Origin of the sequence: Companilactobacillus musae (genome assembly GCF_003967595.1) — a bacterium.
In the GTDB taxonomy this organism is placed as follows: Bacteria; Bacillota; Bacilli; order Lactobacillales; family Lactobacillaceae; genus Companilactobacillus; species Companilactobacillus musae.
Map to the genome: position 1 here is coordinate 57672 of NZ_BIFW01000005.1, position 115343 is coordinate 173014.

General features: G+C 34.2%; 124 protein-coding genes and 2 pseudogenes (1 of these 126 only partly in view). 90 read left to right on the plus strand and 36 right to left on the minus strand.

The genetic code is table 11. The features are described from left to right. Positions 1-80: 80 nt before the first annotated feature. The 12 genes from LAB100_RS07975 to LAB100_RS08030 all read left to right on the plus strand — a co-directional run bounded on the left by LAB100_RS07975 (position 81) and on the right by LAB100_RS08030 (position 11454). Positions 81-818, plus strand: coding sequence for an amino acid ABC transporter ATP-binding protein (locus tag LAB100_RS07975; RefSeq protein WP_119326651.1), 738 nt, complete (start codon positions 81-83; stop codon positions 816-818). Between the two features lie 12 nt (positions 819-830). Further along, complete coding sequence (locus tag LAB100_RS07980; RefSeq protein ID WP_119326652.1) at positions 831-1658, plus strand: glutamate ABC transporter substrate-binding protein; 828 nt, start codon at positions 831-833, stop codon at positions 1656-1658. Then, positions 1655-2293 (plus strand): amino acid ABC transporter permease, encoded by a 639-nt coding sequence (locus tag LAB100_RS07985; protein ID WP_119326653.1) that lies wholly within the window; start codon positions 1655-1657, stop codon positions 2291-2293. Before LAB100_RS07980 ends, LAB100_RS07985 begins: the two co-directional genes overlap by 4 nt. Before the next feature lie 12 nt (positions 2294-2305). Continuing rightward, the gene (locus tag LAB100_RS07990) at positions 2306-2959 is read left to right on the plus strand and encodes an amino acid ABC transporter permease (RefSeq protein WP_119326654.1); all 654 of its coding nucleotides are present in this window, start codon (positions 2306-2308) and stop codon (positions 2957-2959) included. Between the two features lie 393 nt (positions 2960-3352). Beyond that, positions 3353-4777, plus strand: a complete 1425-nt coding sequence (gene nhaC, locus LAB100_RS07995) for a Na+/H+ antiporter NhaC (RefSeq protein WP_119326655.1) — start codon at positions 3353-3355, stop codon at positions 4775-4777. Positions 4778-4985: 208 nt separating this feature from the next. Continuing rightward, the gene (locus tag LAB100_RS08000; protein ID WP_119326656.1) at positions 4986-5897 is read left to right on the plus strand and encodes an efflux RND transporter periplasmic adaptor subunit; all 912 of its coding nucleotides are present in this window, start codon (positions 4986-4988) and stop codon (positions 5895-5897) included. A 12-nt stretch (positions 5898-5909) separates the two neighbouring features. Beyond that, positions 5910-6587, plus strand: a complete 678-nt coding sequence (locus LAB100_RS08005) for an ABC transporter ATP-binding protein (RefSeq protein WP_119326657.1) — start codon at positions 5910-5912, stop codon at positions 6585-6587. Then, positions 6580-7734 (plus strand): ABC transporter permease, encoded by a 1155-nt coding sequence (locus LAB100_RS08010; RefSeq protein WP_119326658.1) that lies wholly within the window; start codon positions 6580-6582, stop codon positions 7732-7734. The genes LAB100_RS08005 and LAB100_RS08010 overlap by 8 nt, the downstream gene beginning before the upstream one ends. Before the next feature lie 8 nt (positions 7735-7742). Further along, positions 7743-8195 carry a hypothetical protein gene (locus tag LAB100_RS08015; protein ID WP_119326659.1) on the plus strand — a complete coding sequence of 151 codons (453 nt, stop codon included), beginning with the start codon at positions 7743-7745 and terminating at the stop codon, positions 8193-8195. Positions 8196-8336: 141 nt separating this feature from the next. Continuing rightward, positions 8337-8825 carry a prolyl-tRNA synthetase associated domain-containing protein gene (locus LAB100_RS08020; protein WP_119326660.1) on the plus strand — a complete coding sequence of 163 codons (489 nt, stop codon included), beginning with the start codon at positions 8337-8339 and terminating at the stop codon, positions 8823-8825. Between the two features lie 22 nt (positions 8826-8847). Continuing rightward, positions 8848-10542, plus strand: coding sequence for an FAD-dependent oxidoreductase (locus LAB100_RS08025; protein ID WP_119326661.1), 1695 nt, complete (start codon positions 8848-8850; stop codon positions 10540-10542). A 141-nt stretch (positions 10543-10683) separates the two neighbouring features. Beyond that, positions 10684-11454 carry a hypothetical protein gene (locus LAB100_RS08030; protein ID WP_119326662.1) on the plus strand — a complete coding sequence of 257 codons (771 nt, stop codon included), beginning with the start codon at positions 10684-10686 and terminating at the stop codon, positions 11452-11454. Positions 11455-11523: 69 nt separating this feature from the next. Here LAB100_RS08030 and LAB100_RS08035 read toward each other — a convergent pair whose 3' ends face one another. The 4 genes from LAB100_RS08035 to LAB100_RS08050 form a co-directional block, all read right to left on the minus strand. Further along, a complete protein-coding gene (locus tag LAB100_RS08035; protein WP_119326663.1) occupies positions 11524-13218 on the minus strand; it encodes a phosphoenolpyruvate carboxykinase (ATP) in 1695 nt (564 codons plus the stop codon). A 287-nt stretch (positions 13219-13505) separates the two neighbouring features. Continuing rightward, positions 13506-14645, minus strand: coding sequence for a trans-sulfuration enzyme family protein (locus LAB100_RS08040; RefSeq protein WP_119326664.1), 1140 nt, complete (start codon positions 14643-14645; stop codon positions 13506-13508). A 242-nt stretch (positions 14646-14887) separates the two neighbouring features. Next, positions 14888-15547 carry a histidine phosphatase family protein gene (locus LAB100_RS08045; RefSeq protein WP_119326665.1) on the minus strand — a complete coding sequence of 220 codons (660 nt, stop codon included), beginning with the start codon at positions 15545-15547 and terminating at the stop codon, positions 14888-14890. Between the two features lie 42 nt (positions 15548-15589). After that, positions 15590-16249, minus strand: coding sequence for a histidine phosphatase family protein (locus LAB100_RS08050; RefSeq protein WP_119326666.1), 660 nt, complete (start codon positions 16247-16249; stop codon positions 15590-15592). A 111-nt stretch (positions 16250-16360) separates the two neighbouring features. On the opposite strand from LAB100_RS08050, the gene LAB100_RS08055 reads away from it, so the two are divergent. The 4 genes from LAB100_RS08055 (at position 16361) to LAB100_RS08070 (ending at position 19295) form a co-directional block, all read left to right on the plus strand. Then, complete coding sequence (locus LAB100_RS08055) at positions 16361-16981, plus strand: NAD(P)-dependent oxidoreductase (RefSeq protein ID WP_119326667.1); 621 nt, start codon at positions 16361-16363, stop codon at positions 16979-16981. Positions 16982-16990: 9 nt separating this feature from the next. After that, positions 16991-17431: a flavodoxin domain-containing protein gene (locus LAB100_RS08060; RefSeq protein ID WP_119326668.1), complete on the plus strand. Its 441-nt coding sequence runs from the start codon at positions 16991-16993 to the stop codon at positions 17429-17431. A 359-nt stretch (positions 17432-17790) separates the two neighbouring features. Beyond that, complete coding sequence (locus LAB100_RS08065) at positions 17791-18456, plus strand: sunset domain-containing protein (RefSeq protein WP_119326669.1); 666 nt, start codon at positions 17791-17793, stop codon at positions 18454-18456. Beyond that, positions 18456-19295, plus strand: a complete 840-nt coding sequence (locus tag LAB100_RS08070; RefSeq protein ID WP_119326670.1) for a DNA/RNA non-specific endonuclease — start codon at positions 18456-18458, stop codon at positions 19293-19295. Before LAB100_RS08065 ends, LAB100_RS08070 begins: the two co-directional genes overlap by 1 nt. Before the next feature lie 50 nt (positions 19296-19345). Here the strand turns inward: LAB100_RS08070 and LAB100_RS08075 are convergent, their stop codons facing one another. The 7 genes from LAB100_RS08075 to LAB100_RS08105 all read right to left on the minus strand — a co-directional run bounded on the left by LAB100_RS08075 (position 19346) and on the right by LAB100_RS08105 (position 24390). Further along, on the minus strand, positions 19346-19747 hold the full coding sequence (locus LAB100_RS08075; protein WP_119326671.1) for a MerR family transcriptional regulator: 402 nt from the start codon (positions 19745-19747) through the stop codon (positions 19346-19348). A gap of 162 nt (positions 19748-19909) precedes the next feature. Next, entirely contained in the window at positions 19910-20224 is a 315-nt protein-coding gene (locus LAB100_RS08080) for a hypothetical protein (RefSeq protein WP_119326672.1), read from the minus strand. 116 nt (positions 20225-20340) lie between these two features. Beyond that, complete coding sequence (gene lacD, locus LAB100_RS08085) at positions 20341-21336, minus strand: tagatose-bisphosphate aldolase (RefSeq protein WP_119326673.1); 996 nt, start codon at positions 21334-21336, stop codon at positions 20341-20343. A 27-nt stretch (positions 21337-21363) separates the two neighbouring features. Continuing rightward, on the minus strand, positions 21364-22308 hold the full coding sequence (locus LAB100_RS08090) for a hexose kinase (protein ID WP_119326674.1): 945 nt from the start codon (positions 22306-22308) through the stop codon (positions 21364-21366). 335 nt (positions 22309-22643) lie between these two features. After that, a complete protein-coding gene (gene lacB, locus LAB100_RS08095; RefSeq protein ID WP_119326675.1) occupies positions 22644-23159 on the minus strand; it encodes a galactose-6-phosphate isomerase subunit LacB in 516 nt (171 codons plus the stop codon). 17 nt (positions 23160-23176) lie between these two features. Further along, on the minus strand, positions 23177-23611 hold the full coding sequence (lacA, locus tag LAB100_RS08100; protein WP_119326676.1) for a galactose-6-phosphate isomerase subunit LacA: 435 nt from the start codon (positions 23609-23611) through the stop codon (positions 23177-23179). A 17-nt stretch (positions 23612-23628) separates the two neighbouring features. Then, positions 23629-24390, minus strand: coding sequence for a DeoR/GlpR family DNA-binding transcription regulator (locus tag LAB100_RS08105; protein WP_119326677.1), 762 nt, complete (start codon positions 24388-24390; stop codon positions 23629-23631). A 270-nt stretch (positions 24391-24660) separates the two neighbouring features. Between LAB100_RS08105 and LAB100_RS08110 the strand changes: the two genes are divergently transcribed. The 10 genes from LAB100_RS08110 (at position 24661) to ppk1 (ending at position 34074) form a co-directional block, all read left to right on the plus strand. Next, positions 24661-25173, plus strand: coding sequence for a PTS sugar transporter subunit IIA (locus LAB100_RS08110; protein ID WP_119326678.1), 513 nt, complete (start codon positions 24661-24663; stop codon positions 25171-25173). 17 nt (positions 25174-25190) lie between these two features. Continuing rightward, entirely contained in the window at positions 25191-25496 is a 306-nt protein-coding gene (locus LAB100_RS08115; protein ID WP_162894223.1) for a PTS sugar transporter subunit IIB, read from the plus strand. Between the two features lie 29 nt (positions 25497-25525). Continuing rightward, positions 25526-26944, plus strand: coding sequence for a PTS galactitol transporter subunit IIC (locus LAB100_RS08120; RefSeq protein ID WP_119326680.1), 1419 nt, complete (start codon positions 25526-25528; stop codon positions 26942-26944). A 264-nt stretch (positions 26945-27208) separates the two neighbouring features. Further along, positions 27209-27919 carry a GntR family transcriptional regulator gene (locus tag LAB100_RS08125; RefSeq protein WP_246001311.1) on the plus strand — a complete coding sequence of 237 codons (711 nt, stop codon included), beginning with the start codon at positions 27209-27211 and terminating at the stop codon, positions 27917-27919. Positions 27920-27935: 16 nt separating this feature from the next. After that, positions 27936-28418, plus strand: coding sequence for a PTS galactosamine transporter subunit IIB (gene agaB, locus LAB100_RS08130; protein ID WP_119326682.1), 483 nt, complete (start codon positions 27936-27938; stop codon positions 28416-28418). 1 nt (position 28419) lies between these two features. Continuing rightward, positions 28420-29229, plus strand: a complete 810-nt coding sequence (agaC, locus tag LAB100_RS08135; protein WP_119326683.1) for a PTS galactosamine transporter subunit IIC — start codon at positions 28420-28422, stop codon at positions 29227-29229. Then, positions 29219-30037: a PTS galactosamine transporter subunit IID gene (agaD, locus tag LAB100_RS08140; RefSeq protein ID WP_119326684.1), complete on the plus strand. Its 819-nt coding sequence runs from the start codon at positions 29219-29221 to the stop codon at positions 30035-30037. The genes agaC and agaD overlap by 11 nt, the downstream gene beginning before the upstream one ends. After that, positions 30037-30459, plus strand: a complete 423-nt coding sequence (locus LAB100_RS08145; RefSeq protein WP_119326685.1) for a PTS sugar transporter subunit IIA domain-containing protein — start codon at positions 30037-30039, stop codon at positions 30457-30459. Before agaD ends, LAB100_RS08145 begins: the two co-directional genes overlap by 1 nt. A 209-nt stretch (positions 30460-30668) precedes the next feature. After that, positions 30669-32042, plus strand: a complete 1374-nt coding sequence (locus LAB100_RS08150; RefSeq protein WP_119326686.1) for a DUF2252 domain-containing protein — start codon at positions 30669-30671, stop codon at positions 32040-32042. 19 nt (positions 32043-32061) lie between these two features. Beyond that, positions 32062-34074 carry a polyphosphate kinase 1 gene (gene ppk1 / locus LAB100_RS08155; RefSeq protein ID WP_246001312.1) on the plus strand — a complete coding sequence of 671 codons (2013 nt, stop codon included), beginning with the start codon at positions 32062-32064 and terminating at the stop codon, positions 34072-34074. Positions 34075-34199: 125 nt separating this feature from the next. Here the strand turns inward: ppk1 and LAB100_RS08160 are convergent, their stop codons facing one another. After that, on the minus strand, positions 34200-35105 hold the full coding sequence (locus tag LAB100_RS08160) for a proline-specific peptidase family protein (protein WP_119326687.1): 906 nt from the start codon (positions 35103-35105) through the stop codon (positions 34200-34202). Positions 35106-35293: 188 nt separating this feature from the next. Between LAB100_RS08160 and LAB100_RS08165 the strand changes: the two genes are divergently transcribed. The 3 genes from LAB100_RS08165 (at position 35294) to LAB100_RS08175 (ending at position 38276) form a co-directional block, all read left to right on the plus strand. Beyond that, positions 35294-36598: an LPXTG cell wall anchor domain-containing protein gene (locus LAB100_RS08165; protein ID WP_162894224.1), complete on the plus strand. Its 1305-nt coding sequence runs from the start codon at positions 35294-35296 to the stop codon at positions 36596-36598. A 449-nt stretch (positions 36599-37047) separates the two neighbouring features. Then, complete coding sequence (locus tag LAB100_RS08170) at positions 37048-37812, plus strand: threonine/serine exporter family protein (protein ID WP_174233497.1); 765 nt, start codon at positions 37048-37050, stop codon at positions 37810-37812. A gap of 2 nt (positions 37813-37814) precedes the next feature. Next, on the plus strand, positions 37815-38276 hold the full coding sequence (locus LAB100_RS08175) for a threonine/serine exporter family protein (RefSeq protein WP_246001314.1): 462 nt from the start codon (positions 37815-37817) through the stop codon (positions 38274-38276). 143 nt (positions 38277-38419) lie between these two features. Here the strand turns inward: LAB100_RS08175 and LAB100_RS08180 are convergent, their stop codons facing one another. Genes LAB100_RS08180 through LAB100_RS08200 form a run of 5 tightly spaced genes read right to left on the minus strand, consistent with a single transcriptional unit; the run spans position 38420 to position 40230 of the window. Then, positions 38420-38812 carry an Asp23/Gls24 family envelope stress response protein gene (locus tag LAB100_RS08180; protein WP_119326690.1) on the minus strand — a complete coding sequence of 131 codons (393 nt, stop codon included), beginning with the start codon at positions 38810-38812 and terminating at the stop codon, positions 38420-38422. A gap of 20 nt (positions 38813-38832) precedes the next feature. Then, positions 38833-39219, minus strand: a complete 387-nt coding sequence (locus tag LAB100_RS08185; RefSeq protein WP_119326691.1) for an Asp23/Gls24 family envelope stress response protein — start codon at positions 39217-39219, stop codon at positions 38833-38835. 4 nt (positions 39220-39223) lie between these two features. Beyond that, complete coding sequence (locus LAB100_RS08190) at positions 39224-39418, minus strand: hypothetical protein (protein ID WP_119326692.1); 195 nt, start codon at positions 39416-39418, stop codon at positions 39224-39226. Positions 39419-39428: 10 nt separating this feature from the next. After that, a complete protein-coding gene (gene amaP, locus LAB100_RS08195) occupies positions 39429-39974 on the minus strand; it encodes an alkaline shock response membrane anchor protein AmaP (protein WP_119326693.1) in 546 nt (181 codons plus the stop codon). A gap of 1 nt (position 39975) precedes the next feature. After that, the gene (locus tag LAB100_RS08200; RefSeq protein WP_119326694.1) at positions 39976-40230 is read right to left on the minus strand and encodes a GlsB/YeaQ/YmgE family stress response membrane protein; all 255 of its coding nucleotides are present in this window, start codon (positions 40228-40230) and stop codon (positions 39976-39978) included. Between the two features lie 213 nt (positions 40231-40443). On the opposite strand from LAB100_RS08200, the gene LAB100_RS08205 reads away from it, so the two are divergent. The 7 genes from LAB100_RS08205 (at position 40444) to LAB100_RS08235 (ending at position 48884) form a co-directional block, all read left to right on the plus strand. Continuing rightward, on the plus strand, positions 40444-42345 hold the full coding sequence (locus LAB100_RS08205; RefSeq protein ID WP_119326695.1) for a heavy metal translocating P-type ATPase: 1902 nt from the start codon (positions 40444-40446) through the stop codon (positions 42343-42345). Between the two features lie 146 nt (positions 42346-42491). Further along, positions 42492-42722, plus strand: coding sequence for a heavy-metal-associated domain-containing protein (locus tag LAB100_RS08210; RefSeq protein WP_119326696.1), 231 nt, complete (start codon positions 42492-42494; stop codon positions 42720-42722). After that, complete coding sequence (locus LAB100_RS08215) at positions 42722-43276, plus strand: ferritin-like domain-containing protein (RefSeq protein WP_119326697.1); 555 nt, start codon at positions 42722-42724, stop codon at positions 43274-43276. The genes LAB100_RS08210 and LAB100_RS08215 overlap by 1 nt, the downstream gene beginning before the upstream one ends. Positions 43277-43289: 13 nt before the next feature. Continuing rightward, positions 43290-43976 carry a Crp/Fnr family transcriptional regulator gene (locus LAB100_RS08220; RefSeq protein WP_119326698.1) on the plus strand — a complete coding sequence of 229 codons (687 nt, stop codon included), beginning with the start codon at positions 43290-43292 and terminating at the stop codon, positions 43974-43976. Positions 43977-44730: 754 nt separating this feature from the next. Next, complete coding sequence (locus LAB100_RS08225; RefSeq protein ID WP_119326699.1) at positions 44731-45492, plus strand: formate/nitrite transporter family protein; 762 nt, start codon at positions 44731-44733, stop codon at positions 45490-45492. A gap of 225 nt (positions 45493-45717) precedes the next feature. Next, positions 45718-48039, plus strand: coding sequence for an RNA polymerase recycling motor HelD (gene helD / locus LAB100_RS08230; RefSeq protein WP_162894225.1), 2322 nt, complete (start codon positions 45718-45720; stop codon positions 48037-48039). A gap of 185 nt (positions 48040-48224) precedes the next feature. Then, positions 48225-48884: a L,D-transpeptidase gene (locus tag LAB100_RS08235; protein WP_119326701.1), complete on the plus strand. Its 660-nt coding sequence runs from the start codon at positions 48225-48227 to the stop codon at positions 48882-48884. A 40-nt stretch (positions 48885-48924) separates the two neighbouring features. Here LAB100_RS08235 and LAB100_RS08240 read toward each other — a convergent pair whose 3' ends face one another. Continuing rightward, complete coding sequence (locus tag LAB100_RS08240) at positions 48925-50283, minus strand: FAD-dependent oxidoreductase (RefSeq protein ID WP_119326702.1); 1359 nt, start codon at positions 50281-50283, stop codon at positions 48925-48927. A gap of 144 nt (positions 50284-50427) precedes the next feature. Here LAB100_RS08240 and LAB100_RS08245 point away from each other — a divergent pair, with 144 nt between their 5' ends. Then, a complete protein-coding gene (locus LAB100_RS08245; RefSeq protein ID WP_119326703.1) occupies positions 50428-51126 on the plus strand; it encodes an EAL domain-containing protein in 699 nt (232 codons plus the stop codon). A 56-nt stretch (positions 51127-51182) separates the two neighbouring features. Here the strand turns inward: LAB100_RS08245 and LAB100_RS08250 are convergent, their stop codons facing one another. Then, positions 51183-51818, minus strand: coding sequence for a GPP34 family phosphoprotein (locus tag LAB100_RS08250; RefSeq protein WP_119326704.1), 636 nt, complete (start codon positions 51816-51818; stop codon positions 51183-51185). Positions 51819-51829: 11 nt separating this feature from the next. Next, positions 51830-52411, minus strand: a complete 582-nt coding sequence (locus LAB100_RS08255; protein ID WP_119326705.1) for an SGNH/GDSL hydrolase family protein — start codon at positions 52409-52411, stop codon at positions 51830-51832. Between the two features lie 92 nt (positions 52412-52503). Here LAB100_RS08255 and coaA point away from each other — a divergent pair, with 92 nt between their 5' ends. The 4 genes from coaA (at position 52504) to LAB100_RS08275 (ending at position 57932) form a co-directional block, all read left to right on the plus strand. After that, the gene (gene coaA / locus LAB100_RS08260) at positions 52504-53430 is read left to right on the plus strand and encodes a type I pantothenate kinase (RefSeq protein ID WP_119326706.1); all 927 of its coding nucleotides are present in this window, start codon (positions 52504-52506) and stop codon (positions 53428-53430) included. 57 nt (positions 53431-53487) lie between these two features. Further along, positions 53488-55053, plus strand: coding sequence for a glutamine-hydrolyzing GMP synthase (guaA, locus tag LAB100_RS08265; RefSeq protein ID WP_119326707.1), 1566 nt, complete (start codon positions 53488-53490; stop codon positions 55051-55053). Positions 55054-55284: 231 nt separating this feature from the next. Further along, the gene (locus LAB100_RS08270; protein ID WP_119326708.1) at positions 55285-56262 is read left to right on the plus strand and encodes a hypothetical protein; all 978 of its coding nucleotides are present in this window, start codon (positions 55285-55287) and stop codon (positions 56260-56262) included. Then, positions 56259-57932 (plus strand): coiled-coil domain-containing protein, encoded by a 1674-nt coding sequence (locus LAB100_RS08275; RefSeq protein ID WP_119326709.1) that lies wholly within the window; start codon positions 56259-56261, stop codon positions 57930-57932. The genes LAB100_RS08270 and LAB100_RS08275 overlap by 4 nt, the downstream gene beginning before the upstream one ends. A gap of 158 nt (positions 57933-58090) precedes the next feature. Here LAB100_RS08275 and LAB100_RS08280 read toward each other — a convergent pair whose 3' ends face one another. Continuing rightward, positions 58091-59215 (minus strand): CAP domain-containing protein, encoded by a 1125-nt coding sequence (locus LAB100_RS08280; protein WP_162894226.1) that lies wholly within the window; start codon positions 59213-59215, stop codon positions 58091-58093. A gap of 269 nt (positions 59216-59484) precedes the next feature. Between LAB100_RS08280 and LAB100_RS08285 the strand changes: the two genes are divergently transcribed. The 6 genes from LAB100_RS08285 to LAB100_RS08310 all read left to right on the plus strand — a co-directional run bounded on the left by LAB100_RS08285 (position 59485) and on the right by LAB100_RS08310 (position 64617). Continuing rightward, the gene (locus LAB100_RS08285; protein WP_162894227.1) at positions 59485-59835 is read left to right on the plus strand and encodes a helix-turn-helix domain-containing protein; all 351 of its coding nucleotides are present in this window, start codon (positions 59485-59487) and stop codon (positions 59833-59835) included. A 252-nt stretch (positions 59836-60087) separates the two neighbouring features. Continuing rightward, positions 60088-61125: a hypothetical protein gene (locus LAB100_RS08290; protein WP_119326712.1), complete on the plus strand. Its 1038-nt coding sequence runs from the start codon at positions 60088-60090 to the stop codon at positions 61123-61125. Positions 61126-61137: 12 nt separating this feature from the next. Then, on the plus strand, positions 61138-61857 hold the full coding sequence (locus tag LAB100_RS08295; RefSeq protein WP_119326713.1) for a zinc-ribbon domain-containing protein: 720 nt from the start codon (positions 61138-61140) through the stop codon (positions 61855-61857). Next, the gene (locus LAB100_RS08300) at positions 61815-62492 is read left to right on the plus strand and encodes a zinc ribbon domain-containing protein (RefSeq protein ID WP_119326714.1); all 678 of its coding nucleotides are present in this window, start codon (positions 61815-61817) and stop codon (positions 62490-62492) included. Before LAB100_RS08295 ends, LAB100_RS08300 begins: the two co-directional genes overlap by 43 nt. A gap of 15 nt (positions 62493-62507) precedes the next feature. Beyond that, on the plus strand, positions 62508-63650 hold the full coding sequence (locus LAB100_RS08305) for a PrsW family glutamic-type intramembrane protease (protein ID WP_119326715.1): 1143 nt from the start codon (positions 62508-62510) through the stop codon (positions 63648-63650). Then, the gene (locus tag LAB100_RS08310) at positions 63640-64617 is read left to right on the plus strand and encodes an Lreu_0056 family protein (RefSeq protein ID WP_119326716.1); all 978 of its coding nucleotides are present in this window, start codon (positions 63640-63642) and stop codon (positions 64615-64617) included. Before LAB100_RS08305 ends, LAB100_RS08310 begins: the two co-directional genes overlap by 11 nt. Positions 64618-64661: 44 nt before the next feature. Here the strand turns inward: LAB100_RS08310 and LAB100_RS08315 are convergent, their stop codons facing one another. Continuing rightward, positions 64662-64961, minus strand: coding sequence for a hypothetical protein (locus LAB100_RS08315; protein WP_119326717.1), 300 nt, complete (start codon positions 64959-64961; stop codon positions 64662-64664). A gap of 256 nt (positions 64962-65217) precedes the next feature. Here LAB100_RS08315 and LAB100_RS08320 point away from each other — a divergent pair, with 256 nt between their 5' ends. The 7 genes from LAB100_RS08320 to LAB100_RS08350 all read left to right on the plus strand — a co-directional run bounded on the left by LAB100_RS08320 (position 65218) and on the right by LAB100_RS08350 (position 74670). Next, on the plus strand, positions 65218-66102 hold the full coding sequence (locus tag LAB100_RS08320) for a restriction endonuclease (RefSeq protein WP_119326718.1): 885 nt from the start codon (positions 65218-65220) through the stop codon (positions 66100-66102). A gap of 155 nt (positions 66103-66257) precedes the next feature. Then, the gene (locus tag LAB100_RS08325; RefSeq protein WP_246001316.1) at positions 66258-67154 is read left to right on the plus strand and encodes a serine hydrolase; all 897 of its coding nucleotides are present in this window, start codon (positions 66258-66260) and stop codon (positions 67152-67154) included. Positions 67155-67682: 528 nt separating this feature from the next. Continuing rightward, positions 67683-68705, plus strand: a complete 1023-nt coding sequence (locus tag LAB100_RS08330) for a CAP domain-containing protein (RefSeq protein ID WP_119326719.1) — start codon at positions 67683-67685, stop codon at positions 68703-68705. Between the two features lie 185 nt (positions 68706-68890). Further along, positions 68891-69547 carry a zinc ribbon domain-containing protein gene (locus LAB100_RS08335; protein WP_119326720.1) on the plus strand — a complete coding sequence of 219 codons (657 nt, stop codon included), beginning with the start codon at positions 68891-68893 and terminating at the stop codon, positions 69545-69547. 445 nt (positions 69548-69992) lie between these two features. Continuing rightward, positions 69993-71843, plus strand: coding sequence for a BglG family transcription antiterminator (locus LAB100_RS08340; protein WP_119326721.1), 1851 nt, complete (start codon positions 69993-69995; stop codon positions 71841-71843). A 2-nt stretch (positions 71844-71845) separates the two neighbouring features. After that, positions 71846-72718 (plus strand): ketose-bisphosphate aldolase, encoded by an 873-nt coding sequence (locus LAB100_RS08345; protein WP_119326722.1) that lies wholly within the window; start codon positions 71846-71848, stop codon positions 72716-72718. Positions 72719-72747: 29 nt separating this feature from the next. Next, positions 72748-74670 (plus strand): PTS fructose transporter subunit IIABC, encoded by a 1923-nt coding sequence (locus LAB100_RS08350; RefSeq protein ID WP_119326723.1) that lies wholly within the window; start codon positions 72748-72750, stop codon positions 74668-74670. 77 nt (positions 74671-74747) lie between these two features. On the opposite strand, the gene LAB100_RS08355 is transcribed toward LAB100_RS08350, so the two are convergent. Both LAB100_RS08355 and LAB100_RS08360 read right to left on the minus strand, forming a co-directional pair. Next, positions 74748-75581 carry a hypothetical protein gene (locus LAB100_RS08355; protein WP_119326724.1) on the minus strand — a complete coding sequence of 278 codons (834 nt, stop codon included), beginning with the start codon at positions 75579-75581 and terminating at the stop codon, positions 74748-74750. After that, entirely contained in the window at positions 75574-75909 is a 336-nt protein-coding gene (locus LAB100_RS08360) for a PadR family transcriptional regulator (RefSeq protein WP_119326725.1), read from the minus strand. Before LAB100_RS08360 ends, LAB100_RS08355 begins: the two co-directional genes overlap by 8 nt. Before the next feature lie 114 nt (positions 75910-76023). Between LAB100_RS08360 and LAB100_RS08365 the strand changes: the two genes are divergently transcribed. From LAB100_RS08365 to LAB100_RS08390, 6 genes are all read left to right on the plus strand, one after another. Continuing rightward, the gene (locus tag LAB100_RS08365) at positions 76024-77256 is read left to right on the plus strand and encodes a DUF389 domain-containing protein (protein WP_119326726.1); all 1233 of its coding nucleotides are present in this window, start codon (positions 76024-76026) and stop codon (positions 77254-77256) included. Between the two features lie 77 nt (positions 77257-77333). Further along, the gene (locus LAB100_RS08370) at positions 77334-77873 is read left to right on the plus strand and encodes a dihydrofolate reductase family protein (RefSeq protein WP_119326727.1); all 540 of its coding nucleotides are present in this window, start codon (positions 77334-77336) and stop codon (positions 77871-77873) included. A gap of 157 nt (positions 77874-78030) precedes the next feature. After that, positions 78031-80040: a hypothetical protein gene (locus LAB100_RS08375; protein ID WP_119326728.1), complete on the plus strand. Its 2010-nt coding sequence runs from the start codon at positions 78031-78033 to the stop codon at positions 80038-80040. A gap of 196 nt (positions 80041-80236) precedes the next feature. Then, entirely contained in the window at positions 80237-82660 is a 2424-nt protein-coding gene (locus LAB100_RS08380; protein ID WP_119326729.1) for a hypothetical protein, read from the plus strand. 191 nt (positions 82661-82851) lie between these two features. Further along, a complete protein-coding gene (locus LAB100_RS08385) occupies positions 82852-83241 on the plus strand; it encodes a transporter (RefSeq protein ID WP_119326730.1) in 390 nt (129 codons plus the stop codon). Positions 83242-83430: 189 nt separating this feature from the next. Next, positions 83431-84180 (plus strand): alpha/beta hydrolase, encoded by a 750-nt coding sequence (locus tag LAB100_RS08390; RefSeq protein WP_119326731.1) that lies wholly within the window; start codon positions 83431-83433, stop codon positions 84178-84180. A gap of 43 nt (positions 84181-84223) precedes the next feature. Here LAB100_RS08390 and LAB100_RS08395 read toward each other — a convergent pair whose 3' ends face one another. Continuing rightward, on the minus strand, positions 84224-85099 hold the full coding sequence (locus LAB100_RS08395) for a LysR family transcriptional regulator (RefSeq protein WP_119326732.1): 876 nt from the start codon (positions 85097-85099) through the stop codon (positions 84224-84226). A 106-nt stretch (positions 85100-85205) separates the two neighbouring features. Here LAB100_RS08395 and LAB100_RS08400 point away from each other — a divergent pair, with 106 nt between their 5' ends. The 5 genes from LAB100_RS08400 to LAB100_RS08420 all read left to right on the plus strand — a co-directional run bounded on the left by LAB100_RS08400 (position 85206) and on the right by LAB100_RS08420 (position 89267). Continuing rightward, entirely contained in the window at positions 85206-85742 is a 537-nt protein-coding gene (locus LAB100_RS08400) for a DapH/DapD/GlmU-related protein (protein WP_119326733.1), read from the plus strand. Positions 85743-85748: 6 nt separating this feature from the next. Beyond that, a complete protein-coding gene (locus LAB100_RS08405; protein WP_211321947.1) occupies positions 85749-86501 on the plus strand; it encodes an SDR family oxidoreductase in 753 nt (250 codons plus the stop codon). Between the two features lie 44 nt (positions 86502-86545). Next, positions 86546-87412, plus strand: coding sequence for an aldo/keto reductase (locus tag LAB100_RS08410; protein ID WP_119326735.1), 867 nt, complete (start codon positions 86546-86548; stop codon positions 87410-87412). Positions 87413-87612: 200 nt separating this feature from the next. Further along, positions 87613-88464: a GRP family sugar transporter gene (locus LAB100_RS08415; RefSeq protein ID WP_119326736.1), complete on the plus strand. Its 852-nt coding sequence runs from the start codon at positions 87613-87615 to the stop codon at positions 88462-88464. A 17-nt stretch (positions 88465-88481) separates the two neighbouring features. Then, entirely contained in the window at positions 88482-89267 is a 786-nt protein-coding gene (locus LAB100_RS08420) for a glucose-1-dehydrogenase (RefSeq protein ID WP_119326737.1), read from the plus strand. 85 nt (positions 89268-89352) lie between these two features. Here LAB100_RS08420 and LAB100_RS08425 read toward each other — a convergent pair whose 3' ends face one another. Then, the gene (locus tag LAB100_RS08425; RefSeq protein ID WP_119326738.1) at positions 89353-89952 is read right to left on the minus strand and encodes a TetR/AcrR family transcriptional regulator; all 600 of its coding nucleotides are present in this window, start codon (positions 89950-89952) and stop codon (positions 89353-89355) included. 147 nt (positions 89953-90099) lie between these two features. Here LAB100_RS08425 and LAB100_RS08430 point away from each other — a divergent pair, with 147 nt between their 5' ends. The 8 genes from LAB100_RS08430 to LAB100_RS08460 all read left to right on the plus strand — a co-directional run bounded on the left by LAB100_RS08430 (position 90100) and on the right by LAB100_RS08460 (position 96735). Then, complete coding sequence (locus LAB100_RS08430; RefSeq protein ID WP_246001318.1) at positions 90100-90795, plus strand: hypothetical protein; 696 nt, start codon at positions 90100-90102, stop codon at positions 90793-90795. 5 nt (positions 90796-90800) lie between these two features. Next, entirely contained in the window at positions 90801-91775 is a 975-nt protein-coding gene (locus LAB100_RS08435) for an SIR2 family NAD-dependent protein deacylase (protein WP_119326739.1), read from the plus strand. A gap of 102 nt (positions 91776-91877) precedes the next feature. Next, on the plus strand, positions 91878-92753 hold the full coding sequence (locus LAB100_RS08440) for an aldo/keto reductase (RefSeq protein WP_119326740.1): 876 nt from the start codon (positions 91878-91880) through the stop codon (positions 92751-92753). A 162-nt stretch (positions 92754-92915) separates the two neighbouring features. After that, complete coding sequence (locus tag LAB100_RS08445; protein WP_119326741.1) at positions 92916-93248, plus strand: winged helix-turn-helix transcriptional regulator; 333 nt, start codon at positions 92916-92918, stop codon at positions 93246-93248. Positions 93249-93410: 162 nt separating this feature from the next. Continuing rightward, on the plus strand, positions 93411-94355 hold the full coding sequence (locus LAB100_RS08450; protein ID WP_119326742.1) for an NADP-dependent oxidoreductase: 945 nt from the start codon (positions 93411-93413) through the stop codon (positions 94353-94355). Positions 94356-94541: 186 nt separating this feature from the next. Further along, on the plus strand, positions 94542-94700 hold the full coding sequence (locus LAB100_RS11575; protein ID WP_162894228.1) for a nuclear transport factor 2 family protein: 159 nt from the start codon (positions 94542-94544) through the stop codon (positions 94698-94700). A 643-nt stretch (positions 94701-95343) separates the two neighbouring features. Beyond that, complete coding sequence (locus tag LAB100_RS08455; RefSeq protein ID WP_162894229.1) at positions 95344-95847, plus strand: cyclophilin-like fold protein; 504 nt, start codon at positions 95344-95346, stop codon at positions 95845-95847. Between the two features lie 3 nt (positions 95848-95850). Continuing rightward, positions 95851-96735 carry an alpha/beta hydrolase family protein gene (locus LAB100_RS08460; protein WP_119326744.1) on the plus strand — a complete coding sequence of 295 codons (885 nt, stop codon included), beginning with the start codon at positions 95851-95853 and terminating at the stop codon, positions 96733-96735. A 64-nt stretch (positions 96736-96799) separates the two neighbouring features. On the opposite strand, the gene LAB100_RS08465 is transcribed toward LAB100_RS08460, so the two are convergent. After that, positions 96800-97681, minus strand: a complete 882-nt coding sequence (locus LAB100_RS08465) for a LysR family transcriptional regulator (RefSeq protein ID WP_119326745.1) — start codon at positions 97679-97681, stop codon at positions 96800-96802. Positions 97682-97799: 118 nt separating this feature from the next. On the opposite strand from LAB100_RS08465, the gene LAB100_RS08470 reads away from it, so the two are divergent. Both LAB100_RS08470 and LAB100_RS08475 read left to right on the plus strand, forming a co-directional pair. Then, on the plus strand, positions 97800-98657 hold the full coding sequence (locus tag LAB100_RS08470; protein ID WP_119326746.1) for an aldo/keto reductase: 858 nt from the start codon (positions 97800-97802) through the stop codon (positions 98655-98657). Positions 98658-98672: 15 nt separating this feature from the next. Next, on the plus strand, positions 98673-99320 hold the full coding sequence (locus LAB100_RS08475) for an NAD(P)H-binding protein (RefSeq protein ID WP_119326747.1): 648 nt from the start codon (positions 98673-98675) through the stop codon (positions 99318-99320). Positions 99321-99836: 516 nt separating this feature from the next. Here the strand turns inward: LAB100_RS08475 and LAB100_RS11705 are convergent. Next, positions 99837-99995: pseudogene (locus LAB100_RS11705) on the minus strand (type I glyceraldehyde-3-phosphate dehydrogenase); the annotation flags it as partial. Positions 99996-100155: 160 nt separating this feature from the next. Between LAB100_RS11705 and LAB100_RS08485 the strand changes: the two are divergent. Beyond that, positions 100156-100902, plus strand: a complete 747-nt coding sequence (locus LAB100_RS08485) for a sulfite exporter TauE/SafE family protein (protein ID WP_119326748.1) — start codon at positions 100156-100158, stop codon at positions 100900-100902. 262 nt (positions 100903-101164) lie between these two features. On the opposite strand, the gene LAB100_RS08490 is transcribed toward LAB100_RS08485, so the two are convergent. Further along, complete coding sequence (locus LAB100_RS08490) at positions 101165-101509, minus strand: hypothetical protein (RefSeq protein WP_119326749.1); 345 nt, start codon at positions 101507-101509, stop codon at positions 101165-101167. A gap of 221 nt (positions 101510-101730) precedes the next feature. On the opposite strand from LAB100_RS08490, the gene LAB100_RS08495 reads away from it, so the two are divergent. From LAB100_RS08495 to LAB100_RS08505, 3 genes are all read left to right on the plus strand, one after another. Continuing rightward, entirely contained in the window at positions 101731-102243 is a 513-nt protein-coding gene (locus LAB100_RS08495; protein WP_119326750.1) for a DUF2798 domain-containing protein, read from the plus strand. Positions 102244-102384: 141 nt separating this feature from the next. Continuing rightward, complete coding sequence (locus LAB100_RS08500; RefSeq protein WP_119326751.1) at positions 102385-102612, plus strand: antitoxin of toxin-antitoxin stability system; 228 nt, start codon at positions 102385-102387, stop codon at positions 102610-102612. Continuing rightward, positions 102605-102952 (plus strand): type II toxin-antitoxin system PemK/MazF family toxin, encoded by a 348-nt coding sequence (locus LAB100_RS08505; RefSeq protein WP_119326752.1) that lies wholly within the window; start codon positions 102605-102607, stop codon positions 102950-102952. The genes LAB100_RS08500 and LAB100_RS08505 overlap by 8 nt, the downstream gene beginning before the upstream one ends. Here the strand turns inward: LAB100_RS08505 and LAB100_RS08510 are convergent. Next, positions 102949-103362 carry an Lrp/AsnC family transcriptional regulator gene (locus LAB100_RS08510; protein ID WP_119326753.1) on the minus strand — a complete coding sequence of 138 codons (414 nt, stop codon included), beginning with the start codon at positions 103360-103362 and terminating at the stop codon, positions 102949-102951. The two genes, LAB100_RS08505 and LAB100_RS08510, sit on opposite strands and share 4 nt — an antisense overlap. 182 nt (positions 103363-103544) lie before the next feature. Between LAB100_RS08510 and LAB100_RS08515 the strand changes: the two genes are divergently transcribed. After that, positions 103545-103862, plus strand: coding sequence for a DMT family transporter (locus tag LAB100_RS08515; protein ID WP_119326754.1), 318 nt, complete (start codon positions 103545-103547; stop codon positions 103860-103862). Between the two features lie 67 nt (positions 103863-103929). Here LAB100_RS08515 and LAB100_RS08520 read toward each other — a convergent pair whose 3' ends face one another. Then, entirely contained in the window at positions 103930-105336 is a 1407-nt protein-coding gene (locus LAB100_RS08520; RefSeq protein WP_119326755.1) for an APC family permease, read from the minus strand. A gap of 295 nt (positions 105337-105631) precedes the next feature. Further along, positions 105632-106474 carry a LysR family transcriptional regulator gene (locus LAB100_RS08525; protein WP_119326756.1) on the minus strand — a complete coding sequence of 281 codons (843 nt, stop codon included), beginning with the start codon at positions 106472-106474 and terminating at the stop codon, positions 105632-105634. Positions 106475-106599: 125 nt separating this feature from the next. On the opposite strand from LAB100_RS08525, the gene LAB100_RS08530 reads away from it, so the two are divergent. Next, positions 106600-107439: an alpha/beta fold hydrolase gene (locus LAB100_RS08530; protein ID WP_119326757.1), complete on the plus strand. Its 840-nt coding sequence runs from the start codon at positions 106600-106602 to the stop codon at positions 107437-107439. A 125-nt stretch (positions 107440-107564) separates the two neighbouring features. On the opposite strand, the gene LAB100_RS08535 is transcribed toward LAB100_RS08530, so the two are convergent. Both LAB100_RS08535 and LAB100_RS08540 read right to left on the minus strand, forming a co-directional pair. Continuing rightward, entirely contained in the window at positions 107565-108023 is a 459-nt protein-coding gene (locus LAB100_RS08535) for a nitroreductase family protein (protein ID WP_119326758.1), read from the minus strand. Positions 108024-108061: 38 nt separating this feature from the next. Next, on the minus strand, positions 108062-108994 hold the full coding sequence (locus tag LAB100_RS08540) for a helix-turn-helix transcriptional regulator (protein ID WP_119326759.1): 933 nt from the start codon (positions 108992-108994) through the stop codon (positions 108062-108064). Between the two features lie 95 nt (positions 108995-109089). Here LAB100_RS08540 and LAB100_RS08545 point away from each other — a divergent pair, with 95 nt between their 5' ends. From LAB100_RS08545 to LAB100_RS08570, 6 genes are all read left to right on the plus strand, one after another. After that, the gene (locus LAB100_RS08545) at positions 109090-109734 is read left to right on the plus strand and encodes an FMN-dependent NADH-azoreductase (protein WP_119326760.1); all 645 of its coding nucleotides are present in this window, start codon (positions 109090-109092) and stop codon (positions 109732-109734) included. A gap of 74 nt (positions 109735-109808) precedes the next feature. Next, positions 109809-110039 carry a cytochrome b5 domain-containing protein gene (locus tag LAB100_RS08550; RefSeq protein ID WP_119326761.1) on the plus strand — a complete coding sequence of 77 codons (231 nt, stop codon included), beginning with the start codon at positions 109809-109811 and terminating at the stop codon, positions 110037-110039. Positions 110040-110117: 78 nt separating this feature from the next. After that, on the plus strand, positions 110118-110612 hold the full coding sequence (locus tag LAB100_RS08555) for a VanZ family protein (RefSeq protein ID WP_119326762.1): 495 nt from the start codon (positions 110118-110120) through the stop codon (positions 110610-110612). Between the two features lie 159 nt (positions 110613-110771). After that, a complete protein-coding gene (locus tag LAB100_RS08560) occupies positions 110772-111620 on the plus strand; it encodes an SDR family oxidoreductase (protein ID WP_119326763.1) in 849 nt (282 codons plus the stop codon). Positions 111621-111640: 20 nt separating this feature from the next. Continuing rightward, positions 111641-112681 (plus strand): zinc-dependent alcohol dehydrogenase family protein, encoded by a 1041-nt coding sequence (locus LAB100_RS08565; protein WP_119326764.1) that lies wholly within the window; start codon positions 111641-111643, stop codon positions 112679-112681. Positions 112682-112690: 9 nt separating this feature from the next. Beyond that, positions 112691-113287: an NAD(P)H-binding protein gene (locus tag LAB100_RS08570; protein WP_119326765.1), complete on the plus strand. Its 597-nt coding sequence runs from the start codon at positions 112691-112693 to the stop codon at positions 113285-113287. A gap of 24 nt (positions 113288-113311) precedes the next feature. On the opposite strand, the gene LAB100_RS08575 is transcribed toward LAB100_RS08570, so the two are convergent. Both LAB100_RS08575 and LAB100_RS08580 read right to left on the minus strand, forming a co-directional pair. After that, complete coding sequence (locus tag LAB100_RS08575; protein ID WP_119326766.1) at positions 113312-113545, minus strand: hypothetical protein; 234 nt, start codon at positions 113543-113545, stop codon at positions 113312-113314. Positions 113546-113572: 27 nt separating this feature from the next. Beyond that, positions 113573-113788 (minus strand): hypothetical protein, encoded by a 216-nt coding sequence (locus tag LAB100_RS08580; RefSeq protein WP_119326767.1) that lies wholly within the window; start codon positions 113786-113788, stop codon positions 113573-113575. A 61-nt stretch (positions 113789-113849) separates the two neighbouring features. Between LAB100_RS08580 and LAB100_RS08585 the strand changes: the two genes are divergently transcribed. The 3 genes and pseudogenes from LAB100_RS08585 to LAB100_RS08595 form a co-directional block, all read left to right on the plus strand. After that, a complete protein-coding gene (locus LAB100_RS08585; RefSeq protein ID WP_119326768.1) occupies positions 113850-114728 on the plus strand; it encodes a LysR family transcriptional regulator in 879 nt (292 codons plus the stop codon). A gap of 92 nt (positions 114729-114820) precedes the next feature. Next, positions 114821-115191: pseudogene (locus tag LAB100_RS08590) on the plus strand (nuclear transport factor 2 family protein). Between the two features lie 54 nt (positions 115192-115245). Next, positions 115246-115343: the 5' portion of a GNAT family N-acetyltransferase gene (locus LAB100_RS08595; protein WP_119326769.1), read on the plus strand. It continues 388 nt past the right edge of the window; 98 of the gene's 486 nt are visible here — the first part of the coding sequence; its start codon is at positions 115246-115248; the stop codon falls past the right edge of the window.

Here is a 115343-nt window from a genome sequence, read left to right on the forward strand (position 1 = left end):
AAATTCCAAAAAAACAATTAAAATTTTCTTAATATAAAAAAGCATATTAGATAATTCTTAATAAAGAAAGGGGAATTAATATGTCAATGATTGAATTCCGTGACGTACAAAAATATTATGGCAATTTCCATGCACTAAAGGATATTAATTTGAAAATTGATAAAGGGGAAACAGTCGTTTTAATTGGTCCTTCAGGATCAGGTAAGAGTACTTTGGCTAGAACTGTTAATGGATTGGAAACAATTCAAGAAGGTCAGCTGATCGTAAATGGTCATGACATAGCTGACAAAGCGACTGATATCAACTTGATTAGAAAAGATGTCGGGATGGTTTTCCAACACTTTAACTTATATGCGAATAAAGATGTTCTTGAAAATGTTATGTTAGCACCAAGAATTGTTTTAAAGCTTAGCGAAGAAGAAAACAAAAAACGAGCTATGGCTTTATTAGATCAAGTTGGTTTGGCTGACAAGGCTCATAACATGCCTTCACAGATCTCTGGTGGACAAGCTCAACGTGTAGCTATTGCTAGATCATTAGCGATGAAACCTCGTTGCATGCTCTTTGATGAACCAACTAGTGCTTTGGATCCAGAAATGATTGATGATGTATTGAACGTTATCAAATATGTTACTAGCCAAGGCGATATGACTTCTTTGATTGTTACTCATGAAATGGGATTTGCGCAAGAAGTTGCTAATAGAGTAATCTTCATGGCTGACGGTCAAATTTTGGAGGACGATGCAACAGATAAGTTCTACAGTCATCCAACTAACGAACGTGCTAGACAGTTCCTAAGCAAGATTATTAAACACTAGGGGGATAAGAATATGAAAAGATTTAAATATCTAGCAACGATCATCACTTCTTTACTCTTAGTTCTGACTTTGACTGCTTGTGGTTCAAAACCTTTGTCATCACAAAATGTTTTGGAAAATGATAAAAAATCCAAAACAATAACTTGGGGTGTTAAAGCCGATACTAAATTGTTGGGTTTAATTGATGTAAAGGATGGACAAGCTAAAGGGTTTGAAATTGATCTTGCAAAAGCTATTACTAAAAAAATGCTCGGTAAAGACGCCAAAGCTAAGTTTGTTACCGTTACATCACAGTCACGTATACCTTTGTTAAAGAACGGTAATATCGATGCTATCATCGCTACAATGACTATAACGCCTGAACGAGAGAAGACAATTGATTTTTCAAATTCATATTTTGATGCTGGACAATCAATTTTGGTCAAAGATAACTCTTCAATCAAGAAGGTTGAGGATTTAAACAATAAAACAATTATCGGTGTTGTTGGATCTAACTCGGTTCAAAACGTTAAAAAGTTTGCTCCAAAGGCACAAGTTCTACAATTGCCAGATTATGCTCAAGCTTTGACTGCTTTAAAGTCAGGGCAAGGGGATGCTTTAACTACTGATAATGTTATCCTTGCGGGGATGGCGGTTAATAATCCTGGTTATAAATTACAGGGTAAGGCCTTTACGACTGAACCTTATGGTATAGGTATTAATAAGGGACAAGATGATTTTAAGAATGCTGTTAATAAGGCATTGAAGGAAGTACAACAAGACGGTACTTACAATAAATTAATTATTAAGTGGTTTGGTAATGTACCTGGATTCAACTATAAGGAGGTGCTACGCAAATGATAAATCTACTAACAAATAACTGGAGTGAATTCATCAGTGGTTTTGGTTGGACGCTTTTGTCTAGTGTTTTAGCACTGTTCTTTAGTTTAATTATCGGTTCATTGTTCGCCATTTTCGAGGTTGTCCCTAATAAGGCGGTCAGAATCATTGGAAACATTTATGTAGAAGTATTTCGTAACATTCCTTTATTGGTTATTACAATGTTCTTCTATCTAGTAATTCCTTTATATATCACTAAAATCAATGGTTTTACTGCGGGAACTATTGGTTTGACAATCTATACATCGGCTTTTATTGCTGAAACTGTTCGTGCAGGTATTAATTCTGTTGATGTTGGTCAAATGGAAGCAGCTCGTTCTCAAGGAATGACATTCTGGCAAGCAATGCGTTATATCGTTTTGCCTCAGGCATTTAAGTATGTTATTCCACCATTGGGTAACCAATTCGTTAATTTGGTCAAGAACTCATCTGTGCTAGCTTTCGTAGCTGGGTTTGATCTGATGTATCAAGGGAATGCTATTGCTTCACAAACATTTGAAACTGTTAATACATATATAATTGTTGGTTTGTTCTACCTAGTTATTACATTGCCAATCAGTTACTATATGCAACATCTAGAAAGAAAGTTAGCTTAGGAGGGGTAAATTATGCAAAATTGGATAAATGCTTATTCATGGATAAATATCAGATTTCTTCTCCAAGGCTTATGGATCACAATTTTGATCTCCGTTATATCGGTGATTTTAAGTTTTATTATTGGATCAGTCTTAGGGATTATCCGTTATTCTAAGATTCCATATTTTTCAAAAATAATTGGTTTTATAATCGATGTTATTCGTAACTTACCATTACTTTTGATCATTTTCTTCGTTTACTTTGGTCTACCAGCGTTTGGATTTAAACCTGATACGATTCCGGCAGCTATTTTAGCAATGACGGTCTTTGAGTCAATGATGATTGCTGAAATCATTCGTTCTGGAATCATGGCAGTTGATATAGGTCAGATGGAAGCGGCTCGAGCTATGGGTATGAAAATGCCTCAAGCAATGTGGCATGTTGTTTTACCTCAAGCTTACAAAAAGATGATTCCTGCTATGGTTAGTCAATTTATTTCGTTGATCAAGGATACATCTTTAGCAACAATTATCGTTGTGCCAGAATTGATGCAACACGGTCAAGTTGTTTATGGACAAGACCCTAATTACATCATTCCTGTCTTCGTAGCAATGGCTATTATGTACTTTATCGTTTGCTACGCATTGTCATTATTGTCAAAATTCATTGATCGTCGAATGGCATAAAAATAATTTTATTAGTTGACATAATAAATTAAGCCTGTTATTGTTTATGTCAATCAAATAAACACATATAAGTGTCTGAATCAATTAGTAATGTATCTGGGCGTAAGAAAGCCGGTGGTTGATGCGAACCGGTCAGGGTGCAATTATGAAATACCAGACATGACTTGGTTTTCCAAGCGGAATGAGAGGGCCGTTATCCTCGAGAGTGGAGAAGTAGTTTTTTAACTATTCTCAAGCTGGGTGGTACCACGGTAAATTAATCGTCCCTGTTGCAATTATTGCAGCAGGGACTTTTTTTATACCAAGGGGTAAGAGATATGATGAATACATGTGGTGGGAATCCTCGATATTAGTTTTTCTGGATTTAAATGAAAACAATTTGGAGGAATTAGGATGAATACTAGTAAAAAGAATGTCAGTTTTAGAGAAGCAATTACAATTTTAATTGTAATGCTAATTGTTTTAGGCTTTGGGGTTATTAAATTTGGATTGTCACCTCAAACACCCGTTTTAGTAGTGATAGGTCTATTGATTTTATGGGCCAAAGTAAGAAAGAACAGTTGGGATGAAATATTTGGCGGCATTGAAGAAGGTGTCAAAAATGGAATTGTTCCCATTTTCATCTTTATTTTAATTGGAGCCTTGATTGGAACTTGGATTGCTGCCGGTATTATTCCATCAATGATGGTTGCCGGATTCCACTTGATTTCGGCACAATGGTTCGTACCGTCAGTTTTCTTAGTTTGCGCCTTGATTGGAACGTCTATCGGTAGTGCTTTCACAATCGTATCTACTATTGGAATTGCACTCTTCGGTATGGGTCAAACCTTAGGAATGAATCCTGCTTTAGTAGCCGGAGCTATCATTTCGGGAGCTATCTTTGGTGATAAGACTTCACCACTTTCCGATTCAACCAATTTAGCAGCAGCGATTGCTGAAGATGATTTATTTGCTCATATTAAAAATTTGATGTGGACTACGATTCCAGCTTTTATAATTTCATTAATTCTTTACGCAATTTTAGGCAACTCAGGTTCTGCTAATGGTCTTAACAAGATTGATACAACTTTAAATGTTTTAAATACACATTTCTTTATTTCATGGTGGGCTATTTTACCAATTGTTTTGCTTTTCATTTGTTCAATTATGAAGATACCAGCAGTCGCAACGTTGATCTTGAATATTACGGTAACTGTTGGAATGATTTTTGTTGAAAATCCGCATACATCAGTTAAAAGTATTGCTGGATTCATTGAAAATGGTTTCGTTTCTAAAACAGGGAATGCTAATGTTGATGCTTTATTAACTCGTGGAGGCATTAGTTCGATGATGGGCACTGTGTCATTGATTTTCTTAACTCTTTCATTAGGTGGCTTGTTAATGAAGTTTGACGTAATTCAAACAGCCATGCAGCCACTTGCTGAAAAGTTAAAGACACCAGGTTCAGTTGTAACCGCAACAATCCTTTCCGGTATTGGAGTTAATATCTTTGTCGGTGAACAATACCTTTCAGTTATCCTTCCCGGTAAAGCCTTTAAGGAAACTTTTAATAAACGTGGTTTAGATAACTTGGCACTAAGCCGTGTTCTTGAAGATGGTGGAACAGTAATTAATTACTTGATTCCATGGGGTGTTGCTGGAGCATTTGTGGCTAATACCTTGAATGTACCAACCTTGTCATTCTTACCATTCTGTTTCTTCAGTTTGCTTTCACCAGTTCTTTCTATTATTAGTGGATTCACTGGTATTGGTTTGAAACGATTATCAAAGAATGATAAATCTGATAATAATAAGGATGAAAAGTTAGCTACTGAATAAAAATATAATAGGTAGAAAATATATTAAGAAATCATCGATGCTGTAAACGCTAACGATGTTGGTATCATTTAATTCGATACCTGTAACGGTTAATTTATAGAGCAGAAATGCTCTATTTTTTTTGTTTTCATCATTGACAGAGGACCATTTTTTGTCTAATTTTAAACTGTTATGCTATTTATGATAAGCAAATTTAGGGAGATTATTTATGAAAAAAATTAAAATTGCTGTTTGGAGTATTAATGTTATTTTAATTGCCATTATTCTTTTTCTGGTCTTAGGAAACGGCTTTAAAAATAATAATAGTAAAGTTGACTATAAAACTTATACAGTTCAACGTGACAACACTAATTATTTTAATGGTATCGTGCAAGAAAAAGATAAGCAGGCTGTGAGTGATCAACCAAAAAGTGAAGATGAAACTTTGGCTTCAACTCATGTTATCAGCGGTCAAAAGGTTACTAAAGGACAAGTCCTATTCACTTTCTATCGTGATATGAGCAGTGATATTACTAGTGCTAATGCTGAAATTCAACAAGCACAATTAGCTATTCAAGCTTACAATTCATCTGAAAAATCAACAACGGATCAAATTGAATTGAGTAAGAATCAAGAACTACTAGCTCAAGCCCAAGCTAAATTGGCTAAGCTAAATAAGGCTCAAAGTAGAACAGTTGTTGCACCTATCAGTGGAACTTATTTCAAGGATGACGCTGGTAGAAGTTACATTTATGGCGCTCCAGTTATTGAAGGTAATGTTAATGAATATAGCTTAGATAAGATCAAACTTGGTGCAAATGTAACAATTATTAAGAACGATGGTACTAAGATTTCCGGTAATTATGAACAAAAGGATGCTATTCCATATAGCACTAGAAATGTTTCATACTATCATTTCCGTGTAGCTACCGAAGATAAATTACCATATGGTATGCACGTTCAAATTAAGACTGAATCAGATGGTTACAAGATTCCTGCCAAAGCAGTTTGGAAGAAAGATACAGTTTATGTTTTGAAGAATGATAAGAAGCATAAGAAACATGTAACCATGACTAAAAAAGATCAAGATTACTATGTAATTGATGGACTTAAAGCTGGCGACAAGCTGGTCTTAAAATAAGGCGGTGAAATAATGCTTAAAGTTACTAATGTAGGAAAAACTTACGGCAAATTCACTGCTTTGGAGAATATCAACCTAGAAGTTGCTGACGGCGAATTTTTGGCTATCATGGGACCTTCTGGTTCAGGTAAATCTACGTTGATCAATATCTTAGGATTATTAGATCAAAGCTATACAGGTGAATATTTGCTGGAAGGCAAGTCTTATAAAGACGTTAATGATAATGAATTATCACAAATTCGTGGCGACCAATTGGGATTTGTTTTTCAGAATTTCAAATTATTAACAACTTACAGTGTTTACGAAAACATTGAAATTCCACTTATCTATAGTAAAAAGGAACAAAATAAAAAACATGAGTTAGTGGCTGATGTTATTCAAAAAGTTGGTTTAGATGGAAAAGAAAAGAATTTACCTTCTGAATTATCTGGGGGACAACAGCAGCGTGTCGCAATTGCTCGGGCAATTGTTAATCGTCCAAAATTAATTATTGCGGATGAACCAACAGGTGCTTTGGATTCTAAAACAAGTAAAGAAATCATGGAGATTTTTACGAAACTAAATAAAGCTGGGACTACAATTATTATGGTTACACATGATAGTGAAGTAGCCGATTATGCTATGAGAACAGTTTATATCCGTGATGGACGTTTATATAACGATGAAAAGAGTGTGAAGAATCATGACTGATAAAATTTTGATCGCTCTAAAATCAATTGCTAAGAATAAAAACCGAAACTTTTTAACAATGTTAGGAATTATCATTGGAATCGCTAGTGTTATTTGTATTTTGGCAATAGGTGATGGTTTCACACATACGGTAACTAAAGGGATGGGTAGTCACAATGTTAAAAACAAAGTGATCCTCCAATGGGAACCGACTTCTGATTACAATACTGATGGTGGTTTTACTCAAAATGATGCTTCGGCTTTGAGTAAAGTTCCAGGTGTGGATCATGTCAAGTTAACTAGTAGTGTAGTTGAAGCTGGTGCTAAGGCTCAATATAAGACTAAGAATGTTTCGATGAGTTTGAATAAACAACCTAAGCATTTGAAACTTATCAAAGGAACTTATTTCACGATGACTGGTGCCTCAAATGGAGTTTATATCTCTGAAGATTTAGCACATAAGTTGTTTAAAGAGAATGCGATTAATCGTTTAATTTCAATTGATGGAACAGTTTTTGTCGTCCAAGGAATTTATCGAGTAAATGATATGACGGAATATCGTCCTGATGCTTATGTATCTAAGACTATTTTTAAAGAACTGTTTGCTAACCAAATTTCTAAAGATCGAGCTAAGTTGTACATTAGTTCAGATGCTAATAAAAAACAGGTTGGCAAGACTGCAGTTAAAAGAATGAAAAAAATGGGCGAACAAAAGAATACTGGTCGATATGTAGTATCTAATCCCGATCAGATCAGTAAGCAATTCACTAAAATTATGAATGATATTACTTACTTCATTGCCTTTATTGCGGGTATTTCACTATTGATTGCCGGTATTGGTGTTATGAATGTTATGTACATTACTGTTTCAGAGCGTCGTAAAGAAATTGGAATTCGTCGAGCTTTTGGAGCAACGTCGAGTGATATTCGGAATCAGTTCTTAATTGAGAGTGTTGTATTGTGTGTTATCGGTGGAATTATAGGAATTATCTTCGGATACCTCTTTGTTTCTATCATCAATGCCTTCTTACCATTTAAGGCCGTCATAACGCCGTATGCAATTATCTTGTCATTGTCAGTTTCAACTGCAGTTGGATTGATTTTTGGATTTATTCCGTCCAATAAAGCTGCCAAATCTGAATTAGTTGGATTGTTGAAGGAAGAATAGGGGAAAATATGAAAAATTTATATAAAATAGATAAACTTTCTGTCTTTGGAGTGTTTTTGATTAGCATTTTCATGACAGTTATTGAAATGATCGTATCTGATCCCAATGTTGCTAGCATGCCACAAATGGGTAAATGGTTGAAATTATTGATTTATGTAGTCGGAGCCTTGATTTCTTTTGGAATAGGTTATTGGCTTTATACATTGTTGTTGAGAAACAATGATAACTATAAGAACAAATTAATCATTAATATGGCCATCGGTTTAACAATCGTAGCTTTGTTGATTACAGTTATTTATTTGATTGCCGGTAAAACAGATATTTGGGTAAACGGAATCGCTGGCTTTATTGGTTTTGGTACTCTAGCAGGACTTAATTGGAAATTCTTAGATGTACCACAATCTGATAAGATTAAAATTAGTGTTTTAACAGGTATTTGGTTCGTACTATCATTATTTTAATTTTTAGATCTTAGATATAAAAAGGGACAGTATCCTTTAAGAAATTCAGATGTATATTTTTATACTTAGAATTTTTCTTAATAGATACTGTCTTTTATTTTGGAGTAAAATTAATGTAAATTGCTGATCGGAGATAAGACTATGAGTCCTTATGAACAAGTAAAAGCAGAGTTAGACAAATTGAATATTTCTTTTGATATAGTAGAGCATCCAGCGGTTTATACTACTGAAAAGGCTGATGAATATATCAAGGGAAAAGTTGGTATTAGGACCAAATCACTTTTTTTGACTGATAGGAAAAAACATAATTTTTATTTGGTTTTCATGGATGATGATAAGCGTTTGGACATGAAACATTTTGCAGAAATAGTAGGACAGAAACATGTCAAATTCGCTTCTGAGGCTAGTCTGATGGAAAAATTGGGCTTGAAACCGGGTTTTGTTTCTATTTTTGGTTTACTCAATAATAAGGATCATGATGTACAAGTTTATTTTGAAAAGGATATTGTGGGAGATATTCCACTTACTTTTCATCCAAACGATAATACTAAGACACTTTTTGTAGGGATGAATGATTTGATCAAATTTTTGTATGATTTAGGATATGAGTATCAAATTATAGAAATGTAATTACTAAACAGGAGGGTTAATGATGAATAATAAGAAGATCGTTGTTGTAGGTGGTGTTGGCGGTGGAGCTTCTGCTGCAGCTAGAGCACGTAGATTGGATGAGTCGGCTAAAATTAAGATGTTTGAAAAAGGACCTGATGTTTCATTTTCAAATTGTTCTTTGCCATATCATTTAAGTGGTCTGATTCCAGATGCGGACAGTATTATTTTAAAAACTCCTAAGCAGTTTAAGGACCAATATAGAATTGATGCTGAAGTTAATTCTGAGGTTATTGATGTTGATTCTGAACAAAAATTGGTAACAGTTCAAGATACTCAAACTGGTGAAAAAAGACAAGTTCCCTATGATCAATTGATTTTATCACCTGGAGCCAAACCAATTCTGCCTAAATCAATTCAAGGTATAAGTAATACCAATGTATTTTCAGTTAGAAATGTAGTTGATATTAAAAAAATTCAAAAATATTTGGAAGAGAATCACGTTAAAGACGTAGCTGTTATTGGCGGTGGTTTTATTGGCCTAGAAGTTTGTGAGAATCTAGTTCAATCAGGAAGAAATGTAGCTGTCGTTGAGGCTGCAAGCCATGTTTTGAGTACGATCGACGATGACTTCGCACAGTTAGTTCATAAGAATTTATATGATCATGGAGTTCAAGTCGTTTTGAATGATCCATTAGTAAAAATTTCAGATGATCAGATTCAGTTAGCTTCAGGGAAAAAGATTCCTTCGCAAGCGGTTATCATGGCTATAGGTGTAAGTCCAGATACCAAATTGGCACAAAAAATTGGTTGTAAATTGGGAATAACTGGCAGTATAGCGGTTGATCAGCATTATGAAACTTCGATTCCCGATATTTATGCAGTTGGTGATGCAATAGAGGTAACCAATAAGTTAACCCGTAAAAAAACACGTTTAGCCTTGGCTTTTCCTGCACAAATGGAAGCTCGAGATGCAGTCGATCATATTTATGGAAGGTCAGTCAGAAATAGGGGCGTAATTGGATCACAAGTGATACATTTATTCGATTTGAATGTTGCTTCAACTGGTTTAACAGAAGATGCTTGTGATAAAAATGAAATTGAACACCGTTCTGTCACCGTTATACCTCAGAACCGCGTTAGTGTAATGCCAGAAACGTCGCCAATCTTTTTGAAGTTAATTTTTGGTTATCCTAGTGGTGAAATACTTGGCGCACAAGCAATTGGAAAGTCAGATGTGGATAAGCAAATTGATATTATTGCTACTTTAATTTCTATGCATGGTCACGTTGAAGATTTGACCCATTTGGAATTATGTTATTCTCCATGGTTTAGTACGGCCAAGAATGCAGTTAATATTGTTGGTTTAGTGGCTGATAATATTTTGAATGATGAGTATCGCCAAATCTCTATAACTAAAGTAAGAGATTTGGTTGAAAATGGAGCTTTTATTATTGATGCTAGAGAACCTTCTGAATATGCTGCAGGTCATATTACAACTTCAACCAATATACCATTAAGCCAGTTTCGTGATAGATTGGATGAAATTCCTACCGATCGACCTGTTTATGTCCATTGTCAATCAAGTCAACGCAGTTACAACATGGTGCGAGCATTGGGTAATTTGGGATATAAAAATATTACTAATATTTCTGGATCTTATGCTGAATTGCGTGAATATGAATATTTCAAAGATAAGACTACTGATCGACAACCTATTATTACTGATGATTTATAATTAATTATTTAATCTAATTTAAATTCTAAGTGAATTTCTTTTCTCATATATCCTTGATAAATAAAATCGTTAATCATATAAAATAATCGCGGTACAACAACGATTCAACACGTGCGATAATGTCAATCGAGGAGAATTGCGATGAGAAAAACACTAATGATTTTTTTAGGTTTATTAGTATTTATATTGCCGCTATCTGCGTACAGCGTTAGTGTGCTAAAAAGCTCAACAATTCATCAAGAACAGACTAATAGTGATCATAGTTCTAATAAAATAATTAGAAAAAACCAGCTTAATTGGCAAAAACAAACTGCTAAAGTTGATGTAATTGAAAGTGATGAATTGACTAAGAATGAGTTTGTAGCAACCTCAATGGATCAATTAAAGAATCATAGTAAGTCAGTTATTAAGGGTCAAGTTTATAATCTTCAAAAGATGGTAAGTCCTAAAAATATGGTTTATACCAAAGCAACTATTCATATTGATAAAGTACTTAGTGGCGATCATTCATTACAAGGACAAAGTGTCTACATAGCCTTGGCTGGTGGTCTGGTTTCATTTAACCATTGGTATGCAAATATGAATCACCAAAAAGATGATGATCGTGAAATATTAGTAAATAATGAAGAAGCTCCATTACCCAAAATTGGTTCACAAATAATAACTGGATTGGTTCCCAATCCAATTGATGAATCATCAGATTATAACGCCTCTTTGAAGCAGAGTGGCTTTACGATTAATAATTCCTATGCGGTTGATAATTTACAGTATAATTTTTGGATAAAAAATAAAAATCAAAAGAAATTCGTTTTGAATAATCCACAAATAAAGAAAAAATCAGCTAAGAATAGTGATTTGACCAGGGAATTAGATAAGTTAACAACCGAGATTAATAAAAAATACAACAAATAACACCTATAAAAGCTTTTGATATACGTATATATATCAAATCCCTTATAGGTGTTATTTATTTTGTATGATTTAATTATTCATTAATTCGTTTAATAGTTCCTTGGCAGATTCATGTAGGCTGTCTTTTGACTTATCATAACCCAAGTGAGTATAGATTTCACCGACGTAAACCTTATCTTGATAGAGTTTGTTAAAGACTTTATCAATGATGGGACGAGTTTTTTCTTCTTCTTGTACGGGTCCAAATGGATTAGCAAAGAAGGTTGTACTCATACCAACTTCATCAGTTGTACCGAGGGCTTTACGCTTACCAGCGATGAAAGTAGCTTTAGCATGATCTTCATCAGGGAATTGATGTAAACCGATTTCGGCATCATAGTTGTTTGCATAAACCCACATGTCGATTGAATGATGTTCTACCACGTGTTTGTAGGTATTAGCAGGCAAAATTACACGAGCATTCTTCAATTCAGGATTCAAGTAGATACCACGATCCATATTGTTGAAAGCAACTGAACTGCTCAAATCATCCAAACGAACGAAGGCACCAGTTTCAGTACCTTGAGCATAGACATTGCCTTCTTCATCAAAGGCAAAGCTACCCATATCATCAAAAATGGTTTCGATATTGATAATTTTATCATCGGCAATTTCTTGTAATGCTTCAATTGATTCAGATTTTCCGGCACCGGAATCACCAAAGAAAACAACTGACTTAGTTTTTCCGTTAGAGAAGCTGATCTTAACCATAGAACCATGAATTGGTAGACGATTTTCGTAAATCATATGTAAGTTGTGAACTGTTAGGCACATTTTCTTCATATAACCGAAGTAAGTAGTCTTGTCGTTGTAAGGAACCTCGCCGACCCAGATATCGTTTTCTTCGTCATGATAATAGTGACTAACATCACCTTCAGTTTCTTTTAAACCAAAGAGAATAATCTCATCTGGCTTCTTACCGGCAACGTCCTTTTCAGTAGCAACTTCAAATAAGTTAGCTAGAGCGATTCCACTGACAAAGTAGTCACGATGGAAATAGATAAAGGCTAAACTTTCACCAATTTTAGCAGGGAAACAGTACCAATCATTTTGATCGCCATCGAATTTGTCGATAGGATTATCAGGAACAGCACTGAAGACACCTTCACGTTTATTACTCTTAGTGTGCATCATCATTGGTGGGCGCAACATGATTGTGTCCAAGAAACGGATGCTTTCAAGAGCTTGATATTTTTTAGGAGCGTTCCAATTAATAGATTGTGTTAGGACGCAGGCATTAGTACCAGCATTGATTTGACGATAAGTTTTGTTAGTGAAACCTTGGAGTTTTTCTTCAATAGCACGATAAAGATGAATAACGACTTCATTGAAACGGTTGTCGATATTCATAAAGTTACCTTTGACAATGGCACTGCTATGTTTATTGATTAGAGAAACTCTAAAATATGAGCGGTAGTATGAGTAGAAGTCTTCAATACTTTTGAGGATCTGTTCATTACCGTATTTTTCATATGTAGGTTTGTCATCAATTAAAATTGCCTTCAAAATATTGATGTAGGTATCGACGTCCAAACCTTCAACTTTGTTGGTTACAGCGAGTTGGCTTTCCTTTAAATAAAGGTCGACTAAGTTGTGGAAACCTTTACTGTTGGTTAACTGGAAGATATCTTGGATATATTCCTCATTGTAGTTAATGACAGCAACTGATCGATTGGGATTGATATAAAATGCTTTTGATTCGATAGCTTGTATTGATTTCGACATACGTTAAAGTTCTCCTTTCAAATGTGAGCTTATTAAACAGTTTATAGCATTTTTCAGTAAACTGGTAGACTAAATTAAAAATAATTTAATGCTAGCAAAATTAAAAATGCCTACAAAGCTTAGATATCAGCTTTCAAGAACAATAATTTTAAATATTTTAAGTTAAAAAATTATTTTATTAAATTGTTTATAATTTTATTGAAAGGACTCTTTTTTACAGAAAAACACGAACTATTTATATGAAAAGAGAAATTTTAAAACATGTTTGTGGATTCTCCTATGACTAATTAAATTTGATCAAATGCTTGTTTCAAATCAGATAATAGGTCCTCTTCATCTTCAAGACCCACGGATAAGCGAATTAATTCATCGGTAATACCATTTTTTAAACGTATTTCTCGAGGGATGGCGGCATGAGTCATAACGGCGGGAACTTCAATAAGGCTTTCAATTCCACCAAGACTTTCAGCTAGATCAATTAATTTAAGACTTTCAACGAACTTTTTGGCATCAAGACCGGGTTGAAGTTCAAATGAGATCATAGCTCCAAAACCCTTCATTTGCTTCTTAGCAATACTATAACCAATTGAATTGGGGTTGCCCGGGTAGTAAACTTTAGCAACTTTATTGTTATTAGTTAGATGGTCATAAACGGCCTTAGCATTTTCATGATGAACTCTCATTCTGACACCGAGAGTTTTGATACCTCGCATCAAAAGCCAACTATCATCGGGTCCAAGGACACTGCCGATAGAATTTTGGAGAAAGGCTAATTCTTCAGCAATTTTTTCATCATTGGTTACGGCAAGACCAGCAACAACGTCACTGTGTCCTCCAAGATATTTGGTGGCACTGTGAACAACAATATCAACACCAAGAGTAAGGGGATTTTGATTATAAGGGGTAGCAAAAGTATTATCTACAATAGTTTTTAAATTGTGGTTTTTAGCAATGTCAGCGACTGCTTTGATATCAGTGATTTTTAACAATGGATTGGTAGGGGTTTCGAAGTAAATGGCTCTAGTATTATCTTGAATGGCATTCTCAACAGCTTTTAAGTCACGAGTATCAATGACCGTAAATTCTAATCCAAAGCGTTTGAGGACCTTATTGACCAATCTAAAGGTACCCCCGTAAACATCGTTTCCAATAATAATATGATCACCTGATGAAAAGAGCGAGAAGACGGCATGAATAGCTGCTGATCCTGAAGCAAAGGCAAAGCCACTCTTTCCGTTTTCAATATCAGCGATTAATGATTCCAATGCTTGACGAGTAGGATTGCCTGTTCGAGCATATTCCCATTTAGGTTCAGCACCTAATTTATGTTGATGAAATGTAGATGAACGGTAAATTGGGATTGAAACGGCGCCAGTGTCTTTATCTTCACTGATACCACCGTGGATTAGTTTTGTATTGAATTTCATAATGATTTCTCCTTTAATTTTAGGCGTAAAAAAAGGGTGCAAATCAAGTTTGATTTGCACCCTACGCGTGATATACCAGTAGTCTAGTTTGATTTTAAGCACTCAAACTGACGGTACGCATAGAATGCGAACCGCAACAACATGATGATGTTTGAGTATTAAATAAAATCATTGTCCAGACCTCCTAGTAATTGATGAGTTGAGAATATATTAATTATTATATTTTGTCAAATATTTATTGATTACTTTAGTAATTGATTGTAGCTAGTTACTTTATTAACTCCGTTATCTCTTTCTAGCATTGTTAAACTAGAATTTCTAGGACTAACCGTTACATCAAAATCTCCGTCGTTATAACGGTCAGTGATAGAACGAATAGTTGTTCCATGAGAAACTAAGAGAATTTTGTCGCCATCTTTAGCTACTTGATCTAATTTTTCAAAGCCCTTATTAACACGATTCCAATATTCTTCAGCGTTTTCGGCATCATGGAATGGGTCGGCTTCTTTCATAAAGTCCTTAGTAGCATCCATGCCATATTTGTCGATGATTTCGGCAAAGCTACTGGCACCATGAGGTTGTCCAACCATAAACCAAGCTTCGGGTGAGTTCATACCTTCGTAATAACCATAAAATTCTTCTCTGAATTCCATCATTTTTTGAGGTGTGATCTTGTTATGATTCATGTTGGCATCGACAATTAATTTACAGGTATCAATAGCACGTCTAGCATCAGATGAGAAAGCTGCTGTAAAATCGACGTCCTTTAAAGCGTTGGCAGCTTGCTTGGCGACTTCAACTCCTTCTGGTGCAAGGGGAGTATCAGACCAGCCTTGCATTTTATTGTAACGATTAAACCAAGTACGTCCGTGACGAACTAAGTAGATTTGGTATTTTGCCATTAAAAATTACCCTCCCAATAGATGTAATTTAATTCTACTACATTATTTGATCAACGATTGGTTGTACCTGGTGATTTTATTAGTATCAGTTTGTGGTTCACGTTCTAGTAAAGTCAAACTGGCATTAGCGGGGATATCATTCAATTCGATATCATCGGTTTTATACCTAACTGCTAGTCCTAAAATAGTAATACTGTGAGTGACTAGCAGGATCTTGTCACCATCTTTGGCAATTTGATCGATTTTTTTGAAACCACGTTCGATTCGACCCCAATATTCTTGGGCATTTTCTGCATCATGCAAAGGATCGGCTTCTTTAACAAAATCCATTGTGGCATCAAAACCATATTTTTGAACGATTTCAGCAAAGTTACGGGCATGATGAGGTTTACCAATGGCGAACCAAGATTCATCGATACTACGTCCTTCATAAAACCCGTAAAATTGTTCTCTAAATTCGGCTAGTTCTTGTGGAATTAAGTGATTTTTATTTCTTCTGGTAATGATTCTGGAAGTATCAACTGCTCGTTTCATGTCTGAAGTCACAGCCGCTGCAAAATCGACATTTTTTAGAGCTTCAGCAGCCTTTTGTGCCACAGCAACCCCATCAGTAGTTAGTGGAGTGTCAGACCAACCTTGCATTTTTTCATACTCGTTGTACCAAGTTTTACCATGTCTCACTAAATAAATTTGATATGCCATTAATTACGCCTCCTAGCACAACAAGTTTACTATAATCCGAGCTTATCTTTAGTCATTTTGCTTACGATTGTGTAAAGTGAATTTGTTAATAGAATTTGGAGGTAGTTAATTATGAAAGTGGCAGTTATCGGTGCTAATGGCAAAGAGGGTTCTTTAATTGTAAAAGAGGCTTTGGATAGAGGATTAGATGTGACTTCAATCGTTCGTGATGAAAAAAAGTCGCCTACTGACAAATACCTAGTTCGTGATGTATACAGTCTTACAGCTGAAGATGTTAATGATTTTGATGTTTTAGTTGATGCTTTAGGGTTCTTTGGTCCGATGGTCAAAGAGTACGTACCAGCAACTAAGCATTTGATTGAAATTTTAAAAGATACAAAAACAAGATTATTGGTAGTTGGTGGTGCTGGTTCATTGTATGTTAATCCAGCTCATGATAAACAACTTTATGAACAAGAAGATTTTCCTGAGGCAGTTAAGCCTTTGAGTGAAGAAATGGGCAAGTCACTTGATGTTTTAAGAGATAGCTCAATCAATTGGACTTTTATTAGTCCAGCAGCCAAGTTCGATGCTCAAGGTAAGAGAACTGGTAAATATGTTTTAGCTGGTGAAGAATTAACTTTTGATAGTGAGGGCAATTGTGAGATTAGTTATGCTGATTTTGCCATTGCCATGGTTGATGAAATTATTTCAGCTAAACACCAAAAACAACGCATTAGCGTTAGATGGTAGGGTGAATTAATGAAAATTCTTTTAGCGTATACTAGTATGACTGGGCGAAATGAAAAGATTGCTAAGTATCTAGCAGATTATTTGGAAAGTAAGGGTTCTAAAGTTACTTTGCAAGAGATGGTTGATGCAGATGTTTTTGAGATTGTAGATTATGATGCTTTGATTGTCGATACGTACACTTATAATGACGGTGAAGTACCTGAAGAAGCTCAGGATTTTTATGATGATCTTAAAGATATTGATTTAGAAAGAACTAAGTTTGCTGTTTTGGGATCGAGTTCAAAGGAACATTTACATTTTGGTAGAGCAGTGGATTACTTCACGATGATGTTAAATTCGAGTAATGGTGAACAAGTTGCTGATTCAGTCAAAATTAATCAAGATCCTGATGAGGGCGATTTTAAACGGGTCAGAATACTTGGAGATTATGTTTTAGCAAGTTTGAAATAAAAAGGCTTTTAAATGGATTTTTTAGAGTTTAGGTATAAAAAGAGCATCTTATTAAGAATTCAGGGTATTGATGACTACCTTCAATATGTCCTTAATAGGATGCTATTTTTTTGCATAAAAAAAACGCTAGGTGACCACACCTAACGCTTTCTTTGATACAAGATAACTGAGAATAGTTACCTATAAATGCTGTATCAACATACAGTATAACAGTAATTGATCTTATATCATATAAGTTTTTGAAATAATTATTAATTTAAACTGTTCCTTATGAAAGGCCCCCAGTTTTTCCGCTTGTTTGCGTATGAAATCTTAGATAGTATTAAATCAAGAACATATGGTTAAGGGGGATCTAAGATATGGGGAGCTTTATCGTTTTTGTGGCTTTTATAGCCACGATTTATTTTGCTATCAAGTTTTTTAAGTTTCGTAAAATAAAAAGCAATGATCTAGCGATTACAACGAAAAAAAGAAATTATCGTAATGGATTAATAATTAGTATTGTCATAATGTTCGTTGCCAGTATTATGACAAATCCTAGTGAAGCACCACAGAAAAAGTCAGCCGATTCTGAATCTGTTAAGGTGGTTAAGAAAACTAAATACGTTGATAAAGACAAATATAATATCGCCAAAAAAGAAAACGTTGCTTTGGTTGCTAAGAAATCTAAATTAAGCAAGCAGGAGAAAAAGCTTCAAGAGCAAAGGGATAAAATTGAAGCTGACGAAGCTAAGGCTAAGCAACAAGAACAAGAGGAAGCACAAAAACAGCAAGAACAACAGGCTAAGGCAGAAAAAGAACAGCAAGAGAAACAAGCGCAATCTCAGGATCAAGGTCAATCAAGTTCAACACAATCACAGGGGGACATGAATACTAGTAATACAGGGGAAATTGTTGGTAATTCAAAATCTCATATTTATCATGTTCCTGGGCAACGAGGATATAATATGAACTCTTCAAACGCGGTTTATTTCAACAATGAACAAGATGCTATTAATGCTGGATATAGGAGGTCAAAAGTATAATGAAAAAAATGGTTAAACTTTTAGTGTTTTTATCGTTTTTTCCAATGATGACCACTTTGTCTACTCAAAGTCAGGCGGCTACTAATAAGGGAACCAAAACTGAGTATGTTAAAGACTATTCATATCAGAAAAAAACCAAAAAATTAGCCTCAAAAAATAAGAAATTAAAGAAATCAATTACTAAGTTGCAACAAGAAATTGCTGACGATCAAAAATTTGTTGATGAACATAATAATAAAACCGATCAAAATTCCAGCAATACTAATAATTTAGCTGATTTGGATTATAATGGTACTCAAGAAATTATTGTTAACAACAATAATCCTAATTTTTCTCAAGCCGATTTGAGTACAACTGACGGAGCATGGCAGAAATATGGTGATTTAGATAATCTTAACCGTGTAACTGCCGCAAATGCTATGTTAAACGCTTCTTTAATGACAACAGCCAAACGCCAGCCTTTACATTGGAATCCTACAGGGTGGCATAATAAGCGAATCAGTAGTGGTTGGTTATATAATCGTAGTCATTTAATTGGTTATCAGTTAACAGGTCAAAATGATAATCCTAAAAATTTAATGACAGGAACTCGTTCATTGAATAGTCCAGAAATGTTGGCTCATGAAATGGACGTTGCTTATTATTTGAAACAAAGTGGATTACATTATATTCGTTATCGAGTTACACCAATCTTCCGTGGAGATGAGTTACTGCCACGCGGCGTTCAAATGGAGGCACAGTCAATCGGAGATGATTCAGTTCATTTTAATGTCTATATCTTTAATGTTCAATCTGGAGTTACTCTTAATTATGCAGATGGTACTAGTCAAGTAGGTTAAAGAACAGCAAAAGAATCTTAGTATGACATATGTCACGCTGAGATTTTTTTTTACGTAATAAACCTTCGGGCAGGATTGAGACTGTCATGTTTTCGACCATTCATGATTTCTTCTTCGTGTTTTATCTTTTTATCAATTTTATCAAGGCGCTCAGTTGAATGAGCTAGGCTATGTTGAGCAATAGCACGTTGTTTTAAGAGCATCTGATGGCGCTTTTTGAGTGCAGCAGGACCAGTTTTCTGACTTAATTCAATGTATTCTTTAATATCTGCGATAGGGATGTTTAATTCTCTTAAGAATTTGATCCCTTGCAGCCAAACGACAGCCTCATCGTCGAAAATTCGTTGTCCCTCAGAATCTCTTTGTAGAGAAGGAATCATATTCAAATCTGAATAATAGCGAATGGTTGCGACGGGTAGATCAATTTTTTTACTTACTTCAGAAATTTTCAATGTAGGTCATCTCTTAAATCTTAATTTCGAATATAGAATAGCATTTTTGATATCAACGATTAATTTAATCAGCCTTAAGTGACGTAATGTATAAAAGAAGGCATTAAAAAAGCTAGTGAAATTAATACCTCACTAGCTTTTTTGATACAGAAATATACTTTTTTAATTAGATGATTTTTTAGAAAAACGTTTGATGATGGAACTGATAATGAAGATGATTACAACCACCATAAAAACAGAGGTTACGATCGTATTTATATAATTTAGATTAGCAGGTAATTTGACAAAATTCATTAGAGTTATATAAACGCAGTAGAGAGCGATAAATGTTAAAAGAATTGTGTCCGCAGTCCAAACTTTTTCTTTATCACGATGTGAATATTTTGAAATCATATAAATTATATAAATAACGATTAATAGAACTGCAACCATTGATGTAACAGCGTTTCTGGCTAGTTCAAAATTAGCAGGTACCATTTATTTTCCCCCAAATGAATAATCTCTTAATAAATGAAAAACTGGATTATCCTGAACTAATAACTTTGTCCAAGAAAACCCAGTTTATTCAAAATGCATAAATTTAATAAATTAAATTAGTCTTTTGAAACTTTTTCTTTCCATGAAGTTGCAGTTTCAGCAAGAACTTCGTTCAATTCTTCGATGTTCTTCTTACCTTGATCGTTCATCCACTTCTTACCAGCTTCTTCACCGTCTTTAGCGAATGGTTCGATAGCGCCTCTCCATGTAGCACGTCCACATAGAACACCATTGAACTTAGCATCTGCATCTTTAGCAAGGTGTAGTTCATCTCTGAAGGCTTGTGCAGTAACACCAGCACTCAAGAAGATGTAAGGTAGGTTAGTTGCGTCTGATTGTTCCTTGAAGTACTTGATAGCTTCATCCTTTGTGTAAACAACAGGGTTGTCGCCGTTAAATCCTTCAACGTAGTCAAGGTTAATAGGAACTTCAACCTTCAAAACATCAATGTTGTATTGTGGCTTTGAGAATTCTTTCATAGCTTCGATAACCTTGTGAGGCTTTACCTTAGCATATTCGGCACTCTTAACGTCACCAATTGAATCGTCATATGTAACTAATTCAACGAAGAAAGGAATATCTTCAGCAACACATTCGTCACCGATTCTTTCTACAAAGGCTTCCTTTTGGTCGATGATTGATTTATCTTCGTCTGGGTCGATGTATAGCAAGAACTTGATTGAGTCAGCTCCGGCTTCCTTCAAACGACGTACTGACCAGATTGGGATCAAATCAGGAATTCTACCTGGTTCAGTAGCATCATAACCAGTCTTTTCGTATGAAACCAAAAGACCTGAGCCATCAGCTCTTAATTTTGATGCTGGAAGACCATATTCTGGGTCCAAAAGAATAGCTGAAGCATAAGGTGTTAATTCTTGAGAAATAGCTTTCTTGAATTCAACGATATCTTCTTCGTTAGCTGGCTTGTTTGCGGCTGCGGCTAACATTTTCTTTAATGATCCACGTTGGTCAATAGCAAGAGCTGCAATAACTCCGTTCTTGTCAGACATTTTTTCTAGTGCTGCGTACTTTTTTGGTGTTGTCATATACATTCATTCCTCCGAATAATAAATTAAACATTAGTACTTAACTATGTCTACCTTTTCAAAATAATCTTTATATTGACTAATGTCAATATGTCCAGTCTTTTCCTGTAAAGTATTTAGGATACCGACTGTCATAGCTCGTTTCATAACATCTTCTGGACTTTCTTTGTTGATCAAACCTGCGGCTAAACCAGCTACGGTAGAATCTCCTGATCCAACAGGGTTAACGGCGTGTATTTTTGGAATATTTACTTTGAAGAAGTTTTTTTGGTATTTAACAAATGCACCCTGTGAACCTAGTGAAACTACAACCCAAGGAATATCTTTGAAAATATCCTCAGTTGACAATTTGTCTTTCAAGTCGTTCAAATCGGTGATTTCCTTGCCGATAAGTTGAGCAATTTCATCTTGATTAGGTTTGATCATAAATGGTTTAACGTCGTTTTCTAGAGCTAAACGTAGTGCATCATTAGAACTATCTAAGATAACAGGTACGTTATGTTTAGCAGCGACTTGAACCATTTTAGAATAAAGTCCCTTAGAAAGACCTTGTGGCAAACTTCCAGAGATTGTTACAAGACCAAAGCTACTTACTTGATCGTTGAAGTGGTCTAGAAAACTAACTTCATCGTCTTTTGAAAGGACAGGACCTGCTTCAAGAATCTCTGTTTGATCGCCATTGTCGTGTAAGATAGCAATACAATTACGAGATTCTTGACTAATTTTCATAAATGCGTGATCAATGTCATTTTCATCAAGTTGATTAGTAATATATTGACCGATTGTTCCGCCAATAATACCTGATGCTGTGACTGATACACCCAATTGTTTAAGAACCCTTGTAACGTTTAATCCCTTACCACCAGCTGTCTTGGAAACATCCTTTACACGATTGACGGTGTCAATATTTAGATGTTCTAGTGGATAGGAGATATCAACTGAAGGATTCATGGTGATTGTTAGAACTGAATTACTCATTGTGCGGACCCCTTTATTAAATTTAAATAACCTAATTCAGGCCATTAAAAATGGGTTCTATGAAACAAACCCTCTCAGAGTTAGTCCAGCTTCAAGCACTGTACTTAATTGTTCAGTACTTGAAGCCGGGCTAACTTTTTTTCATTTCATATAGCCCTTGATGAGTTACACAATGGTAGCTCACAGATATTTTTAATTATTAAGGTGAGAGCGCTTAACTAACACTACTATATTACATTAAAGCGCATACATTTTGTTGAAAAAAATATATTTTTTTGGATTTTTGGCATAAAAACCTTTTTCCACTCACCAAAACGAGAAATTACCCGTTTATTTTAGTCGTGATAGAAACCTTCGTCCCATAGTTTCATTTCATGATCGTAGAAGTGAGGATTGTCATGTTGTTCAGGATTGTCTTTAGATTCAACAGCATCAATCTTCTTAACTAGGTCGTCATCTTCGCCTAAATAGTCAGCAGCAAGGAATGTCTTAACGATTTCTTCAGCCAAGTGTTCACCAACAACGGCACCACCGAAACTGATAACATTAGCATTCAAGTGTTCCTTAGCATACTTAGCAGCTGTTGTATCAGCGACTAGAGCTGCGCGAACTCCTTGGTTCTTGTCGGCAGCTGTAGAAATACCAACACCTGTACCACAAAGTACAACACCATAGTCGGCTTTGCCATCACGTACAAGGTTAGCTACACGTAATCCATAAATAGGGTAGTGAGTTCTAGTATGGTCGTATGTACCAACATCAATAACCTTGTGGCCCATAGCCTTTAACATTTCTGAAATTTTGATTTTAGTATCTGTAACAATATGGTCGTTTCCTAATGCAATAATCATAAATTAATTCCCTCCTATTAATATAGTTTTTCAAGCATATCCAAACGGATTTGGTGACGTCCACCAGCGTAGTTAACACCTAAGTATTCATCAACGATTGATTCGGCACGTTTCTTACCAACAATTCCTGCACCAATAGCGATAGCTTTAGCACCATTGTGTTGTGTTGTCATATGAGCTGTGTTTTCTTCAGTAACGTTAGCTGTTACCATTCCATGAATCTTGTTACTTGCCATAGCTGAACCTGTACCATATTCATCGAACATGATTCCACGGTCTGTCTTGCCATCAAGAACTGCATGTGTAACAAGAAGTGATGAATCAACAAAATCAGCAGCTGGTTCTTCTGATAGGTCAACAACTTCGTAACCTTTACCTTCATTTTCAAGGTAATCCTTGATATAGTTCTTTAATTCCAATCCTGCTTTATCTGAAGCTAATGCGATCTTCATAAAATAATCCCTCCATTTTAGTTGGTTATAAGTCTTACATATTGTTGATAGTAATCTTTAGTTTCCTTAGAAGCACTCTTGTTAGTAACCAGATAGTCTACATCGTCCAAACTATAGAAAGTATAAAAATCATTTCTATTTAATTTGTATTTATCAGCGACAATGTATTTTGTCTGGGAATTATTTAAAGCAACGCTTTGAATTCTACCTTCTTCGGTATTAGCAGTCATAATTTGTGAATTTTGAATACCATTAACACCTACGAATGCTTTATCGAATTTCAGTCCACTCACAGCATTGCTTGCCAAAGCACCAATCAGTGTTCCTGAGCGACTACGATAAATACCGCCAGCTAAAATTAATTCACAGTTAAGATCTGAATTTTTAAAGCTTTCAAAGACAGGAATACTAATTGTCACGACCCTCAAAGAATTCACATTTTTAATGTTTTGAGCAATCAATTCAAGCGTTGTTCCTGGACCGATAAAGATAGTATCGAAATTATCAATTTCACCTGCTGCTAATTTAGCTAGTTCTTGTTTTTCTTTGATATGAACCTCACGTTTTTCAACATGAGAAGCTTCCTCCAATGGAGAAACGCTAATTTTTTGAGCGCCACCGTGAATTCGAATCAACTTGCCAGATTCTGACAATTCTTCAAGATCACGACGGATAGTCATATCAGAACAATCCAATAATGTAGTTAAGTCGTTAACAGTAACAATGTCATTCTTATCTAATTCGGATAGAATCTTTAGAAAGCGTTCTTTCTTTAACAAAAGATCACCTCTTTTTGTTTACTATTGTTCGTTACAAACATAATTTAGCATCTGATTGTGCGTTTGTCAATTGTTTTTGACAGCTAAATGTTTATTTCTTTGTAAGTGTTTACTTAATTGATTAAACAAATTAAACACTGGTTTATCACGTTATATAGGAAGAGTTATTTATGGTCTTATATTTCGTTATTAGGTATTGACATATTTTATGATAGCGTTTACTATTGTTCTTGTAAACAAAAACAAACAAACGGGTAGGTGATGGTGTTAATGAGTGATTTAGCTACTGATCAACTATTTAGCGAAAACGAAGTTTATATTTCAAAAGCTTCAACACAAGAGGAAGTGTTTCGCGAAGTAGCTGATTCTTTATTAAAGAAGAACCTTGTAACTAAGGACTTCATTAATAACTTATTGGAACGTGAACAGAACTATCCTACTGGAATTGATATGTCAGTTGTATCACCAAAGATACCAAATATAGCAATCCCACATACGGAGAGCGAATTCGTAAAGGCAAGGATGATTGTTCCCATTAAGTTAGATAAAGAAATTTCTTTCCATAATATGATTGATCCTAAGAAAGAATTTCCAGTGAAGTTTTTATTCATGATTTTAAACAATGATCCTGAAGGTCAATCAAACATTTTGGCACAGATCATGGACTTCATGGCTCGTACATCTGAAAACGAGCTTGTACCATTCTTTAAGAGTGACGATCCAAAAGAGATCTATGCTTTCTTGAATCGTAAATTTATTAAATATGCAAAGAGTAATGAATAAAAAGGAGAGTATGTATTATGTTCAAAATTTTAGCTGCTTGTGGTGCCGGAGTTAACTCAAGTCACCAAATCAAAGATGCTTTGGAAACAGAAATGAGCAATCGTGGATATGATGTTCAAGCCGATGCCGTTATGGTTAAGGATATTACTGAAGATATGTTGAAGGATTACGATTTGTTTACACCAATCGCCGCAACAGATTTAGGATTCACACCAAGTTGCCCAGTTGTTGATGCTGGTCCTATCCTATATAGAATGCCTGCTATGGCAAAGCCTGTTTATGACCAAGTAGAACAAGCTATTAAGGATAGTGGCAAAGCTTAGTTTTAATAATCGTCTAGGGGGAAACGGATATGTCAGGAATTATTGATTTTGCCAACGCGATATTCAAACCGTTAATTGACCTTGGTGCCGCACCAATGATGTTAATCGTTTTGACAATTATCGCTTTGATCTTTAGAGTTAAATTCTCTAAGGCTTTGGAGGGTGGTATTAAATTAGCCATTGCTCTTACAGCTATCAGTGCCGTTATTGGATTGTTAACAACAGCATTCCAAGACGCATTGAATGCCTTCGTTAAGTCAACTGGTATTCAACTATCAGTTACTGACTTAGGTTGGGCTCCATTAGCTACTATTACTTGGGGTTCACCATATACATTGTTCTTCTTGTTAGTTATGGTTATCGTTAATATCGTTATGATCGTGCTAAACAAGACAAATACACTTGATGTTGATATTTTTGATATTTGGCATCTAGCTTTCGTTGGTTTGTTGGCTATGTTCTTCGGAGCAAATCTACTAATTACAACAATCCTAGTTATTTTCATTGGTGTTTTGAAGATTATCAACTCTGATTTGATGAAACCTACTTTTAATGATCTACTTCATGCACCAGCTTCAAACCCAATGACAACAACACATATGAACTACATGATGAACCCAATCATCATGGTCTTTGATAAGTTGTTTGATGTTATCTTCCCATGGTTAGATAAATTTGATTTCGATGCCGCTGCATTGAACAAGAAGATCGGTTTCTGGGGAAGCAAGTTTGCTATTGGTATTTATTTAGGTATCTTTATTGGTTTACTTTCACACCAAGGTGTTAAGGAAATCTTTACACTATCATTTACAGCTGCTTTCTGTTTGGAACTATTCTCACTTATCGGTTCATGGTTTATCGCTGCCGTTGAACCATTATCACAAGGTATTACAGACTTCGCTAACAAGAAGTTAAAGGGTCGTACAATGAACGTTGGACTTGACTGGCCATTCATCGCTGGACGTGCTGAAATCTGGGCTGCTGCTAATGTTCTAGCACCTATCATGCTTCTTGAAGCTTTAGTATTACCTGGCAACAAGATCTTACCTTTAGGTGGTATTATCGCCATGGGTGTTACACCAGCATTGTTAGTTGTTACACGTGGTAAGATTATCCGTATGATCGTTATCGGTGCTATCGAACTTCCATTGTTCCTATGGGCCGGTACATTATCAGCTCCTATGGTTACTGAAACTGCTAAGAAACTTGGCGCATTCCCTAAGGGTCTTGCATCAGGTACAATGATTTCTCACTCAACTATGGAAGGTCCTGTTGAGAAATTCCTTGCTTACTTAGTAGGTAACGCTTCAACTGGCCAAATTAAATTTGTTCTTTACGCTGCATTAGCTCTAATTGCATACCTATTGATCTTTATCTGGTACGCAAAGCAAATGAAGAAGAGAAACAAAGTTTATGCTGACGAAGCTGCTGCTAAAGCTGCTAAATAGTTAGATAATTAAAAAACTCTCGGAAGATGATTTCGAGAGTTTTTTTGTATATATTTTTTTAAGTGGTACTTTAATTGAAAACCACTTAAAAAAATACCACCTTTGATAATATGGATCTTATCCCTTGATATGAAGTGTTTTATGAGAAGAACCATTCAAAATAAAAATAATAATTTATGCTTTGAAAGCGTTGACATAATACTAAGATGATGCTTTACTATGGGTGTGGTTGTTATAACAATATAACAAGTTGAGGAAATCCGGATGAACAATATAATGCCACTGTATCAAAGTATGCTAAACAATCTAATTCAGAAGATTGAATCAGGACAGCTACCTGAGAATAGTAAATTGCCTTCTGAACAAAAATTGGGTGAAATTTATAAAGTTTCACGAATTACGGTTAGAAGGGCACTGGCTGAATTAGAAAATAGAAATTACATATATAAAAAACAAGGACAAGGGTCATTTGTTGCGGCAAATGATGAGTCGAATAATAAAATTTCTTTTTTAGATGTAGAAAAGTTAATAACAGATATGGGAGCAATTCCCAAAGTAGAATTGCAAAAGTTTGAATTGAATATTGATGGTTCAGAGAAACGAGTTCGAAAAGAATTAGGTTTAGAAGCTGATGATTATTTGTACATAATTCAATTTATGTACTACGCAGATGGAGAACCAACCTTTCTGGAAAAAATCTACCTACCATTTAAAGAGTTTCCAATGATTCACAAAAGTGAAGTTGAAAATAACGATAAGTTTATTCCGTTTATTGCTAAAAAATATCAACAATATCCTGAATTTATTTCTCAAACTGAACCAAGTTTGATTACGAAACAAAATCGGAAAGTTTTTAATTTAAATGTCGGAGATCCGTTAGTTAACATTCAAAAAAAGGGAATTTTTAACGGTAAGTTTGTTTATTATAGTCAATCTACCGTTGTCGGCGATTTAATAATGTTCATAGTTAAGTAGGAAGAGGTAATTGATAATGGGTGAACCAAATATCGTTTTAACAAGAATTGACAACAGACTTGTGCATGGACAGGTCGGAGTTGTCTGGACATCATCGACAGGAGCTAATTTGTTGTTAGTAGCTAATGACGATACTGCTAATGATCCACTTCAACAAGAATTAATGTCAGCTACCGCTGAAAGTTCAGGCGTAGGAATTCGTTTTTGGACAATTGAAAAAACTATTAACAATATTCATCGTGCTAGTGCTCGTCAAAAGATCTTTGTTGTTGTTCGTACACCGGAGGATGCCCGTAGATTAGTTGAGGGCGGTGTTCCATTGAAAGATATTGATATTGGTAACATGCATTTTTCCGATGGTAAAAAACAAGTTACAAAATACACATACATGGACGATAAAGACATTGCTGATTTGAAAGCATGTGCCGATAAGGGTGCCAATGTTTATGTACAAGAAGTTCCAGAAGATAAAAAACAACCTTTGGAAGAAGTGATCTAGGATGCAAGTTACTTTAATGCAAGGAATTTTAATTGGAATCTTTGCCATTATTTCAGGTATTGATTTCTGGTGGGAAGGCTTTTACATCTTTAGACCAATGATTGTTTGTACAATCACAGGTATGATACTTGGCAATATTACTTTAGGTATTGTTGCTGCTGGTCTAACAGAATTAGCTTTTGCCGGTCTAACCCCAGTTGGTGGAACACAGCCGCCTAACCCTATTATGGCTGGTATTATGACAGTTGTACTTGCTTATACAACAGGTAAGTCACCAGCCACTGCTATTGGTTTAGCATTACCATTTAGTATTTTGATGCAATACATTATCTTGTTCTACTATTCAGCATTTTCAGTTTTGACAAAGAAACTTGATACTTATGCTGCAAATGGTGAGACAAAGAAATATACACAATTAGCTTTATTGCCAACTTGGATAGTTGGTTTATCATACGGAATTATTGCATTCCTATGTGTCTATGGTGCTCAAGCACCTATGAAAGATTTAGTAAATTCAATGCCTGTATGGTTAAGTCACGGATTTGAAATTGCCGGTAGTATTCTACCTGCTGTTGGTTTTGGATTACTTTTAAAGAGTATGTTGAAAGCCAGATATGTTCCATACCTTCTAATTGGATTTACAGCAGCATGTTTCATTAAGTTTGGAAACTTGATGCCTGTCGCTGTTATCGGTGTAGCTCTTGCTTTGATCGAATATAACAGAAGTAAGAAAGACGCTGAGAATGAAAAGAAAATGAAGGCAGTTATGGAAAATGCCAATAACAATGGAGATGATGAAGATGGAATCTAAAAAAACTGAAACTCCAAAAAGAGGTAAATTGACTAAGCACGATGTCAGAATGCTTGGTATTAGATCTCTATTTAATCAATCTGCAATGAATTATGAGAGAATGCAGGCTGATGGCTGGACTTTAGCTATGATGCCAGCTTTGAAGAAAATTTATAAGGATGATAAAGAGGGATTGGCTGATTCTTTGAAATCCAATCTACAATTTATCAACACTAATAATTACACCGCCCCATTGTTAATGGGTCTTGAAGCTTCATTGGAAGAAAATGGTGAGAAACGTTCAACCATCGATGGTTTGAGAATTGCTTTGTTCGGACCTTTAGCTGGTATTGGTGATGCGATTACTTGGTTCACTATTTTACCTATCGTTGCCGGTATTACAGCTTCATTTGCTAAACAAGGAAGTATTTTAGGACCATTGATCTTCTTCCTAGTTTATCTTGCAATGTTCTTTGCTCGTATTCCAATTGCACAATTGGGATATACAACAGGTACAAAAGCTATTTCTAAAATTAGAGAGAATTCAGCGATTGTTTCTCATGCTGCTAGTGTTTTAGGCTGTACGGTTATCGGTGGTTTGATTGCTACTTATGTTCAAATTACTGTTAAGACTAAAATTCCTGTTTCAGCAGGTCATACAATTGCTTTACAAACACAATTCTTTGATCGTATTTTCCCTAACATTTTGCCATTAGGTTATACATTCTTACTTTATTGGCTACTTAAAAAGAAGAATGTTTCACCAGTTATTCTAATTTTGGCAACATTTATCTTTGCTATCTTATTCTCATGGTTGGGGGTACTATAATGAAGTTAATCGTTACAGGACATGGAAATTATGCAACTGGAATTGAGTCTACAGTCAAATTGTTAGCTGGTGGATTAACAGGTGTTAGTTTCATCGACTTTACCGGTGACATGGACGAAAAGAGTTTGAGTAAGAAATTCGTAGAAGAAATAAAAAATGATGATCAAATTGTATTTATCTGTGATTTACTTGGTGGAACACCTTTTAAAGAAGCTGTAAAATTGAGTATGTCGAGTGATAAAGAAATCAGCGTTACTTGTGGTTGTAATGTTGGTTCAATCATGGAAATTGGTTTGCAGCTAGCCAATTATAATGGTAGTTCTAAAGAATTAGCTGACAAAATCGTTTCAATTAGTCAGAATCAGACCAAGGTTTTTGAACACAAGAATGCAGAACCTGAGCCTGATGAAGATGGTATCTAAAACTGTATTAAACCTTCAAATATTCCAAAAAAGCCAGGGTGGCCCATACCTTGGCTTTTTTGTTTGAGTTAATTTTCAAATATAAATGATAATGTTTTGACCATACTTAAAATATATATTTTGTTATAGTGAGCCTTAATGTAAAAAATGGGGAAAGCCAATATTTATCTAAGCTAGCTATTGTATAATAAACCTGAGGAGATGAAAGTATGAGCAGAACACCGTATACTTTTCAAGATACTGACGCTTTTAAAAGTACTGAACAATTAATTATTAGAGGACGTTTTTTTGCGACTACTGTCTCTGATAAATTCAATCAATTTGAACCTAAAAAAAGAAATATTCATAAGATATTAAATATTAAGAATAAGCTACTTGTTCCAGAACTCTTGGCCGTTAAACGGGAAAGAATGTCAAAATCTCTCTTTGCTTTCTTCCGTGGAACAGTTGATGTTATGCACTATGATCTTTCTAGGAACGAAAACAGTGGTATCAAAGTTCTAGTCGGTGGGGATGCTCATTTGGGCAACTTTGGTTTCTATGGCTCATCAGAAGGTCAATTATTATTTGATATGAATGATTTTGATGAGGCCCATTTAGGTCATTGGGAATATGATCTCAAAAGACTTCTGGTTAGTGCCTTAATTGTGGCTAGATCACATGGATTCGTGGAAACTGACGTACAGGAATTTTTATTGACGGTAGTTGATACTTATTTCGATACTTTGAAACATATGACTAAAATTTCAGAAATGAAACGTTTTATTTTGCCAAACACACTTCAAAATATTACGGAGATCTTTGGTAAATTAAAGGATAATGAAGAGTATTTTCAGGAATCCTTTAATAAGATGATTGCTAAGAGCATCAAAAAAGCTCAAAAGAGTAACTCAAAATTAGTTATTGAAAAATATACTGAAATAGATTCATCTGGCGCACGTCGTTTTGTTGAGAATAAACCAGTAACGCAACATATTAGTGAGAAGGATTATAAGAATGTTGTTGATGGTTACAAAAAATATAAAAAGAACCAACGTAGTGACGTCAGATTATTCTTAGAGGATTTTGATATTATTGATATTGTGCGCCATAGTGTAGGTGTTGGGAGCGTAGGGACTCTCTGCTATTTGATTTTGTTAAGAGATTTAGATAGCAACTACTTAGTACTTCAAGCTAAACAGGCTTTGCCTATTTATAATGATGATAAATTATATGCTGGCAATGAGGTTTCACAGGGACAAAATATCGTTGATAGTCAATTAATTTTGCAAAGTGCATCAGACCCATTTCTGGGTGCTTTCGATACTAAGAAATATAGTTTTTATATGCGTCAATTTAAAGATATGAAGTCGTCAATTAATTTGGATAAATTGGATTTTGAATCATTTGAGGACTACGTTAAGGTTTGTGTTATTCTGCTAGCCAGAGCGCATTCACATTCACCAAATTATCCATTAATTATTGGATTCGGTGAGGAATACGCCGACATTGCTAATTCTTTGATGAACTTTACGAATAGCTATGTTAAGCAGGTTGAGTATGACTACGAATCATTTAAGAAGGAACAGAGGGATGAAGACTAATTATAGAAATGAAGGTTAAATGAGTTATATGAAGGATAAATATTATAATAGGGATTTAAGTTGGATTTTATTTGATAGACGTGTTATTGATCAAGCATATGATCCAAATATTCCATTTTTGGAAAAGTTAAAATTTTTAGCCATCGCTTCTAATAATTTGGATGAATTTTTCCGCGTCAGAATGCACAACATTCATAATTTAGTGGTTGAACATAAGAGTGACAAACGTACCGGCATGACAGGTAAAGATATTTTAGATCAGGCATATGAATATAATAAGAAGAATATTGCTTTGCAATATAAGGCTTACGATAACTTGATGAAAGAGGCTGGGGATAAGAAGCTCTTTCAGCTATTGAAGTATTCTGAATTATCGGATTCTGAAAAAAAGACTGTTAAAAAGTTCTATAATAAAAAAATTGTGCCTAGATTAGATATGCAACGATTTTCTAAAGAATATAAGTTTCGTAAGAATTTATACTTTTTAATGGAAACTCCTAAGTACACTTACACTTGTCCAATTCCGGAAGATTTAGGCCGTTTAATTGAAACTGGTGTAGATGATCACTATATTTTGATTGAAGATATTATGCGAGCTATGGCTAAAGATCTAATCAGAAAGTACAAAATTTCTAAGATAGCTGTCTTTCGTGTTACTTATGATAAAAATAAACCGTATGACTTTTTGAATAAAAATTTATCTGACGAAGAATATCTCAATACAATGATTCATTATGTTGATACAAGAGATTTACGTGAGATAATGCGAGTAGAATTTTCTGGTGAAGATGAGGAAAAGGGTCGTAAATACTTTACTAAGTTAATGGGTATTAGTCGTAAAAGTGTTTATAAAATACCAGGACCAGTTGATATTAAATTTTTAACGACCCTATTCAAGAAATATCGTGACCATAAGGAATTGGTTTTTGCGCCATTTGACGCTCTTCAATGGAATGATAATAATAATATTCTGCAGTATTTAGATAAGTCACCAATTCTAGTTCAATATCCTTACGATTCATTTAGTGTCTTTATTGATTATTTAGAGCAAGCAGTTAAAGATCCACGAACAACCAAGATTTGTATTACGATTTATCGAACAGAAGATAATTCCGATTTATTAAGATTGTTAAGAGAGGCTGCAGCTAAGAAGATTGAAGTTACAGCGATAGTGGAATTACGGGCAAGATTTGATGAAGTCCATAATATCGAAGTAGCTAAGGTCCTTAAAGAGGCTGGAGTTAACGTGATTTTTGGCGATAAAGTCAATAAGGTTCATTCTAAGATTTGTTTAGCACTACACGCCGACGGAACAGGCTATGTTCAAATCGGAACTGGAAATTATAACGCAATTACAGCCAAAGGTTTTACTGATATTAGTTACTTTACAAGTAATCAAACCTATATTGATGATGCTACTAAATTTTTTAACTATTTAATGACCGGTCAAAAAGCGGAATATAATCTATTGGCTACTTCGCCCCATGGTATTAGTAATATGGTAATTGCTAATATTAAAAAAGCTACCGAGGCATATCTTCGTGATGGACAAGGTGAAGTCTTCATGAAAGTTAATGGACTGACTGATATTGATATTATTAATGCAATTTATGCTGCAGCAAAAGAAGGTCTACCATTTAGACTAATTGTCAGAGGACCATGTTCTTTGAAATTAGGTGTTTGTGGACCTAAAGAGAATATAAGAGTGAAAAGTATTGTCGGTCAATTGTTGGAACATAGTCGGATTTTTAAATTTCAGTTTGGAAAAGATCATACCGAAGTTTGGATCTCATCAGCTGATATGATGACTAGAAACCTAGAGCGCCGAGTAGAAATAGCTGTACCAATTGTGGAAGAAAAGCCTAAGAATCAATTGATTAAAATTGTTAAAGTATTTTCAAAAGATACCGAGAATTCTTATGTAATGAATACCGCTGGAGAATATATAAAACAAAGCGAAAAACACGGAATATCAGCTCAACAAACATGGTTGAGTCGTTTGAAGTGGAGAAAGTATATCAAGACAAATTAAAGTAGGTATTCCAAGTTTTAAGTTAAAAAAGAATAGCGTCTATTAAGTATTCAAGGTATTGTTTTGCTTACCTGAATCTCTTAATAGACGCTATTCTTATTTTATTGCCTAAGTTTTAAACTAAATTAATCGTTAAAGTTACCGGATTCAACATCCTTAATAAATTGTTCCAAATGATCAAAGTAAACTGGAGCATTATCAATCATATGATGATGTCCACCATTAGGAGTTGTTACTAAGCGTGCATGTGGAATTTCTTTTTGCATGATCTTAGCTGTTTCAACAGGCATAGTTTCATGTTCACCGAAAGTTAACAATGTAGGAACAGTAATTTCCTTGAGGTGCTTTCTGAAGTGCCAATCTTTTAATTTACCAGTAATAACGAATTCGTTATCGCCTTGGAATGTGTTGTAAACAGGAACAGACATAGTATCAACCAAATGTCTGATAGCTGTAGGTTGTTTACGATCAACGTATTCAGCGTTCAAAACGTCAACGTAACTTTGGTAAGTTGGATCTGAAAGATTATTTTCAGCTTCAATTTTTTCCATATATTTAACCTTATCTGGGCCTAAAGCGTCCATACGACATTGGTTAATATGTTTTACATAGTCATCAATTTCATCGACCATACTTGAGATGATAGCACCTTTAAGATGTTGTCCATATTTAGCAGCGTACATTTGAACTAAAGCTCCACCCCATGATTGACCGATAAGGTAGAAGTTGTCTAATCCAAGTTTTTGTCTAACTTCTTCAACTTCTTCTAGGAAGTAGTCATAAGTTAAGTATTTTTCAGCAATTTTAGGATCGCTGTAATCGGGTTGGTCTGAATACCATGAGCCTAATTGGTCATACATAGTTACTTGTACGCCAAGATCAGCTAATTTTTCACCGAAGTTTTCCCAGTATTCGTGGTTACCACCAGGTCCACCATGAAGACAAAGCAATTTGATGTCGCCATGACCTTGAGTGTTAGTCCATAAATGGTATCCGTTGTCGAGAGTGAGGATTGTTGTTCCTTGTTTCATAAAGTAAGTCACCTTCCTGCAAATGATAGTAACTAGTATATATCTATTGGTTAGTTTATTTCAAATAATCTATAATATTATTTTAATAATTCTAATGAAAATTTTATTTCATATTTTATGAAATACAGCTTAATATTTAAGCGTTTAAAAAATTTATGATAAAATTGGTATATGTTAAAAGGGGCGATATGATGAAAAAATTATTGATTAGTCTATTGTCTGTGGGGATGCTCTTGGGAATATTTGGTGTAGTAGGTTTAAATAATACCGGATCACCTAATGTATTGGAAGAAACAGTTCAAGCAGATACAAACAATAGTGATAATCGAACAATTAATTATGAAGTTTATAAAACAAATTCAAATGCACTATCACCAATGAATACGCTATTCACTAAAAATGCCACAATTTATACAAATGATGATGGTAGTTATAAAGTGGTTTTGACAGCCAGAGTTTCAAATTTGAGTAGTTTGGATGTTCCAAAAATCAATGGTGAAAAACCAACTATTACTAATGATAGCAATCATCATGAAAAAATTAGTTTTAACATTGATAAGTTAACCGATTTGGACAACGATATTCCGGCAACTATTCAAACTAAGATATTGAATCTTAATGTAAGTGATCCGAATAATGAAGAGGTTACATTCCGCTTTGATATGAGTTCGATGGATAGTCATGGAGCGGATAGTTCATTTTCAGACAGTTTGAATAAGATTACTAGTGCAGAAAATAATATTACAAATACAGCTAATGGTATTAAAGGTTTGATCAGTGATTTGCAATCAAATAATACTAATGATAATAACGACGATAGTGATATTATTACAACACCAACTGATGATAGTACAACAACAACCGACAATGATAGTAATTCTGGACCAAAAACGGTTTTAAAAGAACTAACTTATAAGGTTGCAAAAAATAATGGCGATGGCTCATTGATTTCACCATACTTCACTAATACCGCTAAAGTCATGCAAAACCCTGATGGAACTTATTACGTTGAAGTAACAGTCAAGTATCCAAAGCAATTTGGAAATAAAGCTTTTGAAATTAATTCAATTAATCATCAAAAGCCATTCAATTTTAGTTTCAAGAGTGAGGGCGACAGCAATTACATTACTTTTGACTTCCCAATTGATAAGATTACGGACTTGAGTAATCTTATTCCAGGAAATATTAGTTTGAATATTCCTGACTTTGGATTGGATAAAGACCTAGGCTTTAATTTGGATTTTGATAGTCTTAATCCATCTGATTTATCTAATTTGTTAAACAGTTCTGATACATCAGGCCTTTTGTCAGATCTAAGTAGCTTGAGTAAAATCAGTGATATTAAGCCAGTAAAATCAAGCTCGAATACTAATAGTAATCCTAGTACTTTACCTCAAACGGGCAATGAAACAAATAATATTTTGATAGTTATTGGTGGAATTGTTCTTGTTTTATGGGTAATTTTACTTAAAGGTACATATTTAAAACACTAAATTAATTAAATATGCCGTCCTCCACAGCAAAAGCACCGATTGGGCTGGAACGTAGTGGGTCGAATTTGAACCAATTGAAATTCACAATTGTTTCAAATCTCGACCTTTTACTACTGAGCCCATCGGTGCTTTTGATGTTCCGGACTGGTGTATTACTTTGTTTTTTAGATATTCTTGAATTCAGACAATAAAGTTTTAATCATCATAGAATTAAAAGAATTTCAAATACTGCAATTTTAGTCGGTGAAACTAGAAATGAAACATTAGTCGGGAATGAAAGCTCTGTGCCCGCAGCGTTCCAGCCAAATTTTCTTGTTGCGGAGGACGGCATCCTTAAACTCACAAAATTAACTTTTTTAATTATGCGGAAGAAATATATTACTTTTTTTCTCTAATAGAATGTGTTAATAATATTCTATTAATAAAAATATCTACTGGAGGGTACCATCATGGGGACTATCAATGAAAGTGATATTGTCACTCTTTGTGGTCAAGTGGGTACGATTCTACTAGAAAATGGTGCTGAAACGGCACGAGTTGAGAACACGGTTGAATACGTGGGTAGGGCAGCTGATCTACCAGTCGTTTGTCATGCGACAATGACTGGTATTTTTGTTAGCTCGGAAAAAAGCGCAGCGACGAGAATCTTTAAGGTTCGTGTTGGAGATTTCAATTTGCAAAAAGTAGATGAGATCAATACTTTATCAAGACAATTTTTAAGACATGAAATAACATATGAAGATTTAAAAAAAGAAGTACAAAGAGTTGATAAAGAAACACTCGATTTTTCGTGGATCACTAAATGTATTGGAGCCGGTTTGGTATCAATGCCACCAATGCTTTTGTTTAAGGCAACTTGGGGTGACTTATTTTTAGCTTTTTTTGTAGGAATAATTGGCTATTTGGTATCACAAGTAGTTGCCCATCATACGAAAACACCTTATATTCCTGTGGCATTAGGCAGTTTAGCTATTAGTGTCTTAGCAAATATTCTCGGAGTGGTCGATATTGCTCATGATGCTAATTACATTATTATTAGCGCATTAATGCCATTAGTTCCTGGAGTACCGATGACTAATTCGTTACGTGAAATTATTGAAAAAAATACTATTTCAGGATTAGTCCGAGCAACGGATGCAATTATTTCAGGAATATCAATTGGCAGTGGCGTTATTATTGGTCAAATCTTGATTAAATCGGTTATGGGGGGCTAATTATGATGGAAATTGTTTATGGTTTCATATTTGGCTTTCTTTCGAGCGTTGGTTTTGGAATTATTACCAATAATCCTCGTAGAACTTTGGTACCGGCAGGTTTAGTTGGAGCAATTGCTTGGATTGTTTATATAATCGTCGGTTGGTTCAATCACGGTTTGATCATGCCTAATTTGATGGGCGCAGTAGTAATTGGTTTGTTAGGAAATCTTTGCGCTATTCTAGTTAAAGCTCCCGTCAATATATTTTATGTTCCATGTTTAGTTTCATTGGTTCCAGGAGCTATCTTATATGACAGTATGAAAAATTTTACTTTGGGTAAAGACAGCTTAGCTGCTTACGGTTTTGTTAAAGCTCTAACAGTGGGAATGTCTTTAGCAATTGGATTTATTATTGCTGAAACAATTGCCAATAAGATTTATGGAAGATTAAAACAACATATCAATCAGAAAGAATCTAAATAAAAAGTATCTGCTGTTTTCTATTTTGTTAGTAGTTTAATTTTAAATATTAAAAAAGAAGAACAATGTCTATTAGTTTCAGGTATTTTACTACCGTGAAGACTTAATAGGTATTGTTCTTCTTTTAATTAAAAACTCCAATTTTACTATTCTTTGTCGTCTTTTTTATTGTTCTTATTGTTCCATTCTGAAGCAGTCATTAGGTCATCAATATTTAGGACTACTTTGCTAACTTCTTTTCCGGTCATTTCTTTTACAGAATGGGCGATGCTACTAACTACTTTTTCAAAAATCTGTGGAGCTGATTTACCGTATTCTAAAACGGCTTTTAACTCGAATGAAATTTTGTCGTCCTCTGTATTAACATCAACACCCTTAGTTGGATCATTCATGAAACGGTCTGTTAAGTCGCTAATTGCCCCACCAGTTAGTGATAAGACACCATCAATTGATTGAGCCGTTTGATTAGCAATTTTTTCTAAAACCTTATCTGAGAAATTTAATTCTTTTTGGATTGAAGCTGCTTGTGAATTTGGCATAATAAAATACTCCTTTTCAGTTATTCAGTTTTTTTCCAATCTTTTTTAGTCATAACATCGCTGATATAAACATTAGTTTCAACGACTTCTAAGCCAGTCATACTTTCGACAGCTTGGCTGACAGATCTTAGAATCTGTTCAAAGACCAAGTGGGCATCTTTTCCATATTCTAAGACAATTTCTAAATCTAATGCGGCTTGTTTTTCACCGACATCAACGTCGATTCCTTTGGTTAAATCTTCTTTGGTTCTAATTTTGTCAGCGATATTGTCGAGCATATTGCCGTTCATTGATAAGACACCGTCAATATCTCTGATAGCCATGCCAGCAATTTTGGCAATCACATCTTCGTTGAATTTTAATTTACTGTTACTGATCAAAGTGGCGTTTAATGGTTGCACTGTCATGGTTTTACTCCTTTGGCTGTAAGATTCTTGTTAGTTTGGTACGTAGTTCATTTTTTTCTGTCTTGTTTCCAGTTAGTGCAGCTATTGCGTATCCAATAAATCCTGCCAAGACTACTAAAAGCAAATTTCCGAAGCCAAGAGTAATCCAGATAATCACAATTAGACTGCCCAAAAGTGTACCGATTATTCTTCTTTTCATAATATTAACCTCAAATAACTCTCATATTTTGATTGCTTTCGAAAGGCGATAATTGAACGATTGTATTCTTGATAGGAACATTCAGATTATTCTTCAATTGTTCGTTAGCAATTTGTTTGATCTCTTCACCTTGTTGTTTTAGGTTGGAACTTTGTCGGCTCATGGCAGAGATAAACATTTTTGCTTTTCGACGGCGACCAAGAATTTTGATTTTTACATCAATATCATGCAGCATCGGATTTTCTTTGATTTTGTTAGTAATGATCTTTTCTAAAGCAGTTTTAGAAATTTTAAGATTTCCATCGTGAGATTTAAAGGTAATGTTACTGTATTTTACAGGGATAAATAGTACATAAAGTAACATTATCAAAAGGGCAATTCCAGAGATAGCAGCTAAGAAGACAGCTACGTAGTTGATTACGTTGGGCGGTAGTTGAAGTTGATTTTTAAAGTTTAAATTCCAATTAAAGGGATTAATTAGGTAGACGAACCATAAGACTTGGATAATTCCTATAATTGAAATTATGCTGAATAACCATTTAACTGATTTTTTCATATTATGCTCTACGCAAGTTACTTAAAGCCCAGGAAGTCAATAATACGACGACAATAGCACCGATGATAGCTGGTACGATAGCCATCCCGGCTATGTTTGGTCCCCAGGCCCCTAGAATACTTTCACCTAACCACGCGCCAACTAAACCGCCAATGATATTTCCAAACCACCCCCAAGGCATATCTCTGTTGATAATCATACTTGCTATGGCACCGATTACAGCACCGATAATAAGAACCCATAAGGCATGCAACATATTAATCATTCCTTTCTTTAAGAAATATAGTTATTTCCTTTTGTTTATGTATTCATAGTATCTAGTTCCGAAACATTGTGCAAGAAATAACTAATATAAACTATAAAAAAATATTTATAAATGGAATAATATTCAAAACTTGACCAGTATCAATTTTTTTGAAGGTCTGAGCCTTTAGAATATGTCTTGTAAGTTAAGAGAGAGGTAAGTCAGATGACAAAATTAAATATATGGATTTCAAAGCATCAAAACCAAATGACAGTAACAATTGCAATCCTGATTGCTATTAGTTTAATTTCTAAATTTCTATTACACTTTGAAATTGCGGCTACGATCTTTATGATTGCAGCTAGTATCATTGGAGCAATTCCCATCGCGTTACATGCTTTTACAGCTTTGCAAAATAAAGTTATCAGTATTGAATTATTGGTAACGATAGCTGTTATTGGAGCATTTATTATTGGAGAATTTGAAGAATCGGCTGTGGTTACATTCCTATTTCTCTTTGGTAATTATTTGGAGCAAAAGACTTTGGAGAAGACACGTTCTTCAGTTAAGAGTTTGACAAAAATGGCACCAACAACTGCTGAATTAGTCAATGAAGATGGTCAAACGGAAACTGTTGATGTTGATGATTTGGATGAAGGGGACCATGTTTTAGTTAAGCCCGGTGGTCAAATTCCAGTTGATGGAAAAATCATCGACGGAACAGGATACATGAATGAGGCTTCAATTACTGGTGAATCAACTCCCGTTAAAAAAGGTATTGGCGATAAAGTTTTTGCTGGTTCTTTGACGGATAACGGAACAATTACCGTTGAAACTACTTCAGTTGGTGAAGATACCACTTTTGGTAAAATCATCGAATTAGTTGAAGAAGCTCAAGATAGTCAATCACCTGCCGCTCGTTTTATTGATAAATTTGCTACATACTACACACCTGCAGTTTTGATAATTGGAATTCTTGTTTGGATCTTTACACAAGATTTCCCACTAGCTATTACGGTTCTAGTTCTAGGATGCCCTGGTGCTTTGGTCATCGGTGCACCGGTTTCAAACGTTGCTGGAATTGGTAATGGTGCTAAGAATGGTATCTTGATGAAAGGTGGCAATGCCGTAAATAGTTTTGCACATGTGGATACTTTGGTACTTGATAAAACTGGTACTTTAACAACTGGTAAGATGTCCGTTACTGATGTGGATAACTTTGGTAATGATAAGGACGAAATGTTGAGTTTACTTTCAGCAGTGGAAAAGACTTCAGATCATCCTTTAGGACAAGCAATTGTGAATTATGTTAAAGATTTAGGAATTACTGAAACAAAAAAATTACCAGAATTAGATACAGTTAAAGGCCAAGGTCTAGTTGGTCAAAATGATCAATTCAAGATCTTGGTTGGTAATGAACGTTTGATGAAGAATAATGATGTACAGGTTTCTGCTACGCAAAGAAAAGCAATTAATAGTCGTATGAATGATGGTGATTCAGTTGTTTTGATGGCAGTTGATCAAGAACTTCGTCTAGTAGTTGGAGTTAATGATCAATTGAGATCGGATGCTAAAGAAGGACTTCAGGCTTTGAAAGATGCTGGTTTAAAGAGGATTGTTATGTTGACTGGTGATAATAAGGTGGCTGCTCAAAGGGTAGCTGAAAGATTGCCAATTGATGAGGTACATGCAGAATTGCTCCCTGAGGATAAAGTCGAGTATGTTAAGAAGTTCCAAGAACAAGGTAGTACTGTAGCCTTTGTTGGTGATGGAATCAATGATAGTCCATCACTTGCAACTGCTGATATTGGTATTGGAATGGGTACTGGAACTGACGTTGCGATTGAAACATCAGATATTATTTTAGTTAAGTCCAGTTTTGATGCTTTAGCTCATGCTTATGTTTTGGCTAAAAAAACCGTAGCTAATACAAAAGAAAATATTATTATTGCTGTAGGAACCGTTGCTTTATTACTACTAGGTTTGATCGTTGGTATTATCCATATGGGTAGTGGAATGTTCGTGCACGAAGTAAGTATTTTAGTAGTTATTTTCAATGCAATGAGATTAATTAGAAATAAACCTGCAAAACTTGATACAGATCAAGTTCTCAAAACAGCAAACTAGTTAAGATAGTATTTGTAAGTTAGTTGAGCAAGTGATCTTTCGGATTACTTGCGAGCTGTAAGTGTTTCAAAAGTTGAAGCATTTACAGCTCGTGGGTATTTGGGATTTCACTAGCAAAAGTTTTTAGATATATGGAGGAATCAATTATGGCAAAAGTAATTTTACAATTAGGTGAATTAACATGCCCATCATGTATGACAAAAATTCAAAAGGCTGTTCAAAATCAAGATGGCGTTTCAAACGTAAAGGTTCTCTTCAACGCTGGTAAAGTAAGAGCAGATATTGATGAAAGTAAAACTTCAGCTGATAAGTTGTCAGAAGTTATCACTGATTTAGGATACGAAGTATTAAAGACAAAAGTTAAGGAGATTGCCTAATGACTGAATTAACAATCGATGAAAAATTTGCGGCTGAGCAAAAGCAAGCTGATGCCGATCACCACAAACCAACCGCTGGAGCAATGACAGGACATATTGTTTCAAATCATTTCCTATTAAATATTAAATTGCACCAATTAAAGTGGTTCGTTAAAGGTGCTAATGCTGAAAATTATAAGGCTGTTTTGAGTCAAACAATCGATGAAAATAACGCTTGGTATGATAAGATAGCCGATGAGTTATTGGATGAGGGTGAATTACCACCTTCAACTATAAAAGAATATTCTGAATATGCCATGATTGAAGAAGATGGTAAGAATAAGTATTTGTCAGCTGAAGACATGCTTCAAACTGTTGTTAATGATTTTAGTACTGATAATATGTTTGTTACTAGAGCAATCAAGTTGGCTGAAAATGAAGATCGCCCATTCATGGCCCAAGTTTTAGTTCAATTGTTAGGCTTTAACAATCATCAAATCAGAATTTATCAAGCTTTACTTGGTAAGAGTGCTCGTGAAGGTTTTGAAGAGGAAGACGACGAAGACTTTGATTAAGGAGAGATAATTAATGGCAAAATTAGCGCATGACCATACTGCAGAGGATTGTGTTGAATTAGTTCCAATTTTTGAGAATTTATCGAAAACGGATAAGGAAACAATTGCGACACTAGTGACCCACCATCACTATAAAAGTGGCGAATATCTTTTCTCTGCTGGAGATGGCGCTGATTCTTTAATTATCGTAGCCCATGGGCAATCTAAGGTTTTCCAGATGGCAGCGAATGGGAAAGAACAAATGTTGAGAATCTTACAAACAGGTGATTTTGATGGTGAAGCAGCTTTGTTCTCTAATTCAGATCATAATAGTTATGCCGAAGCTTTAATGGATACAGCCGTTTGTCAGATCAATCGACAAGATTTCCAAAAACTGATGCAACAGACACCAGAGTTGGCAGTCAATATGGTTAATGCTTTAGGACGTCGAGTTGGTCAATTGGAACAACAGACAACTGAGGTTACCACTGCTAGTGTAGAAAGCCGTTTGGCTAATTACCTATTGGAAACAAGTGCTGGACTAGATCAAGCTGTGTTTACTTTACCTTTGAAAAAGAAGGATATTGCAACTTATCTAGGAACAACACCTGAAACGATTAGTCGGAAGTTAACTGCCTTGGCTAAAAAAGGTATGATTGAAAAAATTAGTAATAATAAATTTAAAATCTTAGACGCTGATCGATTGATGATGATCGATTAAAAATAAAGACTGATGTAGTTGTCATTGAATATGGCAATTATGTTGGCTTTTTTTGTTTAGTTAAGGATGCCGTCCTCCGCAAGAAAGAAAATTGGGCTGGAACGCTGCGGGCACAGATTTGAACCAACTCAAGGTCGGAGTTGTTTCAAATACTGGCCTTGTTCTAAGTGGGTTTCCCACTAAGAACAATTTCGCGGCTGAGCCCATTTTCTTTCTTGCTCCGGACTGGTTTTACTCTTTGCTGACAATTATTTCTAAATTAAGAATGTGTATATTAGGTAATTCGGTTATGTATTACTTGGAACGATTTTAATGTGAGATTGTACTTCTTTAAGTCGGAAAATTGATTTTTAGTATTGTTAAATATCTTACGGTACTTTAATATTGCAGACTTCTCATATGGTGGTTTTTCAATATTTAGATTCTTCATATACAAATATAAAGAATCAATACATTAGTCCGGAGTGACAAAGAAAATGGGCTCAGTAGTGAGGTTAGTAGAAGGCTGAGCTTGAAGACTGTTGGCAAAGCCAAGAGGCTCCAAGTCGTGCTCACTACGTTCCAGCCCAATTTTCTTTGTCATGGAGGACGGGATACTTAATAAAAAAAGAAGTTTTACCGGCTAAAATTATATTTCATATAAAGCAATTTTTGTATACGAGTTATCCGAACTATTTTGATAAATTCAATTGACTTCGTTCGATATTAGATGATATTTTAATTACACCAAATGTAAATTATGGGAGATTAGAATATGTTTACTCCAGAAGAAATTCTGCAAAAGAGTATTACGGCGGGAGTCAATAAGCTAAAGAAACCACTATTAGCTCAGATGATTTTAGGTTTTATCGGTGGAGCAATGATTTCGATTGGCTTTTTAGCTTATGTCAGGGTTACGGCTTCAATTCCGAACGATTTGGCTAGTGTCAAGTCGTTAGTTGGGGGATTGGTTTTTCCAATAGGTTTGATCGTTATTCTTTTAGCTGGTGGAGAATTGGCTACTGGTAATATGATGGCGGTTGGTTCAGCAATTTTTGATAAGCAAGCCAAGTGGAGCGATTATTTAAAGAATTTACTAATTATTACTTTGTTTAACTTTATCGGCGCTATTTTTGTCGCTTATTTCTTTGGTCACGTAGTTGGATTGACGCATGCGGTACCATTCAGAGATGCCGTAATAGCTGTGGCTGCGGGTAAAACTAAAGCTAGTTTCTTATCAGCATTTATTTCAGCTATTGGCTGTAATTGGTTAGTTGGATTAGCAGTTTGGCTATCTTTTGGAGCTAAAGATGCAACTGGAAAGATTCTAGGTATCTGGTTTCCAATTATGATTTTTGTGGCGGTTGGTTTCCAACATAGTATTGCCAACTGCTTTATCATACCGGCAGCAATTTTTGAAGGTGGCAGTACGTGGGGATTATTCTTTCAGAACTTTGTACCAGTCTATCTAGGCAATATCATTGGTGGTTTGATCTTTGTTGCTGGATTTTATTATTTTAGTTATGTAAAAAAATAATGCTAATTGTTGGTTAAAGTAAATTTAATAGTATAAAATAGATTAACAAGTTATCGAGGGTAAGATTTCAAATAAAAAGTACGTCTAAAATTGAATAATTATTGAGGGATGGTGATATTTTGCTGTCCCTTTTTTATTATTTTAGTTATGATACCGCCTTTTTCAATTTTTGAAATCTAATACTAATAGTGGTAACATTATATAACTTAAATTTAAGAGGTTATTATGATGACAGATAAACCTAAAGTTAGTGAACTAGACGAAAAACAAATTGAACAAGCACATTTAGATGATGTGGTTGACAAAATTAAGAAGTCTGAAAATCGACTTCAAGAACATATGGACGTTGCTGAAGAAGATTTAAAAGTTATCAATAATGCTTTTGATGATATCCATTTGGGAATGGATGGCGACTCTATTTCAATGGATGCAGCACTTTCCATTCATCAACAACAACAAATGTTAGATGAAAGAAATAATAGCTGGCAACAATCGAGACAGCGTTTGGGAATTCTCAAAAAATTGGAAAAGACGCCATTTTTCGCGCGTTTGGATTTCCAAGAAAAAGGTGAACCTAAAAAAGAATCTGTCTATATTGGCTTGAGCTCTTTTACTGATGAGAAGGATCACTTTTTAGTTTATGATTGGCGAGCACCAATTTCTTCTATTTATTATGATGGTAAGTTGGGTGAAGTTAAGTATCAAACGCCAGATGGTGAGCAGTCAGTTGATCTCTTCTTGAAACGTCAATTTTTAGTTGATAGTGGTAAGATCAAGGCTTATTTTGATACTCAAGAAACAATTGGCGATCAAATGCTTTTGGAAGTTTTGGATGGTAAATCTTCTACTCACATGAAGGGTATCGTCAAAACTATTCAGAGTGAACAAAACAAAATTATTCGTGATACTAAGTCAAAATTATTATTTGTCCAAGGTGCAGCCGGATCAGGTAAAACTTCAGCTATTTTGCAAAGAATTGCATTCTTGCTTTATCGTTACCGTGGAACTTTAACTTCTAGTCAAGTGGTTATGTTCTCACCTAATTCATTGTTTAATGATTACATTAAAGATGTTTTGCCAGAAATGGGTGAACAAAACATGGTTCAAATGACGTACAAACAATTTTTGGCACGTCGTTTGCCTAATTTAACGGTAGAGAGTTTGGCACAACAATTTGAAACTGTCGTAGATACGGATAATAAAAATATTGGTAAGTTTGTGTCGGATATTGAATTCTTTAAGATTTTGACTAATTATAGTAAGTTGCTTGGTCAAAGCGGAATGGCTTTCAAAGATATCAAGTTCCAAGGCAAAGTGTTTATTTCTAAGGAAAAAATCCAAGAATTCTACTATAGCTATGGACCACAATATAACTTGGGTAATCGCTTAGATGCGACTGTTGATCGCCTAGTTAAGATGTTGCATCGTAAAATTGGTTCAGAGATGCGTTCTAATTGGGTTTCTGAACGAATTGAAAACTTGAGCAAGGAACAGTTGCAGGTTCTATATAATACAGCTGATCAAGAGTTCAAGAATGGCGATGAAGAGAAGAAATTCTTAGCTAGAAAAATTGTCACAGCAATGATGCAAGGCGTTTATAAAAATATCAAACACTTGAGATTTATCAATGTTGCAGCGAACTATTTGAATTTCTTAAAAGCTGTTCCCAAGATTGTCGATCTAAATAAATATGGAATTACTAAAGATCAATGGATTCAATATGTAGAGAACTTTGTTCAAAGCTTCAATAATAAACAGATTTCGATGAATAATTTAAGTCCATATCTTTACTTGTATGATTTGGTTACTGGTAAACATGGTGAATTGGATATGAAGTTTGTCTTCATTGATGAAATTCAAGACTATACACCATTCCAACTTGCTTATATGAAATACAAATTCCCAAGAGCTCGTTATACAATGTTGGGCGATTTAAATCAGTCGATTTTTACAAAGAAGAACAGTCAAACCTTATTGTCAGAAGCTCAAAGTTTGTTTGAAGCAGATGAAACAAGGGTTGTTCAATTAGTCCATTCATATCGTTCTACAAAACAAATTACGGACTTTACGAAGGCAATTTTAACTAATGGACAAAAAATTGAGCCATTTAATCGTGATGGAGATTTACCAAATCTCTTAATGGCTAATGATGAAGCTGAATCTATTCAACAAGTTGTTGGTCAATTGAAGGAAAATGATAAACGTAAATATACCACAGCAATTATTGCCAAGACCTTGGAGGATGCAACGCATTTGCATGAACAATTGTCAGCTGCTGGAGTTAAGTCAACCTTGATCCGTTCAGAAAATCAACGTTTGGCAACGGGAACTATTGTTTTACCATCGTTCTTAGCTAAAGGATTGGAATTCGATGCAGTTATCATGTGGGACGCTTCAAAGGATAAATTCGATGAAGATGAACAACAACTGGTTTATACGATTGCCTCTAGAGCAATGCATAAGCTAACTGTTACTTCAATCGGCGAATTGTCACAATTATTGCAACGTGTACCAGAGAAGTATTACGAAGTTGAACAAAAAGCTTAAATATTTAAAATTTTAGGTATAAAAATAACATCTATTAAGAGATTTGGATCTACATGTCGAATATCTCTTGAATAGGTGTTATTTTTTGTAAAAGAAGAATTGTATACAACTCCCTTTTCGTATTGCTGATTTCTATATACCATGTATAATATTAGTTATGCTGTTACGGATTTGGGGAAAAATCAATGGATTACAAAAAAATATTTAGAATCGCAATTATTTCGTTATTAGCGATTATTGCTTTGGGTTATGGGGCCTTTGAGCTTGTAGGAAACAATGCTAAAGATGTTAAGGTGGAGGCTAAAGATAAGGCCGTACCTAAAAAGGTAGCTAAAAAAGTTGCCAATACACCAGAAACGGTTGAAGATGATAAGGATATGGTGAATTTAAAGAATTTCACCTACAATGATTCTTCAGAAAAGAAAGATTATCCCGACTTGAATGAACATCCAAATGCTTGGATAGACGTGGATATTGCAACACAAAGAATGTATGTCAAAGATGGTGAAACAACATTATATGAGATGTACGCTTCTACTGGTAAAAAGGACGCTACACCAAGAGGAACTTATTACGTTCAGGGGGAACGTGGTGAATTCTTCTATACAGAACCTTTGAAGTTGGGCGCATATTATTGGGTTTCATTTTTAAATCATGGTGAGTATTTGTTCCATACCACACCAACCGATGAACAAGGTAATTACGTTGAATCAATTGCTAAGACTTTGGGTAGAGAACCATCTTCACATGGATGCATCCATCTGTCAGTGCCTGACTGTAAGTGGGTATATGAGAATGTTCCTTATGGTATGAAAGTTGTTATTCATGGTAGTTATAAAAGGTAAAAAAAGATGAAATTCCTGATATTTGGAATTTCATCTTTTTTTAATTGCTTCTCCAATAACCGCCTTCTTGATCGACAGCAACTTGAGCAGCCAAGTTAAGATAATTAAATGGTTCATCAAAGTTAGGTGAAAATAGCATATCCATAAATGCTAATTCGTCAATTGTGTTTTCGTTTTGGATTACAACTGATAAGGTATTAGCAGATTGTGATACTTCGTGGTCAGAAATAAGTTGTGCTCCTAATATTTTGCGACTGTTTTTATCGTAAACTAATTCAATTGTGATTTTTGCAGTAGTAGGCATAAAGTCAGGACGATAGTTTCCTTGATAAAAAGCACTACCAGCTTCAAAGTGGGCTGCTTTAGCCTTGGCTAAAGTTAATCCAGTACATGCGACGGTAGTATCGAAGAGTAACATTCCAGTAGTAGCTTGGGTACCGATAGATTTTAAGCGTTTATCTAAAACGTTGATACCTGCGAGTGTACCTTGACGGACAGCGTGGGATGCTAAAGGAATATAAGCGCTACTTAGAGTTGGATTATAATGTACTTCAGTATTATCACCTGCAGCGAAAATATCGGGGTCAGATGTACCCATGTATGGGTCCGTTATAATAGCACCATTTTTAGCAAGATTTATTTGTCCATTTAATAAATCGGACTGAGGAATAACACCTGGGCAGATAACAGCCATATCTGAATTATAAGTACCATTGGTTGTCGTGATTTCTAACTTTTCGTCAGATAAGTCGCTGAGTTTAGTAACAGTTGTGTTTACTAAGACTTTGACACCTTTTTTGACCAATAAGTTTTGTATTTGTTTAGCAATTACAGGGTCAGTGTATTCATCAAGTATTTGTGGTCCGCGTTGGATCAAAGTAACTTGATGACCTGATTTAATATATCCTTCGGCCAATTCAACACCAGCGTAACCACCACCGATGATGGTAACTTGGTGACATTTTTGAGCAGCTGCGTATAATTCGTGAGCTTGGTCGCAGGTTTTGCAGAGCATTACTTTGGTATTTTCGACTCCAGTTATGGCAGGAATAGCAGTAATAGAACCTGTTGCCATAATTAACTTATCGTAAGTATCGTGAACTAATTCTTTGGTTTTTAAATCTTGTGCCAAAATAGTGTGTTCATCAGCATCAATTCGGATAACGTCATGTTCCATTTTCATAGTGACGCCTTGTTTAATAAAGTCTTCAGGATCGGCGTAAAGAACATCGTCTAAGTTTTTTACAGAGCCGCCTAAGTGTAAGTATGTACCGCAGGATAAATAAGAAATTTCGGCGTGTCGTTCGTAGACAGTGATTTCAGATTCGGGGTAATACTTTAGAATTTGTTTAATGGCTGCAATACCCGCATGGGTACAGCCAATAATAGCTATTTTCATCTAATAGACCACAGCTTTCAAAGTATAATTAATTTATTTATATCGTGATATTGATATCATTTTGGTTTGAAGTATACTACGAGTATACAGTGATTGAGATAAATGTAAACTTATAATAAGTACATTGTGAAGGTGGCGGTGTGTGTGAAACCGATTTATCGATATTTTGTCCAACCGCAATTAGATATAAGAACTAAAACAGTATTTGGCTATGAGCTACTGATCAAGCAATTAACCTCTGAAGGGTGGCGTTTGCCGGAATCGTTTACTGATATCGACTCGCAAACTATGTCAAAATTATTGGTAGCCACGACTAAAATTTTGGGATTAAAAGTTCAATACTGCTCAGTTAACGTCAGTCGAGAACAGCTAATGGATACAACAGTAGCCAAGGCTATTATTCAGAGCCAAACGCAGTTGTACCCAGCTAAATTAGTGGTTGAATTGACAGAAGAAAATGGTCCTTGTAAATATCCTGATACTAGTTTGATTCCGTATTTGCGTAGTTTTATTGAACATGGAATGCAGATATCATTAGATGATGTAGGGACCGGTATTAACGATTTTAGAAGTATTCAAGAATTTTTACCGTTGGCTTCAGAAATAAAGTTTGCCTTACAGAATTTTCGGACCGGAATTAAAGACCCTAAGATTCAACAGAAATTACATTTTTGGCATGCAATTAGCCGAGAATATGGTCAACGTTTGATTCTTGAGGGTATAGAAGACGAAGACGATGCAGAATTAAGTAGCAGTTTTAATATTTATTTACGTCAAGGCTACTATTATGGAAAGCCACAGTTGTTAAGACTGCCAGGCGATCCAGTAGATATGGGCGCATAAAAAAACTAGTAATAAGAAGGGTAAATAACCTTTTTATTACTAGTTTTTTTAATTCATTAACTTAACAGAGTTAATGTAACTCGATTCAAACGCTTAGACAATTCAAACAATTTTTCGTAAGTTGGATCATTTTGGTAAAGTTCCATCTTATCTTTCAGCTGTTTCTGTTCAAATTGTGAGAAGTAAAATTTCAAATCGTGGTTGCCATAAAGTGTTGCTAGTAGGGCAAAGGCCTCGGGTGAAATCTTTTCAGCTGTTAAAATTTCTTTACGCAAGTCAGCGACTAATTCACGTTTAACATTACGGTTAGGTAAGTAGTTGTTAGTCTTGAAAACTAAACCAGTAACGGCTTTAGTTACATCGACCTTATCAACAAGCGAATCACCGATCTCATTGTAAATAATACGAGTGATCTTTTCGTTAGTAGCCATTGCACGAAGAACGTGAGTAACGCTTTTGCCTTGATTCTTGTTAATGATTTGGAAAAATTCGTTTAGATATTTTTTGTCGTCTGGCAAAACCTTATTAATGATGACACTGTTGTCGGTTAAATCGATAATGTCATTTAGTGCAAGATCAAAAAATGAACTTTCAGCTAAATAGGCACGACGTCTGGTATTCTTAAAAATACGAATACTACCTTTTTCGTTACACGATAAAATAAAATATTTTTGAGGAATATTTAAATCCATAAAGTGCTCCTTCAATTCGACACTAGCTCTTTTGATTTGGCTAGCGTGGCTTTAATTTCTGGTATTAACTCGTCTTCTAAGAGATTATAACCTTGCTTGGTAAAGTGCAACCCGTCAGACTGCAACAACTCCTTGAGATCAGTACGGTTAGCCATATCGTGTAAGATATCGATATACGATACGTCTAGTTGCTTACTGAGATGTTCCGTAACTAATTCAAATTGTAGTTGGCGTGTCCAAGGTCTAGTAGGGTTAATGCGCCAATCAATATAGGGAGGAGAGAGCAAGATAACTCGCTGATTTCCTAAAGTATCTATTATACTGCATAGATTAGCCGCAAATTTACCTGGTTTGATTTCATCGTCTGTCGAAATGTCATTAGCACCGAATCCCAAAATAACAATTGCAGGATCTAGTCTTTTGACGCGATCAACACGTGTCATAGCATTATTGGTTTTGTAGTCGGCAATCGACATGTTAATGACTTCATAGCCTGGAAAGTCTTTCCTGATGGATTTAGCTAAAGTATCACTAGCCTTTCCATCACGAAATCCCATCAAGGTCGAGTCCCCAAATAATACTATTCTCTTCATATATTGTTTCCTTTTTTAAAAAAGTTCTATACTATACTAGAATACCAGATATTTAATAAAAGTTAATTACTATATTAAGCAGGTTTAACAATATGAAGAATTTAGCTAACTATGATGAATTTACTCGAAAGCAATGGGAAAACTTCCACGGTGAATATACCAAGCAGGCGATAACTGATGGAGAGTTGCGTAAGATCAAATCTTTGGATGATGAAATTTCAATTGACGATGTGCGTTCAATCTATGCGCCAATTCGTCACTTACTTCATATTTATCTGAAGAATTATCGCAAATTGACTAAATTAAAAAATGAGTTTATTGACGGATCAACACGTAAGATACCCTTTATTATTGGTGTTTCCGGTTCAGTTGCTGTGGGAAAAAGTACCACTGCTCGATTATTGAAGATAATGTTGGAAAGAGCTTATCCACAATATAAGGTTTCCCAGATGACGACAGACGGATTTTTATATCCCAGTAAGATTCTGAAAGAACGTAATTTAATGAGTAAAAAAGGTTTTCCAGAAACTTATGATATGGGAAAGCTTTTGAACTTTTTGGGTGAAGTTAAGACCAAGGGTGGACGTATCAAGTATCCACTTTATTCTCATAATATTTATGATATTATCCCGGGTAAATATGAAGAAACAGATAATCCAGATATTTTGATCGTTGAAGGTATAAATGTATTACAATTGCCTCAGAATGAGCAGATCTATGTCAGTGATTTCTTTGATTTTTCAATTTATATTGATGCTGAAGAAAAAGATATTGAGGAATGGTTCTTGAAACGTTTCGAAACACTGTTAGATTTGGCTAGAAACGATCCTAACAGTTATTACTACCAATTCACCCAGATGCCTGAAAAAGACGCTATGAAGATGGCAAGAAACGTTTGGGACACAATCAATTATCCTAATTTGCGTGATTATATCAGACCTACTAGAAACCGAGCAGACTTGATTTTGCACAAATCTGAAGATCATCAAATTGATAAAATTTACCTAAGAAAATATTAAGCGCTAACAATATATGACATGGAACTAAATTTCGTATACAATAGAAGAAATAAAAAAATGGGGGAAATTGATTTGAGCAAGCAATGGCCTGATGCTGATAGCATCATCGTTCTAGACTACGGTAGTCAATATAACCAATTGATTACTCGTCGTATCAGAGATATTGGTATTTACTCTGAATTACTACCAAACACTATTACTGCTGCAGAAGTTAAAGAAATCAATCCTAAAGGTATTATTCTTTCTGGTGGACCAATGAGTGTCTACGATAAAGATGCCTTTTCAATCGACCAAGACATTTACAAGTTAGGTATTCCTATCTTAGGTATCTGTTACGGTATGCAATTGATGTCTTATAACCTTGGCGGTAAGGTTGAATCAGCTGACAACCGAGAATATGGTCGTGCTGATATTACTGTTGTGGATGATAATTCTGTACTATTCAAAGGATTGCCTGAAAAGCAATACGTTTGGATGAGTCATGGTGACCTTGTTAAAGAAGCACCTACTGGCTTCAAGGTTGTCGCAACAAGTAAAAACGCACCTATTTCATCAATCGCTGATGATGAACATAAAATGTATGGTGTTCAATTCCATACCGAAGTTAGAAATACTGAATTCGGTTCAGAAATTTTGAAACACTTTGCCTTTGATGTTTGTGAAGCAAAAGCTAACTGGTCAATGGATGATTTCATTGATCAACAAATTCAAAAGATTCGTGACACAGTTGGTGACAAGAAGGTTCTTCTTGGTTTATCAGGTGGTGTTGATTCTTCTGTTGTTGGTGTTTTGTTGCACAAAGCTATCGGTACACAATTGACAAGTATCTTCGTTGATCATGGTCTTCTTCGTAAGAATGAAGCCGATCAAGTTATGGATAGTTTGAAGGGTAAGTTTGGTTTGAACATCATCAAAGTTGATGCTCAAAAACGTTTCTTAGACAAACTTGCTGGAGTAACTGATCCTGAAAAGAAACGTAAGATTATCGGTAACGAGTTTATCCAAGTGTTCAACGATGAAGCTCAAAAGCTTGATGGTATTGACTTCTTGGCACAAGGTACACTTTATACTGATGTTATCGAAAGTGGTACAAGTACTGCTCAAACAATTAAATCTCACCATAACGTTGGTGGACTTCCAGAGGACATGCACTTCAAGTTGATCGAACCACTTCGGACATTGTTCAAGGATGAAACACGTGAATTAGGTGAAAAACTAGGTATGCCTCACGAGTTAGTATGGCGTCAACCATTCCCAGGACCAGGTCTTGGAATTCGTGTAATCGGTGAAGTTACCGAAGAAAAATTACAAATCGTTCGTGATAGTGATTGGGTTCTTCGTGACGAAATCGCTAAGAATGGCCTAGATGAAAAGATTTGGCAATACTTCACAGTCTTGCCAGGTATTCGTTCAGTTGGTGTCATGGGTGATGGTAGAACATACGATTATACAATCGGAATTCGTGCCGTTACATCTATTGATGGTATGACAGCTGACTTTGCTCAGATTCCATGGGATGTACTTCAAAAGATCTCAGTTAGAATCGTAAACGAAGTCGACCATGTCAACCGTGTAGTTTATGATATTACTTCTAAGCCGCCCGCAACTATTGAGTGGGAATAATATTCCGTAGAAAATATAAGAGCGTCTCTGAAATTTAATTCAGGGATGCTCTTTTTTACATTACTTAAGTTGTTCTCAAAAATATAGAATAACTCAAGTGATTACTCTAGGAGGCAGTAGTTTCTTTAAAAAATTATGGGATTGTATGTTCTCTTTATTGGATTTTTTAAAATAGTACAATCAAATTAGCATTCTTAGATTTAAAAATTATTCTTTAGAGGTGAATTACTATTGTCAGATAATAACGGTGGAGCGATAGCAATTAAAGGATTTGACTTTCAGGCAATGACAGTAGTTTTTTTTGCTGTAAAAAATATTAATGATGATAATTTTAACGTATATATTGAATCAGAAGAAGATTTTACTTTAAATAAAGCAGAAGATAAGGCCTATGTGCAGGTTAAAAGTATGGCATTATCCGTAAAAAAATTGACCAAAATATCAAAAAAAGCTAAAAAATCAATATTAGAAAAAAACTTAGAAGCGGGAAATGAAGGGGAATATTTAATATATTTAAAAGAAATGGCAAAACAAGATTTAAATCAAATGGAGAGGGTTGATGATTCATTTATAAAAGATGATGCCTATGTATTTTCTGATAGTCAAAGATTGGAAATAATAAGTCAGTTTAAAAAGGATAAGGTCGATAAATCAATAGTTGAAAGAGTACAGAAATCTAGGGTATTTGTATCTAAGTTTTTGGATAATTTAAACGATGCACGCATTTATATGATAGGACTAATGAATGATAATCAAATAGATATAACAGATAATAGGGCTAATTTGGCATTGAATGAATTGTTTATTTTAATACATGAGAAAGCAGAATATATTGTAAAAAAGGGGCATGAACGAAGGGACTATGAGAAAAAGAAATTAACAAGTAAAGATTTAGGTCATATATTTACAAAAACTAAAAGTAGGGATTATTTTAAGGACTTTTTAGAAGATACCAATTATTCGTTTTTGCAAAAAGAAAAAATTAAAAGAGCGAGAGAAGTATTATTTACGGAGTATTATTCAGCTAGAAAAAATATGGATAAGGTATTTAGTTCCTATGATTTAGATGATGATTGTACTAGTAATGAATTAATAGAGAAAATGAAGTCAAAGTTGGATAATGATGAGTCTAACTATGGAGATTGTGAAAGATTTGTTAAAATTGCATTAATTATTGACTATATTTCAGAAAGAGCAGCAAATTTATGAAAAGACTTACCATAAAAAAATTGATTATCATGGATTATAAGGAAAAAAAAGCTCAGAGTTTTCAATTTGATGATCATATCAATATTATAACTAGTAAGATGTCATCTACGGGAAAATCAAGTTTAATAAAATCTATTTTTTATTCCCTGGGATTTGATATAAAAAAGTTTCCTAATGAGTGGAATTCTAATCAGATGCTATTCAAAGAGTACATTGATATTGATGGAAATGAACATTCTATTCTTAGAAACAAAAATTATTTTAAAGTGGATAATGAGAAAATATTTAGTTATAAAGATTATGCTAAGTGGTTAGCTAGTCAAATGGATTTTGAATTGGAAATACAATTGTCAAAAAGTAAAAGGTTTGAATCAGTTTATCCAACTGAAATGCTATTAATGAATTATATTGATCAGGATAAATCTTGGGATGGTTATCTATATAAGAATGTATCTGACTCTTTAAATAGATATGGAAGTAGTAAAGCAGTTAAAGAAATTGTAGATTATGATTTGGGCATTTCTAATAAAGAAATAATACAATTAAAAGATAAAAAAACATCTTTTAATAAGCAAAAAAAAGATAAAGAATCGGAATTAACAACTTTAAACAAATTGAATGATGACTTTAAAAGTAAGTACGAAGAAAATGTTGTTCCAATCGATTTAGAAAAAGTAAAAAAAGATTTGGAAAATCAAAAAGTACAGATGGAAATATCAAATAAGGAAATAAATAAATCGTATTCTAAAATTCATAACATTAGATCAAAGATTAGTATTAAATTTCAAGATATTGAAGAACTCAATAAAATAAAAAACCAGAATGCAAATAGAATTAAGAAAATATCAAATAAAAATGGTGAATGTAGTTACTGTCATTCGAAACTAACGGTAGAACAATCACTTTCAAGGTTAGAATTGAATAACAATATCTTTGATATACAATTTGACATTTTAAAGAAACAAAATGAGTTGAATTTATTAAAAAAAGAAGAAAGTAGTCTTCAAAAAGAATTGGATTCTAAAATAAAAAAATTCGATGTTTTAGGTAATGAAGAAAAGTTTGCTAAGGATAAATCGAATATGGATAAGTATATTGATATTCAAGTTTCTAAAGAAATTCAAAGAAAATATAGCAATCAAATTACTAACTCATTAGAAGAAATAGAACAAACAAAAAAAGAAATAAATAAGTTATCCTATCAAATAAGTAAACTGAATAAGCAAATGAATAATAAAAAACGAGAAATAATAACCTATTTTGATGAGCAACTAACTGAGCTTTCTATTAATCTAAGTGAACCTAAGATTTCAAATATAAAATTTGGCGACTTTAAGGAAATAGAAGGTAGTGGAACGGAAAATAATAGAGCTATTTTAGGAGCTTATTTATCTTATTTTAGAACGTTAAATTGTTATGGAAATCATCAATTTCCTTTTGGCCTAGATTCAGTAATTAAAACGGAAATTGATGGTGTTTCTTTAAATGAGATATACAAAGCAGTAGAGCATTATTTTTTAGAACTAGATAATCAAATTTTCTTTGTTGCTTTAGAAGAGAATCTGGATTCTATAAAAACAAATTATAAAAAAATAGAATTAACAAAACCAATTTTATCAACACATAAGTATGATGAATTATTGAAAGAAATGTCGTCATGGTTGGAATAATTTAGAATTGAATTATTTCTTAGAAATATACAAAAATTCTCCCAAAATTTTAAATAATAATTTTAACCATTTGAAAACTTATAGATTTGTTTGATACTTTTTATATATGCATAAAAAAATCCCAAACTGAATCTCAGCTTGGGATCTGGGACAATATTTTAATTTGTAAATTCTTCTGCAACATACACTACACCATCAGATGTTTCATATACACCGATACCGACTTTACCGAAACTAGGTAGCATTAGATTTGTATAGTGGTTACTTGTCGTATTACTGCCACTCATTTCGCCACGGTAGTTATCCATAACTACTTTGGCATAGTGTTCAGGTGTTCTCACTGAAAGTTGATCCCATGGAGTAGCAAATAAGTTTTCACCATAATATGTTGAATTGTTTCCTACTTCAGCAAGAACCGTTTGTGCATTGGTTCCATTTGGACGTGTGTGTCCAAATTTTCTAGTCGTTTCTTCAACACGGATTGTTGCTGCTTTTGTTAAAGATGAATCTTGAATTAAGGGAGCAATTCCTTTGCTTTGTCGTTCGGCATTAATTGATGCGAATACAGCAGATTGAACTTCCGATAAATTAGGTGTTACTGTTTCTGATTGATTTGAGTTATTGTTATTGGAAATTGTTGAATCCGAATTATTGTATTCAGGATGTGGATCTGTAATGGGGGCATTTGGATCAGTATTTATATTATAATCGTTATCTGAATTGCTTGTAGAACCATCAAACGTATTTCCCATACCAAAATCTTCAATGTATGTTGGTATTAAAGCTTGATTAAATGTCATATCAGCGGCATTAGCGTACTCGTTGGTTGAAACTTGAACAAAAGTGATACCTTGTTTATTTTTGATTACTTTACCAATTTGCCAAGCACTTCCTGCGCCTAAGGCACGGTTAGCCATCTTACCGTCGTGTCGATTGTAAAGTGCTAATTGAGTTTTGGCCGTACCAACTAAATTTGTTATATCAGCAGGTGTTTGCTGACCATTAAGACTAGAATCTTTAGCACGAAGATATTCATTAGTTGAAACTTGATACATTGTTTCACCGTTGATAGTTGCAATTTTGCCGACTAACCATGGTGTGTCAGGAGCAAGTGCACGGTTAGAAATGATTTTTCCGTCTTCTCTGTAAAGACTTGAATATGTCCCTGAATGTGTTGTGGCAATCGTTGCAGCATCTGCTTGTATTTGGTTTAGAGCAAGAGCTCCTGTTGTAGCCATAGCTAATGCAGTTACAATAATTGTTGATTTTGTGTTGAATTTCATAATATTTTTTCCCCTTAAAAATTTATTCTCTATATTTGGATCTTTCATAAAGCTAAAAACAAATATAGATGAATAATTGAATTTTCAACTTAGTTCCTAAAACATCTTGATTATACTTCTTTTTACGTTTCTGTAGAAGTGTTTTTTTAATGTTCCAATAGGAACATGTTACTAAAGAAGTTCTTTGATAAAGGTATTATAAGAACTTAAAACACATTCGTTTCTTCATTACCCTTTAAATGAGAATATATAAAGTAAAGAGGATAAGTATGAAGACAAATGTGGGTGGTAATATTGCCAGAGAACGCCATAATCAGAATATGACTCAAGAACAGCTTGCAGAATTCAGCGATTTGACTATCAATTATTTGTCTAAAATTGAACGTGGAACTGTTAAGCAGGTTGGTGCTAATACTCTTTATAGAATTTCCAAAGCATTAGGAGTTACGATGGATTCTCTAATGACTGGTAATGATATAAAGTCATCGACAGAATTTGGTCCAAATTTGCGACAACTAATTAAATTTTTGGACAAATTAGATCCGGTTCAGGGTGAAGAGATTAGCAAAAAATTATTAGAAGCTTTGAAAATAACACAAAAGACAAATAAACAAAATTAGTAAAAAATAAAGTGCTCCATAACTGTTAGGTAAGAAATCTAATAGTTATGGAGCACTTTTTGTATCCGAACGATTAATAATTTTTGATTCTCCTGAGATTATTTGATAAATATGACTATAAGGATATAATACTATAGTGCTATCAATAATATGGTTTTATAAGAACACGAAATGAACTATAATTAAAAACAAAATTCCAATTGGAGTAATTAAATTATCTATTTGAAGTTTTGAATAGTAAATGGGGGAAATATGAATAAAAAGGGGATAGCAGTATTAATTTTGGCTTTATTAAGTTGTGGAGGATTGATAACTGGCTGTTCGGCTGGAAATGTTTCAGTTGGACCTCAGAAACCGAAAGAACATAGGTTAACTAAATCCGAAAAGAAAAAAATTAAAGAAGAAGATAAACAAGCTGCTAAACGGCAAGCTATAGCTAAACAAAAAGCACGTGGTAAGGAATATACCTACGCTTTACCTAAGGGCTCTTCTTGGATTTACATTTATGACAATGGTGAGAAAACTGATAGTCACTTGGATCCCGATACTAACAATACAGTGAAATTGCACGAAAATGACAAAATCAAGTATGGCGGTGAACTTCCTTTGGTTGGTCATTGTGAAACTGGCTCTGATGTGGTTAATGCTAATTCAGCAGAAGCAACGATGGACGATTCAGATAAGTATGATAAGAGTTTGAATTTTAAGATTGCCAGTTCTGACAATTTTTCTTTAAAAGTAATGGATCATAGTTTAAAGAATGCTGATTTTAAAGGGATCAGCCAAATGGTTTTTGCAGATTTACCTAAGTACTTGGATGCCGCGGGTAGTAATGATCCATCAAAATTGCCTAATCAATCACCACAACTGGTTAAATCATTAACTGGTACTAATTATCAAGGTGATGCAAAAGCTAGTTATCAAGTAATTGAGCAATATTTTGATAAACGATCAGGTGATCATGATGACAAATTATTTAACGGTAATCAAGCTGATGATGATCATGCCACCTATGTTGAAATTGGTGATGATTCACTTGTGGATTTAAAGAGTGCAACGCAATTATTTGTGGACGTGTTTGCCAAAGTTAAAAAGACAGATACAGATCCACATGCTGCAAGATATGATGATGGTCCTCAATACGGTAGTTCTAGTACTAAATTACAAGAGTATCAAATGGATTACGAATTAGTTGATAATAAATGGCAGCTAATTTCAGTTTTCAAAGAAGATGAATCTGACTTTTCAATGGATACATCAAAATCTAACTGGATCGTTCAAAAGTATTAGGGGGGGAAAATTATGTATTGCAATAATTGTGGAACTGAAATTACTAAGGATGCTGAATTTTGTCCTAATTGTGGCAAAAAAATTGATAAAAATAAACTTGAGACAGTTGCTAAACCTGCAAGTAAAACATCTGTAAAATCAGCATCTAAATGGAAAATAATTACAGGTTTAATTCTTGTGATAGCGGTTCTTTTGGGAGGTTTCTATGGTTACCGATTGCTCTATTATCCTAAGGTAGTTAAATCAGCGATAACTGAGAATGGTTTTACTATTTCGGGGTATTCAGCTCAGGCTAATGTTTTGAAAAAAACGGTTGTTATCAAGGCAAATAGAGCAAAAGTTTATAATCTTGTAGCCGCCTCAACAACTAATGGTTTTTCGACTGCGCCTATTGGTGCCGAAAGTCAGCTAGCTGGTTTAGAAAAAGATTTACCAGGTGATTGGACTGTACAGATTATTCAAGATGTCGATGAAAAATCGCCACGGGTAATGTGGGAAATTTCAGGTGGTCGAGAAAGTGTCCGTTATCAAAATTCGGATGAATTTAAAAAAGCTAAGCAGGCCTATATTGAAGAAAATCGGGAAAAAGAAGCCAGTGACAGTGAATTTGATTCGGCAGTTACTGGGAGCAGCAGCCGGCGGGTTAATCGGATTTGTCTTAGGTCATTAGAATATAGGGGGATTTTGATATGTTTTGTCCAAAATGTGGTTACAAAATTGAAGGAAATTTAAAATTTTGTCCAAAGTGTGGTCAGAAATTAACTGAAAGTAAGCAAGCTGAGAAATCAAAGAATATTGTTAAAAAAGCAGTTAAGGGTAACTTTTCTAAAAAGAAACCACACAAAAAGAGTTCAATAATTGTCATAGTTGCAATAGTTGCAATTCTATTTGTCTATTTTGTTGTCTATGTACCGACGACGGTAAATGCAGTTATGAAAAAATCAAATTTTACTTCTGGAAATGGTTACAGAGTTTCTATGAATGCAGTAAAAAAAGAAATTGATATCAATGTTGATACACATCAGATGGGAAGCATTGAATCAGCTTTGGACAATGATCATTTTGATACTAGCAAGTTAGCAATTGAAGAACAGTTAGCCATAGCAGCTAATTCGGTTGATTCAAAAACTATTGGAAAATGGACGATTCAATTAAGACAGAGTACTTATAAAGATACTGATGCAGTTCTTTGGCAATTTAGTGGTAAGGATGAGATCCATCGTTATCAAAATACGGCTGCTTGTCGAAAAGCACATCAAGTCTATCTACAAAGAGAAGCTGACCAAGCTCAAAATGATCAGGAAAATAGTGATGCGGCTGGAGTTGCTGGTGGCATTGCCGGTGGAGTTTTAGGCTGGATGTTTTAAAAAGGGGATATTAATTTGGCAGAAGAAAAAGGAAGCGTCTTTTGTACTAATTGCGAAGCGAAAAATGATAGTAAAGCAAAATTTTGTATCAAGTGTGGTCAATCATTAGTCAAAATAGATGCTGATGAAATCAACAATGAGGCAGAAGCAGAAAAACGTGGCTCTATTATGGATTCAGCAACATCACAATTGAATAGTTGGACTGGTGGTACTGGAGCAGTCAAAATCAGTTGGAAGGAATTTTTTGGTCAAGTTTTAAAATCACATACTGAAGGAGAGGCTGAGGATATTTTTATCGCAGGAACTAAAAAAACCACACCTTCGTTGGAAGAAATATCCGATGAAAAAGTTCAACCATGGTTATTTTCTAGAATTTTGGTAACTATTGTTTTGGCCGGAGTATTACTTTCTGTGTTAACAAACTTGAATCAACAGGTGGGTGACCTATTAGCCATGGATGTAGTTCTGGCAATTTCTGTGCCCATGGCAGCTTTAGTGTTATTTTTTGAAATTAATGTTTATAGAAATATTAGTTTTTATCGTATTGGTAAGATTATGTTGTTAGGTGGAATTCTTTCGTTGATTTTGACAATTGTCGTATCAAATATTGTAAGTAATGGAGCGAGTTTCGATTTTGTAGGAGCATTATTGATAGGAATTATCGAAGAAACATCGAAATTGGTTATTGCGGCGTATTTTGTTAATAAGTTAAAAATAAAAAGAATATTCAATGGATTACTAATTGGCGCCGCAGTTGGTACAGGTTTTTCGGCTTTTGAAAATATTCAATATATGGTTGGCAATGGTCAATATTCCGGGATAAGCGTGGCTTTACAAAGAGCAGCATTTTCAATCTCTGATCACACTGAATGGTGTGCAATTGCGACGGCCGGATTGGTTATCGTTAAGGGTGCACAAAGTATGACTGCTAGTACTTTTACCAATGTTCGTTTTCTAAAATTTTTAGGTCTAGTCATAATTTTACATATGCTGTGGGACTGGAATATGTTTGATAATTCTAAATACATAATATGCGGAATTGTGGCAGTCATAACTTGGGTAACGGTATTTGTATTAATTCAAGCCGGCCTGAGAGAAGTAAAAGAATTGCAGTTATCAAAAAAATTAGGGGGTAAAGAAAAAAATCATGAAAATTAAAAAGATATTGTTAACAGTAATGTTGTTTGCAGGAGTATTAAGTTTGGCTGCTTGTGGAGGACAATCTGAATCTACAAAAACATCTAGTCACAAAACCACAACTACTACGGTCAAAAGTAAAAAAGAATCCAAAGTTAGTCCTAGTAAAAAATCGACCGTACTTTGGAACAAAACTAAAGATACGCAATTAAAAACTTTCATTGATCAATGGGCACCGACAATGAAGCAATCGTATACAAAATATGATGGTAAAAATTCGTTGAAGGTTTCAACTGGAATGGTATATCCTGACGATCTTTCTAAGACTACAGTTGAAGGTAATCAAGCTTCAATTGGCTTTAGTAAAAATGGTGATGGAAAGTACACTTATAATGTTGTAGCAATTTATAATTACGACGGAACAGTTCCTCCTTTACCAAATCACATTACTTATTTCTTTGCCTTTCAAAATGGTCAACCAATTGTTTTAGTGGATCAAAGTCGTGATGGAACACCTAATTTGATTGAAACTAAAAATACTCAAGTTAAAAATGCTTTTGCAAACATTGTAGCTGGTAAGAAAGCTACTGTTGATTCTAGTTCAGATATGGATAGTAGTCAGAAGAGTGAAACTAATAACTCCCAAGTCACTGATCCCAAAATGATTGGGGTTATGGTTCATCAATTAGCAATGCCTGGTGATGATGTTACTAAAGAAGCCATGCTAGGAGTTTATTCTGCTAACGGTAAATATTGGATTGGAATTGGTACATCAGTTTCAAATGTTGGTTATACGATTGATGGTGATACGGTCACTTACTATACTAAAGATGGTTCAACTGGCGATAGTACAGCAACAGAAAGTTTAATAGCACATACAGTCAGTTTGAATGACTTAGAGAAACAATATTATTCAACCGATGTACAAAAGCAAACTGTTCAATCAGTAGCAAATAATATGCCAGCTATTGAAAATCAATCCGACTAATTATAGAAAAAAAGACCTCAACCAATTTGATTGAGATCTTTTTGCTATTCGTTTAAGCCAATAGTGCTGAAATAAATGTAAGGTGATTCTAAATGTATAGCGATAACACAGGTATTATCAGATAAAATTTTGTAGCAATCCCAAACTCGTTCACTAGGGGACGTAATAGCTAAAAACTTGATTATATCTTTTAAATAAGGTTGAATTTCTGAATCAGTAAATACAACCCGATGATTGACGCTTAATGATTTTATTTGGGTATCGTTAAGTACAAAACCTGCTTGAGTTTCCAAGTCTTCCTCGATTTCTTCAATGATCTTATTAAATTTAATGTCTAGTGTCATAATACATGACCTCCGTTTTTTATTTTGTTCCGGAAGTAAAAAAAGACGCCTGTGGCGTCTAGATTCGTTGTATAAGAAACTAGTTATAGTATTGTGATGTAATAAAGTTTTATATAAAGAGTGTTTCGGTTAATTCGGAAATACTCTTTTTTGTTTTCCTTATAAATTTAGTAGATGATAAAATTATTAAGAAAGTAATGAATTTAAAAACCTATGAAATTATTTAATCAATGCAATTTATTAATTAGGAGATAATATGGCGTATAAAAGAAGATCGGTTGAAAAATCAATAATATTAGCTTTGCGTGAACTAGGCGGTGTGGCGAATAGAAAAGTCATTCGCAAAACGATAGCCGATAAGGAATACGATGGATTAAAGTATGATGATGTCTACTCTACAAAAGAAGGGAAAAATGGAAAGTATAGTCCATTCTTATTTGATTTCAATTTTGGGATGAAAAGTTTATACAGTGTTGGTTATATCGAAGAACCTTTTCGAGGCAAGGATATAGTTTTAACTGATTTAGGTAGAAATGATGACATCAAGGATTATCCTACACAAAAACAACAGGAATTGATAAATGATTATTGGAATAAAAAAAATTCCGAACGTAAAAAGAAAGATAAACATCAAGTACCTGATAACGATCCTGCTGAAAAAGAGGATATTGATAATAGTAATTGGAAGACAGAGTTGTTAAATTGTTTAATGAAATTTGATTCTGGTAAGTTTGAAAGTTTTTCTAGATTATTAATTTCTAAAATGGGAGTAGTTATAGATAAGGAACGCGGGGTTGTTCGTTCTGGTGATCATGGTATTGATGGATTTGGTTATTTCACATCAGATGAGTTTCGAACAAGCAGAGTCGCTATACAATGTAAAAAATACACTGAAGGAGCTGTTTCGGAACCAGAAATCGATAAATTTAAAGGGGTCATGGACGGTTTTAATGCTGAATATGGAATTTTTGTAACGACTAGTCATTTTACGGATCGTGCTAAGAAAAAAGCTACACAGGGAAACAACACTGTAACTTTAATTGATGGTCAGGAACTTACAGAATTAGTAGAAAAATATCAACTACATATCACACCAATTACTACATATACCTTGGACGATTATTACTATAAAACTGAATAAAAAATTGTAAAAAGAACTTAATCGAATTGTATAAAATAGTAATATAATCAACTCGTATAATTAAATTACGAAAAATATATTGTATTAGTCACACAAAACGAGGTGATCTTATAAGAGTCAAAAGAAGAAGGATTAAAAAATTGCTGAGGATTTCTTTGATTACCGTTTTACTTATTTTTCTGGGCCTAAATTATTATTTCAATAATTCCTTTGCGTCGATTGGAATAGATGATTTTAGAACTAGCCAGACGATTAAAAGAAAACAGAAGATAATCAAACAAAATTTGACCAATTACTTAAACAGCGTAACTCAGGATGGAACAGTAAGTGTTAGTTTCTATAATCTGAGTGCTGTAAGTGGTAGTGATGCCGCAGATAATAAGGAAGCTAAGCTTTATCAAGAGGGAAGTTTACAAGCAGAATCCGATTCTTATAAGGTACGTACTGCAGCCAGTACGTATAAATTATATTTAGCAGCTTATTTATTTGATCAAAGAACAAATGGCGATTTCAGCTGGACGACCGATAATATTGATGGATTTGACCGAATGATCGTCAACAGTGATAATGATTTTTCTGAGAATCAGATTAATAAATACGGTGCTGATACTTTGAGTAACTTTATGGAAAAACAAGGCTGGTACTCGTCGGTATTCCAAACTGGTCAGGCTACCAAGACGACGAGTTATAGCTTGCAGCTGCTGTTGAAAGATTTGGCAGATGGAACTGGACCGTTTAAGAATAAATCCGATCGAACGAAACTTTTGAATTTGATGGGTAAACAAAATTATCGGACTGGTATTCCAGCTGGAGCCGCAGAAGCAGATGCTGGTACTACAGTTCAGGATAAAGTTGGTTTTCTCGATGATGTCAATAATGATGCAGGAATTGTGACGTTGCCAAATGGTCAAAGGTATATCTTGGTTATCATGACGAACGGTCATAATCAAAGTGGTCTCAGTGGATTCTCAAGAATTGCGACAATTACTAAGAATGTACAAAAGATTGTTTATGGTTCTGATGCTGGAACTAAAGTTATCGACTATTACTAAATAGTAAAAGATTTTCTACTCAAGTTCAGTTTCAACTAATATAAACGGAAATGAATTTTGAACTTTTAACCAAAAGAAGAACAGTATTTACTAAGAAATTCAGGTAAAACTACCTTGAAAACTTAATAAATATTTTTTTTTTTATTATTTAGAATTAAAAAGCATAACTTAGCAATTTTATGTGTTACTAAAAGGTTATATTTATATTTGTTCAATAAGGTGATTAAGTTGTATAATGAAAATAATTATTAAACAAAATAACGTGTTTAATTAAAAATCGAAAGTACTGAACAAATCTTGCATTTAACATATTTTATTTAATCTAGGACAGGTGTACACTCAAAATGTCTACCGATGGATTAAGAATTGAAGCACTTATCTTAGAGGAAACAAACAGTTGACGGTGTAGTTGGTCAAATACCAGCAATAGAAAATGAGTAGTCGACTGAATTTAAAGGTATTACTTAGTATTTTTAATTGATGTGATTAAGTATTTTATTAATCAAAAATTATAAGGGGAAGATAATTATGAATTTATTTACTAAGAAGTCAGCAGCAGTTATCGCTGCTTTAGCAATGGCAACTACTGGAGCATTAATGACACAAACAAAGGCTGATGCCGCAACTGTTGCGACTGTTAATGCTGGTGTTACAGCACGTCTATATACTGATCAAGGAAGTTTGATCACTAATCGTGCTCTAGCTCCAAGCACACCATGGGCAGTTGGTAAAATGATCTCAATCAATGGTGAAACATACTATCAAGTCGCTACTAACGAATATTTAAAAGAAACTGATGCAACTTTGAATGGAACTGCCGTTGGAACAATCACTAATGGCGATGCTCCAGTTTATTACACCATGACTAAAGGTGACATGCCTCATAGCAAATCTTTAGCTAACGGTACACAATGGCAAGTTGAATCTGCTAATAAGGATGTTAACGGTAATGTTTATTATGAAGTAGCACCTAATGAATGGATCAGTAGTAAGAATATGACCGTTAGCGGACCAGTTAAAACAACAAATGTTAATTTTGTATTCACTGATTTTGCTAACTTAGGATTAGAAAGTCTACAAAATCAAAACAATAATAACAATCAAGTAAACACAAATAACCAACCTTCTAACAACCAAAACACTACTAATACTGGTGATGCTGCTAGTGTTGCCGAAGCTGTTTTCCAATCAATCAACGCTGAACGTGCTTCTAAAGGTATCGCTCCATTGACACAATCAAGCGATTTGACTAATACAGCAGCAATTCGTGCAAAGGAAATTTCAACTAAGTTTGATCATGAAAGACCAGATGGAACAATGTGCTTTACAGCATTCCCAGCTAGTTCAGTTGAAGAAGAAAATATTGCTGAACGTCCCGCTGCTTCTGCTACAGGAGTTGCTTCCAGTATCATGGATGCTTTCCGTGCTGAAAACTTCACACCTAGTCACTATACAAATGTTCTCTCAACTGAAGTAACAACAGTTGGTATCGGCGTGGTTTATGATGCTGGTAGCAATGTTTACTATGTTGCTGAAGATTTCATTGGATAATTGATTTCGAAAAGAAACCTCAACCTACAAGGTTGGGGCTTTTTTTGTTGGGTGTTAAATTTAATTTTATTCTTTGAAAAACTATGAAAATGTTTTCTTTAATAAAGGATTTTTTCCTTAACGCTGTAATTAGGCAAAAAGATTAATATACTAGTTCATGTATTTAATTTTAGGGGGAAATATTTATGGTTCAATCAGTCAAATCTGAAAGTGATAATGATTTATTTTCAGTAAGTTTAATTGCATTTGGGGTTAAAGGAAGTATTACTTTAGACGATGCTTTCTTACACGTTAATATGCCAAATACAATTTTATTTGGTCTTTTACCTGCAGGAAAAAATAAAGATTCATCACCATTATCAGGAATTACTAATGTTTATACTTCAAAGTCTTATAAATTAGGTTCGATTTTTCTCGGAGCTATAGTTATATTATTGGGACTAGCTTTGATGGGATCATCATTTTTTAGTGCACTTATTGCTATTTTAATTGGGGCTGCAATTTTAGGTAGTGGAATTAAGACTTCATTTACTTATGAACGTTCAGGAATTACTAAAGTTATTGAATTTCCATTTTTCGAAGCTCAACGTGTTGATGAACTTGAGGATAAATTAACAAGCAAGTTGGCTCAATATCAAGATGATCGTAACTTTAGAAAACAATCTGAAATGACTAGAGCACAGTCTGTTAATAATACTACTAGTGTTGTTAATGCTATAAAAGATAATACAAATAGCAATGATGCAGCAGCAAGTGATTTTGTTTTCTGTTCTCATTGTGGAGCTAAGTTAAGTGCCGGTACAGAATTCTGTAATAAATGTGGAACTAAATTGGCTAATTAATAATTAGAGAAGAGAACATTTGAAATAAAATTTTCTTTACTGTTGTTATGTAATAAATACAGAATAAAACAAAAAATACCCGTATGATAACCATTTTCCGGTCATCATACGGGTATTTTTTGTTGTCAGGAACTGAATAATGTTCCGTTCTGGTATGTTTAAAAATAAAAATCAATAATCGATGCTGTTAATGAAATTCTTTTAGATAAAGAAGGGATATCTTTAATTAAGACATGTTTTTACAACATTTAAAATATTGCTCTACAAACTTTTAAGTTGATAAGATAAAAAAATAAAGTATTAAAGATGTATTTATTATGATAGTTAGATGTAACTTTCCTACCGGTAGGAAATAAGCATGCTTTTGTAAGCGCTAACAAACAAAATATAATAGGAATTGTTGATAGGCAATGATTCTTATTAATAAAGCAGATAGGAAAATATTATGAATAAGAATATTAATAAAATGCTTGATGTATTGCTACAACAAAAGGGTTTTATAACTAATAAGCAACTATCAGATTTGGTTGGAGTAACGGAAAGGAGCATAAGAAATTATGTAGCTAAAGTTAATGGAACTTTTAAAGATGATAAATTAATTGTTTCTACAGAAAAGGGCTACAAAATCAATAAAGGAAAATATGATTCAAGTAGCATAGGATCTAATGATCCAAATACTGATGATCAGATATTATTTCGGATTGCTTTGTTACTTACAAATAGTGATGAATATACTCAAATTGATGTAATTGCAGATGAACTTTCATATTCAGGTGAGAGTATTCGAAGCAAAATCCAAAAACTATTTATGAGAATAAAGAAATTTGATATCGAACTTAACTTTGAATCCAAAATATTTACAGGTGTCAGATTGGTAGGTAATGAGGAATCCAAAAGATTGCTATTAGAAGAATTAGTGCCTATTAAAATTTTTTCAAAAGAAAATTTATCTTATCAGATATATAGCTTTTTTGATGAAATTGTAAATATGGATGATATATCAAAGATTATAAGAAATGTTGAAGGTACTTTGACAAAGAACAATTGTACTGTGGATTATTGGACTTATGTAAAATTGATAATTCATATGATCATTATGAATTATAGGATGGACAATAATAATTTTGTTAAACGACTTTCAGTTTATGAGAAGACGGTCAATGAATTTTCAGAATACAAATTAGCAAACGATCTAATAAATAATTTAGGAAACGATTGTACTAAAGAAGAATTATTAAGTTTAACGTACTATCTTTTGGCATTGCCATTAGATATCACTAATCCAGAGATTATCTTGAATGATGAAAAAATAATTTCTCTCATTGAAGATACATTGTTTAGAGCAGAAAAATATTTCAATATTCCTGTTTACTCTAATGAAAAATATAGAAATCAAATAGTGAATCATATAGCGAGATTATTGAATCCAATAAAAGAAAAGATTCCCATATTTAATCCTTACTTTACAGAATTAAAACATGAATATATTTTTGCCTATTCTATATCCAGCTTTATTTATGATGATTTGGAAAAACATCTTGATTTAACAATACCAGAACCTGAGATAGCGTATTTATCCATACATATTCAGTTAGTTTTGAATGATGAAAAGAAAGATACGTTAAAAGCTTTATTAATCGTTAATAATAAGCAGATTGAAACAAAATTAATTAAAAATAAGGTAGAAATGTTTTTCCAAAATGTCCAAGTTAAGCAAATAGATCATGAATTTAATAAGAGTGATTTTGATGGGTTTGATTTAGTTTTAACGACAATTAATGAAAATTGCGATAAAAGTGAAAAATTAATACATATTTCAAGAAATTTTAGTAGTGCTGATATTCAAAACGTTCAGCAATTTATTTCAACGATAGGAACTTCAAACTTAATAAGCGATGCTGATTATTATCAGATAAATGAAACTTCAAATTTGACCGCAATAGAGAAACTTTTAGATTTATCGGGGTATTCTAATTTATTTATAAACTTTAAAGAAAGAGAATCTATGTCTAGTACTGATGTTGGTAATTTTACTGCTTTACCTCATCCATTTTTAACTAAATTCTCTTATGATCCTAAGGTAATTGTAGGAATAAATAAAACAGATATTCTTTGGGGAAACCAAAAAGTTCGATTGATCATTGTATATATTCCATCAAAAGAATTAGAAGTAAACAAAGGCTTTTTTAGAGATGTTTATGTACATACCAATAATTTAGAGACGGTTCAAAAGTTATTAAAAACAAAAAATAGAGAAAAATTTATAAAAACATGGAATGAAGAAAGAGGTTATTAAATATGTTAATGAATATGGTTGATTTACTAGACGTTGCATATAAAAACAAGTTTGCAGTAGGTTCATATAATGTTTCAAATAGTGAATTTGTAGAAGCTATTATTAATGCTGCTGAGAAGAAAAATGCGCCTGCAATTATTCAAATTCATCCGGATGAATTAAGTTTTGTTGGTGATGATTTTGTAGCATATGTCAGACAAGCCGTAAATCGTACTAGAATTCCTATGGCTATCCATGTAGATCATGGTGCAACATATCAAGATATTTTGAAGGGAATTCAAAATGGTTATAGTTCAGTAATGATTGATGCATCAGCTAAACCATGGGATGAAAATATAGCAATAACTAAAAAATGTGTTGAAGCAGCTCATGCCGTAGGAGTGTCTGTAGAAGCTGAATTGGGTACGATTGGAAGTAATGAGTTGTCAGTAGATAGTAATGGCGTCAATAAGATCCTTTATACAGATCCAGAAGATGCAAAGAAATTTGTTGAAGCAACTGGAGTAGACACCTTAGCTGTAGCAATTGGAACACGCCATGGTCATTATGCACACGTTGAAAAGCCAGAGTTGAGAATTGATTTATTGGAAAAAATTCACGAAGCAGTAGACATTCCTTTAGTTTTACATGGTGGATCAGATAATAAAGATGAAGAAATTAGAAAAACATATCAACATGGTGTTGCCAAAATTAACCTTTCCACTGATATGAAAACAGCATTCTTTAAACAATTACGTAAAACATTGAGCGATCAACCGGATGATTATGAACCTAATGTACTAATGCCTAGTGCACGTAAAGCAGCTCAAGAACTTGTTGAATACAAGATGGATTTATTTAATTCAACAGGAAAGGCCAGCTTATATTTCAAATAAATAGATATTTGAATTAAAAGGGGAAAATTATGAATGTTAAAGATGTGATTGATAAAAAGAATATCATTATTTCTAATGCATCCATGAATAAGCAAGAGGCCATTGATAAGATGACCACAATTCTTGGAAAAAATGGATATGTTTCTGATGTAGCATCTTTTCAAGCTGCCGTTAATAAAAGAGAAAAGGAAATATCGACTGCAGTTGGATATGGAGTTGCTATACCTCATGGCAAATCGAGCGGCGTAGAAAAAGCCACAGTTGTCATTTTAAAGAACCTCAATGGAATTAAATGGGGAAATGAGATTGTTAATTTAGTATTTATGATTGCAGCACCGAGTGATTCTAATGATGAACATTTACGAATGTTATCAACTATATCGACTTTTTTAATGGATGAAAAATTTCGGGCTAAATTATTAACAGCAATGACTGTTGATGAAATTTATAAAGATCTTATTGATCAGGATCAGATAAAGTCTAATGAAGAAGACTTAAAGACGGCTACTAAAAACAGTGGTAAATATTTAATTGGAATTTCAGCCTGTATGACGGGTATTGCTCATACGTATATGGCAGCCGAGTCATTGGAAAATGAAGCCAAAAAACGTGGTATGAAATATAAGATTCAAACTAATGGGTCAACTGGAATAGAAAATGAATTAACCGCGGAAGATATTGCAAAAGCTGATGCAATTGTCGTGGCACATGATGTTAAAGTTGATACAAGCGTGTTTAAGGATAAAGAATTTGTAGATGTTCCAGTTAAAAAAGCTATTGATAAACCAAAGGACGTAGTAGATGAAGCTTTGTCTTTAGGAACTGGATACAGTAATGATGTAAAAAAAGTTAAAGTAGAGAAGAAGAATGAAGAAATAGAAGAAAAAGGAAGTAGTTTTGCTAGAGCCTTCTATACGCACATTATGAGTGGTGTTTCTTATATGATTCCATTCGTTGTAGTTGGTGGTATATTTATTGCTATTTCATTTATGTTTGGTATTTATGCCAGTGATCCAAAAAGTGATCAATATAATATTTGGGCAGCCTTCTTTAATGAAATGGGAGGAAATGCTGCGTTTAAGTTATACGTTCCTGTCTTAGCTGCTTATATTTCATGGAGTATTGCTGATAAACCAGGACTTGCACCAGGTATGATTGGTGGGATGATGGCCATGAATGGTGGTTCTGGATTCCTAGGTGGTATGTTGGCTGGATTCTTAGGTGGATATGTAACAAAATTGATTACTAAGAAGACTAAGAATATACCTCATACTTATCAGGGGTTGATTTCAGTACTATTAATTCCTTTGTTAGCAACATTTGTTGTTGGTTTTGTAATGTTCTTCATTTTAAATACGCCAATGTCCAATTTGAATAAATTCTTAACGACATGGCTAAAATCAATGAATGGTTCTAGTGCTTTTGTAATGGGAGCAATTTTAGCAGGAATGATGTCTTCTGATATGGGTGGTCCTATTAATAAGACCGCGTCAGCTTTTGGGCTCGCAATGTTTGCTTCAAAGATATATGGACCGTCAGCAGCTTTGATGGTTGGTGGTATGGTTCCACCACTAGGAGTTGCTTTAGCTACTTTATTGTTTAAGAATAAATTTACTAATCAAGAAAGAGAAGCAGGTAAGGCTAACTGGATCTTGGGTGCATGCTTTATTACTGAAGGAGCAATTCCTTTTGCAGCTGCTGATCCATTGAGAACAATTCCAGCTAATATAATAGGTGGAGCAATTGGTGGGGCTCTAAGTATGATGTTGGGTATCACTTTACAAGCTCCTCATGGTGGAATCTTTGTTATTCCAGTTGCATGTAATAAACCATTGTTATATATCGGGTGTATTCTAATAGGTACAGTTATTACAGCCTTGATATTAGGATTTACAAAGAGAACTTTAAGTGACAGCGAAATGAATAAACATATGGCTGCTGGTATTATTTAATAAAAAACTAGCAAATTAATTAGAAAAGACCTTAACTTGAACAATATCGTTCAAATTAAGGCCTTTTTGATAAGAATCTATTTCTGTTGCCGATTAACTCTCCAAAAGCAAACAAAGAACCAAACACAACTTAAAAATATTAAAATTGCTGTTACTAAAGTAATCATCCTATGTGAACCTATCGGTAAATAAGTTTTTAAAATGTTAGTAGTAGTTAATACCCAAATAATAGGACTAATAGCAATCATTAATGGTCGCTTATTTTTATCTATTTTAATGAGAGCGACTAGGGATGCAATTAACAATAATAGGTTAAGCGACACTATGATGGTAGGGGTAACTGGTATATTTAGAAAAGCAGGTTTTACAAATTGAATTCCCGTAAAGATTGTAATTACTGCCATACAAACAATCCAAGTGAAAAGAAAACTGAAAATCTTATGATCGGATAATTTCCAGTAGGTTGTTTGATGAATAAACCAAAATGTCCCTGCAATGAATAGTATTAAAAATACTCCATTTAAAATGAATGGCATTAGATTAAGTTGTTGTTCATGTCCAATCAATTGAGTAATGAATGTCCAAATAGCGGTAACGCCAAAGAGTGTTCCAAAAAATTTGAGTTGCTGTTTAAAACTGATTTTTGTAAAGTTATTAATTAATTGGTTGGCAATTTTTGAAGGTTCTTGACCAAAATAATCTTGGGCATCTTGACCATTATTCTGTGCATCAAGTATATCTTGTAGAATTTCCAGCAAACTACTTTCCACTTCATAATCTTCGTACAAAAGCCCAGATGTACGGACATAAATTAGTAACTTACTGTAATACTTTTCATTAGTTGGATTAAGTTTTTTTCGTAGATCATTATTACTAGAAATTAGCTTCTGCGTATCTTCGGCTTTAGTCATTTTGATCATCCTTTTTTGAAATTATTTGATTAACCACTAATTCTAATGAGTGCCACTGATTAATGAATTCATCCATTTGTTTTTTGCCTTGGGGTGTAAGTGAATAGTATTTACGGGAAGGACCTTCTGATGAGGGTTTGAGCTGACTTGTTAAATCACCACGTTTTTCTAATTTTTGTAGTAGTGGATAAACTGTTCCTCCTATTAAGTTTGTAAAACCAAGCTTGTTTAACTTCTGGACTAATTCATATCCGTATACTTCATCATCTGAAATTACGATTAAAACGCACCCTTCAAGGACGCCTTTTAGTAATTGGGAATTATTCATAATTATGACCTCACTATTATGTAATACATGCTACCAGTACATAACTACTATGTAAAACATAATAGCTACGTATTTGTTAAAATAGATCTGAAAATAGAGAAGGGGAAAAGTTAAATGGATGATAATGAACAACTTTTAAAATCGGATATTATTGATCGACATGTACGGCAAAATTTAAATCTTAGTTGGCTTAATTTTGCGGTTTTATTTTGTGCCACAATTATTGCTTGTGTTGGTTTGAATATGAATTCAACGGCGGTAGTTATCGGAGCCATGTTGATCTCGCCAATTATGGACCCAATTATTGGAATGGGCTATGGCTTTGGAATTCGTGATACCAAACTAATTCGAAAAGCTGCCACGGTATATTTTATTGAATTAATTGTAGGTTTGATTGCTGCCACGATTTATTTTTCACTATCACCAATTAAAGCTGCTAGTGATCAAATCATTGCGCGGACGCAACCGGCCATTTGGGATGTTTTAGTTGCCTTTTTTGGTGGTGTTGCCGGTATTATTGGTTCTGCTAAGAAGGAACCAGGCAATATTTTACCCGGAGTAGCGATTGCTACAGCTTTGATTCCACCATTATCGACAGTTGGTTATGGATTAAGTCAGTTGAATTGGTCAATCGTTTTTAGTGCTGGTTATTTGTTCTTGATCAACACATTTTTTATTGCTTTAGCCACAATGTTAGGAACTTTTGTCTTTAATTTCAGAAAGAAAAAGGCTAAGGCGATTCCGTTAAAAAATCAGATTTTGATTATAGTAGCCGCAATCGTAATTACGATTCCTAGTTTAATTTCGGCTTCGACATTAGTTAAACAAACTTATAACCAAACTCAGTTGACCAATTTTATTGATAACGAATTGCCCGGAGTTTATGTTGTTAATAAACAAATTGTTGATGACAAAATAAAATTAGTTGTAATAGGTAGTGACATAAATAAGACGGAAGTTAAATCGCTTGATACTAAATTGAACGAATATCAATTGGGACAATATAAGTTGCAGTTTCAACAGTTAGCTAAGGGAAATTACTTAAGTGTTAGTGATTTTAAGAAGTACGTTGATCAGGAAAAAACTGATAGTACCCAGAATAATGTCAACGATAATAGTAAGCAGAATCTTTTGAAATTTAAACAGCAGCTTTTGAAGAAATATCCTGACGCGATAGACAAAGTGTACGTAGGGCAACTAGTGGCAAAGGATAAGACTGATGAAGCAATTGTTTTGATAAAGCTTAATAGTAAAGGTGAATCAGATCAGAATGGTATTAAAAAATATGCGGAAAATTTGGCTGAAAAATCTAACGTCAATGCTGAAATTCATTTTACTAAAGAGTAATTAGGTGTTTTATATTAGTTCTTACCCTCTGAATGGATATATAATTACATCAGTAAAACTAATCGGAGGTTAAGCGGATGACACGTAAGGTTATTTTATTCATTTCAGAAACTCTAGATGGCTATATCGCTGAAGAAAACGGTAATATTGATTATTTGATCGATAATAATTTTACGTCAGGTGATATGACTGATCGTGAGTATGAAAAAATGGTCAAACATGTGGATACAGTAGTCATGGGACGCAAAACTTATAATCAAGTTTCTAATAAGTTATCTCCTAATGATTATCCTTACGATGATTTTGAGAATTACATCATGACCAGACATCCAGGTGAGGATATTGGTAATATCCATTTTGTTGATGGTGAAATCGTTGATTTAGTTAAGGGTTTGAAGAATGAATCTTCAAAGAAAGATATTTGGATCGTAGGCGGTAGCAGTATTATTGCTCCACTGGTTAATAATGACTTGATTGATACATATCAAATTGCAATCGTGCCAATAGTTTTGGGAAAAGGTATCCCACTCTTTTCTGATAAAACTAATTTTAAGGAATTTACCTTAGATTCTGTAAAGAAAGTAAACGGAATTGCATATCTTACTTATAATAAATAAAAAATATTTGTCTCATTTAAAATTCCCTGTAAAAGTTAAATCTTTTACAGGGAATTTTGTTATGAAATGGTATTTTTATTATTATTATGTCGAATAAAAAATGATAAAATTAATTTTTAAAGTGATAAAATTAAAGTTATATAGAGGAGGGGCAATTATGAAAAAAAGATTATATATAGGTGGTGTAGTAGCCGCAACTTTAATGGTTGCTGGTGCTCCATTAATTGTTCCCATGTTGGAACCTACAGAAACAGCAGAAGCTGCTGATACTGTGGTAAAACTAACTCCTACAATCCCCAAGGCAGAAGATGTTTTTGTAGGAAGCAAAATAATAAATGCTATAGGAGTTGAACTTGCAAAAACGACATTAGATTCAAGTGATGGCAGCAAAGTAATTGCGGACGCGGATCTAAATGATGAAGGACGTAGAACTTTTCAATATTATCATAGTTACACTGATGCTTTAAATGACAATGATCCGATTAATACAGTAGATAAAGTAAATGAAGAAATCTTTTCCAAAGCAGGAACTTATTACCGACCAATTATTTTCAAGTTACCTAAAGATTTCAGTACAGAAAAGTACCAACTTGGTGGAATTAAAAATAAAGATTATGTCATAAACACTAAAGAAAATATTGTTACTTATGCTCAAGCATTAAAGGTAAACGATGCAGAGGTTCAAGTAACAATACCTGATGTGTCAATAAATGTTGGTGTACCAACGTCAACAATAGATAATGTAGATGGTATTTCTTTTACAAATAGATTAACACATGATTCTGTAAGTAATCCTATCCTCAATATTGATAGGCCTGAAGAAGGGGTCAGCTATTATACAGAGGAACTGGAAAAGTTTAGCGGTAAAAAAACTGGTGGAACTCAAACACCGCCGGATATTAATACTGATAAAACTTATATGGATGATAATGGGGCATTTGTACAACCCGGAACTTACTATCGTTACATTGTTTTACTTTTCCAAGGGGACGAGAACAAACTTACATACGATAGTTTCTCTAGTAATGGCCTGGGTTATGCTTATGATACTGATAAGGATACTGGAGAAGTATTGGGTCTCCGTTACGAACAAAAGGTCAATGTAACACTTAATAAAGTGATAAGTAAAATTAACACAGTTTCTTATAGTTTAGGTACCAAAGTAAAATCATCAGAAGTTGGAGCTAAGGATTTGATTTCAAGTGGTAATTCTATTGTTGCTGACAATGGTGTTTCGTATGGATCTGACTATTACTCTGCGTCTGACAAACCGGAAGATATTTTAAGTGGAAAGAGCAGTCCTGTTTCTAATGCAACGGATGGAACTAAATTTACTAAAACAGGTAGTTTTTATCGGATAATTAAGTTCAATCTAAAGTCTGATTTGAACACTAGTTACTACGATTTTGGTGATGGTAAATTATCTGACGATAAAACTAGTGTTGAATATGTTCAAAAGGTAAATATTCAATCAAATTCTGGTTCCTCTCCTAATTGGACAATAGCTTATCCAACTGGAACTATTACTACTAAAAATGATCAGGACAGTTATCCAGTAGTAAATGATAATGATCAAATTATTGAAGGTACAACGATTCCAAGAAATACATCATTAAAGATTGATCGCACTAGAACTGATCAAACAGGCAATAAACAATATCATATTGCTAATAATGAATGGATTAGTGCTAATTATGTAGTATTTAATCAAGACAATGAAGATGGTGATTGGACTTACAGTTCAATTCAAGGAGTTGTCACAACAAAAGCCGATAAATTGTACTATACTTTGAATAATCAAAAGAATGCTAAGATAACAAATCGAGCATTAGCTAAGAATACATCATGGATAACCGATCAAGTGCGTGTTAATAAAGCTGGAGTAAAAGAATATCGAGTAGCAACAGGAGAATGGCTCAACGCTGACGATGTGATAGATCAAGACAATGATGATTGGACATATACTCCATTCCAAGGAGTTGTCACAACAAAGTCAGATAAGCAGTACTATATTTTGAATAATCAGAATAATACTAAGATAACAAATCGAGCATTAGCTAAAAACACATCGTGGAAAACTAACCAGATTCGTACCAATAAAACTGGAGTAAAAGAATATCGAGTAGCAACAGATGAATGGCTTGATGCTAACGATGTTGTCTTGTAAAACCCTTTTAATAATTTTAGAAATAAGAAAGCTCAGTATTGTAACCATTAAAGTGATTACTATACTGGGCTTTTTGTATGGAAAATGATCTTGAAAAAAATCAAATAAATTCATATTTATATATAAAGATTTATGCAATTACGAGTAGGTTTATTTTTACAAAGTGATAAAATTTGAATTATCAAGGGGGCTATTTATGAAAAAAAATAGTAAATATTTAAGTAGTGCTGTTGCATTGGCACTTTTAGCCACTGCACCAGTAGTCGTTCCTGTTATTGCTCCTGTAATAGGAACAATTAATGTAAAAGCGGCAGATTCTCAAACTCAGCAAAGATGGGATGCCAACGATATTTCATCAATGGACAGTGACCCAAACGTACCAGGTTCGTCTGAGTTTATGATTTATAGATTTTTAGAACAATTTGATGATCGGTATGTTGCAAGTACAAACAGTTTAACGACAGTTCTCAGGGCCATAGCTAAGAATACTGACCATGGTTTTGGTGGTTCAACTGGGCAAGGTTATCCTTATTTTAATGCTAAGAATCCGCAACATATATACGATATGCAAAATGATGCAGGAGTGTCTGCGTTAAAAGATAGTGATGTTGTCGAAAAAAATGGTACAGGACGTCAATATTTTGAGGATATTATTGATAATAGTCCTAAGAAGTATACGCAATACTATAATAATGATGTATTTGCATATATGTCTGTTGCATATATGTCTGATGGAAAATGGACACAAGCACAATTGAACACTCGTGCAGATATTGAGAAATTTTGTTATCAACTAGATGGACAGAATCCAACTAGTGTCGATGTGTCTGGATTATCGAAAGTGTCATTTCCATTAAGAGTTACTATGCACGTGTTGCCAGGATATGACAGCAATGGTAATAAGATGACAGCTCCTGATTTGGATAATATTGATCCAAATACATTACAAAAGACATTTATAGTAAATCCTAGTACGATGAATATTACTAAGAATAAAAATATTATGTCTGTTCCAAAGGGGACAAAACTCTCTGAAATAAGTAACAGAGATAAATTAACAATTACTGATAATTATTCAAATGATACAAATAGTGTGAAAGATTATATTAATAAAATGGAAACTCCACACTATGGTGGTGTATTTACAACCCTAAATGCTGCCAAATCATATTCTCAATCGCAAAACTTTAATGCGACGGCTATTGATTCGGGAGATGCAAATAATTATATAAATATGGGTTCAGATAAAACTGATGGCACTTTAGAGAAAACAGGATTATATTATCAGGTGGTTTCCTATAAGTTATCCGATGGTTACACCAATACTAATGAAAAGATAAAAGATGTAAATAATAAAGATACTGATTCATACAAATTAAACGGTGATCAAGCTATCGGATATATGTTTTCAAAGAATGGTAAAGATCCTTTAACTGATACCCGAATCAAACTATATGACACAATGATCAATGGTGAACCAGCAACGGAAAATAAAGATTATATATTTAATACCAGTTCTGAGACCTTAACGGTGATTAGGAAAATTGCTGTAACTGGTGATGATACGCCTACAAACCCTATTAAATCAGCTGAAGTTAACGTAGGTACTAATGACAAAGACAAGTCACTAGATATTTCAAAAGATGTCCTAAAAAATGATGATGATCAAATTGCTGATGCACCAGCTTCAGGAGACTATTATAAAACAGATCCAGCTTCTGACAGCAATGCACAGGTTGTTTCAAATGCTTTAGATACTCCTGGAACATATTACAGAGCATTGAAGTATACGTTGACAAACAATTTATCTGCTTATGATTATGATTTTGGAAAAGACGCTACGGTAAACTATGACGACAATACAGTTACTTATTATCAAAAAGTAACCGTCAAACCAAAATCCACTTCAGGTTCCGGTTCAAGGTCGTCCCACAATTGGACAATAACTTCCCCAACTGGAACCGTCACAACCAAAAATGACCAAGATAATTATCCAGTAGTAAATGATGATGATAAAACTATTGATGGTATAACGATTCCTAAAGATACACCGTTAAAAATTGATCGTGCTAGAACTGATCAAGTGGGCAATAAACAGTATCATATTGCTGATAACGAATGGATCAATGCTAACTATGTAACTCTAAATGGTCAATCAAATCTATCTGTTACGGATCAAGAAAAAGACGTTCTTTATGTTGATAAGACGGCTTCTTATTACAAGCTCTATAATAACGACGGCAAAGAAATTACTAATCGGGCTTTAGGTGAAAATACTTATTGGGCTGTTGACGAAATTGCGACTGATAATCAAGGTAATACTTATTATCGTGTAGCAACAAATGAATGGGTCAAACAAGTAAATGGTGTTCACTATCCAATTCCACTAAATTTAATCAATATTCAAAATAACAATGGAGTTTTATATCTGGATGGGACCAGACAGAATTACACACTTTATGATCAAAATGGTCGTGTAATTACTAACCGTGCACTTGGAGCTGATAGTTATTGGGCCGTCGATAAGGTGGCAAACGATAATGAAGGTAATACCTATTATCGTGTAGCAACGAATGAATGGATTGAACAAAGAAATGGTGTCCATTATCCAGTTAAATAAATGGTTATTAATATGTAAGGCATTCGAATAGGGTGCTTTTTATGTTATAAGATATCTAAATCCAGAAAATTTATATCACCAATAACATTTAATTAAATTAGAATTGAAAACGAATTTTGTCTGGAAATAAGAATATAGCTCAATTAGAATGATTAAATGCAATTTGAAAATATATGTCATAGGGGGACATTATGAAATTAAAAATTAATATCTGGACAGGAATTATGGATATTATTAACTGTATCTTGTTTGTCTTTTCATGGTTTGCTATTGCTGCTTCAGCAATCGGAGATGCATTCAGTAAGAGCAATACTAATACTACAGGTGGAACAGCTGCGTTCTTTTACTTCTTTGCTGCTGTTGGCCTAATTCTAAATATTATTTCATTAGTTAGAAGTCGAAAAAATTATATTTCAATAGTAGGTCCAGTTTTAGGAATAATAGGTAATGGATTGTTTGTATTGGGAGCAATTATGGCTTTTCCAGCAATTGTTTTATTGATAATTGCATCGGTGTTTAGTTTTATGCAAAAATCAGTGGCAAAACCAAGTTATCAAAATCAGACAATCAATAACAACTAAAATTATCAATCAATGAGAAACAACTCAAATGATTTGAATTATAACAAGAATCAAAAACCGATGACCAGAATGCAACGCAATAGAAGATAACCTTAGGGCTATCTTCTTTTTTATAACAGAAAAAGCCTCCTAATTTTCTTTGTTGCGGAGAATGGCAAGTATTAAAATAATCAAAAAGGAGCTAAAAGAATGGATGTAGAAATTAAGCGAGACGGATTAACTTTACGAGGGACTTATACAAAACCACAAACTGATAAATTTGATTTGGTGATATTGATGCATGGTTTTACATCGGATCGAGGGATGAATCCAGATCAATTGTTATATCAATTAGCGAAGAGATTTGCGGACAAGGGTTTAGCAACTTTACGTTTTGATTTTAATGGACATGGTCAAAGCGATGGCAAGTTTGAAGATATGACGGTATTGAATGAAATCAGTGATGGTAAAGCAATTTTGGATTATGCCAGAAGTCTACAAGGGGTCGGCAATATTTATTTGTTAGGACATTCGCAAGGTGGCGTGGTTGCTAGCATGATTGCCGGTTATTATCACGAAAAAATTGCTAAACTCATTTTGTTAGCTCCAGCGGCTACCTTAAAGGATGATGCCTTGAAGGGAAGTACTCAAGGTTATACTTATGATCCACAAAATATTCCTGATAAGTTAGCAATTAAAAAGAGCTTAACTTTAGGTGGTTTTTATCTGCGAACGGCACAAACTTTGCCGATTTACGAAGTTGCTAGTCAATATCGGGGACCAGTTTGTTTGATTCATGGTCTAAAAGATACAGTTGTTGATAAAGTGGCATCGCAAAGATATGATGATTGTTACTTGAATAGTAATTTGCATTTGTTGAAAGATGCTGATCATGGCTTTACATTGGGAAACTCTCGAACAAAGGCTTTAGATTTGGCAACAAAATTCATCTTAAATTAATAAATTTTAAAAGGTATTTCACCAAATTGATGAAATACCTTTTTTATTGAATATTTTTTCGTAATGTATCTAAGAATAACTGATCCACATCGGGGAGGGTTCGATTCTTGCTCCAAATCAAGGTATTAGGATCATTCAGTTCAGGGTTCAACGGTCTGAAAATTAGTTCGTTGTCAGCGGTGGGCTCGATGAGATCTTCGTAAGTTAAAGCTATGCAAGCACCGGTTTTGACCAATAAGGCGGCGTTGAAAATTAAATTGTAACTGCCAACAAAATTAAATTGATCAAATAGTCCCTGACTCCAATTTTTAAAGTCTTGATGGCGTTGAAGTTGACGTGAAATTAGTAGTGGTCGGCCAATCAAATCAGTAGGTGAGATAGTCTTTTTGGTTGCTAGTTGTTCATCTTCACGCATTAAAATACCCCAACGATTCTTTTCAGGTAATTCTAGAGTGTGATAGTTTTCCAACTGGTGATGACCCATGATGACACCAAATTCCAAAATACCACTATCCAAAGCTGATTCGATATTTATCGAGTCACCACTATTCAGATTGACCTGTATTTCGGGATATTTATACATTAATTGGTGAACGGTTTTCATGATGCAGGCGATGGCCAAACTCTCGCCAGCGCCAATATCCAAGGTTCCGCTGACTACATCTTCTTTTTGAAGATTATAGGTTGTTTTATCTACTAACTTAACAATTTCTCGAGCACGTTCTAATAAATAATAGCCGTCTTTGGTCAGTTGCATTTGTCGTTTGCCACGGATAAATAATTTCGTACCTAATTTGGTCTCTAAATCAGCAATTTGACGGGACAGAGCCGGTTGGGAAATATGTAATAACCTAGCGGCTCGGGAGATGTTTTCTTCTTGTGCGATAGCGATAAAGTAACGTAAAACTCTAATATCCATTGATATACCTCAATTATAATTAAATGTAATAGTTAATGATTATTAATAAGTATTTAACATTATAATAATCTCCTCGTATACTGAAATCAATCAAAGAGGTGATCCAATGAAATCAGAAATGGATGTCGATACACAAGCTTATGAACAAATTGAAAAAATCAACGCTCGTAATCAGATTTTAGTTCAAAAGTTGAATTCAGTTCCACGTACAAAATCGGAAACAAGAGAAATCATTAGTCAAATAACTGGTGAAAAAATTGATTCAAGTACAGAGATTCGTTTGCCATTTTATACTGACTTTGGTCAAAATCTTCATTTAGGAAAAAATGATTACATTAGCAATTGTTCAATGTTTGTCGATTTAGGCGGCATTTATATTGGTGATAATGTTTTGATTGGACCTAATGCGACGATAACTTCGGTTAATCATCATCAAGAACCAAGTCGTAGAAGAAATTTAAAGTTTGACTCAGTTTATATACATGATAATGCTTGGTTAGGTGCAAATGTCACCGTTACTCCGGGAACTGTGATTGGTACAAATGCCATTGTAGCAGCGGGTGCGGTCGTAACAAAAGATGTCCCCGCAAATACAGTTGTTGGTGGCGTGCCTGCTCGAGTAATTAAAACAATTAAAGAATAGAGGTAAATTATGAGTTTAAAAGATAAAGTTGTAGTTATTATGGGAGCATCAAGTGGTATCGGTGCTGCTACCGCAAAATTATTAGCTAACAAAGGTGCCAAAGTAACTATTGCTGCTAGAAGAATGAATCGTTTGGAAGAAATTCAAAAGGATAATCCTGGAACTGATATTTTGGCAGTTGAGGCTGATGTAACTAAGGCAGAAGAAGTACAAAATGTGATTGATAAGACTGTTGCCAAGTTTGGTCGAGTTGACGCTTTATTTAACAATGCTGGAATTATGCCAGTTAATAATTTGGAAAAAACAGCTCGTGACGAATGGCAAAATATGCTCGATATCAATGTTAAAGGTGTTTTGAACGGTATTGCTGCAGCCTTGCCAATTATGAAAAAACAAAAGAGTGGTCATATTATTTCAACATCTTCAGTGTTAGGCTATGAAGTTTTGCCAGGATATGCGGCTTACTCAGGTACTAAGTATGCGGTACGGGCAATTATGGAAGGACTTCGTCAAGAAGAACATAGCAATAATATTAAGACAACAATTATTGCTCCGGGATCAGTTAAGACTGAGCTATTCGATTCAATTAATAATGATGAAGTTCGTAATGGTTTAAAGGAAGCTATGAAACAACCTGGTTCAGAAATGATGGCTTTACAACCAGAAGAAATTGCTCAAGCGGTAGCTTTTGTAATTGATACACCAGCTAATATGGCTGTTAATGAAATGATAATTCGTCCTACAGGACAAGAAGTATAGTTTGAACTTATAATATAAGCGGTTACAAATAAGGAGGATATTTTATGACTGTTTTTGATGAAACATTTACGATGAATAATGGAGTTAAAATTCCTAAATTGGCTTTAGGTGTTTGGGAAATTCCTGATGATCAAACTGCTGATGCTGTAAAGAATGCGGTAAAGATTGGTTACAGACATATTGATACCGCTCAAGCATATGGCAATGAACGTGGCGTCGGTGAAGGTGTTCGTAATGCTGGGATTCCTCGTGACCAACTATTTGTTAATTCAAAAGTTGCTGCCGAAATTAAGAATTATGATGAAGCTAAGAAGTCAATTGATGAAACATTGAATAAGATGGGCTTAGATTACTTGGATATGATGATCATTCATAATCCACAACCATGGAAAGAAGTTAACCAAGGTAACGACCGTCACTTTGAAGGTAATTTGGAAACATGGCGTGCTATGGAAGATGCTGTTAAAGCTGGTAAGTTAAAGACTATCGGTGTTTCAAGTTTCCAAAAAGAAGATTTGGATAACTTGATTAAGAATAGTGATACTAAACCTGCAGTTAACCAAGTTCAAATTCATATTGGTGATACTCCAACTGATATTATCAAGTATTCACAAGATAATGGAATCGTTGTTGAAGCATTCTCACCAATTGCTCACGGTGCTGCCATGAACAATGATTTGATCAAGAAGATGGCTGCTAAATATAACGTTAGCGTGCCACAATTGTGCATTCGTTATGACTGGCAATTAAATGTTGTTGTTCTACCTAAGACAGCTAATCCAGATCATATGAAATCAAATGCTGATATTGATTTTAAAATTTCTGATGAAGATATGAAGACTTTGGCAAAACTTGACCAAATGGAATATGGTGATGCTAGCGTATTCCCAGTCTTTGGTGGAAAAATTTAAAATTTGTATTTATATGTAAAGATTCTAATGACTTTTTGTAGTCATGAGAATCTTTTTTAATAAATTCATAATTCATTTTAATCATTCAGTATACTTTACGAGTATACTGCTATAACTATCTAGTAATTTTAAATTGGTACGACCCACTTTATACTGTATTTATCGCATGAGAGATAAAAGGAATATGGAAGTGGAAAAACGTGAATATTATTTTAATGTTATTACCAGCGATTGCTTGGGGTATTTTACCTTTAGCGGTAGCGAAGATAAACGGAAAGCCAATCAATCAAATTTTTGGTACAGCTTTAGGAACTTTAATTGTTAGTATCGGAGTTTTCATAGTTTTGAAACCAAGCATTTCGGTTGTTAGTTTTATCATGGCAGCTTTAGCAGGTGGTTTCTGGATTATTGGACAACTGGGTCAATATAATGCTTATAAAGAAATTGGTGTTTCACAAACAATGCCTATTTCAACTGGATTGCAGTTGATTGGAACATCATTAATTGGAGTCTTGCTCTTTGGTGAGTGGGCTTCAGTCAACGCCAAGATTTTTGGAGCTATTGGAATCATATTATTGATTATCGGTGTTGCTTTGACTGGGAAGAAAGATCAAAAGTCATCTAACAGTGGCAATACTAAGACAATGATCATGTTGATTCTAACGACAATTGGTTTCTTAGTTTATAATTCGATTCCCAAGGCTATGACCTCATCTGGCTTGGCAATTTTCTTACCAGAGTCAGTCGGAATGGTTATCGCAGTATTACTTTATATAATATTTACACGACAACCACGAGTTTTACGAGAGAAAGCTAGTTGGCAAAGTCTTCTAGCTGGATTCATTTTCTCAGTTGCGTCAATTACCTATATTTTGTCAGTTCATGATAATGGCGTAAATTCAGCCTTTGTTGTTTCACAATTATCAGTTGTCTTATCAACGATCGGTGGGATGGTTTTCTTACATGAAAAGAAGAGCCATCATGAATTATTGCTAACAATTATTGGTTTAGTACTAATTGTTGGTGGAGCCATTATTACAACTATGTTTTAAAATTGGAGGAAATATAAATGTATACAGATTTAAATAATAAAGTAGCAATTATTACTGGTGGTTCTAAAGGTATTGGAACAGCCATTTCAAAACGTTTTGGTCAAGAAAAAATGTCAGTTGTTATCAACTATAACAGTGATGAAAAGGGTGCCCAAAATGCGGCCGATGAAGTTAAACAAGCTGGTGGACAAGCAGTTATCGTTCAAGCCAATGTGGCAACTGAAGAAGGAAACCAAAAATTATTACAAGCAGCCTTAGATAATTTTGGTGACTTGGATGTGTGGGTCAATAATGCTGGTATGGAAATTAAATCAGCTACTCATGAGTTATCTTTGGATGATTGGAATAAGATGATTGCTGTTGATCAAACTGGTGTTTTCTTAGGTTCTAAAACAGCTCTAGCATATTTCAAGAAGAACAATAAAAAGGGTAATATCATCAACATGTCTTCTGTCCATGAACAAATTCCATGGCCAACCTTTGCTGGGTATGCAGCCGCAAAAGGTGGAGTAAAGTTATTCACTAAGACAATTGCGATGGAATATGCCAAAGATGGTATTCGTGTTAATGCAATTGGACCTGGTGCTATCAATACACCTATTAATGCCAAGAAATTTGCTGATAAAGAACAATATGATCAAACAGTTTCTATGGTTCCAATGGATCGAATTGGTGATCCTGAAGAAGTTGCTGCCGGAGCTGCTTGGTTAGCTTCATCTGAATCAAGTTATGTTACAGGTATCACACTATTTATTGATGGTGGTATGACTTTGTACCCTGCATTTAAAGATGGTCAAGGTTAGAAATCTATAAAAGGACAGTACTTATTGGTTTGTGTAAAACTAATAAGTACTGTCCTTTTTTGATTGAATTTATTAAAATTCTAAATTATTTTTTATTCACCTCTAAAGAATTATAACCACCACTAGTAAATGTATTTAATAATTGTAATTCTTGATACCAGGCATCATCTTTAATGAAATGGTGACGTTTATTTATTGCGAAAGAACCGTTGATTGAATAGATGAAGAGTAATTCGGCTTCATTTTTGTTCAAACCGGTTCTTTTTTGTATTGAAGGAACTATTTTATCCTTTTCATGAGCAATAATTCTTCCAATAATATACTCGCTTAAAGAGGGGTCCATTAGTAGTTGGCGATATTTAGAAGAATCTGCAATACGTTGGCAGGCAGGCAATAATGATTCGTTTTCCCTTAAAAGATCAATAGTTAGAGGCTGGCTTTCGGGGAGAGTACTTAAAGAAGTTGATTGATTAAATAGAAAGGCATCATCTAATACGTTATTTAGAACGTCAGTAAGGTTATCAAAATGTAAATAAAAAGTTGATCGAGTTATATCGGCTTGACGACATAATTCGGCAACGTTGATTTGAGTATAGGTTTTCTGATTAATTAAATCTAAGAAACTATCCTTGATAATATTGATTGTATAAAGAGTTCGGCGGTCAATTTTTCGTTCTTTAGTCATTTCAATCTCCTTGACACTTTTAAAAAGTTGTTAGAAAAAAATTATTTCTAGAAAAAGTGTGCTTAATTTAAATTGATTTTTTCGGTATTTTAAATAAGTTCAATACATAGTGTACATAATTATACAAAGTGTGGGAGATTTTTTAAAGTGAAAAATTCAATCGAGGATAAAATATTGCAAGCACGTGAATTACTTGAAAAAAGCGATGGAGTCTTGATTAGCGCAAGCAATGGGTTATCTATAGCAGAAGGATTTAATATTTTTAAGGATGATAAAAATTTTAGAAAATATTTTAATGAATTCAAGACATTATATGGAATTGGCAGCTTGATTCAAGGTGTCTTTGCTCAATTGCCGGAATCGGAACATAGAATTTTTATGAGGCGAGTTCATCAATATCTTATTGATGATTATCAACCAACGGAAACATTTAGTAATTTAAAGAAGATTATAGGAAAAAAGGATTATTTTGTAGTCACATCTAACGCCGACACCCATTTTCAATTGAATGAATTTGATAATGATTGTATTTGGGAAGTGGAGGGAAACTTTGATGGCCTAGTAGAAAATTCATTAGATTGGAAAAAGCAAAAAAGTAATTTTCAAGAATTTATCAATAATAATGAGGACAAAAAGGTTGTTCAATTAGAGTTAGGAATAGGTGCTAATAATCGATTGATCAAGCAACCATTGATGAATTTAGTGGCACAAACTAACAATTGGTCTTTTATAACTTTAAATATGCCAAGTGAAATTAATATTGCACCAGAAATTGCAAACAGATCAATTGCACTGCCTGGTGATATCAACCAAACATTTCAAGAATTATTAGTTAAGGAGTAATCAGAATGGAACAATCATTATACGAACAATTAGTCATGGCAACACAGGTAAATTACCAACAATATTTTGGCGTTTACGCTAGTGGGAAAACACCAGTGGCATTAACTGCAAGAGAACCATTACCATATGATCAACAGCTAGATGTTTTTGCCAAAAAAATAAATGAGGCCGATCATATTATTGTTGGAGGAGCTTCAGGATTATCAGCTGCTGGTGGTGGAGATTTTTATTATGAAGATAACGCATCATTTAGAAAGTATTTTGGAAAGTTTGCTGAAAAGTATGGTATGAAAGGTGCCTTCGCAGGAATGAAGTATCCATTTAAAACTCGTGAAGAGTATTGGGGATACTTAGCAACGTTTTTATATACAACACAACATGCCGAAGTAAGAAAACCATATAAAGATTTACAAGCTATTTTGCAGGGCAAAGATTATTTTATATTGACTACTAATCAAGATACTCAAGCAATCAAAGCTTTTCCAGAGGAGAAAGTAGCTCAGATTCAAGGAGATCATCGTTTCTTCCAATGCTCTAATAGTTGTACCGATGAGGTATATGATGCAGTAGAACCAGTTGAAGAAATGGTCAAAGCAATGGGGGATGATACTAAGATACCAACAGAGTTGATTCCTAAGTGTCCTCATTGTGGTAGCGAATTGTTTCCATGGGTTAGAGGATATGGAAATTTCTTGGAAGGAACTAGATATCGCGAAGAATATCAAAAAATTTCAGATGATATAAATAATAATTTACATGATAAGAAAATTTTGTTTATTGAGCTTGGTGTTGGTCGAATGACACCGATGTTTATTCAAGAACCATTTTGGGCATTAACTCATACGTTGAATGGTGCTTATGATATTATGGTCAATCGTGATTATCAGTTCTTGCCACAACAAATTGAAGATAAGGGGCAAGCTATTAAAGGAGACATTGATAAAGTCTTAGATGACGTAAGAAAAAGGCTAGAACAATAGTATGCGAGTGAAGTATACTACTATAGCTTTTTAGTAATTTTCAAAGTTGAATTTTGATTTTATACTGTATTTATCATTTCAAGAGCTTGATAAGGAGATATTATGACAAATACAAATATTACAAATTTTAAATTAAACGACGGTACAGAAATCCCATCATTCGGTTTCGGTACTTTCCAAATTCCCGCTGACGGTTCAACATACAAAGCAGTTAGTGATGCTTTAAAATTAGGCTATCGCCACATTGATACAGCTGTAGCTTACTTCAATGAACAAGAAGTCGGTAAGGCTATCAAAGATAGTGGTATTCCTCGTGACCAAATCTGGGTTACTTCAAAATTATGGTTACAAGATTTTGCTTACGAAGATGCTAAAAAAGCTATTGATACATCACTTCAAAAACTAGGTTTAGATTACATGGATCTTTACCTGATTCACCAACCATACGGTAAAGTCGATGAAGCTTGGAAGGCTATGGAAGAAGCTAAGGCTGCTGGTAAGATTCGTTCAATTGGTGTTTCAAATATGACACCTAAGATCTGGAACAAGTGGGTACCAAACTTTAGTACAATGCCAAGTGTTAACCAAATTGAATACAATCCTTATTTCCAACAAAAAGAATTGCGTAAGATTATGGCTGACGCTCATGTAACACTAGAAGCTTGGGCTCCACTAGGTCAAGGTAGTAAAGATTTGTTTGCTGAACCATTGTTGAACGATTTGGCTAAGAAATATGGCAAGGATGTTGGTCAAATTATCCTTCGTTTCGAACATCAAGAAGGTATAATCGTCTTTCCTAAGTCAGTTCATGAGGCACGTATCAAGTCAAATAAGGAAATCTTTGACTTTGCTTTAACATCAGATGAAATGGATGCTATTCGTGCTTTGGACCGCAATGGTAAAGGAATGCACAATCCTGATGATGATGGCGTTGAAGAAATGCTTTTGAACGCCTTTGATGTTCATGCTAACGACTAATTTTTGAATAAATTGTTAAAAAAGGTCCTTGGAAATAAATTCTGAGGACCTTTTGTTAGATTAAGATATTTGTCGTTTTTCATGATAAGCGTATATAATGTTTTCGATGTTACCAAAGAAAACAATGGTACTATCAAAATAAATAGTATTGGAGAGATATGTATGAAAAAGACAAATGAAGAAGTATTTATAGATTGCCCGGTGGCTGGAGTTCAGAAGATTGTTCGTGGTAAATGGAATATGGTTATTATGTATTTCTTACATCAACAGACACTTCGTTTTGGTGAGCTTAGTCGTAAGTTACCCACAGTTACACAGGCTCAGTTAACAAAAGAATTACGAATGCTTGAAAGTTATGGATTAATTAATCGAAAAGTTTATCCGCAAGTGCCACCAAAGGTAGAATATTCAGTGACTGAAATGGGAGAACAATTTATGCCCGTTTTGAAAGCATTAGAAAAATTTGCGGACACGTATGAATCAGCAAAAGTATAGAAATCAAATTCTCGAAATATTTCGGGAATTTTTTTTTGCCCAAATACCATTGATATGACTAAAGTCTATCTAAAAAGATAGTATCTATCAAAAAAATCGGTACTTTTAAACTTTAAGGTACCAAGGCATAATGAATTCACGTTAAAGAAAGCGAGTAATTTTATGAAAAAAGTAATGTTAAATAATTATGGAAATGTAGATGTTATGAATATGGTTGAGGTTGATCTTCCAAAACCAGCTGCTAATCAAATAGTCGTTAAGACGGCAGCAATTGGAGTTAATGATCCAGATATTGTTATTCGCTCTAATGGTCCGGCACCCACTATGCCAAAAGAAATGGCACCAGTACTTCCACATTCGCTAGGAGAAGATTTCTCGGGAGTAGTGACGGAGATTGGCGATAAGGTAACTCGTTTTGCGGTTGGTGACCATGTAGTTGGGATGTCTTATATGAATACTTATTCCGAATATATTTTGCTAGATGATTCAGCCGTTGTCGCAACTGTTCCAAAGGATTTAGATTTAGTTCCACTAGGTGGCTTTTATTTAGGAGTAGCTACAGCTTATGCAGCCACGATTCGTGATGGTCAAGTAAAAGCAGGACAAAAGGTTTTGATCCATGGTGCAGCTGGTGGTGTCGGTTCTAAAGCAGTTCAACTTGCTAAGAGTACTGATGCATACGTTATTGCGACCGGAACAGTTGAACAAGCCGACTATATGAAGCAATTAGGTGCTGATGAAACGATTGATTATCGATCACAAGATTTTACTAAATTAGTTTCTGATGTAGATTTGGTTGTTAATCTAACCGGACCTAAGACATTGGCAGACAGCTATCGGGTTGTCAAAAAAGGTGGCCGTATAACTTCGGTTAATGCTGTAATTGATGAAAAAGAAACAAAGTGCCGAGGTATTACTGGTACTTATTCTATAGGATTCATGACAGTTAAACAGTTAGAAGAAGTTATTGATCTTTATACCCAAGGAAAACTTGATGTACATGTAGACAAAACTTATCAATTTGATTTACCAGATATCAAACAAGCTCATTTAGATTTTGAAGCAGGTGGAAACACTGGTAAAAAGGTCATTGTCTTTGAAAATTAGGAGGATATAAAATGAATACTTTTGTCGCAATATTAAGAACAATCAAGACAGATAATGATTCAAAAGAATTTAAACAAGCAAATAGTGTACATGCAGATTACTAATACTAAGAGTGGTCATAGTATGTATGATGGTGATAAGTAAATTCAACATAGTCCATACTTACCGGATACAGTTTCTGGATTAATGAAAGCAGGAATAGAGAGGATCAAACAAGGAAATTTTGTTCTTATTATTTCTGAAGGACATTATGGTAAAAGAAGCTCACAGGCAATTTTCTGTGATCTTTATCGTCTAGAAAATGGTAAATTAGTAGAACATTGGGATGTAATTGAAACAAACTAATGTTAGAAAATCTAGTCTTGAAATGAATTCTTTGTGAATAACAATAAAAATGCACTCAAAAAGGCCTTCGTCATCGGATTTTATTTTGAAGGCTTTTTTGAGTGTATTAATTTAGATACTAAAGGTTGAAAGTTGAATAATATTAATAAATATGATTTTACTCACATCGGTATAATTAAAGCGTCGAAATCAAATATGAGGGTATCCATGTCCATGACTATTAACAGCTGTTTTTAACAGGTTTCCATGATCTAAACGCAGGTTGGAGTGACGGAAATACTTTTCTTCCAGTGAACTTTGCCCTAATATCATCTTCTAAAAAGAAAAATCAACTGGGTCTTTTCAAACAATTTGATTAACGTTCTTTTTGATAGCTGGTTAACTCTCCACGTATGTATTCAGAATTGGAATAAAAAAAGTAAAAAGTTTACTTCCGCTATTGTGGTCATCTTATGAATGAAATTAAAGGTTATTTCAAGGCATCTAAGCAATGTCTTAAATTACTATTCTGTAGATTCTCAGTAAAAGATATAGATTTCTTTATTATAATTAAAAGTAATAGATGTCTATAGAATATGGGTATTAGACATAATTCAAACTTGGCTCTACTATGAAGATAATTTCAGAAAATGGTGATAAAAAGATGAAAATTTTAAAAAATGTTCTACTTGTCATAGGCACATTGATATTATTAACTGGTTGTGGACAGAAGAAAGAACAAACATCCAGTCAGGATGATTCTAAAAATAGGGTTAGTCAGGTGACGACATCTGATCCAAAAACTAATGTAAAAATTACAGTTTCAATTAATGGTACAAATTTGAAAGCACATTTAAACAATTCCAGTGCGGCCAAAGCTTTTGCTAAAGAATTACCGGCTACTTTGAGTTTTAGAGATTATGCAGGATTGCCAGAAAAAGTTGCTGATTTAAATCATAGTTTATCTACTAAAGGAATGCCTAGCGGACATGCTGGAACAAAAGGTTCAATCGGTTATTGGTCTCCAGAACAGAGAATTGTTTTTTATTGGGGAACTGAAGAGTATTACGAGGGAATTCATATCATTGGAAAATTCGATTCTGCTAATTATCGTAATGTAATTAAGAATATGGGTAATAATGTCGATATTAAGATATCTAAGGATTAATTTATGAGAAAAACAGTTATAAGTGTCTTGCTACTAGTAGGAATGTTGATGATTGCGGGATGCAGTAAAAAAGATGTTAGTGCGAATAATAAGGGACCATCTGCAGGTAAAGTTGCAAATACCAAAACTAAATCAGTTAATGATCAAGTTTGGCATGTGAAATATAACAATGAAGATATTTATGGTCACATTTACACAGCTAAAAATCATCCTAAAAAGATGCCGATTGCAATTGTTTCTCACGGATTAGGTGGTAATTATCAAGAGTTAGAGAGTTATGCTAAGAATTTGGCCAATCAGGGGTATTTAGCATATTCATTTGATTTTCCTGGAGGTAGCTATAATGGGAGAAGTACTGGTATAAAGCAAATTCAGATGTCGATTATTACAGAAGAGCAAGATTTATTGGCTGTAAAAGAAGCATTACAAAAAAGGGATGATGTACTAAAGCATCGCGTTCTTTTGGTCGGTGGTAGTCAAGGAGGGGTTGTCTCAGCTTTGACAGCATCAAATCACCCACAAGATATTGAGGGATTAGCTTTAATGTATCCTGCGTTTTCGATTACACGTGATGCTCAAGAACAATATAGTTCATTTGATCAAGTACCTAAAACGAATGATTTAATGGGATTTACGGTTGGACGTAATTATTATAAAGAATTGCTAAATATGGATATAACTAATACAGCGACTAAGTATAAGGGCCCCGTCTTAATTGTCCATGGTAATAGTGATGATATTGTTTCTATCAAGTATCCCAGACAGGCTGCTCATAATTTTAAGAATGCCCATTTTATAGTGTTGAAAAATGCCGGTCATGGATTTTATGGTAAAGATTTGAAATTAGCATTAAAGGACCTCGATGAGTTTGTAAAAAGTAAAAAATGATTTCAAGTTATTTGAAGATATGCAAAAGGCCCTCGGATTTTGTTCCGAGGGCCTTTTGCGTACATTAATTTAGATATTTGTCCCAAACTTCATTCATTTCTTTTAAAATAGGATTAATATTCTTCTTTTGATTTTTTAAGTAAGCTGCATAAAAATCGACTTTAGCGGCATTGTCACTAATGGAAACGTTGATTTGATCGTGACCTTCCATTTCCAATTTGCGGTCAATTTTAGAAATATTAGTTGTGAAATAGGAAAAATCAGAATACTTGGTGATTTCACGGAATGCCTCTTGCTGATCCTGGTATAAGAATTTTGCATCGGGAATTTGTTTCTCGGTGATATTTTTCCAGATACCGATATCAGCAATGACAATAAAGCTCAAGCCTTTAAGGTCAGCAAAAGAAACTGATTTTTTATTAGCCAAAAGGGTAAATTGGTTTAAGTTAACAGAAAGCTCTTCTGTTCCGATAAAACGAGACTCAATATCATCAGTCATTATCTCCTGATTAGTTAGTACAAAAGAGTAATTGTGATCCAAAAGTTCTTTAGTTACGTCTTCAGGATTAATTAAGTTATCGTTAATATCAATTTTTGATTGAGCTAATTCTGATTCTCTCAGATGATCCAATAAGATTAAGGGGCCTGGAGCAACTGCACCGACACGAATATTTTTGTGATTATATTCGTACTTTTGAACAGTTGTAATTAAATTATTGTTTTGATCAATGACCTTTTGAGCCTCTTTGGCAGCCAGCTCTCCAGTTTTGGTTAATGTGATTCGGTTAGGCTGACGATCAAAGATTTCAACATCTAGTTCTTCTTCTAATTTTTGCATTCCCCGCGTAACAGTCGGTTGAGTGACCATTAGATGTTCAGCTGTGGAAGCTAAAGTTCCATATTTTTTAAATGTTACTAATTCCTCAAGTAAATAATTATCAATCATTATATATGCCTCACAGTATACGCTATGTGTATGCTAGCATATCTATCTAGTAATTTTCAAACCATAAGTCTGGTCATAGAATGTATTCATAAAGTAAATAACGACGAGGTAGAAAATAATGCAAACAGTAAAATTAAATAATGGAATCGAAATGCCACAATTAGGATTCGGAGTTTTTCAGGTAACAGATTTAGAACAATGTAAACAAGCCGTGTTAGATGCAATCAATACTGGTTATCGTTTGATCGATACAGCTGCAGCTTACCAAAATGAAACAGCCGTGGGTGAAGCTATCAAAGAAAGTGGCGTCGACCGCAAAGATTTGTTCATCACTTCAAAATTATGGGTTTCAGACTTTACTTATGATAGAGCCAAGAAGGGTATTGAAACTTCTTTGAAGAATTTAGGCGTAGATTACATTGATATGTATCTTTTACACCAACCATATGGCGATACAATTGGCGCTTGGAAAGCTTTGGAAGAAGCTTATAAAGCTGGAAAAATTCGTGCTATCGGTGTTTCAAATTTTTACGCTGACCAATTGAAAAACTTGGAATTGACGACTGAAATCAAACCAGTAGTAAACCAAATTGAAGTTAATCCTTGGTATCAACAGAACTCAGAAGTTGATTTTGCCCAAAGAGAAGATATTACAGTTGAAGCTTGGGCACCATTTGCTGAAGGTAAGCATGATATCTTCACTAATGAAGCAATTGCTCAGATTGCTCAGAAATATGGTAAATCTAACGGACAAGTAATTTTAAGATGGCTATTACAACGAGGTATTGTCGTAATTCCTAAGTCAGTTCATGTTAATAGAATTAAGAAAAATATTGATGTCTTTGACTTCGAATTAACCGCTGACGAAATGAAAACAATGGCTAACTTGGATAAAGGTGAGAGTCAATTCTTTGACCACCGTGATCCTGTCACAATTGAGCAGATTTTTGGATCAAGTTTAGCTAAATTGAAATAATTAGGAGAAATTTAAATGACAAAAGTATTAATTTTAGGTGCTAACGGACAAATTGCCCGTATCGTTGAAGAGCGACTATTAAAAGAACAACCAGATGTAGAATTGACTTTATTCTTACGTAATAGTCAACGACTAGCTGATTTGGACGACAATGAAAATGTAACACTTGTTGACGGAGATATTACTGATTATGATGCCGTCAATGCTACTATGAAAGGTCAAGATGTAGTTTATATTGCGATGGTTGATCACACTAACGACAATGTCATTACTAAGAATGTAATTAAATCGATGAAGGAAAATAATGTTGATCGTATTATTGAATCAAGTTTGTTGGGACTTTATCATGAAGTTCCTGGTGAATTCGGTCGTTGGAATGATGAGATGGTTCAAAGTGGTTTAGATGCAGCAATCAATGCTGACAAACTCTTATCTGAATCTGATCTAACTTATACTACATTACGTTTTCCATGGTTGAATGATCGTGATGAAGTTAAATATACGGTTACTCACAGAAATGACCAATATGTTGGTGTTTCAGGTTCTCGCCAAAGTATGGCTGATGTAATTGTTAAAATCATTGTTGATTCAGAATATTTGAAGAACGATTCCGTTGGTATCGCCGATCCTGATACACAAGGTGAAGATCGACCAGTTTATTAAAATTAAAGTAAAAAATAAGCTAAGAATCCCCATTTAGAGGAATTTCTTAGCTTATTTTTTGTTGATTTCAAATAGTAATAGTATTTAGTTATTTAAAATTTATTATAAAGGCTATACAACTCTATCTGTGATTTTATCAAAATAGGTATAATAAAAATACAAAAACTTAGTGTGTTCCCTTCGCCTGTTCTTAATACTGGAGGTGCTGCAAATGGATTTTTTGCATCGAATCCTAGTCTAATTATAGGAGTTAACTTTGGAATATCTTTCCATTGTATTCTTGACCTTAGTGATTATATTGCTATTGATTGAGGAAACAAAGCACTAGATACAAAAAAGGGCCAGACACTAGCGATGTCTGACCTGAATTAAATGTTCTTTTGATTTTGGGGACTGGAGATTGCCGTCTTCAGTCTTTTTTAATGCCCTCGTTTATAGATAAATAGTAACACGAAATACTAAATGATATCAATTAATTCTTGTTGATATACAAGTTTTGTAGTAAGTTGAATTTCCTTATTTCAAACTGGCATATTTTTCAAGTGAACGGATCATTTGAGCAGTGAAAACTGATTCGTTGCCATACCAAGCGGTTGTTTTAACTAATTGTCCTGAACCTGATCCAACAACTTGTGTTTGAGTAGGGTCAAAGATTGAATCGAATCCAGTATTGATAGGTTCCTATTAAACTGGGGCTTTCCGGCTTTTTGTATCAAATGAATGAAATTCTTCCTTTGACACAATTTTTGATTCGCTCTAACATATATATATAATATTAATCGGTAAGTGCAGGCGTATCCGAAACAAAATTGTGCCGTTGGAGAAAGAAATTATATTGCTCACAATGGTTTATTTAATATTTATGAGTCTGTTAGCCGGTATTTTAACGGGTATTATTGGGATGGCTTCTTTGACTCTTTATCCAGTTTTATTGTCAATTGGAATATCTCCAATATCTGCTAATGCTACTATCACGGTAGCTACAGTGGGGGCTGGTGTTGGAACAATTGCATCTTCTCTTAAAGAGCTTCGTAATCACTGGAAGATGGCGATAATAGTCGCTTCTTTGAGTACTACTGGAAGTGTTCTAGGTGCTCTTATTTTAATTCATAGTTCAAACTCTGGGTTTAAAAAAATTGTTCCGCTTTTTATATTATTGGCTGGGGTTATGCTATTGTGGCCAAGTACTCCAAAAAATGACACGAAAAAAGGTAGTACAGTTATAACATTTATCAAGTGGTTAAATGTTATTTTAATCGGACTATATAATGGTTACTTTGGTGCCGCATCAGGATTGTTGATGATTGCGGTGCTTTCAAAATTAATTGGCGGAAAGTATATTACCTACAATGCTATTCGTAATTTTTCGTCATTTATTAATAATATTTGTTCGGCGGTCATGTTTATTTTCTTACTTCAAATTCAATGGTCAGTAATGGTTCCTTTGATTCTAGGTTTATTCGTTGGTGGTTATGTTGGTCCTATTATTGTTCGCTATATACCTTCGAAAGTAATTAAAAATATTATTGGTATTATAGCAATTTTTTTGGCCCTTTTACTGGGGTATCAGGCATATTTGTAGGATATCATGATATTTGATTCTTAATGTTTAGAAGGATTATACCAATATTTCTGCTATTGATTGAGGAAACAAAGTGCTAGATACAAAAAAAGGCCAGACACTAGTGATGTCTGACCTGAATTAAATGTTCTTTTGATTTTTGGGACTGGAGATTGCCGTCTTCAGTCTTTTTTAATGCCTTCGTTTACAAATAAATAATATCACGAAACGTTGAAGGATAGCAATTAATTCACTTAAAGCGATACTTGATGTTATTTGTAATCTATATTTCAAAAACACCATTATCAAATGGTAATTCGACAACAACGTTGTCAGTTAAGGTGAATTCTTTTACGCTTTCAAACACCTTCTTAAAATCAGTAGCTTCGTCATCGCTGAAGAGCTCCATAATTTTTTTCATAATGTCATCTTTATCCATTGAAGTGTGGAATTTATAGAAGTCCAATACTTTTCCAGTAGAGTTCATGGCGACGAAAGCACTACTGCTGTTTTTATTAGTATATAAGTAACAAACGTTGTCCAAGTAGCCAGTTGCTTCTTTTTTGTAAAGTTCCAAGTTATCCAATCCAATATTTGATAATTTAACAAACTTAGTTTGTTTATCCATTGTTATACCTGCATTTTCTATTTTATTTACGATATCTATGTATAAGTTATTTTGAGTGGATTAAGAGCTTTTGTCAAATTTACCTTTGAAGTGTCATTACATATTCATGAATGCAAGCGTTTTACTTAATTTGTAACACAATTGTAACTTATGAAGAAATTTTTAACGTGATATATTAAGTATCTGTTGTTAAATATGTAATTAAATATAGGAGTGTGCAAATGCCACGTAATTTAAAAGAAGAAATTGTATTCACAGCCATTATGGCCGGATTGATGGTTTTAGTAATGACGGGATATAATGTTGCCATGGCTCAGGGGCTCAGCAGTGGGTTGCCAATGGCAATTTTAAGCGCTTATCCACTAGGTTTGGGTGTCGCTATCGTATTGGATCTACTAATTGTTGGACCAATCGCTAAAGGATTAGCTTTCAAATATATTATCAATGATTATATGAAGAGAAATACTGCTTTAATCGGTATCACAATCTCAGTTTTGATGGTTCTTGGAATGGTAACTTTGATGTCATTCTTCGGAATCGCCGTTGAAGGTAAGTTATCTCAAGGACATGTCCTAGCTACTTATGGTCATACTTGGATCTTTAACTTGATTGTTGCTTTACCGCTACAATTATTGATCGTTGGACCAATTGCTCGTGGAGTATTGGGTAAGATGCAAAAAGCAGTTGCTAAAGTTGAAGAAACAGAAACAAAACAAGCTGAAGAAGAAATCTAATTTTATAGTTATCTAAAATAGCCTTACCGTATTTATTTTGAATACAGTAAGGCTGTTTTTTTACGTAGTTTTAAGATGGAATCACAAAAGTTGCTTGAATTTAAATATGAGGATATACTTCGTATATACGGAGGTGGCGATATGAGTGTTAAAGCTAGAAAAGTAGGCAATTCTAAGGTTTTTACTATCCCTCAAGGGATAAAACCGACAGATGGAGAATACGATGTTTTCCAAGGCCGTCATGGTTCCATTGTATTTACACCCAAAAGAACCAATATTTTTAAGGATAAAAAGTTTATCAAAACTCATGATTTAGCACAACGTGAAGAATTTACTGATAAATCAAAGGGAGAAGAGGAAATTGACTAAGTATATTCCCGAACGGCAAGATGTAGTATGGTTAGATTTTGATCCATCTTCTGGTGAAGAAATTAAGAAAAGACGTCCAGCGTTAGTTCTTAGTAACCGTGGTTACAGTGAATTGACCAGATTAGTTTTGGTTTGTCCAATTACACATGCCAACAAAAATCATTTAAAAAAAACGGGTTTGCTTATTCCTCTTGTTGGAATATCAGAAATTGATGGATTCATTAATCCTTTACAACTTCATACCTTTGATTATCAGTCGAGAAGTATTCGTAAAATTAGTGAATTAGATGACAGTTCTTTCTTTGACGTTATTAGAATTGTTAGTGATATTGTCGATTAGCTCAGTTCAGAAATAACATTGAGAACTTGATAATTGGTATATTTTCCTAGTTCGGTTAAAAAGTTATTTAACTCTGTATTGGAGTGGAAAGCACTCTGAATCATATAGTTCATTTGACCAGAGATTTGATAGTGATGGCGGATGAAGTTTCTTTTAGAATGAATAAAATTAAGATACTTTTTGAGACTACGATAATCCATTTCAGTCATAATAAAAACTTGATGGATGTAGCCCATTTTTTCAAGATCAACTTCGATTGTATATTTTTTGATGACATGTTCGTCTTCGAGTTGTTCAATTCTAGTGGCAACGGCTGGGGGAGTCAGATTAACTAACTCGGCTAATTTGTTCTTCTTTATGTGGCTGTCTTTGTTTAGATGTTTTAAAATTTTTAAGTCTGTTTTGTCCAAAGATCATCGTTCTTTCTGTATTAGAGTTTATGATTATTTTATCTTGATATTTTTTGATTTCACACGATATAATATCGATTGTTATGAAAAAAGATTATATATTAAGATACGCATGTGCCTGGGAGTCTAGGTGGAAAGCCCATTTTAAATAATAAAAATCATTTAAAAAAGAGGTATTTGAAATGGGATATTTATATTTAGGATTATCGGTAATTGGTGAAGTATTAGGAACAAATCTATTAAAGGCATCTGATGGATTTTCACGGATTGTATTTGCAGTGGGAAGTTTAGTAGCATATTTGTTTTGTTTCTATTTCTTATCTTTGAGTATGAGAACAATGAATATGAATGTTATTTATGCTTTATGGGCTGGCACAGGAATTGTTGCTACAACAATTCTATCGGTTTTTCTTTGGCATGAATCTATCAGTTGGACAATAGTTTTAGGCGTTGTGCTTATTACCGTAGGTTCGGTTTTGTTAAATTTGCATATTAATTAGTTAAAAAAGCCTTTGTAATTCTTGAAAGTGAAAATCTTCCAAGTTTACAAAGGTTTTTTGTTTAATATTAATCTTCAGCTTGTTGTAATTTAGAATGTCTAATTCCGTAAACAAAGTAGAAAATCACACCAAGAACTAACCATATTGAAACAGAAATTTTAGTTAGATTTGGCAACATGATGATAAAGTAAACACTGAATAATCCAGATAAAACAGGTAATACTGGATATAAAGGCATTTTGAAACCATCATTAATGATATCTTTACGACGTCTTAAAGGAATAACTCCAAATGAGATGAAGGCGAATGCTAATAGAGTACCAGCATTAATTAGCGAAGCTAATTGTGTCAATGGAACCATAGCTGCAAAGAATGTTTGAATAATAGTTGCGATGATAATGGCATTAGTTGGTACAGCTCTTTTTGAACTGACAGAACCTAAGAACTTAGGCAACAATCCGTCACGTCCTAATGCATAAACCAAACGTGAACCACCAAAGAACATGGTGATCATAGCAGTAAAGATACCGATTAAGGCTCCCAGAGTAATAACTTTGTTCCAAGCCCCTAAGTGAATAACTTTTAAGGCATAAGCTGCTGGGTCGTCCACATTTAGCTTAGTGTAATGAACGATACCGGTTAAAACGAATGAGAAAGCTACATATAAAACAACGGCTACAATAACTGTACCAATGATTCCCTTAACAACATTTTTACCGGGATCAACAGTTTCAGCTGAATTAGCGGCCAAAGCATCAAAACCGATAAAAGCAAAGAAAACAGTTGCGGCAGCGGTAGAAATCCCACCTAGACCAAATGGTGTTGAGTGAAACTTAGCAGGATAGAATGGTACATAATTAGAAGTTTTGATGTAGAAAACTCCAACAACGACAAACAAAATGATAATAGCAACTTTAACGACTACGGCGATATTTTCAATTCGTTTTGATAAATTGACACCGTGGAAAATGATGAAAGCTACGACTAAAACAATTAATCCAGCGGTTAAGTTGATTACACCACCTTCTAAAGGTCCAGCCTGCAAGGCTTTGGGTAAAGTAATCCCAAAAGTGGCCAAAATATTGTCATTGAAATAAGATGCAAAACCAGTTGCTTCAGCAGAAACAGCTAAGAAGTATTCCAAAATTAGAGCCCAACCTAAGAGCCAACCAATAAATTCCCCATAAATGACTGATCCAAAAGAATAAGCAGAACCAGCAACGGGCATAGCTGATGAAAATTCAGCGTAGGCCATTCCGACCATTCCGGAAACTAAAGCGGCTACTAAAAAGGCGATAACTACCGCTGGACCAGCATGCAGAGCAGCCTCGTGACCTGGCAGAATAAAGATACCAGTTCCGATAACTGCTCCAATCCCCAAAGCGACAAGGTCCTTAGCGTGTAAAGTTCGTACTAAATGAGAGTCCGCTTTAACATAATTAGCGACGCTCTCTTTTTTAAAGATATTTTTCATATAAATCCCCCTGTGTATCTATGAAAATTATTTCCTGAAAATGAGAATGCATCTTTCATTATCACTTAAAAGGGATTTATTAACAACTAAAAATTATAATTTCATTATAACTTCATTAGATTGATGGAAGGTTTATTAGAATTTCCGTCCTCCACAACAAAGAAAAATTCGTGCCCACTACTGAGCCCATTTTTTCTTTATTGCTACGGACTAGTTTATTGTTTTATTTCAATGTCTGGGTAAAAAATAAAACATGTTGCATGTTTGCAACCGAACTTGAACAAGAATCTTAATTTCATCTCAAAATATCGAGAAATTTTTCAAATGATCGACTGATAATATAGTCTTTTCGATAAATGAATGATACTGGTAAAGTTGAAAATTCTTCGGGAAGATCTAGAGCTTTAATAGTTTTATTAATAATAAATGGTTCGGCTACTTTTCTTGGCAGAACGCTGATCCCTAGTCCAGCACTGACACTGGCAATAATGGCATTGAGGTAGTTGAACTCAATAGGGTGATGAATCATGATTTTTTGTGAATCCAACCAACTTTCTAGGATTTTTCGATAAGCACAACCAACAGGGAAAACCAATAGGGAACTATTATCAATGTCGATATCTGGGGCGTTAGCGGTTATTAAACATAGTTCTTCATTTTTGAGTGGTAAAGAGATTAGGTCATCTTCGCTGATTTTTCCGCCGATAATGGCTCCGTCTAATTCATAATTAAGAACTCTTTTGGCACTGGATAAAGTAGTACCAGTTTCAATAGAGAGTTCAACATTAGGATTATGATGATGGTATTGAGAAAGAATCGTTGGTAAATAGGTTGAAGCGGCGGTCTGTAATGTACCGATGTGTAGTTGACCTTGAATTTTTTGGGGATGTTGTAACTTGTTAATAGTATCGTCGGTTAAACTGACAATTTTAATAGCTCTTTGGTAGAGTTCTTTTCCAGAGTCGGTCAAAGTGATTCCCCGGTTGCTTCGATAAAATAATTGAGTTTGTAAATCTTCTTCTAATTGATGAACCTTAGTAGAGATATTTGATTGAGCATATCCAAGTTCTTGAGCTGCTGCTGAGATACTTCCTTTTTGAGTAACTGTGATAAACATTTTTAAAGTATCAGTATTCATAATTATTTTCTCCTAGCTATCTGTTTTTGAGATACCCTGATTCTAATATTCATAGTTTATTATATGGCAAGTTGAACCTATACTTAGTTCATAAAGTTAAACAAAACGAATTGAGGTCAGTGAAGATGAAATATTCAACAATTAAAGTTAATGGATTAGATGTTTTTTATCGTGAAAGTGGTTCTGAGGATAAGCCAGATTTTGTTTTACTACATGGATTTCCTACAGCTAGTCATATGTTCAGAAATTTGATACCAATGCTAGAAAAGAATTTCCACGTTATTGCTCCAGATTTCATTGGCTTTGGCCAATCAGCAGCTCCCGAGCATACACAATTTGAATATACATTTGCCAATTTAACAAAGTATGTCGATGATTTTTTGACAGCAATGAAGATTGATAAATTTTATCTTTACGTTTTCGACTACGGTGCCCCAATTGGTTTTAATTTAGCAGCTAAATATCCAGAGAGAATTTTAGGAATTGTCAGTCAAAACGGTAATATTTATCAAGAAGGACTGGGTTCTAAGTGGGCCGGCCGTAAAACATATTGGGATAATCCAACTAAAGAATTACGTGAGAGCTATAAATCTGCTTTTCAACCAGAAACAATCAAAGGTCAATATCTTGGTGGCGAAAAGGAAGGCAGTGTATCACCAGACGGTTATACGTTGGATATCCATTACACTGAATTGCCTGACTATGCTGAAAGACAATCAGATTTAATCTTTGATTATCAAAGTAACGTAAGAAATTATCCTAAGTATCAAAAGTATGTTCGCGATTATCAACCAGAAATCATTGCCGCATGGGGTAAAAATGATCCTAGTTTCGTTTATCAAGGTGCACAAGCTTTTGCTAAAGATGATACGAATGCTGAAGTTCATTTGTTAGATGGTGGTCATTTTGTATTAGAATCACATTGGCAAGAAATTGGTCAGTTGATTCTTGATAGATGGGCTTAAAAAGGTAGAGAGCAAAACAGAAACTGTCTAATTCATGAAAAAATCCCCATGTGAGGGCCTGAATGGTTGTCACATGGGGACTTTGCTATTAACTGGTTTCTAATTTCTAAAATTATTAATCAAATTTACTTAACAATATTAGTTTTAATTTTATCAAGTGAGATTTCACGTGGAACAAATTTCTCAGTTGTCTGGCCCAAAGTCAAAGCAAAGATTGGTTTGAATCCGTCAGGAATAACGTCATCAGGAATTGAACCAAGACTAGACATATTATAGTTAGCACCAAGTCCTTGATCTTCGGCTGTTAATTCCATGTTATGAACGATTGTTCCAGCAGAAATATCTTCCATGGCACTAGGATTCTTGGCGGAAACCACAATAACAGTTGGTGCATCATAGATACCACTGAGTTTGTTTAAAATCTCGGCCTTTTGGATAACCGTTAAACGATAATTCTCGAATTCTCCCATTCCAACGGCAGCAGCGTTTGCGGCAGTGATAATTTTTTGAAGTTGTTCCTTGGTGATTTGACCAGAATATTGACGAACGGCCTTACGTGATTGAATCATTTTAAAAGTTTCCATTATAAAACCTCCATTATTTAGATTCTCTACTATCTATTTTAATACTTTGCGATAATTTTTCTTAGTTCATTTAGATAGGCTTGCTTTAACTCGGTTGGATAATCAATCGTGACATTTTGACCTAGAGTGATGAGATATTCCACCATATAATCGAACTCATCCTGATTGTAGCCCCCATAAAGGTAGATTTGATTGCCTTCTTCCTTGAGATGCATATTGGGGTAGTTATTTTTTTGAAAAAGTTCCCGACCCAGAGGGGTTAAGTGGCATTGAAATTTAATATTATGGTAGGTATTTTCGTAATTTTCTTTGAATTGTTTTAGTTCTGAATGGCCATAGGTATCTTTGACTTGAGCGTTGATTTGGCATCTTTCGATACAGTCACAACGATAAGTAGCCCATTTCTTTGTTTGAATATTGTAAGCATCGCAAAACCAGATACCATTTCGATACAGCAAATTGAAAACTTGAATCTGTTGCTGACTGCGGTGATGTTGGTTGTAAGTAATATTAAGCACTTTTTGATCGATGACTGACTTTAAAATAATACTTAAAAAATTGGGAGCGGTGATTGAAGGAATACGGTAGTAACTGACGGCCTTTTGCATTTTAGCAACGTAATCTTGTTGATGTTTGGGTAAAGTTGCCATTAATTTGTCATAAATATGTTTGTAGGATTTTTCAAATGGTGTGGCCGATAATTGGCTCAAAGCTTTGATAGCAAAGAAGATGGCGTTGACCTCATCCAGATTGAAAATAACTGGCACTAATAATTCCTGATTAACGAGATGATAACCACCGTAACGACCATTCTCAACGTAAAAGGACAATCCCATTTGTTCTAGTTCTGAAATATCCCGTAAGGCAGTTCGTTTAGAAATTTGAAATTCAGAGATCAGGTCATTGATTTGAAAGAAGTTTTTAGTGCTTAAAAAAATGAGTTCTTGGTTTAATCGATCAGCTTTATTCATTTTATTTCCTCGGATTTCATTAAAGGTGCCATGAGTTGTCACCTTTAGATTGTAGGATATAACTATTGAAAAAGACATCCGAAAGAAGATATAAAATGAAAACTTTAATTATTAATGCGCAACCAGATTATCGTAATGGAGAACACTATTCCATCAAACTTCAACAAATATTCTTGAAAAAATTCCAAGCTAGTTTTCCTAATGAAACAGTCGATTTGATCAATCTTTACGGTATGAAAATTCCACAATTAACAACTGATGAGTTGTTGGGAATCTGGGAAAAACAAGCTAATCAAATTACTTTAAACTCAGAAGAAAAACAAATATTCCAAATTAATCAGGATTTGATTCAACAATTTAAGGAGCATCATCGAATCGTGATTGTTTCTCCACTTCATAATTTTAATGTGACTTCAAGAATGAAGGACTATATTGATAATATCTTTATAGCTCATGAAACTTTCAAATATACTGAACAAGGTTCGGTTGGTTTGATGACTGACGATTATCGCGTCATGTTGTTGCAAGCTAGTGGTTCGATCTATACGAATAATGATCGTTATACACCACTAGAATTTTCAAGAATGTATTTACAAGGTATTTTCCAAGAATTAATGGGCTTTGATAAGTTCTCCATCGTTCGTGCTCAAGGGCTGCAAACCAGTGGAGTAGATGTCAACGAAGTCATACAACAATCTAAAGTTGATTTGGATAAAAAATTTGAGGAATTTTACAAGTGATATAAGTATTCTTTTGGACTGGAAACATGCCATAATAAAATTAAGAACAAAAATTTTTAAGTGAGGTTGATTATATGAAACAATTTACACTTGAGGAATTAAAACAATATAATGGTGAAAACGGGCAACCGGCGTATGTTGCTATCGACGGTGTGGTCTATGACGTATCCGATGTTGATCCATGGGATGGTGGAAAACACCACGGTAATGTAGCTGGTAATGACTTGTCAGAAGCTATTATGCACTCGCCACATAAACATTCAGTTTTAGCAAAATTAAATGAAGTTGGAAAATTGGAACGCTAACAGAAGCGTTCTTTTTTATTTTGATTTGGTAAAGAATAGTGCTAATATGTCTGAATCATATAAGCTAGGAGATTTGGAATGCGCTGGCTACCTTTTGCAATAATAATTATGTCATCACTCATAAGTCTTTGGATAGTATTTAATAATTTCAAGAATACACAATATTTTAAATTAATTGTTTTGGCGATAGTTTATTTCACAGGGTTAGGGATTATCTTATTTACGCCGATTTCTTTTGATGGACGATCAGTTTACTTTATGGAACAAGGAATTGGACGGGTCAACAAAACGCGTCTTTACCTACATGGTTTAGGGTTTACCGAAAATATTATTTTGACGATTCCATTAGGGATGATCCTAAAAAAGTTTGTGCCACAATTACCAATTGCTATCTTAGGACTAATTGGTCTGATTCTTAGTAGTGGAATCGAAATTACTCAATATTATTTGTCACAGAATTTTTTGATAAATCGTAGTAGTGATATCAATGATATTATTGCCAATACGATTGGTGTGATTGTAGGTTGCTTTGTGATCATAGCTTTCAATAGGCTAGAATCTAATAAAAATTAATATAATTTATAGAATCTTTCATTGTCGGTGAAAGATTTTTTTATTGTCATTCATAAGTAAAACTTATCGATTAACTTTAAATTTGAAATTGGTCTAATCGTTATTTGCTTGTAAGATATCACTTGTAAGTTAATAAAAACAAATTAGAGGTATACATAAATGAATAACGAAGTAATCGTACTCTTTGGTGCCGGTTCAATCGGAGAAGCCATTGTTAGACGAGTAGCTGCTGGAAGAAATTTGTTACTGGCAGATTATAACGAAGATAAATTAGCAGAAATGAAACAACATTTAACAGAAGCAGGTTTCACAGTTGAAACAATTAAAGCTGATCTTTCATCTCGGGTTTCCATTAAAGAAGTAGTTGCTAAGGCTCAATCACTTGGTGATATTATGGGACTAGTCAATGCGGCTGGGGTTTCACCTTCACAAGCTAGTTTGGAACAAGTTTTGAAAGTTGACCTATATGGAACGTCTGTCTTGTTGGAAGAATTTGGAAAAGTTATGGCTCCAGGTGGTGCAGGAATTGTTATTTCATCACAATCAGGTCATCGTTTGCCAGCTTTGTCACAAGAAGATAATCAAGCTTTAGCTATGACACCAACTGAGGAATTATTAGATTTACCAGTCTTGAAAATTAATGTTAAAGATTCTTTAGCTGCATATCAATATGCTAAACGGACTAATGTTTTACGAGTGGCTGCCGAGTCAGTCAAGTGGCAATTACGTGGTGCTAGAATCAATGCAATTAGTCCTGGTATTATCATGACACCATTAGCAGTTGATGAATTGAACGGTCCTCGTGGAGCTGGATATAAGAAGATGTTTGATTCAATGGTTACGAAACGCCCCGGAACACCAGATGAAATTGCCAATTTGGCTGAATTGTTGATGGATCGTCGTGGTGCCTTTATTACTGGAAGTGATTTCTTAGTTGATGGTGGTATTACCGCTCAGTATTGGTATGGAAATGTTTCAGAGGTACGTAACAGTGGAGCACAAAAATAAATTTTGAGGAGATTTTAATTATGAAAGCAGCAACCTTTGTAGAACCAGGGAAAATGGAAATTAGAGAATATGCTAAACCAGAAATTCAAAAACCAACTGATGCAATTATTAAAATTGTTCGTGCTTGTGTTTGTGGATCAGATCTTTGGTGGTACCGTGGTATTTCAAAACGTGAATCAGGTTCAACCGTTGGACATGAAGCAATTGGTATCATTGAATCAGTTGGTTCAGAAGTTAAAGATGTTAAAGTCGGTGACTTTGTAATCGCTCCATTTACCCATGGCTGTGGGCACTGTGCTGCTTGTTTGGCTGGTTTTGATGGTGATTGTTTGAATCAAGAAGCCGGCGGCAATGGTGGCTATCAAGGAGAATACTTGAGATTTACTAATGCTAACTGGGCTTTAGTTAAAATTCCTGGTCAACCAGAAGATTACTCTGATGATATGCTAAACAACTTTTTAGCTTTAGCCGATGTTATGGCAACAGGTTTTCACGCCGCAACAAGTGCTGAAGTAAAAAAAGGTGACACTGTGGTTGTTATGGGTGATGGTGCTGTCGGTTTGAGTGGTGTTCTTTCAGCCCATTTATTAGGTGCTAAGAGAATTATTGCCATGAGTCGTCATGAAGATAGACAAAAATTAGCTAAAGAGTTCGGCGCCACAGATATTATTCCTGAACGTGGTGACGAAGCAGTTGCTAAAGTTATGGAATTAACTGGAACAGGTGCTGACGCTGTTCTTGAATGTGTCGGAACAGAACAATCTGTTGATACAGCTGTTAAAGTAGGTCGTCCCGGAGCTGTCGTTGGACGTGTTGGTGTACCTCAAAAAGCTGAAATGAATACTAATAATCTTTTCTGGAAGAACATTGGTTTACGTGGTGGGATTGCTTCAGTAACAACTGACGATAAGAAGATTTTATTAGACGCTGTTTTGAGCGGTAAAATCAATCCCGGAAAAGTCTTTACTAAGAGATTCACACTTGATGAAATTCAAGATGCATATGAAGCAATGGATAAACGTACAGCTATCAAATCTTTGATTGTTGTAAGTGATAAATAGGAGAAAATGATGAAAAAAGTTTTAATTATTGGCGCAACTGGGACAATTGGTGGTGCCGTTCGTCAAACACTATTGAATGAAACTGACAATCAATTAACTTTATTTGCTAGAAGCGCCAGTCGTTTGAATGCCAGTGACCGTGAAACAGTTTTGGCTGGAGATGTAACGAAAGATAGTGATTTGGATAAGGCTATTGCTGGCCAAGATGCCGTCTTTGTTGCTTTGAGTGGTCCTTTAGGTCAATTTGCTAGAAAGATTGTTGCAGCAATGGATCGTAATAACGTTTCACGTTTGTTGTTCATAACATCAATGGGTATTTATGATGAAATACCAGCTTCAGTTGGTGCCAGTGGTAACTTGAGTAGTAATTCAATGTTACGTTCATATCGTGAGGCGGCTGATGTGGTTGAGGATTCTGATTTGAATTACACAGTTATTCGTCCTGGTTGGTTTACTAATGGCCCTGTTGGTTATGAAATCACAAAAAAGGGTGAGCCCTTTGGTGGACATGACGTTTCAATTAGTTCAATTGCTGACTTTGTAAAGAATGCGATTGCTGATGATAATTATTATTCACACGATAGTGTTGGTTTAAATACAAAATAAAAACAAGATCATTAACCATGTTGGTTAGTGATCTTGTTTTGTTTTACTATTATTTTTAGGATAAATTAAGTGATAGTAGATATAATCAAATGCGGTAACGAACAATGCGATAGTGAAAAGCCAGCCCAATATGCCCTGAGGGTTAGTGACATTAATTGTTATATGGTAAGATCCATGATTTACAATAGTATTTTTGATGAAAAAGACTAGAACTAAAGCCCACAGTAAAGATGTTAGTCGGGAAATAAATTTGCACATTAGGAATTCTCCTCAAATATGAAAAGATTATTTTTTATTTGGATTGATTAAGTGATAGTATAAAAAATCGATTAAGGATAAAGTAAGGACTATAGTAAATAGCCAACCAAATGGTCCTTGTGGTCGGTTGTAAGCAATGATAGGTGCAAGTGACCACCACCCATTAGTTAGTCCTGCAGCTATAAAAATAGCAATAATAAGAATCCACAGGAAAATAAGTAGTAGTCTTAATTTAGTTCGCATAGAATCCCCTCCAATAAATACACTATACGCTTTTTATTATAAGAATATAGAGGTGAAACCAATGTACCAACAGATGCAATATTTTATAGTAATTGTAAAAAATCATAGTTTTACGCAAGCAGCTGTGGAGTGTAACATTTCCCAATCTGCCATTTCTCAACAAATGAAAGAATTGGAAAGTCGCTTGGGTGTTAAATTATTAGACCGAAAGGGTCGCAGTTTTGAAGTAACTGAAGCGGGTCAATATTTTTATACGCATAGTCAGGATATTTTAGCTGATGTTGATCAATTAATTAAGAATACTGTCAAGATTGTAAAAAATGATGAAGTTGAATTACATGTTGGTTATTTAAGAAACTTTGGTACAACAGAATTTCTTCAGACGGTATCTAAATTTACACAGGAATTTCCTAAAGTGAAAATTAAAATTACTAGTGGAACTCATGAAGAACTTTATAACTTATTACGAACAGGACAGATTGATTTGAATTTTTCCGATCAACGTCGGGCACTGTCAAATGAATATCAAAATGAATTTTTAACTTCTAGCGAATTTATGGTGGCAGTTAATAATTCTTTACCTGTTGGCACTGAAAAAATCGATGTTTCTGATTTAGCAGACATTCCTTGTATCTTGATAACTGACGGTAATCAACAGGAATCGGAGAAGGAATATTATCGTGATATTTTGGGTGTTAAAAGTGAATTCGTTTTGGCCAAGAATTATGATGAGGCACAGATGTTGATTGCTTCTAATCAAGGTTATTTAATAATCAATCATCGGATGCAAAAGCAGTTGAATCAAGATATTGTCAAAATGATACCTTTAGTCAAGGGAGATCGAAAGTTGATTCAAAATTATTATGCCTATTGGCAAGCTGATAATTCGGGATATTATATTGAAAGTTTCGCGGAATTATTGAAACAGAGTTTTGCATAACTTTTACTTATGAATAGACGTTTATTTTTGAATAGTTCTAACTGGAAATACTTGGTATCATACTTTTCGTAAGTTAAGAAAGTGTGATAAAGATGACAGATAAAGTAAATATTATTCAATTATATCGTGATGAAAATATCGCCATGGTTAAAAAAATATCAGCCGTTTAAATGAGATTTTGGCATCAACAATGAAATTAACCCATATGACAGGTTATGTTCAACCTAAATTGGAATGGATCGATCAGATTCAAAATGAAGAGATGCGATATTTTTCTTCAAAAGAAGATGCAATTAAAGATATAAAAATTGATGGCAATAAAGCCAGTTTGATCGGTCAAAACCAAGTTCAAGCTAAGATCTGGGGTGGCGGTATTAATACCTGGCATTTACAAATGGAAATGTATTATGAAAAAAGAAATGGGCAATGGATTATTACTGATCAGATTGCCAGTACATATTAAAAAGAACCTCATCTCTTGTATAATCAAAATATATAAGAGATGAGGTTCTTTTTAATGGAAATAACTAATGTAACACAAACAGATTTGTCAGAAATTTTAAGAATTGAACGTTTAGGTTTTACGGCTGAAGAAGCAGGAACTAAAGAACAATA

What these genes read in the sequence shown, in the direction of transcription:
- LAB100_RS08580 (WP_119326767.1), bottom strand. Translation starts at nt 113,788, where the DNA reads ATGCGAACTAAATTAAGACTACTACTTATTTTCCTGTGGATTCTTATT.
- LAB100_RS08040 (WP_119326664.1), bottom strand. Translation starts at nt 14,645, where the DNA reads ATGAAATTCAATACAAAACTAATCCACGGTGGTATCAGTGAAGATAAA.
- LAB100_RS08540 (WP_119326759.1), bottom strand. Translation starts at nt 108,994, where the DNA reads ATGAATAAAGCTGATCGATTAAACCAAGAACTCATTTTTTTAAGCACT.
- LAB100_RS08420 (WP_119326737.1), top strand. Translation starts at nt 88,482, where the DNA reads ATGTATACAGATTTAAATAATAAAGTAGCAATTATTACTGGTGGTTCT.
- LAB100_RS08220 (WP_119326698.1), top strand. Translation starts at nt 43,290, where the DNA reads ATGGCAAAATTAGCGCATGACCATACTGCAGAGGATTGTGTTGAATTA.
- LAB100_RS08355 (WP_119326724.1), bottom strand. Translation starts at nt 75,581, where the DNA reads ATGACTAAAGCCGAAGATACGCAGAAGCTAATTTCTAGTAATAATGAT.
- LAB100_RS08175 (WP_246001314.1), top strand. Translation starts at nt 37,815, where the DNA reads ATGATGGAAATTGTTTATGGTTTCATATTTGGCTTTCTTTCGAGCGTT.
- LAB100_RS08080 (WP_119326672.1), bottom strand. Translation starts at nt 20,224, where the DNA reads ATGGTACCTGCTAATTTTGAACTAGCCAGAAACGCTGTTACATCAATG.
- LAB100_RS08335 (WP_119326720.1), top strand. Translation starts at nt 68,891, where the DNA reads ATGGTTCAATCAGTCAAATCTGAAAGTGATAATGATTTATTTTCAGTA.
- LAB100_RS08210 (WP_119326696.1), top strand. Translation starts at nt 42,492, where the DNA reads ATGGCAAAAGTAATTTTACAATTAGGTGAATTAACATGCCCATCATGT.
- LAB100_RS08045 (WP_119326665.1), bottom strand. Translation starts at nt 15,547, where the DNA reads ATGGCAAAATACCAAATCTACTTAGTTCGTCACGGACGTACTTGGTTT.
- LAB100_RS08180 (WP_119326690.1), bottom strand. Translation starts at nt 38,812, where the DNA reads ATGCCAAATTCACAAGCAGCTTCAATCCAAAAAGAATTAAATTTCTCA.
- LAB100_RS08515 (WP_119326754.1), top strand. Translation starts at nt 103,545, where the DNA reads ATGGGATATTTATATTTAGGATTATCGGTAATTGGTGAAGTATTAGGA.
- agaC (WP_119326683.1), top strand. Translation starts at nt 28,420, where the DNA reads ATGCAAGTTACTTTAATGCAAGGAATTTTAATTGGAATCTTTGCCATT.
- LAB100_RS08400 (WP_119326733.1), top strand. Translation starts at nt 85,206, where the DNA reads ATGAAATCAGAAATGGATGTCGATACACAAGCTTATGAACAAATTGAA.
- LAB100_RS08560 (WP_119326763.1), top strand. Translation starts at nt 110,772, where the DNA reads ATGAATAACGAAGTAATCGTACTCTTTGGTGCCGGTTCAATCGGAGAA.
- LAB100_RS08500 (WP_119326751.1), top strand. Translation starts at nt 102,385, where the DNA reads ATGAGTGTTAAAGCTAGAAAAGTAGGCAATTCTAAGGTTTTTACTATC.
- LAB100_RS08495 (WP_119326750.1), top strand. Translation starts at nt 101,731, where the DNA reads ATGCCACGTAATTTAAAAGAAGAAATTGTATTCACAGCCATTATGGCC.
- LAB100_RS08250 (WP_119326704.1), bottom strand. Translation starts at nt 51,818, where the DNA reads ATGGATTTAAATATTCCTCAAAAATATTTTATTTTATCGTGTAACGAA.
- coaA (WP_119326706.1), top strand. Translation starts at nt 52,504, where the DNA reads ATGAAGAATTTAGCTAACTATGATGAATTTACTCGAAAGCAATGGGAA.
- LAB100_RS08205 (WP_119326695.1), top strand. Translation starts at nt 40,444, where the DNA reads ATGACAAAATTAAATATATGGATTTCAAAGCATCAAAACCAAATGACA.
- LAB100_RS07990 (WP_119326654.1), top strand. Translation starts at nt 2,306, where the DNA reads ATGCAAAATTGGATAAATGCTTATTCATGGATAAATATCAGATTTCTT.
- LAB100_RS08070 (WP_119326670.1), top strand. Translation starts at nt 18,456, where the DNA reads ATGAAAAAAATGGTTAAACTTTTAGTGTTTTTATCGTTTTTTCCAATG.
- LAB100_RS08475 (WP_119326747.1), top strand. Translation starts at nt 98,673, where the DNA reads ATGACAAAAGTATTAATTTTAGGTGCTAACGGACAAATTGCCCGTATC.
- LAB100_RS08190 (WP_119326692.1), bottom strand. Translation starts at nt 39,418, where the DNA reads ATGAAAAGAAGAATAATCGGTACACTTTTGGGCAGTCTAATTGTGATT.
- LAB100_RS08455 (WP_162894229.1), top strand. Translation starts at nt 95,344, where the DNA reads ATGAAAATTTTAAAAAATGTTCTACTTGTCATAGGCACATTGATATTA.
- LAB100_RS08450 (WP_119326742.1), top strand. Translation starts at nt 93,411, where the DNA reads ATGAAAAAAGTAATGTTAAATAATTATGGAAATGTAGATGTTATGAAT.
- LAB100_RS08525 (WP_119326756.1), bottom strand. Translation starts at nt 106,474, where the DNA reads ATGAATACTGATACTTTAAAAATGTTTATCACAGTTACTCAAAAAGGA.
- LAB100_RS08065 (WP_119326669.1), top strand. Translation starts at nt 17,791, where the DNA reads ATGGGGAGCTTTATCGTTTTTGTGGCTTTTATAGCCACGATTTATTTT.
- LAB100_RS08370 (WP_119326727.1), top strand. Translation starts at nt 77,334, where the DNA reads ATGACACGTAAGGTTATTTTATTCATTTCAGAAACTCTAGATGGCTAT.
- LAB100_RS08320 (WP_119326718.1), top strand. Translation starts at nt 65,218, where the DNA reads ATGGCGTATAAAAGAAGATCGGTTGAAAAATCAATAATATTAGCTTTG.
- LAB100_RS08055 (WP_119326667.1), top strand. Translation starts at nt 16,361, where the DNA reads ATGAAAGTGGCAGTTATCGGTGCTAATGGCAAAGAGGGTTCTTTAATT.
- LAB100_RS08360 (WP_119326725.1), bottom strand. Translation starts at nt 75,909, where the DNA reads ATGAATAATTCCCAATTACTAAAAGGCGTCCTTGAAGGGTGCGTTTTA.
- lacB (WP_119326675.1), bottom strand. Translation starts at nt 23,159, where the DNA reads ATGATTATTGCATTAGGAAACGACCATATTGTTACAGATACTAAAATC.
- LAB100_RS07985 (WP_119326653.1), top strand. Translation starts at nt 1,655, where the DNA reads ATGATAAATCTACTAACAAATAACTGGAGTGAATTCATCAGTGGTTTT.
- LAB100_RS08285 (WP_162894227.1), top strand. Translation starts at nt 59,485, where the DNA reads ATGAAGACAAATGTGGGTGGTAATATTGCCAGAGAACGCCATAATCAG.
- LAB100_RS08545 (WP_119326760.1), top strand. Translation starts at nt 109,090, where the DNA reads ATGAAAACTTTAATTATTAATGCGCAACCAGATTATCGTAATGGAGAA.
- guaA (WP_119326707.1), top strand. Translation starts at nt 53,488, where the DNA reads ATGGGGGAAATTGATTTGAGCAAGCAATGGCCTGATGCTGATAGCATC.
- nhaC (WP_119326655.1), top strand. Translation starts at nt 3,353, where the DNA reads ATGAATACTAGTAAAAAGAATGTCAGTTTTAGAGAAGCAATTACAATT.
- LAB100_RS08340 (WP_119326721.1), top strand. Translation starts at nt 69,993, where the DNA reads ATGAATAAGAATATTAATAAAATGCTTGATGTATTGCTACAACAAAAG.
- LAB100_RS08435 (WP_119326739.1), top strand. Translation starts at nt 90,801, where the DNA reads ATGGAACAATCATTATACGAACAATTAGTCATGGCAACACAGGTAAAT.
- LAB100_RS08110 (WP_119326678.1), top strand. Translation starts at nt 24,661, where the DNA reads ATGAGTGATTTAGCTACTGATCAACTATTTAGCGAAAACGAAGTTTAT.
- LAB100_RS08090 (WP_119326674.1), bottom strand. Translation starts at nt 22,308, where the DNA reads ATGAGTAATTCAGTTCTAACAATCACCATGAATCCTTCAGTTGATATC.
- LAB100_RS07980 (WP_119326652.1), top strand. Translation starts at nt 831, where the DNA reads ATGAAAAGATTTAAATATCTAGCAACGATCATCACTTCTTTACTCTTA.
- helD (WP_162894225.1), top strand. Translation starts at nt 45,718, where the DNA reads ATGATGACAGATAAACCTAAAGTTAGTGAACTAGACGAAAAACAAATT.
- LAB100_RS08425 (WP_119326738.1), bottom strand. Translation starts at nt 89,952, where the DNA reads ATGACTAAAGAACGAAAAATTGACCGCCGAACTCTTTATACAATCAAT.
- LAB100_RS08445 (WP_119326741.1), top strand. Translation starts at nt 92,916, where the DNA reads ATGAAAAAGACAAATGAAGAAGTATTTATAGATTGCCCGGTGGCTGGA.
- LAB100_RS08310 (WP_119326716.1), top strand. Translation starts at nt 63,640, where the DNA reads ATGAAAATTAAAAAGATATTGTTAACAGTAATGTTGTTTGCAGGAGTA.
- LAB100_RS08145 (WP_119326685.1), top strand. Translation starts at nt 30,037, where the DNA reads ATGAAGTTAATCGTTACAGGACATGGAAATTATGCAACTGGAATTGAG.
- LAB100_RS08275 (WP_119326709.1), top strand. Translation starts at nt 56,259, where the DNA reads ATGAAAAGACTTACCATAAAAAAATTGATTATCATGGATTATAAGGAA.
- LAB100_RS08470 (WP_119326746.1), top strand. Translation starts at nt 97,800, where the DNA reads ATGCAAACAGTAAAATTAAATAATGGAATCGAAATGCCACAATTAGGA.
- LAB100_RS08020 (WP_119326660.1), top strand. Translation starts at nt 8,337, where the DNA reads ATGAGTCCTTATGAACAAGTAAAAGCAGAGTTAGACAAATTGAATATT.
- LAB100_RS08390 (WP_119326731.1), top strand. Translation starts at nt 83,431, where the DNA reads ATGGATGTAGAAATTAAGCGAGACGGATTAACTTTACGAGGGACTTAT.
- LAB100_RS08490 (WP_119326749.1), bottom strand. Translation starts at nt 101,509, where the DNA reads ATGGATAAACAAACTAAGTTTGTTAAATTATCAAATATTGGATTGGAT.
- LAB100_RS08035 (WP_119326663.1), bottom strand. Translation starts at nt 13,218, where the DNA reads ATGTCGAAATCAATACAAGCTATCGAATCAAAAGCATTTTATATCAAT.
- LAB100_RS08585 (WP_119326768.1), top strand. Translation starts at nt 113,850, where the DNA reads ATGTACCAACAGATGCAATATTTTATAGTAATTGTAAAAAATCATAGT.
- LAB100_RS08015 (WP_119326659.1), top strand. Translation starts at nt 7,743, where the DNA reads ATGAAAAATTTATATAAAATAGATAAACTTTCTGTCTTTGGAGTGTTT.
- LAB100_RS08375 (WP_119326728.1), top strand. Translation starts at nt 78,031, where the DNA reads ATGAAAAAAAGATTATATATAGGTGGTGTAGTAGCCGCAACTTTAATG.
- LAB100_RS08395 (WP_119326732.1), bottom strand. Translation starts at nt 85,099, where the DNA reads ATGGATATTAGAGTTTTACGTTACTTTATCGCTATCGCACAAGAAGAA.
- LAB100_RS08200 (WP_119326694.1), bottom strand. Translation starts at nt 40,230, where the DNA reads ATGTTGCATGCCTTATGGGTTCTTATTATCGGTGCTGTAATCGGTGCC.
- lacD (WP_119326673.1), bottom strand. Translation starts at nt 21,336, where the DNA reads ATGTATATGACAACACCAAAAAAGTACGCAGCACTAGAAAAAATGTCT.
- LAB100_RS08240 (WP_119326702.1), bottom strand. Translation starts at nt 50,283, where the DNA reads ATGAAAATAGCTATTATTGGCTGTACCCATGCGGGTATTGCAGCCATT.
- LAB100_RS08565 (WP_119326764.1), top strand. Translation starts at nt 111,641, where the DNA reads ATGAAAGCAGCAACCTTTGTAGAACCAGGGAAAATGGAAATTAGAGAA.
- LAB100_RS08465 (WP_119326745.1), bottom strand. Translation starts at nt 97,681, where the DNA reads ATGATTGATAATTATTTACTTGAGGAATTAGTAACATTTAAAAAATAT.
- LAB100_RS08575 (WP_119326766.1), bottom strand. Translation starts at nt 113,545, where the DNA reads ATGTGCAAATTTATTTCCCGACTAACATCTTTACTGTGGGCTTTAGTT.
- LAB100_RS08290 (WP_119326712.1), top strand. Translation starts at nt 60,088, where the DNA reads ATGAATAAAAAGGGGATAGCAGTATTAATTTTGGCTTTATTAAGTTGT.
- LAB100_RS11575 (WP_162894228.1), top strand. Translation starts at nt 94,542, where the DNA reads ATGAAAGCAGGAATAGAGAGGATCAAACAAGGAAATTTTGTTCTTATT.
- LAB100_RS08010 (WP_119326658.1), top strand. Translation starts at nt 6,580, where the DNA reads ATGACTGATAAAATTTTGATCGCTCTAAAATCAATTGCTAAGAATAAA.
- LAB100_RS08150 (WP_119326686.1), top strand. Translation starts at nt 30,669, where the DNA reads ATGAGCAGAACACCGTATACTTTTCAAGATACTGACGCTTTTAAAAGT.
- LAB100_RS08300 (WP_119326714.1), top strand. Translation starts at nt 61,815, where the DNA reads ATGTTTTGTCCAAAATGTGGTTACAAAATTGAAGGAAATTTAAAATTT.
- LAB100_RS08000 (WP_119326656.1), top strand. Translation starts at nt 4,986, where the DNA reads ATGAAAAAAATTAAAATTGCTGTTTGGAGTATTAATGTTATTTTAATT.
- LAB100_RS08225 (WP_119326699.1), top strand. Translation starts at nt 44,731, where the DNA reads ATGTTTACTCCAGAAGAAATTCTGCAAAAGAGTATTACGGCGGGAGTC.
- LAB100_RS08185 (WP_119326691.1), bottom strand. Translation starts at nt 39,219, where the DNA reads ATGACAGTGCAACCATTAAACGCCACTTTGATCAGTAACAGTAAATTA.
- LAB100_RS08350 (WP_119326723.1), top strand. Translation starts at nt 72,748, where the DNA reads ATGAATGTTAAAGATGTGATTGATAAAAAGAATATCATTATTTCTAAT.
- LAB100_RS08215 (WP_119326697.1), top strand. Translation starts at nt 42,722, where the DNA reads ATGACTGAATTAACAATCGATGAAAAATTTGCGGCTGAGCAAAAGCAA.
- LAB100_RS08170 (WP_174233497.1), top strand. Translation starts at nt 37,048, where the DNA reads ATGGGGACTATCAATGAAAGTGATATTGTCACTCTTTGTGGTCAAGTG.
- LAB100_RS08570 (WP_119326765.1), top strand. Translation starts at nt 112,691, where the DNA reads ATGAAAAAAGTTTTAATTATTGGCGCAACTGGGACAATTGGTGGTGCC.
- LAB100_RS08280 (WP_162894226.1), bottom strand. Translation starts at nt 59,215, where the DNA reads ATGAAATTCAACACAAAATCAACAATTATTGTAACTGCATTAGCTATG.
- LAB100_RS08120 (WP_119326680.1), top strand. Translation starts at nt 25,526, where the DNA reads ATGTCAGGAATTATTGATTTTGCCAACGCGATATTCAAACCGTTAATT.
- LAB100_RS08315 (WP_119326717.1), bottom strand. Translation starts at nt 64,961, where the DNA reads ATGACACTAGACATTAAATTTAATAAGATCATTGAAGAAATCGAGGAA.
- LAB100_RS08115 (WP_162894223.1), top strand. Translation starts at nt 25,191, where the DNA reads ATGTTCAAAATTTTAGCTGCTTGTGGTGCCGGAGTTAACTCAAGTCAC.
- LAB100_RS08410 (WP_119326735.1), top strand. Translation starts at nt 86,546, where the DNA reads ATGACTGTTTTTGATGAAACATTTACGATGAATAATGGAGTTAAAATT.
- LAB100_RS08440 (WP_119326740.1), top strand. Translation starts at nt 91,878, where the DNA reads ATGACAAATACAAATATTACAAATTTTAAATTAAACGACGGTACAGAA.
- LAB100_RS08550 (WP_119326761.1), top strand. Translation starts at nt 109,809, where the DNA reads ATGAAACAATTTACACTTGAGGAATTAAAACAATATAATGGTGAAAAC.
- agaD (WP_119326684.1), top strand. Translation starts at nt 29,219, where the DNA reads ATGGAATCTAAAAAAACTGAAACTCCAAAAAGAGGTAAATTGACTAAG.
- LAB100_RS08380 (WP_119326729.1), top strand. Translation starts at nt 80,237, where the DNA reads ATGAAAAAAAATAGTAAATATTTAAGTAGTGCTGTTGCATTGGCACTT.
- LAB100_RS08235 (WP_119326701.1), top strand. Translation starts at nt 48,225, where the DNA reads ATGGATTACAAAAAAATATTTAGAATCGCAATTATTTCGTTATTAGCG.
- LAB100_RS08520 (WP_119326755.1), bottom strand. Translation starts at nt 105,336, where the DNA reads ATGAAAAATATCTTTAAAAAAGAGAGCGTCGCTAATTATGTTAAAGCG.
- LAB100_RS08460 (WP_119326744.1), top strand. Translation starts at nt 95,851, where the DNA reads ATGAGAAAAACAGTTATAAGTGTCTTGCTACTAGTAGGAATGTTGATG.
- LAB100_RS08160 (WP_119326687.1), bottom strand. Translation starts at nt 35,105, where the DNA reads ATGAAACAAGGAACAACAATCCTCACTCTCGACAACGGATACCATTTA.
- LAB100_RS07975 (WP_119326651.1), top strand. Translation starts at nt 81, where the DNA reads ATGTCAATGATTGAATTCCGTGACGTACAAAAATATTATGGCAATTTC.
- LAB100_RS08025 (WP_119326661.1), top strand. Translation starts at nt 8,848, where the DNA reads ATGAATAATAAGAAGATCGTTGTTGTAGGTGGTGTTGGCGGTGGAGCT.
- LAB100_RS08005 (WP_119326657.1), top strand. Translation starts at nt 5,910, where the DNA reads ATGCTTAAAGTTACTAATGTAGGAAAAACTTACGGCAAATTCACTGCT.
- LAB100_RS08365 (WP_119326726.1), top strand. Translation starts at nt 76,024, where the DNA reads ATGGATGATAATGAACAACTTTTAAAATCGGATATTATTGATCGACAT.
- LAB100_RS08030 (WP_119326662.1), top strand. Translation starts at nt 10,684, where the DNA reads ATGAGAAAAACACTAATGATTTTTTTAGGTTTATTAGTATTTATATTG.
- LAB100_RS08555 (WP_119326762.1), top strand. Translation starts at nt 110,118, where the DNA reads ATGCGCTGGCTACCTTTTGCAATAATAATTATGTCATCACTCATAAGT.
- LAB100_RS08255 (WP_119326705.1), bottom strand. Translation starts at nt 52,411, where the DNA reads ATGAAGAGAATAGTATTATTTGGGGACTCGACCTTGATGGGATTTCGT.
- ppk1 (WP_246001312.1), top strand. Translation starts at nt 32,062, where the DNA reads ATGAGTTATATGAAGGATAAATATTATAATAGGGATTTAAGTTGGATT.
- LAB100_RS08345 (WP_119326722.1), top strand. Translation starts at nt 71,846, where the DNA reads ATGTTAATGAATATGGTTGATTTACTAGACGTTGCATATAAAAACAAG.
- LAB100_RS08060 (WP_119326668.1), top strand. Translation starts at nt 16,991, where the DNA reads ATGAAAATTCTTTTAGCGTATACTAGTATGACTGGGCGAAATGAAAAG.
- LAB100_RS08295 (WP_119326713.1), top strand. Translation starts at nt 61,138, where the DNA reads ATGTATTGCAATAATTGTGGAACTGAAATTACTAAGGATGCTGAATTT.
- LAB100_RS08535 (WP_119326758.1), bottom strand. Translation starts at nt 108,023, where the DNA reads ATGGAAACTTTTAAAATGATTCAATCACGTAAGGCCGTTCGTCAATAT.
- amaP (WP_119326693.1), bottom strand. Translation starts at nt 39,974, where the DNA reads ATGAAAAAATCAGTTAAATGGTTATTCAGCATAATTTCAATTATAGGA.
- agaB (WP_119326682.1), top strand. Translation starts at nt 27,936, where the DNA reads ATGGGTGAACCAAATATCGTTTTAACAAGAATTGACAACAGACTTGTG.
- LAB100_RS08330 (WP_119326719.1), top strand. Translation starts at nt 67,683, where the DNA reads ATGAATTTATTTACTAAGAAGTCAGCAGCAGTTATCGCTGCTTTAGCA.
- LAB100_RS08125 (WP_246001311.1), top strand. Translation starts at nt 27,209, where the DNA reads ATGAACAATATAATGCCACTGTATCAAAGTATGCTAAACAATCTAATT.
- LAB100_RS08050 (WP_119326666.1), bottom strand. Translation starts at nt 16,249, where the DNA reads ATGGCATATCAAATTTATTTAGTGAGACATGGTAAAACTTGGTACAAC.
- lacA (WP_119326676.1), bottom strand. Translation starts at nt 23,611, where the DNA reads ATGAAGATCGCATTAGCTTCAGATAAAGCAGGATTGGAATTAAAGAAC.
- LAB100_RS08165 (WP_162894224.1), top strand. Translation starts at nt 35,294, where the DNA reads ATGATGAAAAAATTATTGATTAGTCTATTGTCTGTGGGGATGCTCTTG.
- LAB100_RS08385 (WP_119326730.1), top strand. Translation starts at nt 82,852, where the DNA reads ATGAAATTAAAAATTAATATCTGGACAGGAATTATGGATATTATTAAC.
- LAB100_RS08530 (WP_119326757.1), top strand. Translation starts at nt 106,600, where the DNA reads ATGAAATATTCAACAATTAAAGTTAATGGATTAGATGTTTTTTATCGT.